Here is a 114,431-nt window from a genome sequence, read left to right on the forward strand (position 1 = left end):
GACACGGTGATTGCATCCGGCATGTCGTGGAGGATGCGCGCGGTGCCGTCGCCCTGGTGCACGTCGCAGTCGAAGATCAGCACGCGGTTGACCCGGCCGCTGGCCAGCAGGTAATGGCTGATCACCGCCAGGTCATTGAAGATGCAAAAGCCCGCCGGGTAGTCGTAGTGGGCGTGGTGGGTACCGCCCGCCAGGTGGCAGGCCAGGCCATGTTCCAGCGCCTGCTCCGCCGCCAGGATCGAGCCGCCGACCGCGCGCACGGTGCGTCGGGCCAGGGCTTCGCTCCAGGGCAGGCCAAGGCGCCGTTGGTCTTCGCGGGACAACTCGCCGCTCATGTAGCGTTCGATATACCCAGGTTCATGGGCGAGGGCCAGAATCTCCGGTGGGCACAACGATGGGCGCAGCAATTGGCTGTCCTCGGTCAGGCCGCTGGCCACCAGGTGGTCACGCAGCAGGCGGAACTTGTCCATGGGGAACCGGTGGTCTGCCGGGAACTCAGGGCTGTAGTCATCGTGGTAGATCAATGGCAAAGGCATGGGATTTTCTGACGGGGATCTGCGAAGGATCTTAACAGCGCTGTACACTCACGCACATGGCAAGGGGAGGGGACCCATGGAGGAGATATTGCAATTGGAAAGCGCGCGCCTGGTCATGCGCCAGTGGCGCGATGCAGACCTGACGGAATTCGCGCGCATGTGTGCCGACCCGCAGGTGATGCGCTATTTCCCGGCCAGATTGAGCCACCTGGAAAGCGCCGCCCTGATCGGCCGGATTCGCGGCCACTTCGCCGAATACGGTTTTGGCCTGTGGGCCCTGCAACGCAAGGACACGGGTGAGTTCATCGGCCTGACCGGGTTGCAGAACGTCAGCTTCGAAGCGGGCTTTACCCCCGCAGTGGAAATCGGCTGGCGCCTGGCCCGTGAGCATTGGGGCCTGGGTTATGCCAGTGAGGCGGCCTGGACCGCGCTGCGCTGTGGTTTCGACCGTTTGCAGTTGGACGAAATCGTCGCCTTCACCACTCAAGCCAATCTGCCATCACAAAAAGTCATGCAGGCCATCGGTATGCATTACGATCCCCAGGCAGATTTTGCACACCCCAAGGTCGCAGCCGATGACCCGCTGCGCCCCCACGTTTTGTACCGCATCACCCGCGCCCAATGGTTGGACACGCTGCACGGATAAGCAGCCCGGAATGCCCTATCGATTGTTGTAGGAGTTGCTCTATGAGCCAAGTATTGGAAGATCTGGTGGACTTGCTGACCCTGGAGCCGATCGAGGAAAACCTCTTTCGCGGCCGCAGCCAGGACCTGGGTTTTCGCCAACTGTTCGGTGGCCAGGTGCTCGGCCAGTCGCTGTCGGCCGCCAGCCAGACCGTCGAAGAAGCGCGGCATGTGCATTCCCTGCATGGCTATTTCCTGCGCCCCGGCGATGCGAAGTTGCCGGTGGTGTACTCGGTGGACCGTGTACGCGATGGCGGCAGTTTCAGCACCCGCCGCGTGACGGCGATCCAGAAGGGCCACCCGATCTTCACCTGCAGCGCTTCGTTCCAGTACGACGAGGCCGGCTTCGAGCACCAGACCACCATGCCCGTGGTGGTCGGCCCGGAAAACCTGCCGTCGGAGCTGGAGCTGACCCAGCAGCGCGCGCACCTGATCCCCGAGCATATGCGCGACAAGCTGCTGTGCCCCAAGCCCATCGAAGTGCGCCCGGTCACCGAAAAAGACCCGTTCAACCCGCAGCCGTCCGACCCGGTCAAATACGTGTGGTTTCGCGCCGATGGTGCCCTGGCGGATACGCCGGCGCTGCACAAATACCTGCTGGCCTACGCCTCCGACTTCGGCCTGCTGACCACCTCGTTGCTGCCCCACGGCAAGACTGTTTGGCAGAAAGACATGCAGGTCGCCAGCCTCGACCACGCGTTGTGGTTCCACGCCGACCTGCGTGCCGATGACTGGTTGCTGTACGCCATGGACAGCCCATGGGCCGGCAATTCCCGTGGGTTCTCCCGCGGCAGCGTGTACAACCGCGCCGGGCAACTGGTGGCGTCGGTGACCCAGGAAGGTTTGATCCGCCATCGCAAGGATTGGGCATGAGCCTGACGGACGTTAAGCACTGGGTGTTCGACATGGACGGCACCCTGACGGTGGCGGTGCATGACTTTGCGGCGATTCGCGCGGCCCTGGACATTCCCCCCGAGGACGACATCCTCACTCACCTTGCCGCATTACCGGCGGACATCGCAGCGGCCAAGCACGCCTGGTTGCTGGAACATGAGCGCGAGCTGGCGCTGGGCTCCGTCGCGGCGGACGGTGCGGTGGAACTGGTGCGCGAGCTGGCCGGGCGCGGTTATCGCCTGGGCATTTTGACCCGCAATGCGCGGGAGTTGGCGCATATTACCCTGGAGGCGATTGGCCTGGCGGACTGCTTTGCCGTGGACGATGTGCTGGGGCGCGACGATGCGCCGCCCAAGCCCGATCCGGGTGGGTTGTTGAAATTGGCGGCGGCGTGGGATGTATCGCCGAGCGAGATGGTGATGGTCGGCGATTACCGTTTTGACCTGGACTGCGGCCGGGCGGCAGGGGCGCGGACGGTGTTGGTCAACCTGCCGGAGAACCCGTGGCCGGAGCTGGCGGATTGGCATGCTGCAGATTGCGCGGTACTGCGCCGGATGATTTAGGCCAGGCAATAGAGATCAAATGTGGGAGGTGCGGTTTCTTCAGTTAATGCTGGGAAAACAGTACCTTCTGGCCCTCGGGCGACGTAAACATCCTATCCCCGTCATGCCCCACCCCCGGCACTTCCACCAGCGTCTGGCGCAACTGCGGATGGCGCTGCTTGAGGTAGTCAAAGTAGTTGTGCCCGCGAATCAGCCGATACGCGCCCTGGGTCTCGGCTTCGCAGCTTTTATCCAGTGCCGGGTGGTTCGGGTTGGTGTCCTGTTGGCCCAGCAGGTAAGTGATGGTGCGTGATACGTAGGCTTGTTCCAGCTGCTCGGCGCTTTGGCCGTTGGCGTAGGCCGGCAGGTGCTGCATGCCGTACTTCCAGGCGTTGAAGCCCGGGCAACTGGCGGTCTCGAACTTCACCGGCCGCTGTGGGCTGAAGTAGGCATAGGACGAGGGGTTGGCCACCACATAACGCAGGCGGATGCCCTCGGTTTGCAGGGTCGGGTGCGCGTGGCCGGTGAGGGCGAAGCGCTGCACCACCTGGCCACCACCGGAGTGGCCGGCGACCACGATTTCCTTCAGCGCCGGGAACAGCGTTCGGTTGCCCAGGTGCTTGATGATCTGGTCGAGGGCGCCGAAAGAGCTGATCTGGCCCGGGCCGGTCGAGGCGTCGCCGGCCATCCAGTCATTGCCTTTCCAGCGCAGCACTTGGTTGTCCAGGTGGTTGCGCTTCATGTCGGACCCGTTCAGAAACTGCGGCGCGATTACCAGGGTGTTGGCGGCGACGCCGGCGTGTTCGGCGGCATCCATTCCGCTTTGCAGGTAGGTCTGCGCATTACGCAGGCGCCCGTGCACGATGATCAACGCGCGGGTGACGTCGGGCAGTGGCTGGCGCCAGTCCTGGCTCAGGCCGAGGCTGAGATCGCCGGCTTCCAGATGAAAACGCTCGGGTCTGACGACCTTGACGCCATGCTCGGCGGCCCAGGCGGATGATGAGATGAGCAACAGGCCCAACAGCAGTCCCAATCGTTGATTCATTTATAGGCTCTTGGCAGCGAACGTGTCGCATTGAGTGATCTGGCCCTGGGCGAAGCCGGTCTTGAACCAGCGCACCCGCTGTGCCGAGGTGCCGTGGGTAAACGAGTCCGGCACCACGCGTCCCTGGCCCTGCTGCTGCAAACGGTCATCGCCGATGGCGTTGGCCGCATTCAGCGCTTCTTCAATATCGCCCGGTTCCAGCCAGTTCAGGCGCTTTTGCGCACGGTTGGCCCACACACCGGCGAAGCAGTCGGCTTGCAGCTCCTGGCGCACCAGCAGGCCACCGTCGCCTTGCATCTGCCGGCCTTGCTGGCGTGCGGCCTGGATCTTCGACGAAATGCCCAGCAACGTTTGTACGTGGTGCCCGACTTCGTGGGCGATCACATAGGCCTGGGCGAAATCGCCGGCCGCCTGGAAGCGTTGGGACATTTCCCGGAAGAAATCCAGGTCCAGATAGACCTGCTGATCAGCCGGGCAATAGAACGGACCGCTGGCCGAGGTGGCGCCACCACAGGCGGAATTGACCCGGCCACGGAACAGGATCAGTTTCGGGTTTTTGTAGACCAGGCCGTTTTCCTTGAACACCTGGCCCCAGGTGTCTTCGGTATCGCCCAGCACCGCGCGTACGAAGTCGGCCTGCTCATCGTTGGCCGGCGGCGCCTGGCGTGACTGCGTACTCACCGAGGGCGCCTGTTCCATCTGGCCGGTCAACTGGCCGAGGATCTGCATCGGGTCCTGGCCGGTCAGCCAGCCGATGCCGACGATCAGCACAATCGCGGTCAGGCTCAGGCCCTTGCCGCCGCCAAAGCGCATCCCGCCACCGCCGCCGCCACTGTCATCGCGGGCATCCACCACGTTGTCGCTGCGTCGGCCTTTTTTCCATAGCATGGGGCAATCCTCTGTGTGCTAACCGTGATTGAGTATGGTCGGTATTAACGGCAATAGCCTTCGCCGGTGGCGACGATCAGGCAGTCTTTTTTGTCCGCGAGCCATTTCAGCCCGGTCGCTTCTCCGTCGCCGGCGCGCAGCAATTGGGGGCCGTCCGGACGGGTGAAGGCGATGCCGTCTTCGGCCGCTTCACCCTTGAAGGTGCCCGAGTCGTCGGCGTCGAGGCCGTATTGCATGGTCAGGAGGTAATGGCCACGGCCGACGCTGTCGTCCTTGGCGATGGTCAGGTGCAGGTCTTCGACGCCGATCCATTTGCCGACCCATTTATCCGTGGGCGGGGTTTCGGGTACCAGGGTGGCCTGCACGGAAGGCGGCGCAGGTTTGGGCGCTGGCGTGGACGCCTGGTTGCAGGCGGTCAGCAGGGCAAGGGCAGAAAGAACAAAAAGAATTTTTTTCATCGCGGCAAGGCCTTGGTTAAAAAGTATGCAATGCGCAGGCTAAGGTGCTGCGTTGGACTCGAATGCGGTGATTTAGTGCGCTGTTCGCCCGCTGTTTGGTTATGCTCTTGGGGCAGGCGCCAGCCCGGCTGCTAGATTACCGGGTTGAGCGCTGTTTCGTTCAGTGCTCAGCGTTCCGCTCGCCACGCAAGAGAATTCCATGACTGTCAGCACCCCCCTTTCCGGCGTCAACCATCCTTTCAAAGGCATTTTGCTGATCGTGTTGGCGACATTCCTGTTCTCCAGCCACGATGCCTTGTCCAAATACCTGGCCGGGTTCTACCCGATCGTGATGGTGGTGTGGGTGCGCTACGTGGTGCACACCTTGCTGATGGCCGGGATTTTCCTGCCGCAATCAGGGCTGCGCGTGCTGCGCAGTAAACGCCCGGGGATGCAGGTGGTGCGGGCCTTGTGCCTGTTGGGCACCAGCCTGTTTTTCACCACGGCGCTGCATTACATCCCGTTGGCGGAAGCCACGGCGGTGAACTTCCTCGCGCCGATCCTGGTGACGGCACTGTCGGTGCCGCTGCTTGGCGAACACGTGACACGCGGCCAATGGCTGGCGGTGATCTGCGGTTTCGTCGGCGTGCTGGTGATCATTCACCCAGGCGGTGAGTTGTTCACGCCCGCGGTGTTACTGCCGCTGTGCTCGGCGCTGTTCTTCTGCTTCTACCAACTGCTTACGCGCATCCTCAGCCAATACGACACGCCCACCACCAGCAACTTCTTCGCCGGGCTGTGCAATACCTTGGTGATGAGTGCGATGGTGCCGTTCTTCTGGCAGGTTCCCACGCTGTGGCATGGCGTGTTGATGCTGGCGCTGGGCACCTGTGGGATGACCGCGCACTTGATGCTGACCCAGGCGTTTCGCTTCGCGGCACCGGCCTTGCTGGCGCCGTTCGGCTATTGCCAGATCGTCTTCGCGGGGTTGTTGGGCTGGCTGGTGTTCAACCATACCCCCGATGTGACCACGGTGGTCGGCATCGGGGTGATCTGCATGAGCGGTCTGGCCGCTGCCTGGCAGCAGCGGCGCAGGTGATCAGGCGTCTACGGTCGGAATCTTGCGCGGTGCCATGAAGTACATCCAGGTCAGCGCAATGAAGTACATCGCCGGGATCAGGGTGAACAACACGGTGTAGTTGTTGTTGGTCACGGTGAGGATGTGGCCGACGATCTGGGTCATGAACATGCCGCCGATGGCCGCGCACATGCCGCCGAAACCGAACACCGTGCTCATCATGTGCTTGGGCGTGTAGTCCATCACCAGGCTCCAGATGTTGGCGGTCCACGCCTGGTGCGCACCGATGGCCAGGGAAATGGCAAACACCGCGACCCACAGCTGGCTGGAACCGGCCGCCATGATCACGCCGACGATGCAGCAGGCAAACAGCAGCATTGACAGCAACCGCGCCTTGATCGAGTTCATCCCCCGACCGATCAGGAACGAAGACAGAATCCCCCCGCCCACACTGCCGAAGTCGGCGGTCAGATAGATGATGATCAGCGGGATACCCATCTGGGTCACGTTGATGCCCAGGTTGTATTGCTGGTTCAGGAACGGCGGCAGCCAATACAGGTAGAACCAGAACACCGGTGCGGTGAGTGCATAAGCGATGGCAAAGGCCCAGGTGCCGCGCATGCGCAGGATGCGGCTGAACGGTACGCCGGGTTGTTCCGGTTCGACTTCCCGTTGCACGTAGTCCAGTTCGGATTGTTTAACGCTCGGGTGGTCTTCCGGGTTGTAGTACTTCAAGCCCCAGAACACCAGCCAGATCGCGCCCAGCGACGCCATGCACAGGAACGCAGCCTGCCAGCCCCACACATGCAGGATCAACGGCAGCAGCATCGGCGTCATCATCGCGCCGACGTTGGTACCGGCGTTGAAGATACCGGTGGCCACCGCACGCTCACCGGCGGGGAACCACAGGCGGGTGGTCTTCACGCAGGCCGGGTAGTTGGCGGCTTCGGTCAGCCCGAGGATAAAGCGGCAGACCATAAAACCGACCGCCGAAGTGGCCAAGCCATGGGCGCCAGTGGCCAGGCTCCACAACAGTACGGCGCAGAAGAACACGCGCTTGACGCCCACGCGGTCGATGAGTCGGCCTTGCAGCACGAAGCCGATGGCGTAGCCGACCTGGAACCAGAAGTTGATGTTGGCGTAGTCCATCGCCGTCCAGCTCATTTCCTTGGCCAGGATCGGTTGCATCACGCCCAGGGCGGCGCGGTCGATGTAGTTGAGGGTGGTGGCGAAGAACACCAGGGCCAGCATGCCCCAGCGGGTTTTACCCACGGCCATGGCGCCGCGGATCTTGTCGCCGATGCCGGCGTGCGGGGTGCCCGGGCGCGCGGCCAGGGCGGAATTTTGCGAAGGCATGTGGTTGTACCCGTTTTTTGAAATTTTTATGAGGTGTTGTGGGTCTTCTTTTGGGTGTCGCTGCGTGATTGATGGTGCGCAGTGGCTAAAAAATCGTCAATTCGCCAAAGAGGCTTAGTGTTCGATAATCGCACCAAAAACTAACCGGTTCGTACATTTTAATTGCTGCGGGTAGTCTGGGGGCGAATAATTTGCCATAAACAACAATTGCCGGGAGTCACCCATGCAACGTTCCATCGCCACCGTGTCTTTGAGCGGTACCCTGCCGGAGAAGCTCGAAGCCATTGCCGCCGCCGGGTTCGATGGGGTTGAGATCTTCGAGAACGACCTGTTGTATTACGACGGCAGCCCTCGGGAAGTTAGGCAGATGTGCGCCGACCTCGGCATTGCCATCACCTTGTTCCAGCCGTTTCGCGACTTTGAAGGCTGCCGCCGCGATCGCTTGGCGCGCAACCTGGAGCGCGCCGAGCGCAAGTTCGACCTGATGCAGGAACTGGGCACCGACCTGGTGCTGGTGTGCAGTAACGCTTCGGCCGATTGCGTCGGGGATGAACGCATCCTGCTCGACGACCTCGGCCTGTTGGCCGAACACGCCGGCCGTCGCGGCCTGCGCATTGGTTATGAAGCGTTGGCCTGGGGCAAGCATGTGAACACCTGGCAGCAGGTGTGGAACCTGGTGCGCCAGGTCGATCACCCGAGCCTTGGGGTGTTGCTCGACAGCTTCCACACGCTGTCGCTCAAGGGCGACCCGAGTGCCATCGCGCAGATCCCCGGCGACAAGATCTTCTTTGTGCAAATGGCCGACGCGCCGATCCTGGCCATGGATGTGCTGGAGTGGAGCCGGCATTTTCGCTGCTTCCCCGGCCAGGGTGAATTCGACTTGGCGGGGTTCCTCGCGCCGATCATCAAGAGCGGCTACACCGGGCCGTTGTCCCTGGAAATTTTCAACGATGGCTTTCGCGCCGCCCCAACCCGCGCGAATGCGGCGGATGGCCTGCGCTCCCTGCTGTACCTGGAAGAGAAAACCCGCGAGCGCCTGCAACAGGAGGCCCCCGCGCAACCTGTCGAGATTCTGTTTGATACCCCGGCGGCCAGCGAATACGACGGTATTGAGTTCCTTGAGTTCGCCGTGGATGAAAACCTCGGCGCCAAGCTCACCCATTGGCTGGAACGCCTGGGTTTCGTCAAGGCCGGCCAGCACCGCTCCAAGAGCGTGAGCCTGCTGCGCCAGGGCGACATCAACCTGATCCTCAACTGCGAACCCTATTCCTTCGCGCATAACTTTTTCGAGGCCCATGGGCCGTCGTTGTGCGCCACGGCGATTCGGGTCAAGGACAGCGCCAAGGCCCTGGAACGGGCGGTGGCCTACAAGGGCCAGCCCTATCGCGGCCTGGTCGGGCCCAACGAGTTGGAGCTGGCGGCAGTACGTGCGCCGGACGGTAGCCTGATTTACCTGGTGGATCAGAGTGAGGGGGGGATCTACGACACCGACTTCAATCTGCAAGCGTCCAGCGCTGCCGGCGGTGGTTTGCTGCGCATCGACCATATGGCCATGGCCTTGCCGGCCGACAGCCTCGACAGCTGGGTGCTGTTCTACAAGAGCCTGCTGGATTTCGAAGCCGATGACGAAGTGGTGCTGCCCGACCCTTACGGCCTGGTGAAGAGCCGTGCGCTGCGCAGCCGTTGCAGCTCGATTCGCTTGCCGCTGAATATTTCCGAGAACCGCAACACCGCGATTTCCCACGCGCTCTCGAGCTATCGCGGCTCGGGTGTGCATCACATTGCCTTTGACTGCGCGGATATTTTTGCCGAAGTGCGCCGTGCCAAGGAGGCCGGGGTGCCGCTGCTGGATATTCCGCTCAACTACTACGATGACCTGGCCGCGCGCTTTGATTTCGATGATGAGTTCCTCAGCGAACTGGCGTACTACAACGTGTTGTACGACCGTGACGCCCAGGGCGGTGAGTTGTTTCATGTGTACACCGAGCCCTTCGAAGGACGGTTTTTCTTCGAGATCATCCAACGCAAGAACGGTTACGCCGGCTACGGCGCGGCCAACGTAGCGGTGCGCCTGGCGGCGATGGCCAAATCCCGCAGCGGCGCGGTGCGCCAGGCGCGTTTATAACGGTGGGCCAGGTGCTTCCTTCGTAAGACGCCTCGGCCCATAATCGCGGCCTGCACAATAAAAATGGCCGTGAGCGCACCATGACCTCAAGTCCCGAACTCCCCGCGGTGTCAGACGCACCGCGCAAGAGTCGTAAGAACAACCCGGAAAAGACCCGCGAGAACATTCTCCAGGAAGCCATCGTCGAGTTTGTTCAGCAGGGCCTGTCCGGCGCTCGCGTGGATGCCATCGCCGAGCGCATCCATACCTCCAAACGCATGATCTATTACTACTTCGGCAGCAAGGAGCAGTTGTACGTCGAGGTGCTGGAGAAGCTCTACGGCGATATTCGCAACACCGAAACGCGGATGAACCTCACCGCCCTGGAACCGCGTGAGGCGATCCGGCGGCTGGTGGAGTTCACCTTCGATCACCACGATCAGAACGTCGATTTCGTGCGAATCGTCAGCATCGAAAATATCCACAATGCCGAGTACGTGAAACGCACCGAAACCATCAAGGCGATGAACAGCAAAATCCTCGAGGGGCTAGGGGTGACGTTGCGCCGGGGCGCCGAGATGGGGCTGTTTCGCGAAGGGCTGGAACCGTTGGACGTGCACCTGCTGATCAACTCATTCAGCTTTTACCGGGTGTCCAATCGCCATACGTTCAGTGAGATCTTTCAGATCGACCTGTCGGATGAGGCGGTTAAACAACGGCATCGCGAGATGATTTGCGAATCGGTGCTGCGCTACCTGCAGGCCTGAGTACACCGCCTGACCCAATGGGGGAGGGCGCTTGCCCTCCCACATTTCAGCTGTTCATGCTCTTGAAGTGCGCGAGCATCCGCTGCGCATCCGGCACCTCGCCACTGAACAGTTCAAACGCCTTCACCGCCTGGAACACCGCCATGTTGCCGCCATCCAGGGTGCGGCAGCCCAAGGCGCGGGCATCGCGCAGCAGTTCGGTTTCCAGCGGGAAGTACACAATTTCAGCCACCCACAGTTCGGCTCTCAGCAGGGCCGCGGGCACCGGTGTGCCGGGCAGCTTGGCCATGCCCATGGGCGTGGTGTTGACCAAGCCATAGGCCTCGGCCATGGCGTTTTCAAGGTGGGTGCCGACCTGGGCGCGGCCGGCGCCGAAACGCTGGGCGAGGTTATCCACAAGGTCGCGGGCGCGGCTGGCGTCCACGTCGAAAATACTCAAGTGCTCCACACCTTCTGCCAATAGCGCATGTGCCACCGCTGCGCCGGCACCGCCCGCGCCCATCTGCACCACGCGTTGGCGCGGCACATCGTTGAGGTTGCGGCGAAAGCCTTCGGCAAATCCCAGGCAGTCGGTGTTATGGCCGATGCGCTTGCCGTCCTTGAACACCACGGTGTTGACCGCGCCGATGCCTCGGGCCTCGTCGGACAAATCATCGAGCAACGGCAGGATTGCCTGCTTGCACGGGTAGGTAATGTTCAACCCGGTGAAGTGCATCAACTCGGCAGCCTCCAGCAGGTCGGGCAGGGCGTTGATGTCCAGGTGCAGGGGCTCAAGGTCAATCAGGCGATACAGGTAGCGCAAGCCTTGGGCGTCGCCTTCCTGCTCATGCAGCGCAGGGGTGCGGGAAGCCTGGATGCCGGCGCCGATCAGGCCGGCGAGGATGCGCGGTTTCATCGGGCCGACCCCTTCAACAACTGGCTGAAATGTTCCAGGGCCAAGTGGTAGCCATGGCTGCCAAAGCCCGCGAGCACCGCCTTGGCGATGGGCGACACAAACGAGTGATGCCGAAACGCCTCGCGCGCATGCACATTGGATAAGTGCACCTCGATCACCGGCACTTCACTGGCCACCAGGGCATCGCGAATCGCCACCGAGGTGTGGGTCCAGGCTGCCGGGTTGATCACGATACCGGCGCAGCGGGCGCGGGCGCCGTGGATCCAGTCCAGCAGTTCGCCTTCGTGGTTGGTCTGGCGGAATTCGATTTTGAGCCCCAGTTGTTCGGCGCTGCGGCCGCACAGGGCAGCGACGTCGGCCAGGGTTTCATGGCCGTAGGTCGCGGGTTCGCGGGTGCCGAGCAGGTTGAGGTTGGGGCCGTTGAGCACCAGCACGATGGGCGGCATACGGGGGATCTCCACAGTTCTTGTTGGTTGTGGGGATAAAATGTACTGGTTAGTTAATTTGGTCAATTGATGACGGCAGATGTGTTCGATTACCGAACCGTTAATCAGACGTGTCCGGCCCTCGAATCAGATTAGATATCAATTGAAAATCATTCTCGACAACGCTTAAGATGCCCGCCTGTTTCCTTTACATTCCAGGGAGTCGGTTTGTCGGACGTGGATCTCAAAGGCCTGTTTCTCAAGCACGCCGATACCCTGCGCGGGTATCTGGCGCGCAAGGTACGGGACCCGCAGTTGGCGGCCGACCTGGTGCAGGAGAGCTTCCTGCGCCTGGCGGAAAAACCCGCCGGCGAGCGTATCGACAACTCCCAGGGCTATCTCTATCGAACGGCGAGCAATCTGCTGATCGACCATATTCGCCAGGAAGCGCGGCGCAAGACAGACTCCGTGCCCCATGAGGCGCTGGCCGAGATTGAAGATGAAGTGGCCGGGTTGGAGGCTCAGGCAATGGCGCAGCAACAGCGACAGGCATTGAAGCAGGCGTTGGCGGAATTGCCGGAACGCACCCAGCAGATCTTCCGTCTGAACCGTATAGAGGGCATGACCCACGCCCAGGTCGCCCGGCATTTGGATATCTCCGACAGCTCCGTGCAAAAGCACCTGGCCAAGGCGCTGGCATATGTGATGCAGCGCTTGCAGGACGGCGAGGTGGAGCCAGCCGACGAATGAATTACGGAAAAACCTCAGCTCAGACGTCACAGCGTCATATAACGAAAAATTCGAGATTCACACGTGAATAGCCAGGGTCCGCAACAGCACAGCATTACCGAGGAGGCCGCCGAGTGGGCGGTGCGCCTGCACGCCGGTGCCCTGACCGACCAGGAGCAGGCCGAGCTGCGCCAGTGGATCGCCTGCGACAGCCGCCACGAAGCGGCGCTGCGCTTTGCCGAACAGACCTGGGCGGCGTTGGGCGAGGTGCATAAGGACGAGACCGTTCACCGCCAGCGCCCCGCGACCGCAGCGCTGCCTGTGCGTCGCTCCCTGCGGCGCAGGCCCTGGCAGCGTGCGGCGGCGGTCGCGCTGGTCGTGGTGGTGGCCGGCGTCGGCTGGCTGCGCGGGCCGGACGCCTGGCTGCGCATGCAGGCCGACTATGTCACCCAAAAGGGCGAGGTACGCACCGTGCACTTGGCCGATGGCAGCACGGTGGAGCTGGATTCCGCCAGTGCCATCCGCCTGGATTACGACGGCGTGCAGCGGCGTATCAGCCTGATCCAGGGCTCGGCGATTTTTGATGTGGCGCCGATGGTGGGTCAGGAGACCCGTCCGTTCGTGGTACAGAGCGCCGGCGGGCAGACGCGGGCGCTGGGCACGCGGTTTGTGGTGGAGCGCGAGGCCGACCGCGGTGCTTGGGTGGGCGTGTTGCAGCACAGCGTCGAGGTGTCTTTGCACGCTTCGCCGAAAAAAGGCCCGAGCGATCGGGTGCTCCAGGAGGGCCAGGCTGCTAGCTACAACGCCCAGGAGGGGGTGGTGCCCCTGGATCAATTCGATGTAGACCGTGCCACCAGTTGGCGACGCGGCGTGCTGATCTTTGATCGCCAGCCCCTGGCCAAGGTTATTGAGCAGCTCAATCGCTACCGTCCGGGGCGGGTGGTGTTGACCCATTCCGATTTGGGCGAGCGCGAAGTCAGCGGCGTCTTCCGTCTCGACATGCTCGACAGCGCCCTCGGAACGCTCACCCAGGAACTCCAAGTGCAACGCTTGGACCTGGCAGGCCTCAGCCTGATCTATTGATGACCCGGTGGGAGGCCTGCTCTCACCCGCTTAAAACCCCCTGCGCAAAAACTTTTTAAAAAACCTTACTGACTTCCTGCGCCTCGTACGTCTTGCTAGGTGAGAAGCATTCGCATAAACAAACATACGATCAGCGCAGGGAAACCAGAAATGTCAGCACTCACCAAGGGGCGTATCACCGGTAGCCGGTTAGCCCTGGCCATCCACTTGGGGCTGTTCGCCGCGGCCGCTCCCGTGTATGCGGTGCAGCCTCAGGTGGACGCTTCCCAGTCGGCGGTGCGGGTGTTCGATGTCCCGGCGCAATCCTTGGGCAGTGCCGTATTGGCCTTTGCCGACCAGGCCGGTCTGCAGGTGCTGTTCGACAGCCCGCGCCTGCAAGGCTTGAGCAGCACCGCGCTCAAAGGCAGCTTCAGCGTGCAGGAAGGGCTTGGCCGTTTGCTCGGTGCCACGCCGGTGGAATATCGCTTTACCGGTGAGCGCCAGGTCACCCTCAACCGTGTCAGCGACGACCACGACGGCGCCATGACCGTGGGCACCACCACCATCACCGGCAACACCAACGGCCAGGCCAGCGACTGGGTGTACCAGACCCCAAAGTCCGTGGCGGTGATCAGCCGCGACATGATCGATAAACGTCCGCCCCGTCATGCCGCCGACATGCTCGAAGAAACCGCCGGCGTCTACACCGCCGTCAACCAGCGCGACCCTGGTCTGTCGGTGAATATTCGCGGTGTGCAGGACTATGGCCGGGTGAACATGAACATCGACGGCATGCGCCAGAACTTCAACGTCAACGGCCACCAGCAGCGCAACGGCACCATGCTGATCGACCCGGAGTTCATCTCCAGCATCGAGATCGACAAGGGCAGCCAGTCGGGGCAAGGCGGTGCGGCCGTGCTGGGCGGCATTGCTTCGTTCAAGACCCTGGATGCCAGTGAGTTCCTCAAGGACGGCAAGGACTACGGCGGCCGCCTTCGCGCCGGCAGCGGCATCGGTGAGCTGGGTAACGGCACCGACTTCAACGGCAGTGGCGTGTTTGCCTTTGGTGATGAGCGCGGCGATGTCGTGCTGGGCTACAGCGAGCGGCATTTCGGTAACTACCGCGCCGGCAGGCACAACGACGACAACCTGGGCACCAACCTGCGCGCCAGGTCATCTGCCCCTGCGGCCTTCGACGACTGGTTGAACAGCGAAGTCGGCGACACCGGCAGCGTGACCCGCTCGCAGATCGTCAAGTTCGGCCTGAACCTGCCCAACGACCAGCGCGTGCAGTTGAGCTACCTGGAAACCGACACCGACAGTAACGATGCCTGGGGCTATATCGCCAACGACCTTCAGAGCACCTACTACGTACGCACCAGCAAAAACAACCTCAACGCCAAAAACGTCGCGCTGGACTACAGCTATAGCCCGGACAACCCGCTGATCGATCTCAAGGCCAAGCTCTATTACGTCACCACCCAGATGGATCGCAGCAACGCCCCCAACCTGTCGTCGCCAGGTACCGGTAACTACGTCGGCGCCTACACCGATCACTTTCAGACCGACACCTGGGGCCTGCAGGGTGACAACACCTCGCGGTTTGATTTCGGCGAACAGGGGCATGTCACCTGGAACTACGGGGTGGAGCTGTATCAGGACGAGTTCAAGCCCCGCACCAACAAAGTTGAAGCCACCAACAACCTGGGCTTGTTGCCTTACGCAGAGGGCAGCACGCCAGGGGGCAAACGCACCATTGCCAGCCTGTTCAACAACGCGCAGTACGAATATGGCGGCTGGCTGGCCCTGGATGCGGGCTTGCGTTATGACCGCTATCGGCTCGAAGGCGAAACCGGCATGACCCTGTACCGGCGTGATCGCTTCTACAACAGCCTTGTCGGCGCCAGGCGCGTCTCGGAAGTGATGGAGGTCGACCGTGAAGAAGGCCAGTTTTCCCCCACCTTCGGTCTCGCGGTGAAACCGGGCGTGGACTGGCTGCAGCTCTATACCCGGTGGGGCAAGGGCTGGCGGCCACCGGCGGTGACCGAAACCTTCATGACCGGCCGACCCCACGGTGGCGGTTCGGGAGAGCGCGTATTTCCCAACCCCTACCTCAAGCCTGAAGAGTCACGGGATTGGGAAGTGGGCATGAATGTTTTCAAGGAAGGCTTGTTTTTCAGTGACGATCGCCTCGGCATGAAGGTGGCGTACTTCGATACCCGGATCGAAAACTTCTCTTTCCTCAACACCAGCGTCAGCTTGCCGGAAACCCAGGTGGGTGGATTCCTCGGGACCATGGCTTACGTCAATAACACCAACCCGACACGTTTTCGCGGGGTTGAATACCAGCTCCATTACGACATGGGCCGCGCGTACGCCAACCTCAGCTACACCCACATGATCGGCAGCAATGAATTCTGCTCGAAGAACTATTACATGGGCGGTGCCAAGACCACCGGGCCAAGGACTACTCGCCTGGAGCGTTTCACCCTGCCGGATGGGCGCATCGGCATACGGCCGGTCACCACCTATGAGGTGTTGGATGACGACGTCGCCAACAACAAGGAAAGCTGCGGGCGAATCATGGGTAACGCCACGTACATGCCGGCCGATCGCGGCTCGCTGACCCTGGGTACGCGCTTCATGGAAAAACGCCTGGATACGGGTGTGCGTGTGCGCTACAGCTCGGGCAACGGCGAAAACCTCAATCAGCAGGGCTACGAGCTGATGGATCAGGCGATGTGGCCCAAGTACACGCTCTATGACCTGTACGCCAGTTACTGGATGACGGATCAACTGAACATTGCACTGGCGTTGGAAAACGCCACCGATGAAGCCTATTTCGTCGCCATGGGCGACGCCAACAACCTCAGCCTGGCGCGCGGGCGAACCCTGAGCGGCATGTTGGAATACAAATTCTGATCAGCGTGCGCAGGCACCTGATCAACGGTTTTGCCCATGGGTGGGCAAAAAGGCGCGCCGCACCGGCGTGCTCATCAACAACGTTGTTTAACGAGGTTTAGCGATGACTATTTCTGTTAGCTACGATTCGGGCCTGGGTTCTCTGTCGGTATCGGACTACCTGAGCTCCTGGGCAGTGGGGTTCAACACTGCAGGGCACGGCACCAGCAACACCGGCGGTTTCAGCAACGGCACCCTCAGCGGCGACCAGTATTCGACCCACGGCGCCAACAACTCCGAGTACGCGTTCATCGCCGACAGCGACACCAGCAATGGCCTGCACTATGTGTTCAACCCGTCGTTGCCCGCCAGCAGCAACCTGAACCACTACCTGTGGGGCGACCTGGATAACGTGCAACTGGGTACAGGCCTGGGCGGCGGCAGTGGCAGCGACTTCTCCCTGAGCGACTTCAAGGTCGCGTTCAACGGCCTCGACCTGAGCGCCGCCGAGGGCGCCGGCCGGGCTGGCAACGACGTACAGAGCGTGATCTACGGTTTGATGCAGGGCAACACCGCCGCGCTGGAAACCGTGCTCAACAACCTGCTCGACGACTTCGGCCTGTCCACTGCCAGCACCTTCGACGAAGTGTCTGCGGGCCTGGCGGCACACGCCAGCGCAGTGTCCACCGATGTTGCCCTGGTGGGCGTGCAGGACGCGGCACAGGACTGGGCACTCGCCGCCTGAACCTGCTGCTGCATGAAAAAGCGAATGGAAGATCGCTCTCCCATTCGCTGCATTACACCGCCGTCGCCCAAGCCTTCTAACTCTTCCGGCGACGGCGGTGCCGAATTCTGCGCAGCGTCGTATCGGCTGTCAACGCGGCGACGCTGCACGTTCAACCCCACGAGAATCCCCAGATGCGCCACGCCGGCAACGAAACCCTGGCCGCCCTCACGGCCTATAAAAGTGGCTTCTTCAACATCGGCCTGTTCTCGGCGGTGATCAACCTGCTGATGCTGGCCCCGGCGTTGTACATGCTGCAGGTGTACGACCGGGTGCTGGCCTCGGGCAATCAGATGACCCTGCTCATGCTGACGTTGATGATCCTCGGCCTGTTCGGCCTGATGGGCGCGCTGGAGTGGGTGCGCAGCCAGGTGGTGATCCGCCTCGGCACGCAGATGGACATGCGCCTGAACCAGCGGGTCTACGACGCCGCGTTCGAAGCGCAACTCAAGGGCGGCACCCAGGCGGCAGGCCAGGCGTTGCATGACCTGACCACCTTGCGCCAGTTTGCCACCGGCCAGGCGCTGTTCGCGTTTTTCGATGCGCCGTGGTTTCCGGTGTACCTGCTGGTGATCTTCCTGTTCCACCCCTGGCTTGGCCTGCTGGCGCTGGGCGGCGCGGTGATGCTGATCGCGTTGGCGTGGATCAACCACCATGTCAGCCAGGCGCCGATGGCCGAGGCCAGCCAACTGTCCATCCACGCCAGCCAGCAGGCCACGGCCAACCTGCGCAATGCCGACAGCATCGAAGCCATGGGCATGCTCGCCACCTTGCGCGGGCGTTGGTTCCACCAGCACCAGGCGTTCCTCGCCGAGCAAAACCTGGCCAGTGAAAAGACCGCCGCCGTCACCGCCTGGTCCAAGGGCGTGCGCCTGGCGTTGCAATCGCTGGTACTCGGCCTGGGCGCGTTGCTGGCGGTGCAGGGCGATATCACGCCAGGGATGATGATTGCCGGCTCGATCCTGATGGGGCGGGTGCTGAGCCCCATCGACCAATTGATCGGCGTCTGGAAACAATGGGGCTCGGCGCGCCTGGCCTACGAGCGCTTGTCGCAGTTGCTGGCGGCCAACCCGGCGCGACCGCCGCGCATGAGCCTGCCGGTGCCCAAGGGCCAGTTGAGCGTCGAGCACATCAGCGCCTGCGCCCCCGGCAGCCGTCGGCCGGCGCTGGTGAACCTGGGGTTCAACCTGCCAGCGGGGGACGTGCTCGGCGTGATCGGACCTTCCGGCTGCGGCAAATCCACCCTGGCGCGGGTGCTGGTGGGCGCCTGGGCACCGCTGGCCGGCAAGGTGCGGCTGGACGGCGCCGACCTGGCCCAGTGGGACAAACAGCAACTCGGCCCGCACATCGGCTACCTGCCCCAGGACATTCAATTGTTCGCCGGCAGCATCGCCGACAACATCGCACGGTTTGCCGAGCTGGATACCGACAACGTCCTGGCCGCCGCGCAAATGGCCGGCGTACATGACCTGATCCTGCAACTGCCCCAAGGCTACGACACGCAGTTAGGGGAGGGCGGCGCGGGGTTGTCCGGTGGGCAAAAGCAACGCGTGGCCCTGGCCCGTGCGCTGTACGGCCTGCCGGCGTTGATCGTGCTGGATGAGCCCAACGCCAACCTTGACGAAGTGGGCGAGCAGGCGCTGCTCCAGGCCATCACCCAGCTTAAGCAGCAGCGCCGCACGGTGATCCTGATTACCCACAAAGCCAATGTACTGAGCCTGACCGACCAGTTGCTGATCCTCAAGGACGGCCAGTTGCAGGCCTTTGGTCCGACGGCGCGGGTGCTGGAGGCGCGGCAGAAACCGGCAGCCTCCAAACCGGTGTCGACCCTGAGCATGAGCTACCGCCTCGGTGAAGGAAAACAGGCATGAGTATGAGTAAGCCGGTGCTGGTCAGCGACCGCCCTCACACGGTGTTGGCGCTGGATGACAAAAACTATTCGCGCCTGGGCTGGTTGTTGGTGCTCGGCGGCTTTGCCGGATTTATCGGCTGGGCCGCGTTGGCGCCGCTGGACAAGGGCGTGGCGGTGTCGGGCAAGGTCATGGTCTCTGGCCATCGCAAGACCGTGCAGCATCCTGCCGGGGGCATCGTCGAGCGTATCGAGGTGCGTGACGGTGATGTGGTCAACGCCGGCCAGGTGCTGTTGCGCTTGAAGGAGACGCCCTTGCGCGGGCAGATGCAGTCGCTGCGCAGCCAGTACCTGGCGTCCCTGGCCAGTGAGGCGCGCTTGAGTGCGGAAAGCGAAGGTCTGCCCGCCATCACCTTCGGTCCTGAATTGCTCAACGAGCCGGAGGCCGCCAACACCCTGAATCTGCAACGGCAACTGTTCACCAGCCGCGCCCAGGCGCTGGCCACCGAGCAGCAAGGCCTGCGCGAAACCATCGCCGGCGCCGAGGCGCAGTTGCGTGGCACGCGGGATTCCCAGGCGAGCAAGCTGCAGCAACGCGCGGCATTGAATGAACAACTGCAAGGCCTGCGCGAGCTGGCGCGCGATGGCTATATCCCGCGCAATCGCCTGCTCGACAGCGAGCGCCTGTACGCCCAGGTCGACGGCGCCATTGCCGAGGACTACGGGCGCATCGGCCAGTTGCAGCGCCAGGTCCTGGAGCTGCGCCTGCGCATCCGCCAGCTCGGCGAAGACTTCCAGAAAGACCTGCGCGGTCAGTTGGCCGAGACCCGCACCCGCAGCGACGACCTGCGCAACCGCCTGGCCTCGGCCGAGTTCGAACTGGCCAACAGCCTGGTGCGGGCGCCGGCCTCGGGGGTGGTGGTGGGGTTGGAGGTGTACACCGAAGGCGGGGTGATCAAGCCCGGCCAGGCGCTGATGGACATCGTGCCCCAGGGCGAAGCGTTGTGGGTGGAAGCGCGGGTGCCGGTGCAAATGATCGACAAAGTGCATCCGGGCCTACCGGTGGAGTTGCTGTTCTCGGCCTTCAACCAGGCCACCACCCCACGGGTGGCCGGTGAGGTGACGCTGGTCTCCGCCGACCGCCAGGTCGATGAGCGCACCGACGAGCCTTATTACACCGTGCGCGCCCAGGTCAGTGCGGCGGGCATGCAACAACTGGACGGCGTGCGGATTCGTCCGGGCATGCCGGTGGAAACCTTCATCAAGACCGGTGAGCGTTCGATGCTCAACTACCTGTTCAAACCCTTGCTGGACCGTACCCACATGGCCTTGGTGGAAGAATGAAGGCACTGTTTTTTACCCTGTGCCTGAGCGTTACACCGGCGGCACATGCCTTGGGTTTGCTCGACGCCTACGACCTCGCCCTGCGCAATGACCCGACCTTCCAGGCCGCCATCCAGGAGCGCGAGGCCGGTGAAGAGAACCGCGTGATCGGCCGTGCAGCGTTATTGCCGAACCTGTCCTGGAGCTATAGCAACTCGCGCAACGAATCCGAAGTTACCCAAAGCACCGCCGTCGGCGATGTCACCAGCGACCGTGATTACCGCAGCTATGCCTCGACCCTGACCTTGCAGCAGCCGTTGCTGGATTACGAAGCCTACGCGCGCTTTCGCCAAGGCACCGCCCAGGCGCTGATGGCCGATGAGCGCTTTCGCGGCAAGAGCCAGGAACTGGCCGTGCGCGTGCTCAGCGCCTACAGCCAGGCGCTGCTGGCGCAGGAACGCATCGAGTTGAGCCGTGCGCAGAAACGTGCGTATGCCGAACGCCTGCAACTCAATGATCGTCTGCTCAAAGGCGGTGAAGGCACGCGCACCGATGTACTGGAAACCCAGGCGCGCTTGAGCCTGGCCCAGGCAGAGGAAATCGAGTCGCTGGACGCCCAGGACAGCGCCTTGCGCGAGCTGGAAGCGATTGTCGGCCAACCGTTGCAGATCGAAGCGCTGGCACCCCTGGCCCGTCCATTCGACATCCCGCCCCTGGAGCCCAACCGCTTCGAAACCTGGCGCGAACTGGCCATGGCCAATAATCCAGAACTCAAGTCCCAGCACCACGCGCTGGACGTGGCGTCCTACGAAGTGGAGCGCAAACGCGCCGGGCACATGCCCAAGGTCAGCCTGTACGCCAGCAGCCGCCAGACCAGCTCCGATTCGGAAAGCAGCTACAACCAGAAGTACGACACCAACAGCGTCGGTATCCAGGTCAGCCTGCCGTTGTTTGCCGGCGGGTCGGTATCGGCCTCTACGCGCCAGGCGGCCAATCAACTGTCCCAGGCCCAATACGAGCTGGACGCACATACCTCGGCGACGCTGGTGGAGCTGCGCAAGCAGTTCAACCTCAACACCAGTGGCGCGGCGAAAGTGCGTGCCTACGAGATGGCTGTCAGCTCCGCCACCGCGCTGGTCACTGCGACCAAAAAGAGCGTCAGCGGCGGTGAGCGGGTCAACCTCGACGTGCTCGACGCCGAGCAACAACTGTTCACCGCCCGCCGCGACCTGGCGAATGCGCGACATGCGTATCTGCTGGCCAGGATTCAGTTGAAGTATTACGCGGGGTTGCTGAGTGAGCAGGACTTGCGGGCGTTGGCGGGGTATTTCCAGCCTTCGGCATGAGTGGTTACAACCCGGCATTCGCCGGGTTTTTTGTGGTTACTAATCTGTGAAACAGCTTCGAGACGATGGAGCCGGTTGTCGGGTGGCAGGAGGGAAATTGTTACCTGGCGGAAAATAACCTAACGGATGGGTTACGATGAAAGTAGGTGCTTACAAGGGGTATGTCATCTCGGTGTTTATCAGGGACGAGCATTGCCCGCCTCATGTACATGTCAGGGGCAAGGGGTGGGATGCGCGGTTTCGTTTCAGTTTTTTGGATGGGGACGTTGAGTTGTGGGATGTAGAGCCTGAACGGAGGCGGCCACCCACTGCGGTTCTGAAGGAAATACGCGAGGTAATCATGCAGCGACATTATCTGGCACGGGCACGCAGGATTTGGTGGGAAAAACTGCAAACGGTTTGCCTGGAGAACCATTCCTGGAACTGGGACACCAGTGAATTGGTTCCAGGGTTAGTCATTCGACGTGGTGTCTACGTTATCGCAAGCGCCTGGCACGATGCCTTAGCGCAACGGACCATTTTGAATCTGGTAAGAGCGCCAGATTGCGTAGGGATTAATTTATGAAAATCGTAAAAGCCAAAGTCATACCTTATGTACCTCTCACTGACGCCGACGTCGACAAGGCAATCGCCCGTGGCCGCAGGCTAAAGCGCCTGTACGCCAACGCCAGCAATGTGCGTTACGAAAACGATTGCATCTCCATCGGCTTCAGCGACGGCAGCCGCGTCATGTTGCCGGTGGCCGGCCTGCCGGAGTTCGAAGGGTTTTCAGAGGAAGATTTCCAGCAGTTGGAAGTCAGTTTCGGTGGCAAGGCCATTAGCTGTGAGGCCCAGGATCTGGATGTTTCGATCACGGGCCTGATCGCCACAAGCCAGCCGCTGATGGACCTGGCTACCAGCCTGGTAGCATCACGCAACGGTCGCAAGAGCAGCGCTGCCAAATCCGCCGCCGCCCGCGCCAATGGCAAGAAGGGCGGCCGGCCACGCAAGAAGGAACCTGAGGACGCTGAATTACCGCCGGGTCAATAACACCCCGGATTCCATATGGTGCGTCCACGGGAACTGGTCAAACATCGCACACTGGGTAATGCGGTGGGTGTCATGCAGTTGCGCAATATTCGCTGCCAGCGTCTCCGGGTTGCAGGAGATGTACAGGATGTTGTCGAAGCGCCGGGTCAGTTCGCAGGTGTCCGGGTCCATGCCGGCGCGGGGCGGGTCGACGAACACGCTACCGAATTCGTAGCTTTTGAGGTCGATGCCGTGCAGGCGGCGGAATGGGCGCACTTCGTTCAGCGCTTCGGTAAGTTCTTCGGCGGAGAGGCGCACCAGGGTGACGTTACCCACCGCGTTTTCATCGAGGTTGCTCAGGGCCGCATTCACCGAGGTCTTGCTGATCTCGGTAGCCAGCACTTTACGCACACGGGTGGCCAGGGGCAGGGTGAAGTTGCCGTTGCCGCAATACAGCTCCAGCAAGTCATCCGGGCGATCGCCCAAGGCTTCGTATGCCCAGTTGAGCATCTTCTGGTTCACCGTGCCGTTGGGCTGGGTGAACGCGCCTTCGGGTTGACGGTAGCTGAAGGTGCGGCCGCCGACGTCGAGTTTTTCCACCACGTAGTCGTGGCCGATCACATCGCGCTTGCCCTTGGAGCGGCCGATGATGCTCACATTCAAATCAGCCGCCAGCTTATTCGCCGCGGTGTGCCAGTGATCGTCCAGCGGGCGGTGATAACACAGGGTGATCATCGCGTCGCCGGCCAGGGTGGTGAGGAACTCCACCTGGAACAGCTTGTGGCTCAGGGCGGCGCTGGCTTGCCAGGCGGCCTTGAGCTGCGGCATCAACTGGTTGATGCGCTGGCTGGCGATGGGGAATTCTTCGATCAGGATCGGCGTGCGCTTGTCGTCCTGGGAAAACATCGCGTAGTGGCGTTCACCGCCTTCGCGCCACAAGCGGAACTCCGCCCGCAGGCGGAAGTTCTGCAGAGGCGACTCGAAGACCTGCGGCTCGGGTGCGTCGAACGGTGCCAACAGGTCACGCAAGCGCGTGACCTTGTCTTGCAGTTGAGCGGTGTAGCGTGTGGCGTCAAAAGTCATGCGTTGAACCAGCCCAGCTTGATCACGAACAGAATCGACAGAATCACCAGTGCCGGGTTGAGCTCACGGTAGCGGCCCGAAAGCAGCTTGATGGCGGTCCAGGCGATGAAACCGAAGGCAATGCCGTTGGCGATGGAGTAAGTGAAGGGCATCGCCAGGGCGGTGATCACCACCGGCGCTGCAACAGTAATGTCATCCCAGTCGATTTCGGCCAGGCCTGAGGTCATCAATACGGCGACGAACAGCAGCGCCGGCGCGGTAGCAAAGGCCGGTACGCTGGCGGCCAGCGGCGAGAAGAACAGCGCCAGCAGGAACAGGATCGCCACCACGATGGCGGTCAAGCCGGTACGGCCACCGGCGCTTACGCCCGCAGCGGATTCGATGTAGCTGGTGGTGGTCGACGTACCCAGCAGGGAACCGGCCATGGCGGCGGTACTGTCGGCGATCAGCGCACGGCCCATTTTCGGCATGTGGCCGTCCTTGCCCATCAGCCCGGCGCGCTTGGCCACGCCGATCAGGGTGCCGGAGTTGTCGAACAGGTCGACGAACAGGAAGGCGAAGATCACGCTGACCAGGCCGATGTCCAGCGCGCCCTTGATATCCAACTGCAGGAAAGTCGGGGCCAGGGACGGCGGCATCGACATCACGCCACCAAACGCGGTGACGCCCAGCAGAATGGAGACGATGGTCACCGCCAGGATGCCGATCAGCACCGCGCCGCGTACGGCCAGGGCTTCCAGCGCAACGATCAGCATGAAGCCGAGGATGGCCAGGATAGGCGCCGGCTTGGTCAGGTCGCCCATGCCCACCAGGGTGTTGGGGTTGCCGACCACGATCCCGGCGTTGTGCAGGGCGATCAGTGCCAGGAACAGGCCGATACCGGCGGCAATCGCCGAACGCAGGGGCAGGGGAATGCTGTTGATGATCCACTCACGGATACGGAAGATCGACAGCAGGAAGAACAGCACCGCCGAAATGAATACCGCACCCAGCGCAACCTGCCAGGTGTGGCCCATGTGCAACACCACGGTGTAGGTAAAGAAGGCGTTGAGGCCCATGCCCGGTGCCAGCGCGATCGGGTAGTTGGCGATCAGGCCCATCACGGTCGAACCGATGGCCGCCGCCAGGCAGGTCGCGACAAATACCGCGCCCTTGTCCATGCCGGTCTCGCCGAGGATGCTCGGGTTCACGAACAGGATGTAGGCCATGGCCAGGAATGTCGTGATGCCCGCGAGGATCTCGGTGCGCACGTTGGTGTTGTGTGCCTTGAGTTGAAACAGCTTTTCCAGCATGCCTGCTCCCTGTGACGCTATGTTGCGTCGTTATTTGTTGACCTCTAAGTCAAAGCACAAACTGCGCCAAGCGCCTGTGGTTCCAGAGAGGATCGGAAAAAGCGGCGCATCATACCAGCAGCCGAGGCTGTGTGGCGCATGGCCTTGAGGCATACTGCGGCGACGTTCAACAGCAGGTCATCGACAGCATGAAAAAAGCCAACGCGTGGAGTCTAGCCCTGATCCCTTGTCTCGGCCTGTGGTTGGGTGCGGCACCGGTGTGGGGCGCGACTGCACCGCCCTTGAGCGAGGTGCGCGTGTTCAAGGTCGAATCGGCGCACTGCACGGAAACCATCCCGGAGCGCGCGCAAAGCACCCAGATGTGCACGCACCGTGGGCCCACCCAAGTGTCGGTGATGGAAGTCGGCCTGGGTAACAACCCGGTGGGTCGCTTCAATGGTGCCGAACTGAACGGGCAACGTACGCCCGTGTGCCAGGTCGGCAGCATCAGCGAAGCCTGCAGCGGGACGGGCACGCTGATGGGCTACATCTATGTATTTGACCTGAATGTCCAGGCCCAAGGCTGGTTCGAATACAGCAACTCGTCGATCAACGGCCCGCGGAATACCTTGAAGACCCTGCTCAATATCCGCTGATCAATCATCTTGAACGCTCAATACCCCGGGAAGTCGTACCCCTGAGACGGCGACTTTCCTGAACGCCGCGGACGTACACCAACCCGTGAGGTGTTTATGAGCGCGACCCCCAATGGCGCGGCGGCCCAGCCGTTCGTCGCCCACTCCATACGCTTGACCCTCAATGGTCAGGACCGCCAACTCGATGTATTGCCCTGGACCACGTTGCTGGACCTGCTGCGCGAGCAACTGGACCTGGTCGGCAGCAAAAAAGGCTGCGACCACGGCCAATGCGGTGCGTGCACAGTATTGCGCGACGGCAAACGCATCAACGCCTGCCTGACCCTGGCGGTGATGTGCGACGGTGCCGAGCTGACCACCATCGAAGGTCTGGCCGACGGCGACCAACTGCACCCGATGCAGCAAGCCTTCATCAAGCACGACGCCTTCCAGTGCGGCTACTGCACGCCCGGGCAGATTTGCTCCGCCGTCGGCCTGGTCAATGAAGGCCGTGCCCACGACAGTGCACAGATCCAGGAGCTGATGAGCGGCAACCTGTGCCGCTGCGGCGCCTACAGCAATATCCGCGATGCCATCGAAGAGGCCTTGCCGGCGTGCCGCGCCCAGGGAGGCGAGCAATGAATCCTTTCCAGTACAGCAAACCGGCGGATGTCCACGCAGCCGTGCACCTGAGCAGCGCGGCGTCGCGCTTTATTGCCGGGGGCACCAACCTGCTGGACTTGATGAAAGAAAACATCAGCCGCCCCGAGCACCTGATCGATATCACCGGCCTGCCGCTCAATGAGATTGAACAAACCGCCGAGGGCGGCCTGCGCATCGGCGCGCTAGTGAGCAATGCCGACCTGGCCTGGCACCCGCTGATCGAACAGCGTTACCCGTTGCTGTCCCAGGCGATCCTTGCCGGTGCTTCGCCGCAACTGCGCAATATGGCCAGTACCGGCGGCAACCTGTTGCAGCGCACCCGTTGCTACTACTTCTATGACGCTACCGTGCCCTGCAACAAGCGTGAGCCCGGCAGCGGCTGCCCGGCGCGCACTGGGTTGAACCGTATCCATGCGATCCTTGGCGCCAGCGAACAGTGCGTGGCCACTCACCCTTCGGACATGTGCGTGGCCCTGGCGGCGCTGGAGGCGCGGGTGCATGTCGAAGGCCGAGGCGGCGCGCGGATTATCGAGTTTGCCGACTTCCACCGCCTGCCCGGTGATGCGCCGCAACGCGACAACCAACTGGCCGACGATGAGCTGATCACCGCCATCGAATTGCCCGCCGACCACCTGGCCCGTCACAGCCATTACCTGAAAATCCGCGACCGCGCGTCTTACGCGTTTGCCTTGGTTTCGGTGGCCGCCGCTCTCGAGTTGGACGGCGATCGAATCGTCGACGCGCGCCTGGCCCTCGGCGGCGTGGCCCATAAACCCTGGCGTGACCGTGCGGTGGAAGCCTCGTTGATCGGCCAAGTGGTCAGCCGCGAAACCTTCAGCAATGCCGCCGACGCGATGCTGCAAGATGCCGAGCCGCTGGAACACAACGGCTTCAAGATCAAGCTGGCGCGCCGCGCAATCATCCGTGCCCTGAGCGACGCCGCCGTCGCAGGAGATCGCCCATGACCGCTATTGGCAAACCCCTGGACCGTGTCGACGGTCTGCTCAAGGTCACCGGCCAGGCGCGTTATGCCGGTGAGTTTCCCGAGGACGGCCTGCTCCACGGCAGTGTGGTGTCCAGCACCATCGCCAAGGGCCGTGTGCTGGCGATCGATGCGTCCAGGGCACTGGCCCTGCCGGGCGTGGTGGCGGTTATCCATCACCTCAACCGGCCGACAATCGCCCGTTACGACGATGCCTTCCAGGATGACGATGCGGCGGACGGCTCACCGTTTCGCCCGCTGTATAACGACCGTGTGCTGTACAGCGGCCAGCCCCTGGCCCTGGTGATCGCCGACAACCTTGAACTGGCGCGACATGCCGGCTCGCTGGTAGCGATCGACTACGCACGGGAAGACTTCGAGACCGACCTGCTCGCCCAGCAGGAACAGGCCCATGCTTCACCGCAGGCGCCGCCCAAGCCGCGTGGCAATTTCCAGGCCGAGTGGGCCGCTGCCGCCGTCAGCCTCGACCTGCATTACAGCACCCCCATCGAACACCACAACCCCATGGAACCCCACGCCAGCACCGTGCTGTATCAGCCGGACGGCACCCTGCATATCCATGACAAGACCCAGGGCCCGCAGAACTGCCAGGCCTATGTGCAAGACGTGTTCGGCCTGGATAAAAGCCAGGTGCGGATCTTCGCCGCGTTCGTCGGCGGTGCGTTCGGCTCGGGCTTGCGCCCGCAGTATCAATTGCCGCTGGCGGTGATGGCGTCCCTGGCGCTCAAGCGCTCGGTGCGCGTCACCCTGACCCGCCAGCAGATGTTCACCTTCGGCTACCGCCCGCGCACCTTGCAGCGTTTGCAGATGGGCGCCGCCGCCAATGGTCGCCTGCTGGCATTGGGGCATACGGCGATTGGCCAGACCTCGCGCTTCGAAGACTTCAGCGAGCACGTGGTGGAGTGGAGCGGCATGCTCTATCACTGCGACAACGTGCAACTGACCTACAAACTGGTGCCGCTGGATGTATTCACGCCCCTGGACATGCGCGCGCCCGGCGCTGCCTTGGGCGTGATCGGCCTGGAGTGCGCCATGGACGAATTGGCCAGCGCCTTGGGCATGGACCCGGTGCAACTGCGGCTGGTCAACTACGCCGAGCGCAACCAGAACGAAGACAAACCCTGGTCGAGCAAGGCCCTGCGCGAGTGTTACAGCGAAGGTGCCGAGCGCTTCGGCTGGAGCCAGCGCAACCCGGAACCGCGCAGCATGCGCGACGGCTGCCAGTTGATCGGCTGGGGCATGGCCGGTGGCGTGTGGGAGGCCATGCAGATGAAGGCCAGCGCCAAGGCGCGCATCGACGCCGAGGGCAAGCTGACCGTCAGCAGCGCCACCACGGACATCGGCACCGGCACCTACACGGTGATGACCCAGATCGCGGCGCAGGCCAGTGGCGTGGCGGTTGAGGACGTGGTGTTCCTGCTCGGCGACTCTTCATTGCCCACCGCGCCGCTGCAAGGCGGCTCGTTCACCGTGTCGTCCGTCGGCACCGCCGTGCAGCAAGCCTGCGAAGCGTTGAGCGCGAGGCTGCTGACCATTGCCCGGCAGACTTACCCGGTGTTCAAGGATGCCGAGTCCGTGCGTTTTGAAGACGGCCAACTGCACACCGGCGACGTGAGCGTGTCGTTGGCACAGCTGGTCAAGGACAGCGGTGAAGAGAGCGTGGAAGTCCAGGTCGACAGCGAGCCGGACAAGAAACGCGAGGGCTACGCCACCGCGACCCATTCGGCGGTGTTCGTCGAAGTGCGGGTGGATGAAGACTTGGGCACGATCAAGGTCAGCCGCGTGGTCAGCGCCATTGCGGCCGGGCGGGTGGTCAACCCGAAGATGGCCCGCAGCCAGATCCTCGGCGGGGTGGTGTGGGGCATCGGCATGGCCCTGCATGAAGAGACCCAGATCGACCATCAGTTGGGTCGCTACATGAACCACAGCCTGGCCGAGTACCACATCCCGGTAAATGCCGATATCGGCGAGATTGACGTAGTGTTTGTCGAGGAACATGACGAGATCGTCAACGCCCTAGGGTCCAAGGGCGTGGGAGAGATCGGCATTGTCGGGGTGGCGGCGGCGGTGGCGAATGCGGTCTACCATGCCACCGGCAAGCGGGTGCGAGAGTTTCCGATCACCCTGGATAAGGTGCTCTAGAGCACCTTATCCAACGGTTTACAGGTCAATGTAGAGTTCTGTCTTGTCTCTGGATTGAATAAGCGAGGGGCCCTTGCCGGGGATTGCATCGTCGACACTAACCCCGGTGGCGCCTGTCAACTGAGATATGCCTCGAATCGCAGGTTCGCCGTCATAGGTGAACACATGGTCGCTGCCGACTCTTGCAACCCATTTGGACTGCGGGTTCGCGGCTTGGTCGTGCTCGATCAGTTTGGTTGCGTAGTAGTTCATGTTTTTGAGACGTGTGGACTTCGGTTCTACTGAAGGCACATCAATCGCTTTGACTCGAACACCATGCGCTCGCATGGTCAACAGAAGCTCTCGATTGGTGTATGCCCCGTGTGTACTGTGGGCGCGGTCAATCAATCGCAAATTCGATCTTAGCGCGGGTGAAAATTCACCGGTTTCGAAAAACCTGTCCAGATCGGGCTGCAACGAATGCTCGAACCCTTCCGAGTACAGTGTGGAGACATTGTTTCTCTCAAACTCGGCTGCATTATCGATCAGCAGTCGCAGACCGGCAGATTGGGAATGGTCTTCGCCAATAATCATGCCGAGGGATTTCTGGTAGACGGTATTGATGACCTCTGACATTGACGCATTGCCCGGGATATCCGAGTGAGCGGGGCGCTCCTTGGTCTTGGCCTTTTTATGGAAGGTGTCAGCGTCCTGCTTCATTCGCTTGTCGATTTTCTCGTTTGTCCGCGACGTTGATGCTTCTCCCTGTGCAGGGTAGTCGTACGCGGCGGGGTCAAAACTTTGCTCCGCCGAACCTCTTGACCACCATGGCCACCTTATTCCTCCCGGTCCGTTGATCGGCTCCCAGGCGCCGTCCTGGGTGGAGTGCACCGTCATCACAGGCTTTCTCGTCTCGGGATCAATAATGCGGGCATACCCGTCACTGAGTTTGAACCTACCGTCGATCTCATAGATACGGCTGATGTCTTCAGCATCGGTCAAACGGATAAACCACCTGTCTGCACCATCACTTCCTTTTACTTGATACATGCCTTTGGCGTTGGCATGAGCCCCCGAGATCAGTTGTTCTCCCTCCACGACGGCGTGGTTGCTGATATCGAGCCACTGTGACGGGCGCAGACGATTGACTTCGTCGGCAGTGGGCCCCGGATCGGGTACGGCGCTGACGGGTTCTTTTATTGGCTGGGTCGCAGGCGTTGCTGACGTGGGGCTGTTCGACTTGAGTGACGGTTTAGACTCGGGCAGGTTTTTCCTCGCGGGGCTGTTCGGTTTCAACGCAAGCCCATCTGCCAGGTCCCTTGTCTCCTGAACAGACAGCGCCTCATTTCGAAGCGCTTTGGCCAGCAGCGAAGACAGCATTCTGGCTTGGCCATAGGCAGGGATGAATCCCTGTGCGAAATCACCGACGTTTTTGAGCTCTGCGTCCAGCGTCGACTTGTCGAGACCGAATACCTTGCCAAGCTGATTGTTTGTATTCAAGTCAACCAACAGAGCACTGAATGGGTTGTCCAGGTAGCGCTCTACGGTGTCTGCGGTGGTTTTATTCACACCGAATACTTGCAAGGCATCCGCGATACCTGCAGAGGGATGCTCAAGGTGTTTGAGAAACTCCTCGTAGAATCCCCGGAGATCGTTTGCTCCGACATTTTCAGCCGCTTCGTTCTGGACTTTGTACTTGAACTCGCCGAATGTGATTGGCACCAGTGGCTTGTGACTGTTCAAGCCATCTTTCACAAAATAGAAGTTGTGCTGTTTGTCTTGGCCCAGAAGGTTTCCGTAGGCGTCATAGGTAAACAAGACTGTTTCTCCGTCGGGTCGCTGCCCGGAATAAAGCAGTCGTCCGCTCGGTGAAGAGCTTTCCTCTTTAATATTCGTCAAGCCATTGACCGCAGTGGGCGGCGCAGTGGGGCCTTTATCCAGACGCCCGAAGATATTGTCGCCTTCATTGGCATAGGGGCCGACGATGGCGTTGATATCATTGTTTCTGAACCGAATCAGTGTATCGATAACCCGTGTTTTTTTTTCGGATGACTCACCGCCCGCAAAATGCTGGCTGAAGGACTCCAGTCGCTTGGGCTCGTTGGCCTGGGTTTTCACCCATGCGTTCATTTCTTCGGTGGTTGTGAATGAGTGAAGTGAACGACCTTCCTTTTCTGGAACAAATAGCACGATATTCGGCTCGTCAGGCACAGCCGGAACACGCTGAATAAATATGATGTCCCTGGCTTGGATGCCATCCACGGCAAAGGTCTTGACTTGCACTTGAGGGCTGTTTTTTTTACCCGGCCACATCACGGCATCGGCTATTTGGCTGACCTCTGGACTCATGTATCCGCTGTTCAGATCCTTTGCGACGCTTGTCGTGAACCGATCCTTGGCGTTCATCAGGATGTAGTTGTCGTTGGGTGTGTTCCAGGAGGCAGTCGGGAATAGGTGGGGGGTCGTCATCCCGATGGGGACGCTGGCATTATTCACGTTGTTCATCAACTGAGGGCCCGTCGAAAGGTATTTGGTTAGCACCGGATTATTCCAGTAATGTTGTAACCCTTACGTGACCCCAACTTAAGAACGCGTTCCATCTTCGGCCTGCATCCGTGCCTAAGTGCTTTTCTCTTCCTCCGGCACATGCATACGATCCCGATTCGCCAGGGTCGGGAACAGTTTGATCCACACCCCGGTCACCACCAGCGTACCGATCCCGCCCATGACCACGGCGGGCACGGTGCCGAACCAATGGGCGGTAATCCCCGATTCGAACTCGCCCAATTGGTTGGACGCGCCGATAAACAGACCATTGACCGCACTGACCCGCCCGCGCATTTCATCCGGCGTCTCCAACTGCACGAAGGACGCACGGATCACCATGCTGATCATGTCCGCCGCGCCCAGCACCACCAGCACCGCCAGGGAAAACCAGAACGAGGTGGACATGCCGAAGGCGATGGTTGCCACGCCGAATACGCCGACGGCGGTGAACATCACCCGGCCCACCTGCCGATCTACCGAAAAGCGCGCCAGCCACAACGACATCAACAACGCGCCCACCGCCGGCGCCGAGCGCAACAGGCCCAGGCCCCAGGCGCCGGTCAGCAGGATGTCCTTGGCGAACACCGGCAGCAACGCGGTGGCGCCGCCCAGCAGCACGGCGAACAGGTCGAGGGAAATCGCCCCGAGGATGTCCGGGCGGCTGCGGATAAAGCGGATGCCGGCCAGCAGTGAATCGAGGGTGGCCTTGCCTTTGTTGAGTGGGGTCTGGCGGGCGGGCAGGTTGAGGGTCAGCACGCAGGCGATGAGGTACAGCGCCACTGTTGGGCCATACACCCAGACGCTGCCGAAGGCGTATAGCAAACCACCGAGGGCCGGGGCGACGATGGTTGCCAGTTGCTGGGCCGACTGTGACGAGGCCACCGCACGCGGGAACAGCGCACTGGGCACGATGCTCGGCAGCAGGGCCTGGGTGGTGGGCATTTCAAACGAGCGCGCGGCGCCGAGCAGGAAGGCGAGGATAAAGATCATCTCGCGGGTCACGTTGCCGGTGAGGCCGCCGATGGCCAGGGAAAGGGCAATCAGCGCCTGCACGGTCTGGCAGATGGCCGCGACTTTGCGTCGCTCATAGCGGTCGGCCACATGCCCGGTGTGCAGCATGAACAGCACGCGCGGCACGAACTCCACCAGACCGACCAGCCCCAGGTCGAGCACGTTGCCGGTGAGTTGGTAGAGGTTCCAACCAATGGCCACGGTAAGCATCTGGAAGCCGCTGGCGGTGAAGATCCGTGCCAGCCAGAACGCAATGAAAGGGCGGTGGTGACGTAACAGCAACGTGGGTTCACTGGGCATCGGAAATTCAGGTCAAGGCCGGAGGGAAGGGGCAGATTAGCATCAAGCTGTAACAATTAGTTGCGAGAAGAAGGCTGAGGCAAGCTGTCACGCGGCAAAAGACCACACAGGCCAGCCGTGAAAATGGGACTACTCTTTTCACTGTGATTGACCCAGATCAAAGTCATTTCAGAATTTGTTCTGGTGGCCGCAAGGCCCGATTCCCTACGTGGCTGGTTAAAAAAAGAAACGAATTGAAATTCGCCAGACTCCATATCCGTGGGGGCAGTGGGTGCAGGCTCCCGCCAGCAGCCGGTATTACCTGACAGAGGAAGACTTATGTTCGGTTTGGAGGCGCTAGATCTCGCCCGAATTCAGTTCGCGTTCACCATCTCATTCCACATCCTGTTCCCGGCGATCACCATCGGCCTGGCCAGTTACCTCGCGGTGCTGGAAGGCTTGTGGCTCAAGACCCACAACGATACTTACCGTGACCTCTACCATTTCTGGTCGAAGATCTTTGCCGTCAACTTCGGCATGGGCGTGGTCTCCGGTTTGGTCATGGCCTACCAGTTCGGCACCAACTGGAGCCGCTTCTCGGACTTCGCCGGCGCCGTGACCGGGCCGCTCCTGACGTACGAAGTGCTTACGGCCTTCTTCCTGGAAGCCGGTTTCCTCGGCGTGATGCTGTTCGGCTGGAACAAGGTGGGGCGCAAGCTGCACTTCTTCTCCACCGTGATGGTGGCCGTCGGTACGTTGATCTCGACCTTCTGGATCCTGGCGTCCAACAGCTGGATGCAGACGCCGCAAGGCTTTGAAATCATCGACGGCCGCGTGATTCCTACCGATTGGCTGGCGGTGATCTTCAACCCGTCGTTCCCTTACCGCCTGATGCACATGGCGACGGCGGCGTTCGTGGCCACCGCGTTCTTCGTCGGCTCCTCGGCGGCCTGGCACTTGCTGCGCGGCAAGGACAACCCGGCGATCCGCAAAATGTTGTCGATGGCGATGTGGATGGCCCTGATCGTGGCGCCTATCCAGGCGGTGATCGGCGACTTCCATGGCCTCAACACCCTCGAGCACCAGCCGGCGAAAATTGCCGCGATTGAAGGCCACTGGGAAAACAAAGGCAATGAGCCAACGCCGCTGATCCTGTTTGGCTGGCCGGACATGAAGGCCGAAAAAACCAAGTATGCGGTGGAGATTCCGTACCTGGGCAGCCTGATCCTGACCCACTCCCTGGACAAACAGGTGCCAGCGCTCAAGGAATTCCCGCCGGAAGACCGGCCGAATTCGACCATCGTATTCTGGTCGTTCCGGGTCATGGTCGGCCTGGGGTTCCTGATGATCTTCACCGGCCTGTTCAGCCTCTGGCTGCGCCGGGGCGACAAGATGTACACGTCCAGGCCGTTCCTGTACCTGGCGCTGTGGATGGGGCCGTCTGGCCTGATCGCGATTCTCGCCGGTTGGTTCACCACTGAAATCGGCCGCCAGCCGTGGGTGGTCTACGGGTTGATGCGCACGGCGGATGCTTCTTCCGGGCATAGCCTGGCGCAGATGACGATTACCCTGGTGTTGTTCGTGGTGGTGTACTTCGCGCTGTTCGGCGCCGGCCTGGGCTACATGATGCGCCTGGTGCGCAAAGGCCCGGTGACCCACGAAGGCACGGAACCGACCCACGGTGGCCCTGGCCAGAAACGCACACCGGCCCGTCCGTTGTCCGCCGCCGATGATGGCAGCGATGACGACCACGCCCACATCCAGCACAAGGGGAATTGAGATGGGTATTGATCTTCCGCTGATCTGGGCCGTGATCATCATCTTCGGCATCATGATGTACGTGGTCATGGACGGCTTCGACCTGGGCATCGGCATCCTCTTCCCGTTTATCCCGGGCAAGACCGACCGTGACGTGATGATGAACACCGTGGCCCCGGTCTGGGACGGTAACGAAACCTGGCTGGTGCTGGGCGGCGCGGCGTTGTTCGGCGCGTTCCCGCTGGCCTATTCGGTGGTGTTGTCGGCGCTGTACCTGCCGCTGATCCTGATGCTGGTGGGGCTGATCTTTCGTGGCGTGGCTTTCGAGTTCCGCTTCAAGGCCAAGGACCACAAGCGTCACCTGTGGGACAAGGCGTTTATCGGCGGTTCGCTGGCGGCCACGTTCTTCCAGGGCGTGGCGCTGGGGGCGTTTATCGACGGGATCCCGGTGGTCAATCGCCAGTTTGCCGGCGGCTCGCTGGACTGGCTCACGCCGTTCACGATGTTCTGCGGCGTGGCGCTGATCGTGGCCTATGCCTTGCTGGGTTGCACCTGGCTGATCATGAAAACCGAAGGCCCGTTGCAGGAGAAGATGCACAACCTGGCGCGGCCATTGGCCTTCGTGGTGTTGGCCGTGATCGGCATCGTGAGTCTCTGGACGCCGCTGTCGCACCCGGAAATCGCCTCGCGCTGGTTCACCCTGCCGAACCTGTTCTGGTTCCTGCCGGTACCGATCCTGGTGCTGGTGACCATGTACGGGTTGATCCGCGCCGTGGCGCGGAATGCCCACTACACGCCGTTCCTGCTGACGCTGGTGCTGATCTTCCTCGGCTACAGCGGCCTGGGGATCAGCCTGTGGCCGAACATCATCCCGCCATCCGTGTCGATCTGGGATGCCGCTGCGCCGCCGCAGAGCCAAGGCTTCATGCTGGTGGGCACCTTGTTCATCATTCCGTTCATCCTGGGCTACACCTTCTGGAGCTACTACGTGTTCCGCGGCAAGGTCACCCACGAAGACGGCTATCACTAGGAGGGTCGTTGCATGTCCGGCAAACCTACGTTGCACGAGATTGAACAGGCCGAGAAACAGCCGCTGTGGCGGCGCCTCGGCTGGCTGGCGATGATCTGGACCGGCAGTGTGCTGGCCCTGTTCGTGGTGGCCAGCCTGATGCGCATGTTCATGAATGCGGCCGGCCTGACCACCCACTGACATCCCGATCCGGGCTTCGCGGCCCGCTGCCTGTTAACTTGAGGGCAAGCCCTGCTCTTCTTTTGGAAGGGCAGGGCTTTTTTTATTTGCGCGCTTTGAGAATCACGAACTTGGGCGTGGCAGCGACCTGCTCTACGCCACGGAACAAGCGCGCCAACTTGCTGTGATAACCCAGGTGACGGTTGCCGACGATATACAGGGCGCCGCCGACCACCAATGCCTCCCGCGCCTGCTGGAACATACGCCAGGCGAGGAAGTCGCCGACCACCTGCTGCTGGTGGAACGGCGGGTTGCACAGCACAACGTCGAGGGAGTCCGGCTCCTGGCCGGCCAGGCCGTCGCCGGCGCGTACTGTCACCTCCCGATCGCCGAGGGCGGCGTGCCAGTTCTCAAGGGCCGATTGCACGGCCATATAGGACTCGTCCACCAAGGTGTACTGGGCGTCGGGGTTTTGCAGGGCGCTGGCAATCGCCAATACCCCGTTGCCGCAACCCAGGTCCGCCACGCGGGCACTGCCCAGGTTGTCGGGCAGGTGCGGCAGGAAGGCGCGGGTGCCGATGTCCAGGCCTTCACGGCAGAACACGTTGGCATGGTTGAGCAGTTCGATAGCCGGCGCGTCCAGGGTGTAGCGCGTCGGATAGGGCGAGACCGCCGTGGGGCGGTCGGCCAGTGTCGCGATCAGCAACCGCGCCTTCTTCACCGCCAGGGAGGCGTGCATCGGCCCGATATAGCGCTCCAGCAACTCACCGGCCGCCCGGGGCAGGTGCTTGACCATCGCTGCGGCGATCACTTCGGCACCCGGCGCCAGTTGGCCTTGCAGGCGGATCAGTTGTTCTTCCAGCAATGCCAGGGTCTTGGGGACGCGGATCAGCACCCGGTCGAACGGCCCGCTGGGCACCTCGCTGGCGGGGATGAACGGCACGGCGTCAAAGGCCTTGCCATTGCGCACCAGGTTTTTATCCAGGCCCAGGGCGGCCAGGAACGAGTCGCCGCTGGAGGTCACCTGCACCCGGCCTTCCAGGCTCGCAGCCAGGGCGCCGAAGCTGTCATTGAGCACCAGCACGCGGGTCGCAGCGCTCGGTTGCTGTTCAGCCAGGTAGCTGAGCAGGTACTCGTCGGCGGCGTCGAAGGCTTGCAGCGGATCGTTATGTTGCTCTGGCTGGCGGATCAGATCGAGCTGGGCGAAGGGGCTGTCGAGCAGGGGCATGGCGAGGGAGGCTCTGGGTCATCGATGGGTGTTCGGCAGTCGGCTGCGGAACCGTCTGAGTGAACAGCGGGCGGCACCCCGTGGGGACAGCCCAGCACTCAGAATGGGTCGTAAATGTTACTTTTTTTCCTGAGGGATTACATGCGGTGTTTCAACGCTGATTAAAACAACCCCGCTTTCGAAGCGCAGAGCACGGCGGCGATCTTGTTGTTGACTCCCAGCTTTTTGAAGCAACTGCAGATATGAAAGCCCACCGTACGTTCGGACAGGCACAGGATGGCGGCAATGTCCGCGGCGGTCTTGCCCATGGCTGACCACTTGAGGATTTCGGTTTCGCGCGGGGTTAATTTGCTTGCAGGGTTAATGCTGGGCTTGTGTGCGTAAGTCTTCGCGACGACCGCATGCATCGCATGGCACAGCCACAGCACCTGGCCGGCTTTTTCATAAAGCTCCTGCGGGGTCACTTCACCTGCACTGCGACCAAGGGTCAGCATGCTGAACACACCCTGGAAATCATGCACGGCTTGGGTCCATCCCAAATGCACACCAAAAGATTGGGCTAAAGACCATAAACTTGGTGAGTCTTTAAAGGTTTTTTCCTCCCAGACAAGGGGCAGTACACAACGTTTGCAATGTTCCACCACGGGATCAGCTTCAAAGAAGTGGGCCTGGTTATACAGTTTGTTCCACTCATCGGGATAGTTGTTGAGGCGAATAGGCTTCGTTTGGTTGTTAGGTAGTTGAGAACTCATCGTAAAAGAACAGTATTGGAAGCCAAGTGCGTAGGTGTGGTTGACAGCCATCTCGAAAAGAGTCGTAACCTCGCTCTCGCCTTCCAGTTTGGGAAGTCGGGTATTGCGCCAGTTGACCATTGGTAACTCTCCATGGGTTTCCGCATGACATGGGATACGTCCTGAACTCCCACTGCACGGAAATTAGTGTAGGACATGAGCTACATCGCGAGATGAAATTTTCGCTCTTGCAGGGCAGCGTTTAAGAAATTTTCTCTAAGGTTGCGGCGGGCTTAGCTAGGGGCTTAGTTGTTTTTTTCGATTTTTTAGTCAGTTGAAGCACCTGTAGCAGCTCAACTTAGAGCGCGCTTGTAGCGCTGATAAAGGGGCTAATAGCAAATTGATCAGAGTTGATATTAGGTTGCCATTATTTTGTGCCTATATAATGCCACTACCAACCAGAGGTGTTTCCGGGCTCGAGTTTGAGGGACACTAGGGCACCTGTAGAACGGAGTCCCCCATGACGGCCAGTGCTGAGAAATTTACCCGCCAGACCTTGCTCGATGTGCAATCCCTGACCCCCAGCCTGTTTACCCTGCGAACCACCCGTGACCCAGGGTTCCGGTTTACCGCCGGCCAGTTCGTGCGCCTGGGGGTCAGCAAGGCGGATGGCAGCACGGTGTGGCGCGCGTATTCCGTGGTGTCCTCGCCGTTTGATGAATACTTGGACTTCTTCTCGATTGTTGTCCCAGGCGGCGAATTCACCAGTGAGCTCAGCCGATTGCGGGTGGGCGATACCTTGATGGTGGAGCGCCAGGCTACCGGGTTCCTGACCCTGAACCGTTTCGTCGATGGCCGTGACTTGTGGATGTTAGGCACCGGCACCGGGGTGGCACCGTTTTTGTCGATCCTGCAGGACTTCGAAGTCTGGGAGAAATTCGAGCGCATCCTCCTGGTATACAGCGCGCGGGAAGCCCGGGAGCTGGCGTACCAGTCGCTGATCAAAGGGTTGGGCGAGCGGGAGTACCTGGCAGAATATGCGCACAAACTGACCTACATCCCCATCGTGACCCGAGAGGATTATCCGGGGGCGTTGAGTGGGCGTATTACCACCTCGATCGAAAACGGAGAATTGGAGCGTGCTGCCGGCGTCGAGCTGACCCCGGAACATTCCCGCGTGCTGATTTGCGGCAACCCGCAGATGGTGGATGACACTCGCCAGTTGCTCAAGCAGCGCGACATGCAACTGAGCCTTAGCCGCCGGCCAGGGCAGGTGGCAGTGGAAAACTACTGGTAATGAAAAGGCGCCTCAAGGAGGCGCCTTTTTTCCAAGCCGGTCCGGGTTAAAGCGGCTTGTCGTTCTGCGCCTTGAGCAGGTCGCGAATCTCGCCCAGCAGCACTTCTTCCTTGCTCGGTGTCGGTGGCAGGCTAGGCGCTACGGCTTCTTCGCGCTTGAGGCGGTTGATGGCCTTGACGCCCATGAAGATCGCGAACGCGACGATCACAAAGTCGATCACGCTCTGGATGAACTTGCCGTACGCCAGCACCACGGCAGGCACATCGCCCTGTGCCGCCTTGAGCGTAATCGCCAGGTCACCAAAGTCCACGCCACCGATCAATAGACCAATGGGCGGCATCACCACATCGCCTACAAACGAGGAAACAATTTTGCCGAAGGCGGCGCCGATGATGATACCGACGGCCATGTCGACCACATTACCTTTGACCGCGAAGGCCTTGAACTCACTGATCACGCCCATAGGTTATTCCTTGTTACAGATGAGAAGGGTGCCGCTCAGTGTAAGTCAGTCGTAACCGGCTTGCCTGATACAGCTGCTAACACTGTCAGTTTTTATCGACACATTAAATCGCAAATAGTTTGCAAAGTGCCACCAATCGCGCGCGAAATACCCGCTATTTCAGCGGCTTACCACATTATTTTCTCAATCGACCTGGTGGTCTTTTTCTATTTATCTTCTGACTCGCGGGTCACTAGCCTCTGGCAAGCACAACTGAATGTGCATTAAAAAAACCAGAGGAAACCTTGATGAAGAATCCAATCAATCGCGGCCCGGTATTGGCGCGTCATGTGCTGGTACTGGCGACCGCCAGCCTGCTTTCCCTCTCTGTACAAGCCGCCAACCTGACCCGTGACAACGGTGCCGCCGTCGGCGACAACCAGAACTCGCAAACCGCCGGCGCCAATGGCCCGGTGCTGCTTCAGGACGTGCAACTGATCCAGAAACTGCAGCGCTTCGACCGTGAGCGCATCCCCGAGCGCGTGGTGCATGCCCGTGGCACCGGCGCCCATGGCACCTTCACCGTCACCGATAACCTCAGTGACCTGACCAAGGCCAAGGTCTTCGCTGCTGGCGAAACCACCCCGGTGTTCGTGCGCTTCTCCGCCGTGGTGCATGGCAACCACTCCCCGGAAACCCTGCGTGACCCGCGCGGCTTCGCCACCAAGTTCTATACCGCCGATGGCAACTGGGACTTGGTGGGTAATAACTTCCCGACGTTCTTTATCCGCGATGCCATCAAGTTCCCCGATATGGTCCACGCCTTCAAGCCGGACCCGCGCACTAACCTGGATGATGACTCCCGTCGCTTCGACTTCTTCTCCCATGTTCCCGAGGCCACTCGCACACTTACCGAGTTGTATTCCGACTCCGGTACTCCGGCCAGTTATCGGGAAATGGACGGCAATGGCGTACATGCCTACAAGTTGATCAACGCCAAGGGTGAAGTGCACTACGTCAAGTTCCACTGGAAGAGCCTGCAAGGCATAAAGAACCTCGATCCCAAGCAAGTTAGCGAAGTGCAGGGGCGTGACTACAGCCATATGACCAACGACTTGGTCACCCATATCAACAAGGGCGACTTCCCCAAGTGGGACTTGTATGTGCAGGTACTCAAGCCGGAAGACTTGGCCAAGTTTGATTTCGACCCGCTGGACGCCACCAAGATCTGGCCGAATGTGCCCGAGCGCAAAGTCGGGCAGATGGTGCTGAACCGCAACCCGGCGAATGTCTTCCAGGAAACCGAGCAAGTGGCCATGGCCCCGGCCAACCTGGTACCGGGCATCGAGCCGTCGGAAGACCGCCTGCTGCAAGGCCGGGTGTTCTCGTATGCCGACACGCAGATGTATCGCCTGGGCGCCAATGCCCTGCAGCTGCCGATCAACGCCCCACGGGTCACCGTCAACAACGGTAACCAGGACGGCGCGCTGAACTTCGGCAAGACCACCAGTGGCGTGAACTACCAGCCAAGCCGCCTGGAAAACCGTGAAGAGCCGCAAACCGCGCGCTACAGCCAGACGGCGCTGTCGGGCAGCACCCAGCAGGCGAAGATCCAGCGTGAGCAGAACTTCAAGCAGGCCGGCGATCTGTATCGCTCCTACAGCAAGAAAGAGCGCCAGGACTTGATCGACAATTTCGGCGGCTCACTGGCCACTACCGATGACGAGAGCAAGCACATCATCCTGTCGTTCCTCTACAAGGCCGATCCGGAATACGGCACCGGCGTGGCCAAGGTCGCCAAGGGTGACCTGGCACGCGTGAAGGCGCTGGCCGAAAAACTCACTGACTGACGTTGGTTTCGGTCGACGCCCTCCCGGGCGTCGACCTCTGGCAGGAGAGAACCCATGCGTATTTCTATCGGCTTACTGATGGCCATGCTGGCTTTTGTCGCCCATGCCGAGTCGCCCGACCCGGTCGCACTCAAGGCGCAGCTCCAGGATTATTACTTCGACGCCGCCCGCCGTGGCGACCTCGACATGCTCAACACCTTTATCGAGTCCGGCTTCCCCCTCAACACCCAGGACGACAAGGGCTACACCGCGCTGATCCTCGCTGCTTACCATGGCGAAAGTACCTACGTGGAGCGTTTGCTCGCCGCCGGCGCCGACGCCTGTGTGCAGGACAAGCGCGGCAACACCGCGTTGATGGGCGCGATCTTCAAGGGCGAATTGAAAATCGCCCAGCGCCTGCTGGCCACCGACTGCAACCCCGACCAGCGTAACGGTGCCGGTCAGACGGCGGCCATGTATGCCGGGCTGTTCAAGCGCATCGAGTTGCTCGACGAACTCAAGGCCAAGGGCGCCGATCTCAACGCCGAAGACCCGGTCGGCAATAGTGCTTCACGATTGGCCAGCGGTGAAATCCGGACCCCGTCGTCGCGCTGAGCTATCATCGCGGTTTTTCGGTTGGAGGTTCTCAAATGGCAAAGGCCAAGCGCATGTACGGCTGCACGGAGTGCGGCGCGACCTTTCCCAAGTGGGCCGGCCAATGCACCGAGTGTGGTGCGTGGAATACCCTGACTGAAACCATGATCGAAAGCGGCGGCGCCGCTGCCCCTACCGGGCGTGCCGGTTGGACCGGGCAGCAGGCGCAGATCAAGACCCTGGCCGAAGTCAGCGTCGAAGAGATCCCGCGTTTCTCGACGGCTTCCGGTGAGCTGGATCGGGTTCTGGGTGGCGGCCTGGTGGACGGCTCGGTGGTGTTGATCGGCGGCGACCCCGGCATCGGCAAGTCGACGATCCTTCTGCAAACCCTGTGCAGCATCGCCAGCCGCATGCCGGCGCTGTACGTCACCGGCGAAGAATCCCAGCAACAGGTGGCCATGCGCGCGCGCCGCCTCGGCTTGCCCCAGGACCAACTGCGGGTCATGACCGAAACCTGCATCGAAAGCATCATCGCCACGGCCCGGATCGAAAAACCCAAGGTCATGGTGATCGACTCGATCCAGACGATTTTCACCGAGCAATTGCAGTCGGCGCCGGGCGGCGTGTCCCAGGTGCGCGAGAGTGCGGCGTTGCTGGTGCGCTACGCCAAGCAGAGCGGCACGGCGATCTTCCTGGTCGGCCACGTCACCAAAGAGGGCGCGCTGGCCGGGCCACGGGTGTTGGAGCATATGGTCGACACCGTGCTGTATTTCGAAGGCGAGTCCGATGGCCGCTTGCGCTTGCTGCGGGCGGTGAAGAACCGCTTCGGCGCGGTGAACGAACTGGGTGTGTTCGCCATGACTGACCGGGGGCTGAAGGAAGTCTCCAACCCCTCGGCGATTTTCCTGACCCGCGCCCAGGAAGAAGTCCCAGGCAGCGTGGTCATGGCGACGTGGGAAGGCACCCGGCCGATGCTGGTGGAAGTCCAGGCGCTGGTGGATGACAGCCATCTGGCCAACCCGCGCCGCGTTACGCTGGGCCTGGATCAGAACCGCCTGGCGATGCTGCTGGCGGTGCTGCACCGTCACGGCGGCATCCCGACCCACGACCAGGACGTGTTCCTCAACGTGGTCGGCGGGGTCAAGGTGCTGGAAACCGCGTCCGACCTGGCGTTGATGGCGGCAGTGATGTCCAGCCTGCGCAACCGGCCATTGCCCCACGACCTGCTGGTGTTCGGTGAGGTGGGCCTGTCGGGCGAAGTGCGCCCGGTGCCCAGCGGCCAGGAACGCTTGAAGGAAGCGGCCAAGCATGGCTTCAAACGCGCGATCGTGCCCAAGGGCAATGCGCCGAAGGAAATGCCGCCAGGATTGCAGGTAATTGGAGTCACGCGCCTGGAGCAGGCGTTGGATGCACTTTTCGAATAATTCAGGGATGGACGCCATGCAACGATCGAATCGCTGGGGTGTAGTCGCCCTGTTTGTCGCCTTGGCCGGCTTGCCCGCCATGGCCTGGGCTGAGCTGCCAACGGGCTATCGCCTGGCGCAAACGCTGGTGACGCCAGATGGCAGTGTGCTGCAGGTGCTCGAAGACCAGCGCATCAGCCCCCAACTGCACAAGGACAGTTGGGGCAGCGGGCTGGATGAAGACTCGTTCGACGAGCCCGGCGACTTGGTCGACAACCCGCTGCTCGAAGCCCAGGTGCGCTGGGTGTCGGCCTCTGGCGAGGTGATAGCCCACGAAGACCTCGGCTACCCGTTGGCCGAGGTCGAGAAAGCCCCGATCAAAGGGCTGCCCGAACCTGTGTATTTTTTGACCATCGACCAGACCGCCCCCATGGGCAGCTACAGCGGGCCTGCCACGCAGCTGTTGCTGCCTGGCAAGCAGCAACTCAACCCGCTGGGTTACCAGGGCGCCGACGGCAAAGTCCAGGCGCTGACCCTGGCGCATACGGGCAAGGCGGCGTGGACGATCGCGACGCCAACCAGTGGCGGCGCGGATGAACTGCTGCAGGTGTCGTCATTTATGGACGGCGACGGTGAGGATGACTTTGCCACCCGTTATCAGACTTATCGGTTTGTCGACGGGCAGTGGCACGGCGCCTCAAGTCAGAAGAAGGGCTACTGGGACATGGAAAGCGAATTTCCCGCACGTACGGCGTTTCCCTGAGCCGTTACACCTCCAGCAACGCGCCCAACTCCCGCTCCAGCTCTTCCTGGTCGCCCAGGTTCAACTCAATCAGCCGCCGCAAGTGGCTGATCGAGTCCAGGTCGATGTCTGTGCACACAAATCCCAGTTGGCCATCAGCTTCGTGGGTCAGCCGTACTTGCATCTTTATATGCGCCTTGGGATCCAGGCGTATGTCGACCGCAAACGGCAGCGCCTTATTTCCCTTCCACCCTTCAGGCCGTTGCGCCAACAGGCCCTTGAGCGACAAATCCACCAATTGCACCGGCCATTCGTTGCCGTTTTGCCGAAGTTCGGTCTTGGCATCAAAGGCGATCCGGCGAAAACGACGGCGATCAGACGCTTGCTCGGTCATGGTGAAACCCTCTGTGGATAAAAGGATTGTAGCCCTGCGCCATCATCGGGTGGTTTTTTCTGCTTTTTTTGCCTCTGCAAGGCTCTAGACCAACGTAGGGGGGTGGCCTTTAAGGCCAGTAGCGCTAAACTCCGGATGGCTGTCCTTTCTGTCCACCCTGGCTGGAATATAAAAATGAAAAATAATAATAGCCTGCTACGCCACCTACCCTGGCTGGTGCTGGCAATCGTAGGAGCGTGCGCCCTGGGCGTAGTGGCCTTGCGCCGAGGCGAGGCGATCAACGCCTTGTGGATCGTGGTCGCTGCCGTGGCCATCTATCTGGTCGCTTATCGCTACTACAGCTTGTTCATCGCTAATAATGTGATGCAACTCGATCCACGGCGGGCCACCCCCGCAGTGGTCAACAATGACGGTCTGGACTATGTGCCGACCAACAAACACATCCTTTTCGGTCACCACTTTGCGGCGATTGCCGGTGCAGGCCCCCTGGTCGGCCCGGTACTGGCGGCGCAAATGGGCTACCTGCCCGGCACGCTCTGGCTGATTGCCGGCGTGGTGCTGGCCGGTGCGGTGCAGGACTTCATGGTCCTGTTCCTGTCCACGCGTCGTAATGGCCGTTCCCTGGGCGACATGGTGCGCGAAGAGATGGGGCGTATCCCGGGGACCATCGCGCTGTTCGGCTGCTTCCTGATCATGATCATCATCCTCGCGGTGCTGGCGCTGATCGTGGTCAAGGCCCTGGCCGAGAGCCCATGGGGCATCTTCACGGTGATGGCGACCATCCCGATTGCGATGTTCATGGGCATCTACATGCGCTACATCCGCCCGGGCCGCATTGGTGAAATCTCCATCATCGGCGTGCTGTTGCTGCTCGGTTCGATCTGGCTGGGCGGGCAGATCGCCGCTGATCCGGTCTGGGCCAAGGCCTTCACCTTCACCGGGATCCAGATCACCTGGATGCTGATCGGCTACGGTTTCGTAGCGGCGGTACTGCCGGTGTGGCTGATCCTCGCGCCACGTGACTACCTCTCTACCTTCTTGAAAATCGGCACCATCATCGCCCTGGCGATCGGCATCCTGGTGACCATGCCCGACCTGAAAATGCCGGCGCTGACCCAGTTCATCGACGGTACCGGCCCGGTATGGAAGGGCGGCCTGTTCCCGTTCCTGTTCATCACCATTGCCTGTGGCGCGGTCTCGGGCTTCCACGCGCTGATTTCCTCGGGCACCACGCCCAAGCTGCTGGCCAGTGAAAGCCACGCCCGTTACATCGGTTACGGCGGCATGCTGATGGAGTCCTTCGTGGCGATCATGGCGATGGTTGCCGCTTCGGTGATTGAGCCAGGCGTGTACTTCGCCATGAACAGCCCGGCGGCAATCGTCGGCACTGACGTGGTGACCGTGGCACAAACCGTCAGCAGCTGGGGTTTTGCAATTACCCCCGAGGCGCTGTCGGCCGTGGCCCATGACATCGGTGAAACCACCATCCTCGCGCGTGCCGGTGGTGCGCCGACGTTGGCGGTGGGTATCGCGCAGATCCTGCACAGTGTGCTGCCGGGTGAAAACACCATGGCGTTCTGGTACCACTTTGCGATCCTGTTCGAAGCGCTGTTTATCCTGACTGCCGTCGACGCGGGCACCCGTGCCGGTCGCTTCATGCTTCAGGACTTGCTCGGCTCCTTCGTACCGGCGCTCAAGCGCACCGAGTCCTGGACCGCCAACCTGATCGCGACCGCCGGTTGCGTGGCCATGTGGGGTTACCTGCTGTACCAGGGCGTGATCGACCCGCTGGGCGGCATCAACACCTTGTGGCCGCTGTTCGGTATCTCCAACCAGATGCTGGCCGGTATCGCGCTGATGCTCGCCACCGTTGTGCTGATCAAAATGAAGCGCCAGCGCTACATCTGGGTGACCATGCTGCCGGCGGTCTGGCTGCTGATCTGCACCACCACCGCGGGCTTCATCAAGCTGTTCGACGCCAACCCGGCGATCGGCTTCCTATCCCTGGCGAAGAAGTACAGCGATGCCCTGGCGAACGGCCAGATCCTGGCCCCGGCCAAGAGCGTGGACCAGATGCAACATGTGATCTGGAACGCCTACACCAACGCAACGTTGACGGTGCTGTTCCTGTTCGTGGTGTTCAGCATCCTGTTCTATGCGCTCAAGGTCGGCGTCGCCGCCTGGGGCAACAAAGAGCGTACGGATAAAGAAGCCCCGTTCCAGGCCGTACCTGACGCATAACCGAGGATTGCAAACATGTTCAATGACATCAGTCGCCTCGGTAAATACCTCGGTCAGGCCGCGCGCCTGATGGTCGGCATGCCCGACTACGACACGTACGTCGAGCATATGCAAACCAAGCACCCGGACAAGCCGATGATGGACTACAAGGCGTTCTTCCGGGAACGCCAGGAGGCCCGTTACGGCGGCAAGGGTGGGCCCAAGTGCTGTTGATTTAACGCAACTCCCTGTGGGAGGGGGCTTGCCCCGATAGCGGCGTGTCAGTGACAGATCAGTGCCTGACACACTGCTATCGGATGCAAGCCCCCTCCCACATTTGTTTCTGTGTTCCTTTAAGGAGAATTTCTTTTGTCCTCTCCCATTCCAGTCACCGTTCTCAGCGGCTTTCTCGGCGCGGGCAAGACCACCTTGCTGCGCCATCTGCTCAAGGCCGAGCACGGGCTGAAAATTGCCGTGATCGAAAACGAATTCAGCGACGCCGGTATCGACACCCAATTGCTGGGCGAAGAACCGGTGCAAGTCATGACCCTGTCCAACGGCTGCGTGTGCTGCACCATCCACACCGACCTGACCAAGGCCCTGTATCTGCTGCTCGAGCGTCTGGACAGCGGTGAGATCGCCTTCGACCGCCTGGTGATCGAGTGCACCGGCCTGGCCGACCCGGCGCCGGTGGCCCAGACCTTTTTCATCGATGAGGAACTGCGCGAACGCTACATCCTTGACGGCATCATTACCCTGGTGGACGCCGCCCACGCCGAGCATCACCTGACCCAGACCATCGCCCAGGCACAGATCGGTTTCGCCGACCGGCTGCTGGTGAGCAAGCGTGACCTGGTGGATGACGCTACCTTCGAAGCACTCAGTGAACGCCTCACACGCATCAACCGCCGCGCGCCGATTCGCGTGGTCGAGCACGGCAAGATTGATCTGGCCGAACTGCTCGATGTGCGCGGCTTCAATCTCAACGCCGGCATGAGCCTGCGCCCGGTGAGCAAGGCGCCGTCCATCGACCGTATATCCAGCCTGGTGCTGCGCACCGACCAGCCACTGGATATCGACCGGCTCAGTGAGTTCATGAACGAACTGCTGGAAGACCATGGCAAGCAGCTGCTGCGCTACAAGGGCGTGCTCAATATTGCCGGCGAAGACCGCCGCATGGTGTTCCAGGGCGTGCTCAAGCTCTATGGTTTCGACTGGGATACCGAGTGGGCCGAGGGTGAGGCGCGGGAGAGTGTGATCGTGTTTATTGCCGATGAGTTGCCGGAGGACAAGATCCGAGAAGGCTTTGAGCGGGTCTATCAGGCATAAAAAGCCCACCTGTAGGAGCGAGCTTGCTCGCGAAGAACTCACAGGCAACGCGTGCACCCAAGATGCACGCGTTATCGTTGACGTTTTTCGCGAGCAAGCTCGCTCCTACAGTGGGCTTCTTTGTATTACGCGCCGTATACCGGCAGTTTTTTGCAGATGGCCTTGACCTTCTCACGCACCGCGTCGATCACGGCTTCGTTGTTCAGGTCCGCCAGGATGTCGCAGATCCAGCCGGCCAGTTCCTTGCACTCTGCTTCCTTGAAGCCACGAGTGGTCACAGCCGGGGTGCCGAAGCGCAGGCCGGAAGTCACGAACGGCGAACGTGGGTCGTTCGGCACGGAGTTTTTGTTCACGGTGATGAAGGCTTTGCCCAGGGCAGCGTCAGCATCTTTACCGGAAATGTCCTGCTTGATCAGGGACAGCAGGAACAGGTGGTTTTCAGTACCGCCGGACACTACGTCAAAACCGCGCTCGATGAACACGCCGGCCATGGCCTTGGCGTTTTTCACCACTTGTTGCTGGTAGGTCTTGAACTCAGGCTGCAGGGCTTCCTTGAAGCAGATCGCCTTGGCAGCGATCACGTGCTCCAGTGGGCCGCCCTGGGCGCCCGGGAATACGGCGGAGTTCAGCTTTTTCTCGATCTCGGCGTTGGCGCGCGCCAGGATCAGGCCGCCACGTGGACCGCGCAGGGTCTTGTGGGTGGTGGTGGTCACCACGTCAGCGAAAGGCACAGGGTTCGGGTAGACGCCAGCGGCGACCAGACCGGCTACGTGAGCCATGTCGACGAACAGGTAGGCGCCCACCTTGTCGGCGATGGCGCGGAAGCGTGGGAAGTCGAGGATCTGCGAGTAGGCAGAGAAACCGGCCACGATCATTTTTGGCTTGTGCTCGACCGCCAGGCGCTCGACTTCGTCGTAGTCGATCAGGCCGTTGGCATCGATACCGTACTGAACGGCGTTGTACAGCTTGCCGGAGGAGGAAACGCTGGCGCCGTGGGTCAGGTGACCACCGTGGGCCAGGCTCATGCCCAGGATGGTGTCGCCGCCTTGCAGCAGGGCCAGGTACACGGCGCTGTTGGCTTGGGAGCCGGCGTGCGGCTGGACGTTGGCGTAATCGGCGCCGAACAGTTCTTTTGCACGGTCGATGGCCAGTTGCTCAACCACGTCGACGTACTCGCAGCCACCGTAGTAGCGCTTGCCTGGGTAGCCTTCGGCGTACTTGTTGGTCAGAACCGAACCTTGAGCCTCCATCACCGCAGGGCTGGTGTAGTTTTCCGAAGCGATCAGCTCAATGTGCTCTTCCTGGCGCACGGCTTCTTGCTCCATGGCGGCGAAGAGATCGGCGTCGTACTTGGCAATAGTCAAATCACGGCTGAACATGGCGGTCCTCAAGGATCGGGGGCAGAAAAGGAGGGCATTCTAACCCAATGGGTTTTAGATGGCATATGAAAGGACATCATGTCGCGGACAAGCGGGGCTCATCTCGGGATGGGTGGTGACTGTGCCGGCCTCATCACACCGCTCAATCGAACATGAACAGCGCATCATTGCTGAACTGCGCCTCGAACCGATGTGCCGGCATCGGTCGCCCGAACAGATACCCCTGCACCTCGTCGCAACCATGCTCGCGCAGGAAGTCCAGCTGCTCATGGGTTTCCACACCTTCGGCAATCACCGCCAGGTTGAGGCTGTGGGCCATGGCGATAATGGCGCGGGCGATTTGTGCATCCTGCTCGCCGGAGGGCAGGCCATCGACGAAGGTGCGGTCGATTTTCAGCACGTCGATGGGGAATTGCTTGAGGTAGTTGAGGGACGAATAACCGGTGCCGAAGTCGTCCACCGCGATGCTCAGGCCCAGGTTTTTCAGGCTGTCGAGGATGTGCATGGCTTCGTTGACTTCGCGCATCAGGATACTTTCGGTCAGCTCCAGCTCCAGGCACGCCGGCGGCAGGCCGGTGTCCTTGAGGATGGTGGCGATGCGCGTACCCAGTTGGCCGTCGGAGAACTGCCGCGCGGAGATGTTTACCGAGACTTTCGGCACCCGCACCTTGTTCTGGTGCCAGGTCTTGAGCTGGCGACAGGCTTCGCTGATCACCCAGTCGCCCACGTCCACCACCAGGCCCAGCTCTTCGAGCACCGGAATGAAGTCCCCCGGCGGCACCAGGCCACGGCGTGGGTGGCGCCAGCGCAGCAACGCCTCGGCGCCGGTCAGGCGTTTGCCGTCGCCGCTGAACTGCGGCTGGTAATAGAGCACGAATTCGTCCTGCTCCAGGGCGTGGCGCAGGTCGCTCTCCAGTTCCAGGCGTTCCAGGGCGCTGGCGTTCATATCGGCCTGGTAGAACTGGAAGTTGTTCTTGCCGCGTTCCTTGGCGTGATACATCGCGGTGTCGGCGTTTTTCATCAACTGGCTCAGCTCGTTGCCGTCCTGGGGGCTGAGTGCGATGCCGATACTGGCGGTTACAAAGAACTCGCGACCCTCCAGCACGAAGGGCTTCACCAGGCTGGCGAGGATCTGCTCGGCCACATGGATCGCGCGGTTCAGCGCCATTTCGCGGTTGACCCGCGGTTGCAGCAGCAACGTGAACTCGTCGCCGCCCATGCGTGCCACGGTGTCGTCTTCGGCCACGCAGCCGAGCAGGCGGGTCGCCATTTCCTTGAGCATGCGGTCGCCGGCCGCGTGGCCCAGGGAGTCGTTGATCGGCTTGAAACGGTCGAGGTCGAGGAACATCAGCACCACCCACGACTTCTGCCGTTCGGCTGATTGCAGCGCGGTGTGCAGGCGGTCCTGGAACAGCGTGCGGTTGGGCAGGTGGGTCAGGGCGTCGTAATAGGCCAGGCGGTGGATGCGCTGTTCGCTGGCCTTGCGTTCGCTGATATCACTGAAGAAACACACATAACTGGCCAGGTCGCCTTCGTCGTCGAACACCGCCGTAATGCCGACCCAGGCCGGGTAGTGCTCGCCGTTACGGCGCTTGAGCCACACTTCGCCTTCCCAGGTGCTGTGCTGGTGCAATTGCTTGAGCACATAGCGCAGGTGGGCTTCCTGTTGTTCGTCGACGGTGAGCATGTTCGGCAACTGGTCGAGTACATCGCTTACCGCATAACCGCTGACCCGGCTGAACGCCTCGTTGGCCTGCACGATATAACCGGCCGGGTCGGTGATCAGGATCGCCGACGTGGAGTGTTCGAATACGGTGGCGGCCATGCGCAGGTCTTTTTCCGCGCGGCGTTGCTGGCTGATATCGCGGCCCACGCCGAGGACACCTTCGAAGGCGCCGTGCTCATCCCATACCAGCACCAGGCGCAGCTCGATCGGCACCTTGCGGCCGTCGGCGCGCAGGCAGTCGAACAGGAACAATTGGGTCTGCACTTGATCGCGGAGTCTGTTCAGCGCGTCGGGATCGCCCAGCGCCCGGCTGACCTGTTCCAGCAAGCTATAGATGCCGGTCAGTTGCTGGGGGTTGGCGATGATCGACTGCCAGCCGTTCTTGAATACCCAGTCCACGTCGTAACCCAGCACGGCGTTGACCGACGGGCTGATGTAGTTGAGGGCCAGTTGGCTGTCGGTGGAGCAGATCACGTCGCTGATGCTTTCGGCCAGCATGCGGTAGCGCTTTTCGCTGTCGCGCAGGGACTCGCTGGCTTCGATCTGGTCGGTGATGTCCTTGGCCACACCGATGATGCGCGTGACTTGCGCCGACTTGTCCCGCGCCAGGGCCTGCTCGCGGATATCAAAGCGCCGCCATTGGTTGTTGCGATGGCGAAAGCGCAACTGGCAGTGCAACTGCGTCGCGTAGCCGGCGTGGCGTTGCTGCTGGCGCAAATCGTGGTAATGCTCGGCGTCTTCGGGGTGCAGCAGGATTTCCCAGAAATACTCGCCCATTTGCTGCAGTTCGGCCTTGGTATAGCCGAGGGTGTGGCCCAGATGGTGGTTGCTGAAGATCATCCGCTGGCTGATCACGTCCTGCACATACAAGTGGTCGGGCACGGTACGCACCACATCCGACCAGAAGCTTTCACGTTCCACCAACGACAGTTCGATCAGCTTGCGGCTGGTGATGTCGCTGATGCTGAGGATCACCGCCTTGAAGTCGTCCTGCTGTTCCGGCAGGCGCATCACCATCCAAAGGTATTGTTCGTTGCCGGCTACATCCTTGAGCTGGATTTCCAACTCAAGCTGATTCTGTTGGGTCAGGACCGCTTCGAGTATCTGATGTCCGATGGACGTGGTGTTGCGCGGGCAATCATCGATCAGCCGCTCCCACGCTTCCTCGCAGGAGCCCACTCTGAGCAGGCTCACCGCCACCTGGTTGATCTCGGTGATGCGCAGTTCGGTGAGCAACTGCCGGCATTCCTCGGGGGAGCTTTGCAGCCAGGCGTGCAGTTGCTCGCGGGTCTGCAAGTTCACCTTGCCAAAGAATGCATTCAGGCCCGACAGGTCAAGTACGCACAGGGCGACGCCGGTGCCTTCGAAAATATCCTGATACCGACGCCGGCCTTCATGCACCTGGCGCTGGCGGCGACGCATATTCAGCAACACGATCACGGGGATCAGCGAGAAGGCCAGGCCCAGCAGGCATTTACCGATAAACGCCGGCAGCAGTTGTTCCAGCACGGCTGCGCGGTCGAACATCCCGCGCAACTGCCAGTCGCTTTTGCTCAGGGGCGTGACCAGCACGCTTTTATTCAGGTCATCCGGGGTCAGGGCGTCGCCCCATTGCGCCGGCATGCCGCTGTCGCGGCTGACCACACGGTGGTTCAGGCGGTTCTCGATGGCCCACATCGGCCGTTGGCCCTGGCTGTCCTGGCGGGTCAGGTTGACCAGGTACTCGGGTGCCAGGCGCAGCGCCCAGTACATCCTTGAGCCGCCGCTGGGCTGGTGCAGCAGCAGATAGATGAGGGTGCCGTCGTTGTTATTGCTCAGGTAGTAGGGTTGGCCGTGGCTGCGCTGCACCAGCTCTTCCAGCCAGGCGCTGTCCTGGCTGTCATTGGCGCTGTCGCTGATCATCGCGCCGCTGGGCGCGAGCAGGGCGATACTGCGCAGTTCCGGCAGCGAACGCTGCAACGTGCGCGTCAAGGCCTGTTGCTGTTCGATGTCGCGCGGCGGCTCGACCATCGGTAGCAGGTTCAGGGCAATTTTTGCGCTCAGGGCCATGCTCAGGCTGATCTGTTCAGCCAGGTCGGCGCTGTAGTCGATGGTGTATTGCTGTTGGTTTTTCTGGTTTTGCTGCAACTGGTCCAGCAGTTGCCAGAACAATAACGCGAGCAGCAGGAGGACAAGCGTCGCCAATGCGCCTTTGAGGGTGCCGTGCAGGGGCGTTCCCGGCGCTACATGAGCGGCGCGCAAGGGCGTTGGCGGCGTGACTTTGGACAAGCTGTGATCCTGCGGTTTGGCTGGACTGGCGCGCGACGTGCACTATAAGCCGGACGCCCGAAGGGCGGCTAGCATGCCTTGACTTGTGGCAAAGTGCCAGCCCCGCTTGGCTGGACTGACCAAGCGCATTCAGGTAGCTTTGCCGGTTACGCGGGGGCGTTCCAGCCCCAGACATTCAGGCTTTTTCCGCTCGCTGGCATTGATGATAGTCAACGGCCCGCGCGGCGCATGGCCTGGCACGGGCTTCGCCCGCTTAATTCATCAGTCACTGACGCTAGGTTCACCATGGCTCAATACGTCTTCACCATGCATCGGCTGGGAAAAGTTGTCCCTCCGAAGCGGGAAATCCTGAAAAACATTTCGCTGTCCTTCTTCCCCGGCGCCAAGATCGGCGTGCTCGGCCTCAACGGTTCGGGTAAGTCCACGCTGCTGAAAATCATGGCCGGCGTCGACACCGAGTTCGAAGGCGAAGCCCGCCCGATGCCGGAACTGAACATCGGTTACCTGCCCCAGGAGCCGATCCTGGACCCGACCAAGACCGTGCGTGAAGTGGTCGAAGAGGCCGTCAGCGTGATCAAGGACGCCCAGGCCCGCCTGGACGAGGTCTACGCCGCCTACGCTGAACCGGACGCCGACTTCGACAAGCTGGCCGCTGAACAAGCCAAGCTCGAAGCCATCCTGCAGGCCGGCGACGGTCACAACCTGGAGCGCCAGCTGGAAGTCGCCGCCGATGCGCTGCGCCTGCCGGCGTGGGACGCCAAGGTCGAGTTCCTGTCCGGTGGTGAAAAACGCCGCGTGGCCCTGTGCCGCCTGCTGCTGTCCGCTCCCGACATGCTGCTGCTCGACGAACCGACCAACCACCTGGACGCCGACTCCGTCGCCTGGCTGGAGCACTTCCTGCACGATTTCCCGGGCACCGTGGTTGCGATCACGCACGACCGCTACTTCCTCGACAACGTTGCCGGCTGGATCCTCGAGCTCGACCGTGGCGCCGGTATCCCTTACGAGGGCAACTACTCCGGTTGGCTCGAAGCCAAGTCCGACCGTCTGGCCGCCGAATCCAAGCAGCAATCGGCCCACGAAAAAGCCATGAAGGAAGAACTGGAGTGGGTGCGCAAAGGCGCCAAGGCCCGCCAGTCCAAATCCAAGGCCCGTCTGCAACGCTTCGAAGAAATGCAGTCGCAGGAATTCCAGAAGCGCAGCGAAACCAACGAGATCTATATTCCGGCCGGCCCGCGCCTGGGTGACAAGGTCATCGAGTTCAAGAACGTGTGCAAAGGCTATGGCGACCGCGTGCTGATCGACAACCTGTCGTTCTCCATGCCAAAAGGCGCGATCGTCGGCGTCATTGGTGGTAACGGTGCGGGTAAATCCACCCTGTTCCGCATGCTGATGGGCAAGGAAACGCCGGATTCGGGCAGCATCGAAATCGGCGAAACCGTGCAACTGGCCTGCGTGGACCAGAGCCGCGAAGACCTGGATGGCAGCAAGACTGTGTTCCAGCAAATTTCCGACGGTTCCGACCAGATCCGCATCGGCAACTATGAAATCCCGTCGCGCACCTACGTCGGCCGTTTCAACTTCAAGGGCGGCGACCAGCAGAAGTTCGTCAAGGACCTGTCCGGTGGTGAGCGCGGTCGCTTACACCTGGCCCTGACCCTGAAAGAGGGCGGCAACGTCCTGCTGCTCGACGAACCGTCCAACGACCTCGACGTTGAAACCCTGCGTTCCCTGGAAGAAGCCCTGCTGGACTTCCCGGGCGCCGCCATTGTGATCTCTCACGATCGGTGGTTCCTTGACCGCGTCGCGACCCACATCCTGGCGTACGAAGACGACTCGCAAGCGGTGTTCTTCGAAGGCAACTACACCGAGTACGAAGCGGACCGTAAAAAGCGTTTGGGCGAAGCGGCTGCCCAGCCGCACCGTGTGCGCCACAAAAAACTGGCCTGATCCGGCTGGTGTGAAAAAAGCGGAGTCCTCGGACTCCGTTTTTTTTGGGGCTGGGGTTTTGCAGTGTTTTTGACGGCCCTATCGGGCGCAAGCCCCCTCCCACATTTTTGAATGTGTTCACAACTCAAATGTGGGAGGGGGCTTGCTCCCGATAGCTGTTTCCTTGTTGGTGCATACCGTGGGTGGGTAATCACTTTTTAAGTGCGATAAATCCCTATTTCCTGGGTTTATTTATATCTAATGCACCATTTAAATTCACAAAAGCGACATTTTGCCCTGTCGCGGTGCGACATGAATTGATAAAGTCCGGCTCAATCTCACTTAAAAACAATCAATTTGCCGAGACTTCTCATGATCGAATCCGTCGAATCCTTCCTTGCCCGCCTGAAAAAACGCGACCCTGACCAGCCGGAATTCCACCAGGCCGTAGAAGAAGTCCTACGCAGCCTGTGGCCGTTTCTTGAAGCCAATCCCCATTACCTGGCCTCGGGCATCCTGGAGCGCATCTGCGAGCCGGAGCGTGCGATTACCTTTCGGGTGTCGTGGGTGGATGATCACGGCAAGGTCCAGGTCAACCGCGGCTTTCGTATCCAGATGAACAGCGCCATCGGCCCCTACAAGGGCGGCCTGCGTTTCCACCCGTCGGTAAACCTGGGGGTGCTGAAATTCCTCGCCTTCGAGCAGACCTTCAAGAATTCCCTGACTTCGCTGCCCATGGGCGGCGGCAAGGGCGGCTCGGATTTTGATCCCAAAGGCAAGAGCGATGCCGAAGTCATGCGCTTCTGCCAGGCGTTCATGAGCGAGCTGTACCGCCATATCGGCGCAGACGTGGACGTGCCGGCCGGCGACATCGGCGTGGGCGCCCGTGAGATTGGCTTCCTGTTCGGCCAGTACAAGCGCCTGAGCAACCAATTCACCTCGGTGCTGACCGGCAAGGGCATGACCTACGGCGGCAGCCTGATCCGCCCGGAAGCCACCGGGTTCGGGTGTGTGTACTTCGCCGAAGAAATGCTCAAGCGCGACGGCCTGCGAGTGGAAGGCAAGCGTGTCGCGGTCTCCGGCTCCGGCAACGTCGCCCAATACGCGGCGCGCAAGGTCATGGACCTGGGCGGCAAGGTGATTTCCCTGTCTGACTCCGAAGGCACGCTCTACGCCGAAAGCGGCTTGACCGAGGAACAATGGTCGGCGCTGCTGGAGCTGAAAAACGTGCAGCGCGGGCGCATCAGCGAACTGGCCGGCCGTTACGGCCTGGAGTTCCGCGCCGGCAAAACCCCTTGGGAGCTGGCCTGCGACATTGCCCTGCCATGCGCTACCCAGAACGAACTCGACGCCGAAGCGGCCCGCACGCTGCTGCGCAACGGCTGCATCTGCGTGGCCGAAGGCGCCAACATGCCGACCACCCTTGAGGCTGTGGATATCTTTATCGAGGCGGGCATCCTGTTTGCGCCGGGCAAGGCATCGAATGCCGGCGGCGTCGCCGTAAGCGGCCTGGAGATGTCGCAGAACGCCATGCGCCTGTTGTGGACCGCCGGTGAAGTGGACAGCAAGCTGCACAACATCATGCAGTCGATCCACCATGCCTGTGTGCACTACGGTGAAGAGAACGGTCGGATCAACTACGTGAAGGGCGCGAACATTGCGGGCTTCGTCAAGGTTGCCGACGCGATGCTGGCCCAAGGCATCGTCTAGGCCTCGGCCTCGATGCGCAGCACTTCGATCAACTGGTCGCCGACGGGGCGCTTCCACAGTACCTCGTCCCCCACCTGGGCGCCCAGCAAGGCACGGCCCAGGGGCGAGCCCCAGTTGATCAGGCCGGCGCCGGCATCGGCCTGGTCTTCCCCGACCAATTGAATGCGCTGCTGCTCGTCATGCTCATTGGCGAACGTCACCCAGTTGCCGATCTGCACCTTGTCGGTAGACGTAGCGGGCGCCACCACCTGGGCGCTTTGCACGCGCTGGTTGAAGTAGCGCAAATCCCGCTCAAGGTCGGCCTGGCGCTGCTTATCGGCCTGTTCGCCCTTGGCGGACTCGGCGCTGTGCGCGGCTTGTAGCTGCGTAACCTTGGCCTGCAATTGCGCCAACCCTTGCGCGGTCAGGCGATTGGGCTGCTCACTGACCTGGCGCTCCACCGGCTGATCGGCCTGGGCGGCGGCGTTGTCCTCATTTACAAAAGCTCGGCTCATGACGTTCTCCCTCTATGGAGCTTGGGCCATGTTCGCCGCGCTTTAGTTTCGATGAATGTCTGAAAGCGACCTATTGCGAGCGATAGGCCCGCGCAGCATCCCGGTTCTTCTCCTGTTGCCAGGCGCGTTCACGGTCATCCCAGTGATTGTCCTTGTAGTCGCGCAGCTCCTCGTTCTCGCGCATGGCCTTGCACTGGCGAAAACCATCCTCCCAGCCTTCGGCGTAGACCCGGTCTTTCAGGTAACGCGGCACGTTTTTGCGAAACACCCCGGTGATCACCCCCGCCGCCTGGCGGCCGCTGCTGCACCCATCGTCAAAACCATCGGCAAAGGCGGGCGGATAGCCCCGAGCCAGCAATTCCTGATGGGTTGACTGGCAACCCGATAGCCACACCACCGCACACAGCATTACTGCATACCGCCACATTGCTTGCTCCCTGGCCGTTTCACGGCTGATAGGGGAAGTCTAGATAGGGATTTGTCGGGGAGGCGTGAAAGGGGTGTGAGAAAGGTGTGGAGCACGATGAGATCGAGCGGTCGGCACCGAAGCTGTTGGCGTCCTCACCACAAGGGCCTATGTTGCCTGGTTGGTCGCCAGAGCCGCATGTTCCGCCAATTCCTGCTGGATAAACGCCGCGATCATTGCGCGATAGGCCTGCTCGGTCACCTCGGGGTTGGCGCCCACGGTCTGCGCCAGATCCCGCACCTTGGCGATCACCTGCTCGACCCGCTGCGGGGCCTTGACGCCATCGGTGTCTTTTTTGAAGCGTGCCGCCTGGGAGACGTAGCGGCCGCGTTCGGCCAGCAGGGTGACGATTTGCTGGTCGAGGCGGTCGATGTTGTTTCGAACTTCTTCAAGGGTGGTGCAGGTAACGGCCATGTCGAGTGAACTCCTGATTGTGCGGGCAATGCTGACAAAAGGTGTTAGTCAGTAGTGATACCACTTCACCTCAAGCATCACTTCATTCACCGGCGTCGACAAGTGGCTGTACTCGCGCTGTGCACTCAGGCGCAGGCCGAGGTTGCGGGACAGTTCCCACTGCTGGTTCAGGCTGAGGCTGCGACGTACCTCGCCATTGGTGAAGAAGTCTCCTTTAGCCTCCAGGCTCAAGTTGCCCAGGGGGTTTTTCCACAGCACGCCGGTATTGAACCCGGCAGCGGGGGAGATGGCTTCGTTGAAGTCGTTGTTGTGTTCCACACGCACGGTGCCGAGGGCGAAGCCGAGCATGTCGTCGCGCAGTTGCCAGGTGCCGCCGGCGCCGCCGTTGACGTGGGCGACCAGGGTGTCGTCGTCGTGTTTACCGGGCACCCGCTCCAGGCCACCGGTGACTTGCCAGGACCACGGCTGCAGCAAGGCGTTGCGCGGGGTCAGGGAGCGGATGGTGGCCAGGTCCAGTTGCTGCAGTTGCCAGTGGTTGCCTTCGTACTGGCGCAGTTTCATCTGCAGGATTTCGATCTGGGCGCCGAGGGGGAAGCCTTCGGCGTTGTCGTTGAGGTCGTGGTAGGCCATGCGCAGGCCGTATTCGCCGAAGGCCTTGTCGCCACGGGTGCCGAGGCCGGCTTGCCAGGTGCGGGACTCATGGCCGTTTTCGGGCAGGCCGGGGGGCGTGATCGTCAGGTCGGGCGCGGGGTTCTGGTTGATCGCGCGCAGCAGTTCGAAGCTGCGTTGGGAGCGCGCGGTGTCGCGCTCGAGGCCATTGGCACGGTAGCGGCCCAGGCGGTAGGCGGCGTCGATGATCAGGGCCTGGCGGTCGCGAGGCAACGCTTTGAAGGCTGGCGCCTGCAATTGCTGCTGGTCGTCGCTGACCTTCAGTACCCATTGTTGCTCGTCGCTGTTCAGCGGCTTGGCGCGCTCCAGCAACTCGCGCTCGCGGGAGGGGCGGTAGTCGATCTTTTCCACCAGGCCCGCGTCCTTCACGGCCTTGACCGTGTCGGTGGGGATCGCGGTAAGCGGGAATTGCTCGGTCAGGCGCAGGCCGGGGCGCGCCACTTGCAGCAGTTCCAACAGGCGATAGGAGCAGTTTTCATCGAAGAAGAAGTAGTCGAACTGAATCTGCTTGAGCTCCCACACGTGTTCGACCATGCGCTCGGTCTCGACCTGGGTGAGGTTGAGGCGGTATTCCCACAAGTCGCGGTTTTCGAGACTACGGTATTCGGAGAGTTTTTCCTGGTAGGGCACCAGGGCGAACAGGCCGGGGTAGCCGCCCATCAGGCCTTTCCATGCGTAGAGGATGCTGTTGTCCGAGCCTTCGATGTAGGCGCCGAAGTTGATCGCGTAGCTGAGCAGCGCAGTCTTGTTGCTCTGCACGTCGGCCTGGTCGATACGCAGCAGGGTATGGCCGAACATCGACGACGGACTGTTGAGGTAGGCCGCCGGGAAGATCATCACCGCGCTATGGGGGGCGACGTCCTTGAACCATTGCTTGAATTCCTTGCAGTCCACGGCGGGCAGGTCAGTGAGGTGCAACTGATCCTTGAGCCAGCGGGTACGTGCGGGGTAAACGCATTGGGCGTGTTTTTCACCCAGGCTGGCCGGAGCGTAAAGCGCTTCAACGGTGGCCTTGAGTTCTGCATCCGGGTGGTGGGCGCCATCGGCGGCGAGGAAGAATTTCTTTTCACTGACATAGCTGCGCCAGCCACTGACTTTGCCGGCTTCGTAATGGCCCAGAGAAAGCCAGAACGGATCATTGGCCAGTTGCTGCAAACGTTGATCATCAAGATGCGGTGCCGCGTACAGCGGGGCGCAGGCAAAGAGTGCCATCCAGGCAAAGCGTTTGAGCATAGGGGCAACTTAAGTCGGAAATTAGAGAGACCCAAGGAGAGGCGGGTCCAAAAAATAAAACCCGCGCCTGGGTAGGCGCGGGCAGGACGAGCTTAAGCCTGGGTAGCGTATTTCGCCAGACGGGCATCGCCTTTCAGTACAGCCAGGGTGTTGTTGTGCACGTCTTCAGCGGTCACATCGGCCTTGCTGAAGATTTGCTGGAAGTGTTCGTGAGCCACGGCAGCGAAGTGCTCGCGATCTTCCGGAGCAACGCCCAGTACCACGGCGTAGGTGGTCAGTGCTTCGCCATTACCCTTGGCCATGTCTTCGGACAGCTCGTTCATCATGCCATTCATGGCAATCCAGGACTTGCCGCCGTAGGTCAGCGCGCTGTTGGTGCTGCAACCGTTGGTGCCCGAGGTCATGCCGAAGGTGGCGTTACCCGAAGTACCGTTGGTGGTGGAAGCCAGGAAGTGAGCTGGAGTACCGCGCTGGCCTTCGAACAACATGTTGCCCCAACCGCAGTTCGGGCCACCTGGTGCTTCAGCCATTGCATTGAGGGAGACGACGGTGAAGAGAGTACCGAGAAGGATCCGTTTCATAGCTTTGTTCTCTTTGTGTGCAAACCAATGGACAAGGGTTCAGGCACTTCATAGCGCCCTAGGGATCGGTTATTAGTCCAACCCGCGCAGTTTGGAGTTTAGGCACGTTCCAAGGGTTCCGTGTGTTTTTATAAAACAATCAGCAATGTCGCGATTTTTTTTGCAGGGCGCCTCCCGTGTCCAGGGTTTCCCAACGGCGCGCCTTGCCAGAGCGCGCAACAGGGAGCCAGAATGCCGTCATCTGCCCCGCCTGATGTAAGGAAGCCCGATGCCTGATCCTGTTGCTGCCAGCTTGCGTCTAGCGCCCGAAGCGCTGACTCGCCCTTTCTCCGCTGAACAGTTCAGCTTCTCGACCACCAATGATTTGGAGCCCTTTCGCGGTGTGCTTGGCCAGGAACGTGCGGTTGAAGCGTTGCAGTTCGGCGTGGCCATGCCGCGCCCCGGTTACAACGTATTTGTCATGGGCGAGCCGGGTACCGGCCGCTTTTCGTTCGTCAAACGCTACCTGAAAGCCGAGGGCAAGCGCCTGCAGACCCCGGCGGACTGGGTCTATGTGAATAATTTTGACGAGCCTCGCGAACCCCGCGCCCTGGAATTGCCAGGCGGCGGTGCGGCGGCGTTCATTGCCGATATCAATGGCCTGGTCGACAACCTCGTCGCGACCTTCCCGGCGGTGTTCGAACACCCGACTTATCAACAGCGCAAGAGTGCCATCGACCGCGCTTTCAACCAGCGCTATGACAAGGCCCTGGACGTGATCGAGCGCCTGGCCCTGGAAAAGGACGTGGCGCTGTACCGCGACAGTTCCAACATCGCCTTCACCCCGATGCTCGACGGCAAGGCGCTGGATGAGGCCGAGTTCTCCCAGCTGCCGGAAGTGGATCGCGAGCGTTTCCACACGGATATTTCCGAGCTGGAAGAACGCCTCAACGAGGAGTTGGCCAGCCTGCCCCAGTGGAAGCGCGAGTCCAATAACCAACTGCGTCAGTTCAACGAAGAAACCATCACCCTGGCCTTGCAGCCTTTGCTCGCACCGCTGTCGGAAAAGTACGCGGAGAACGCCGGTGTCTGCGGTTACCTGCAGGCCATGCAGGTGTACCTGCTGAAAACCGTGGTCGAGCAACTGGTGGACGACGCCAAGACCGACGCCCAGGCCCGCAAGCTGCTCGAAGAGCAATACTGCCCGAGCCTGGTGGTGGGCCATCCGGTCAACGGTGGCGCGCCGGTGGTGTTTGAACCGCACCCGACCTACGACAACCTGTTCGGCCGTATCGAATACAGCACCGACCAGGGCGCGCTGTACACCACCTATCGCCAGTTGCGCCCGGGCGCTTTGCACCGTGCCAACGGCGGGTTCCTGATTCTTGAAGCCGAGAAGATGCTCAGCGAGCCGTTTGTGTGGGACGCCCTCAAGCGTTCCTTGCAGTCGCGCAAGCTGAAGATGGAATCGCCCCTGGGCGAACTGGGCCGCCTGGCCACCGTGACCCTTAACCCGCAGATGATCCCATTGCAGGTCAAGGTCATCATCATCGGTTCGCGCCAGTTGTATTACGCGCTGCAGGACGCCGATCCGGACTTCCAGGAGATGTTCCGGGTGCTGGTGGATTTCGACGAAGACATCCCGATGGTGGACGAGAGCCTGGAGCAGTTCGCCCAGTTGCTCAAGACCCGCACTTCGGAAGAAGGCATGGCGCCGCTGACTTCGGACGCGGTGGCGCGGCTGGCCACCTACAGCGCACGGCTGGCGGAGCACCAGGGCCGTTTGTCGGCGCGTATTGGGGATTTGTTCCAGCTGGTCAGCGAAGCGGACTTTATCCGGCACCTGGCGGGCGATGAGATGACCGATGCCGGCCATATCGAGCGCGCGCTGAAGGCCAAGGCCACGCGCACCGGGCGTGTGTCGGCGCGGATTCTCGACGATATGCTCGCCGGGGTGATCCTGATCGACACCGCCGGCGCGGCGGTCGGCAAGTGCAACGGGCTGACGGTGCTGGAGGTCGGCGACTCGGCGTTCGGTGTGCCGGCGCGGATTTCCGCCACGGTGTACCCGGGCGGCAGCGGAATCGTCGACATCGAGCGTGAAGTTAACCTCGGGCAGCCGATTCACTCCAAAGGCGTGATGATTCTCACCGGTTACCTGGGCAGCCGCTATGCCCAGGAATTTCCGCTGGCGATCTCGGCGAGTATCGCGCTGGAACAGTCCTACGGTTACGTGGACGGTGACAGCGCGTCCCTGGGCGAGGCCTGCACGTTGATCTCGGCCTTGTCGAAGACGCCGCTCAAGCAGTGCTTTGCGATCACCGGTTCGATCAACCAGTTTGGTGAGGTGCAGGCCGTGGGCGGGGTCAACGAGAAGATCGAAGGCTTCTTCCGCCTGTGCGAAGCCCGCGGTCTGACCGGCGAGCAAGGGGCGATCATTCCCCAGGCCAACGTGGCCACGTTGATGCTGGATGAGAAGGTGTTGCAGGCCGTGCGCGCCGGGCAATTCCACATCTATGCGGTGCGGCAGGCCGACGAGGCATTGAGCCTTCTGGTGGGCGAGGATGCCGGTGAGCCGGACGCCGAGGGGCAGTTCCCGGAAGGCACGGTCAATGCCCGCGTGGTCGAGCGCTTGCGCGCGATTGCCGAGATGATCAGCGAGGAAGACCTGAAGGAAGCGGAGAAGGAGCTGGCGCAGCAGGCGCTGGCCGAAGCCAAGCCCACCTGAGTTCTGAGGCCAGGCCGGATCAAACATGTGGGAGGGGGCTTGCTCCCGATTGCGATAGGTCAGTCATGTAGATGTCGACTGGCACACTGCATCGGGAGCAAGCCCCCTCCCACATTTGGATCTGGTTGCGTCACTAAATTGACGTCCTTCTGAGGGGCCAACGCCCGTTGGTCCCTACAGCCTTGGTTTGTCGTGTTTTTATTCTATTCTGAGCGTAGGGATATCCACAGGAGTCGCTGGATAGAAACAGCCTCGCCATAGGTTGAGGCTGAACACCGATCTACCGAGGGTCGCCGCCATGCCGCGCAACCTTTGCCTTACCCGCCAGTGCTTCGGCCTGGTTACCCGAATCGAATGTTCCGTTCGCCCGCTCGCGGGGGATAACGGGATGTGGACCTTGTTGTTTGCCGCCGGAATGACGGGTGAGCAGCCTTCCACAATCAAGTCCCAGGGCCCGTTTCATGGGCCCTTCGTGGCAGAAAGCATGCTGCAATCGATCGTCGACAGCCTGACCCTGCACGGCTATGAGCTGGCGGGTGACCCGCAGATCTGGTGCCTGCACATGCAGGCCCATCTGCGGCAGCTCAATGGCAGCCATGAGCAACTGGCGCTGTAGGCGCGGTTATTTGCTCTCGGGTTTGTCCAGCTTGACCTCAAAGCCGTATTGCACGGTACTCAGGTCGGTGCGCTGGTAGCTTTCCAGTGCCGTCGGCTGGCCGTAGAAGTAATGCACGTCAAACAAGGCCGTGCCGTATTCCTCGGCGCGATGGCTGACGCCGAGGATTTCCTTGAGGTAGTTGCCGCTGGCGTCCTTGGCATAGAAGCGCCAGCTGTCGGCCGGGAACTCCTTTTGGTCGACGATCAGTGCGTTGTCTTTGAGCGACAACCCCTTGGGCAGCTTGGCCGCATCGATGTCGCCTTTCTCGATAGTCGCCAGGAACAGCGGGATCGAACCCACCACAAACGCCGGGTTTTCCGGGAACAGGTTGAGGTCGTAGGTGAGGGTGCCGCGGGCCGGGTTCAATTCATACGCCTCGGTCGGCAATTCGATGGGCTCGCCGCGTTCACCTTTCTCATCGGCAGTGAAGAACGTCACCGGTGATTCGCTGCTGTTGCGCTCGCTGCCCACCAAGTCGTCATTGAAGGTGAATGGGTGGTCGAACACGATATGGGCGGCGCTGGCGTCTTCGACGGACTGGCTGATGGTGACGCTGTTCTTCAGTTGTTCCTCGGTCAACGAGGCGTCCTTGAGCCAGCTGGCGGCGCCGTCGTCGTACACGGTGACCGGCATGGGCAAGGCTTGTACGGTTTTTTCCAGGCTGTTCTTGTCGAAGCGCAGGACCGGCAGGTCGAGGTCCTTGCGGGTGACCGTGGCCGTGGAGAAATCCAGCACATTGATCTGCAGGGTGTCGATCAGGCCATTGAAATAGACCTTGGCGTAATGGCTGCTCTGCTTGTGTTCGAAGGCTTTCTGCTCATCGACCAGTTGCTTTTCAAACCCATCGGACCAGGCCTTCTGTTTTTGCATCTCGGCCAACTGCTTCTGGTAGAACTCGACTTGCGCGCTGCTTTCGTTGATCGAACCCGAGCGTGTGAGGAATTGCCCGGTGCTGTCCCGCGCCTGTACCAGCAAGGGGTTAGGCGATTCGTCACCCACTTCGGTGGCCAGTGGTTGGCTGTTGGTCAGTTCGATTTCGGCGTAGTTCTTTTCCAGGAGCAGCAGGTTGACGGTGATATTGCCTTCGGTGCGTTTGTGGCCCACGTCCTTTTTCGACAAGTCGAAGGTCAGCACTTTGCCCGGTGCGATCACTTCCACTGCGCCTTTGAGGCGAACGGGTTGCGGCTGGCTTTTGTTTTCCGTCTCGATGCCATCGATAAACGGGTAGGTGACCGTCAGGTCATCCGGGTTGGTCAGGTTGGAGCTGCTGGGGCTCAACTGGATACCGGGATCGGTTTCGGACCATTCCGGCTGGAACGGCACGACCTTGTTGTTGCTCAAGGTGACGGACTGCCATTCCAGGCCGTGGGGGAAGGGGAACTGGTCCGGCACATTGAAGTTGAATGGGAAGACCGGCTGCAGATCGGTCAGGTAGTCGGAATGTGAGGCTTTGCGCAGTACGAACAAGCCATTGATGTAGGTGTCCACCAGCCCTTGCGGCGTGGGGTAGTGCTTGAGCAGCGCGAGGGTGTCCTCGCCGTATTCGGCCTCGATGGGCTTGGTGGCGAGCTTGACCCGCGCCCGTTCCAGCAGCAGCAGCGAGCCGCCGAGGTCGGCAATGGCGTCGCGCAGTTTCGGATCCTGGATGCTGTCGAGGGACTGCTCGAACTTCGCGGTTTTCTCTTCGAGGGTGGCCTGTTTCTGCTCATCGCTTGGGGAACAGCCGCCGGCCAGCAACAAGGCGGCGCACAGGCCAACGCTGGCCAAAGGGGATCGCACATCCATCATCTGAGTTTTTTCCTGTCCGACGTCATCGAGCCGAGTTATTGGGCTCGACACTAGCAGAAAAATTCTCTTACAGATGCCGCCCAGGTCAGTTTTCTCGTGGTTACAGGTGTCTTATAGCGGCTGGTATACTCGCCGCCATTTCTAGCCATGCTGTGTGAGATCCAATGGAACGCTTTATCGAAAATGCTATGTACGCCTCGCGCTGGCTGCTGGCGCCTATCTATTTCGGCCTGTCCCTCGGGTTGCTGGCGCTGGCGTTGAAATTCTTCCAGGAAGTGATTCACCTGCTGCCGAGCGTGTTCTCGATGGCCGAGTCCGAGCTGATCCTGGTGCTGCTGTCGTTGATCGACATGGCCCTGGTCGGCGGCTTGCTGGTGATGGTGATGATTTCCGGCTACGAGAACTTTGTCTCGCAGCTGGACATCGATGAAAACAAGGAAAAGCTCAACTGGCTGGGCACCATGGACTCTTCGTCGCTGAAGATGAAAGTGGCGGCCTCCATCGTGGCGATTTCCTCCATCCACTTGTTGCGCATCTTCATGGACGCCAAGAACGTCGATCCGCAACACCTGATGTGGTACGTGATCATTCACATGACCTTCGTGATCTCGGCGTTCGCCATGGGTTACCTGGACAAGGTCACCAAGCACTGATGCCCCGCGCTGGCCTTACTGCTCGATGAAGTAGTAGGGCTGGCGGTTGATGGCCATCTCCTTGATCACCGTGACCTTGGTGGTCAAGTCGTTGGTATGGTCCAGCAGCGCAACGTTGCCGGGCTGGGCCGCAAGGTAGCTGTGCAGTTCGGGTTCCGTCTGCAGGATCCTCAGGTAACTCTTCATATAGAACACGCCGGCCCCCGCGATCCGCTCGTTGGGCTGGAACAGCGCGACTTCCTTGCCTTGCGCCTGCAGTGCCTGGACCTGACTGATCACCGGTACGAATGACTGGCGCGCGTCAGCTTTTGGCGCGAACCAGAATGCGGTCACCAGATAGCAGGCGATGAGCAGGCTGAAGACGCCGCCGATCACATGCCGGTGGTAGCGGTACAGCGCCGGCTTGTGGTCCTTGAGCCATTCCAGCAACACCCGGGCGTATTCGGCGGCCAGTACGGCGGCGGCCGGTGTCAGGGCCATCAAGTAAACCGTGCGCTTGCTTGAGGCCAGCGTCAGCAGGGTGAACTGCGCCACCAGCCATACGCTGAAAAACAGGCGGTAGCGGTTACGCACCAGGCTTTTCCGGAAGTGCCACAGGCCCAGGTACACCAGGATGTTCCACGGCAGGAAGGCCTCGGGCAGCTTGGCGATGTAGTAGTAGAACGGCTCGTAATGCCCGGCCTCTACGAACGAGCCGCTGAAGCGCCCGACGCTGTTGGTCCACAGTACTTCGCCCACGGCCTGCATCCCGCCGCGCTGGAACAGGAAGCACAACCAGATCACCAGCGGCACCAATGCCAACAGGGTGAACAGCGCCGGCTTGAGCCAGTCGGCGAGGCGCAGGCGCTTGTCCATCAGGCTGGTGCTGGCCAGGTACACGAAAATCACGATGCCCGGCATCGCCAGGCCCAGTACGCCTTTGCTCAAGGTGGCGATCACCATGCCGGCGGTAAACAGCGCCCAGGCCCAGGTCGTCGAGCCTTGGCGCTCGGACTCAGGCCGCATCGCCTGGTAGAACGCCAGCAGCGCGGTGGTCACGCCGAGGCTGAGCAGTGAGTCTTCCCCCACGCCACGCACATTGCTCCAGTAGCTGGCCATGGTCGCCAGGATCAGCGCCGCACTGAGGGCCAATGTTTTCGGGCGCCCGAACCGGCGCAGCATGGCATAGAACAGCATCACGCTGAACAGACCGGCAAATGCCGAGGCCAGGCGGACCGCCCCAGGCGTGCCGCCGAACAGGCGAATCGCTCCGGCGTCCAGCCACAGGCTCAGGGGCGGTTTTTCCAGGAAGGGTTCACGAAACAGTTGCGGCACGACCCAGTCATTGTCCAGGTGCATGGCCATGGCGATCCCCGCGACACGGGCCTCGGTGGAGCCTTGCAGTTCGTGGTTACCCAGGGCAAAGAAGAACAACAGAGCAGCAAGCAGGAGCAGCAGGGGAGCGGGGCGCGTCATGGAGTCTGGCTACCGAGGCAGAAGGCCGTTCGGGGGAACGGCTCGCAATCGGTGAGTATAGGGAGGCGATTCTTAATATTTCATGAATGGGAGTGGGTTTATATCGCTGGGCCAGGAGGTTGATGTTCCCCCTGGCTTCGCGTGAGGCATTACGAGGCTTTGACTTTGAAGCGGCTCAGGCCCTGTTGCATGGAACTGGCCCGTTCCGACAGGTTCTTGGCCGCCACCGCGCATTGTTGGGAGTTGACCTGATTCTGCTGGGTGACTTCGTCGATCTGCTCCAGGCCGATGCTCGCCTGCTGCAGGCCGGAAGCCTGTTCACTGGAGGCTTGGTAGATCAACGACACCAGGCTGGACACCGTGCTGGTGCCGGTAACGATATTTCTCAACGAGTCGGCTGTGCGGCCGGCGATGATCATGCCGCGCTGGGTCTTGGTCGAGGAATCTGCAATCAGCGCGGCCGTTTGCTGGGCGGCTTCGGCGCTGCGGGCGGCGAGGCTCCTGACCTCATCGGCGACCACTGCAAAGCCACGGCCCAGTTCGCCGGCACGGGCGGCCTCGATGGCCGCGTTCAGCGCCAGCAGATTGGTTTGAGCGGCGATGTTGTCGATGGTGGTGATAATGGCCGTGATGTCTTTGCCCGAGTTGTCGATCTCCGCCATGGCGGCGATCAATTCACTCATCAACTTGTCACTTTCCCCGGCGTCGGCGCGGGAAGCCTGGGATTGCTCGTCGGCCTTTTTCGCATTGGCGGCGTTGTCGGTGGTTTGCGCTGCCATCTGGGTCATCACCGCACTGATTTCAGTGATGGACGAGGCAGAATTGGACGCGCCGTCGGACAGCGACTGGCTCAACTCGGTGACCTGCGCGGAACTGCCGGTGATTTGCGTGGCGCTGGCCTGCACCTGGGAAATCAAGGTGTTCAGGTTGCCGACCATTTTTTCCAACGACTTGCCTAGGGTGTCATTGGGCGAGGACAGGCGCACTTCCAGATCCAGGTCCCCTTCGGAAATTCGCTCGGCCACGCGCACCTGGCGTTGCAGGCTTTCCGACATATCGTTCAAGGCAAAGGACAACTGGCCCACTTCATCTTCAGATTTTTGCACCAGCCGACGCGAGAAATCACCCAGGCTGATGTTGGCGGCCAGGGCGGCGGCTTCACGAATCGGACCGACGATTTTCGCCGTGGCGAACCACAGCGCCAGCAATGCCAGCAAGGAGATACCCACGCCGACCGAGACCTGCCAGATGCTGCTCTTGACGCCGCGTGACTGCAGTTCCTGCTCCAGGGCAATGGCCTGGCTCATGACCACCGCCTTGGGCAGATGGATCACGATCGCCCAGGGCTTGCCGGTGCGGCCCAGGTTGATCGGCATCTGCACTTCGATTTCCTGGGAATCCGGGTTGAACCGGCTGTCTCCCTGACCCTTCTGTACATTGCTCAACACGTTCTCCCAAGAGCCGGGCAACAACGCTTTCAATGACTGGCCAATGAGTTCCGGGCGTTTACTGTCGGCCACCACCAACCCTTGATTGCTCAGGATCGACACGGAGCCTTTGCCGCCATACAGGTCGGCGGACATTTGCTCGCTGAGTTTCTGGATAAACGAAATGTCGAAGTCTGCACCGACCACGCCGTAGAACTTGCCATTGGCGGTGATAGGTACCGACAGCGTGGTCAACCACACATTTTTGCCTTGCACCACGTAGGGAAGTGGGTCCAGCACGCTTTCTTTCTGGGTGTCCCGCGGGCCGGAATACCAGCCGCCCTTCAGCACACCATTGGGGTGGCGGGCATCGGAATCGTACTCAACCAGCGGTTGCACGGCGATATGGCCGTCTGAACTGCGTGTCCAGTAAGGCGTGAAGCGGCCCGTCAACGGGTTGTTACCGCCTTCATTGATACGAAAGGCTTGGTCCTGGCCGTCCAGCGCGTCCGGCTCCCAGCATGAATACGTGCCGTTGAAGTCGGGGTTGTCCTTGAGCACGCTGAGCAGCATCGTATTGATCTGCTCGCGGCCCAGGCTCAGCGGGCTCTGGGCACTTTTACTCGCTCTCAGGGTATTGGCCAATGTGCGTGCCGAGTCCAAGGCGTTCTGCAGTTTTGCCTGGATGGCATTGGCACGCGACTCAGCCAGGTTTTGCACTTCGCGGATGGTGGCGCTTTCAATCAGGGTTGAAACTTCAGCACCCACAAAAGCCTGGTTGGCATTCGAGGAATACAGGCCATATAACACCAGGCTCGCGCAAGAGATAAACAGGCAGAGCCCGGCGGTGAAACAGATTCGAGTCTGCAATGAGTTGAATTTCATGATGTTTCCTGCCCATGCTAATAGTTGCCAACATCATCGAATGTCGACATTCCGGTACTTTCTTGGCGCAAGGCATAGTGTTCTATCATTGGCTGCTTAGGCATATGCATGCGGTACAGCGCTGAGTTTGCTTAATGCTCTTTTGGCATCTCTTCATCGAGCCATAAATGCTCGGTGTTTTTAAAACCGTAACGCTGGGGCGGTACTCTCGCGACAATTCGATCGGATTGTGCGGGATCACTCAGGTCTATTATTTTCGGCGTTACATAGATATTTAGAACGGGCAGGAAAAACACTTTGATTTTTGGCATCAATAAAGAGCCGGGATGTTGCTCTATGACGACACCGATACTGCCACTTTTCAATTGAACAATAGAACCGACCGGGTAAATACCCACGGACTTCAAAAATGCACGAAATACTTCGTCATCAAAGTGTCCGTCCCATGTGGACATTTGCTGGATGGCGACGGCGGGGTCCCAGCCCTGGTTGTAGGAACGGTCCGAGGTGATTGCATCGTAGACATCGCATACCGCAGCCATCCGGGCCACCAGGCTGATCTGGTCACCCGCCAATTGATGGGGGTAGCCGCTACCGTCGAACTTTTCGTGGTGATGCAGGCACACATCCACGACCATTTCGCACATCTGCGAGGCCGCCAGCAGGGTTTTCTCCCCCTCCCGTGGATGGGTGCGCACCAACTGCAATTCGTCACTGCTCAACCGGCCAGGCTTGTTGAGGATGGCACCTGGTATGGCCATTTTGCCGATGTCGTGCAGCAACCCGGCCATCCCGACCCGACGAATCAGTGCGGAGGACAGGCCCAATTGATTGCCCAGGGCAATCATCAACGCACACACGGCGACCGAATGCATGTAGGTGTAGTCGTCGATGCTTTTAAGGCGTGCCAGGCTGATAAAGGCGTTGGGATGGCGGGCGATCGAGCTCGAAATGTCGTCCACCAGTGCACTGACGTCTTCAAGCTCCAGGGCCCGGCCCATGCGGGCATGGCCGAACATTTCGACAACGGCGGTCTTGGCGCGGCTACAGATTTCCTGTGCGGCGACCAACTCGTCTTGCATGGATCTGGGGACGACGGGAACGGCTGGCGCAGCTGTCGGGGCCTGGGTGGCAGGCTGGGTGCCGCAGCCCAGGGCGCACGGCCCCTCTGAGGGTGCACCGTCCCGCCAGAAGGGCTTTGCCTCGCCGTCAGGCGCCTGCAGATTGAGTTCATTGCACTTCAACATGGTATGCCCTCTGTTGATGTTCTTCTTATACGTGTCTCATCAGCCTCCCTGGCTTGAGCAGTGTTGTCTTACCTTTCAGATCGGGCTCGCGGCCTTGATACGCGCGACTACGCGGCCTGCCAGGTCATCCGGGCGAAACTTCGCCAGGAAGTCATCGGCCCCGACTTTCTTGACCATGGCCTGGTTGAAACCGCCCGACAGGGAGGTGTGCAGTACGATATGCAACTTGGCCATGCGCGGGTCGCCGCGGATTTCGGCGGTCAGGGTGTAACCGTCCATTTCCGGCATTTCGATGTCTGAAATCATCATCAGGAACTCCTCGTGCGGGTTGCGCCCCTCCTCGAGCATGGCCCGAAGGTAATCCAGCGCCTGGCGCCCATCGTTCAAGGCGACCACCTCGACGCCTACCGTCTCCAGGCAGCGGGTCACCTGTTTACGCGCCACCATCGAGTCGTCCACGGTCAGCACACGCAGATGCCTGGCCTGTTGGGTGACGGCTTCATCCACCACGCCGACGGATATTTCCTCGGACGAGGGCGAGATTTCCGTCAGCACCTTTTCCACGTCGATGATTTCGACCAGACGATCATCGGCACGGGTAACGGCCGTCAGGTAATTGTTGTCGCCGCTGCCCTTGGGGGGCGGATGAATGTCTTCCCAGTTCAAATTGACGATGTGTTCAACCGCATACACCAGAAAACCCTGAACGCGGTTGTTGTACTCCGTAAGTATAATAAAGGCGCTTTCTTTATCCGTGATCCCGGGCAGCCCCGTTGCCATCGCGAGGTCTAGAATGGGAATGCAAGCGCCGCGTATATTGGCAACGCCACAAATGTTGTTATTAGACTTTGGTAGTAGAGATAACTTGGGGCAGCGGATAACTTCCCGAACTTTAAAGACGTTGATTCCGTACAGCTGTTGGTCGTTGAAGCGGAATAGCAATAATTCCAGCCTGTTCTGGCCGACCAGTTGTGTACGGCTGTTAACGGATGCCATTACACCTGCCATACACACCCCTTGATTCTGGTTGGAACAGCGTTGATGTTGTAATGACACTAGCATATGTAAGGGAATGTAAAATATATGTGAAGGAGAAATAATTTTCGGGTTTATCGTTAAAGCGATGGCGGCGCGGATGATCAACTATTCAGGTGGGTGTTTGAAAATAGTTAGTTGGCTAACTTGCTAGTTTGAGTGTTGAGAATGATTAAGATTGGAAACCTGTTTGCTGGTGCTCGAAGCACTCGATGCGGTCGGCCACGCTGATCGGCTTCTATGACTCGGCGTATTACGGTGAATGACAATAAAATGGCCGAGACGCTGAAAGCGCCTCGGCCATTTTTGTTACTGGAATGTTTGCGCGTCCTGGGTGGGTACCAGCACTCGCTCGACCAACAGTTCACCCAGTACGATCAATTGTTGGGTGGCCAGTAGTTTGTGACGGTTGGCGCCTTCGAGCTCGAAGGCCAGGTCGGTGGTCATGGCGTTGAGTGAGGCGAGGGTTTCGCTGGCCTGGATCAGCAGGGTTTCGGGGGAGATGTCCTGGGCAAGGGTGAAGAGGGGGGCTGAGGGGGGATTGGGGGCTCAGGGCGTCAATCTGTGAACGCACATTCAATCATGCATGAGCCACGGCCGTAGCTCCTTGATATTGCTGACTACGATCTGCTGGGCCTCCGGGTTGGTCGCCTGGTTTCTCGGGTCGACCTGATAGCGGCGCAATACATACTTCACCAGTGCTTTGCGGCTGGCGACCACCAGTTGCCCATCCGTCATGCCGAAGTCGGTTTCGATGATTGCCTGCTGCGCGGCGTTTAAGCGGCCATCGGGGGTAAAGATGATCGGTACTTCGGTATTCCAGTCCTCGTCCAGCTCCCGGGTGTTCTGTGACGCGTCAAGCAGGTCGGGCTCACCTCGCAGGCGACTCAACACAAAATCCCGGTACTGGCGGTTCTTCTCGCAATAGGCGCGTACATGCCAGCGCATGCCGGTGTACACCAGGGTGTGCGGGGCAATCAGGCGGATTTCCACGTTTGGGGTGTTGAGCGAAACGTACTCGGTTTCCAGGCGCAAACCGTCGCGACAGGCCGCGAGCAATGGGCGCAGGACTTCGGGCCGAATGGGCCGGTCCGGCACTTCGAGCACCTTGGTATGCGCATAGGCCAGGGCGAGCCCGTCGATGTGCGGCGCCCGTTCGTTGTTCTGGTAAAGCAGGTGCAGGTAGGCGCTGGCGCTGTCATCGATGAACAGCGGTTTGAACTGTTTGCTGGGTACGTAGCCTTTGCGCTGCTTGTCATATGTCAAGTTTCGGGGCGCATGTTCGTTTATGTAGGTGTTGATGTCCTTGGAGGCTTGCTGGCGGCTGATGCCGAAGCTCTGGATCAAGTGGCCCGTGGTCAGCCGGCCTTCCCACCAGGCGACTGTCTCGATCAAGCGATAGCGAAGTGCCAGATCCCAGCGCACTTGTTCGATGGATTGCTTGCGTTTCATACCCGCTCCATGTGTGTGAATACTTTACCTGTATAAGTCTACATTCTAGACCTGTCGTGAATCACTACATATCGTTTGTCTGTCAGCGGCATTTATCGAAGACAGGAAAGGACGTAAACATGAGTATGTCGGAAGTGGTTTCGACGGGGGCACTGGTGGCGATGGGAGTCATCCTGCTGGTGCTGATACAGCACTGTTTGAAGTTGAGCGAGCTTTGGAAAATGGTTGCCCATTATCAGAAGGATTTGCGTTGGGCACAGATCTGGGAAGTGGAAAACCGCGAGCTGCGGTCGGCGTTGCGGGCGGAGCGAGAGCATGTCGCGCAGTTGCAGCGAAAGCTGGAATTGCTGCAAGCGCTGATTCCGGTCACAGAATAGTTCGCGGCATTATTATCAGGAGAACCTATCCATACCGATAAAACCCAGGCCCTTCACGTTTGTCTGCGCAATCTGGGTTTCCAGCAATCCTCATAGTGGTCATGTAGAGGTCGTATACCGTTATGCGTGCGTGGCCGTGGGCTAAAGTTTTCCCACGCGCTGCGGATAAGCTAGGGATAAATCGGCCGCTGATTGCGGCTTGCATGAACGGACTCCAGGGGATGGTTGATGGAAAGCGAGATTGATATCAATGGGGACAGTGATCTGCTGCAGATGCTTATCGATGCAGATCCAGTCGATGTAATCGTGCTGGTCGATTTCCTGACCGACTCTGGCAAGGGGCGGCTGGCGATGGCCAGCGAGGTACGCGAAGCGCTGGAGTCGGCAAAGAAGAAGAACAAGTTCTCCAGGGGTGTGTTGCTCCTGCTGATTCGCGAGCTGCAACATTTTGGCGGTAATAGCTTCGTCAACCTGTTCCGCCGCAACGGTGTTCCCTATGCCGAGATCGTCGCCGATGTGCTCAGTCATGTGGGCGGTACTGGCGGCAAGAATGAACCGGTTGCGAGCATGGAGCTCAAGGTGTTGGAGAAGCTGCTGTCCGATGCCTGGGAGAAAATGTCGGCGCAGGAACAGGCCGACTTTTCCAAGGGCTTTCAAAATGAAACGGGCCCCTTGGGCGTTTCATACGCTGCTATTCAGGCCGCGATACGGCGCGGTGGCCCTGCTGCCATACAGGCCGCTCTTCTGGCCACCGGCGCGTTTGCACGGTTGGCAATGGGTGGTGCGTTGGCCGCCGGCACCACCTTGGTAGCGGGTCGTGCTGCGGGGCTGGCCTTCGGTCCGATTGGCGTAGCGTTGTCGGGTATTGCCGGCGCTCAAACACTGACGAGTCAGGCCTATCGAGTGACGGTGCCTTGTGTTGTGCAGATCGCCTACATTCGGCAAAAAAGCGCGTTGGTCACTTGCCCGTCCTGTGAGGTTCCCACCCCTAAAACCAGTAAATTCTGCAGCGAATGCGGGGCAGGCCTGGCGCAATGAACCCTCTCATTTGAATCTGGAGCCTGTCATGGAAAACAACCTCACGCAGCCAAACACTGGAGGCAACGACCTGCCAACCTGGTTGATCGGTAAGTCCGCCGAAAAGCCGTTGATGAGCGTTACGTTGGCCGCGCAGCAGGTCATTCCCGCCGGCGTTGAAAAGGTTGATGCGGCCCGTTTGGGCATCGATCGTTTGGGTCCATTGCTGCAAACACTCCCCAATCTGATTGTCGCGAACGATGTTGCCCAGTCTCGATACATGCAAGTGGTGATCGACGGTCCTCTCGCGGCGGCTGCGGATGGCAACGGCTTCCGAGCCTTCTCGAGACAAGGCGGAGATATCAAGGAACATGCGAGATTGTTTGAGCCTGAAAAGCTTCAGCAACTGGTCAGTTCTGCGGCAATGTTCCAGATCGCGTCCGCCGTGGTGGCTCAAAAGCACCTGGCCGACATTAGCGCCAAGTTGAGTGAGATTCAGGCGGGCGTCGAGGGTATCTCGACGTTCTTGGTCGAGGGACGCAAGTCCATTGTCAAAGGCGCTTTGAATTACCTGACGCAGGTTGCACCGCTGGTTCTGGCCGGTGAGTTGAGCCCGGCGATCAGGCAGAAGCTGGAAGACATCGAGTTGGACCTGGGCTCGATCCACAATCAGTTGGAAGGCGAACTGGTCACACTGGCCAAGGAAGCGGCGGAGCACAAAGCGCCCGGCATGTTTGAAACCACGGCTGGATTGACTGCTGCATTGAAAGTGATGCAGAGCAAATCAGACGCCCGCGCAGAAGAGTGGAAACTGTGTATGGGAACCCGGTTAGCGGCGTGCCGACTGCTGGCCTCATTTCCTGGCGAAAGCGCTCTGGTTCAGCGACGTCAAACGACGCTGAGCCGTGTGACGAGTCAGTTTCTGGGAGAGAACGGGCACTTGTCTGGCTTCAAAGACGCCGTAGAGACGCGGGCGAAAAATCTCTCCTCTTACCTGGATTCTCAATCCACGATCCAGGCGAATCGCCTGTCGTTAAGAGAGTGGGAGGAGGAGACGCTACCGTTGTTTATGGCGGGCGCAATCAGCGAGATCGGGCAGATGCAGCAATTGCTGGTTGAACAGCAATCGCCGGTCGTGTTGACGGTAGAGATGCGGGGCAATGAGTTTATCGGCGCCTACCAGGCCCGCACCGCTTAGCTTTCCTGATCAGCGGTGTGCCGCGTCGCCAACAGAGAGTGTCTGTCAGCGGCGCGGCGGCCGATTCAAATGCGCTTGTTCGAATCCCGGCGATTCACAAACTGCACTTCTACGCGCCGATTGTGTTCGTCCGCCGGATCAAGTTCTGGCAGCGGCTGCGAATCCCCGTAGCCGGCAACGATGACGCGCTTGGCCTGCCCTGGTTCAAGGAGTTCGATGATCAACTTGCGTGCCTCTCTGGCCCTTGCGGCAGACAGTGTGAAGTTGTCGTCGTAGACCGTGCAGAACTTGACGAAGTCAGTCACCGGGCGTGCGACCTGTGTATTGTCGGTATGCCCCTCCACCAGTATCTGGGCGTCACCCGAACTGCCAAAGAAGGTGGCGATGCGGGGGCTGACGAGGCGAAGTTCGCGCTTGGCCTCATCCGTCAGGCACGCGCTGCCTCGGGCGAACATCTTGTCCCCCAGGGTCATCTTGTTGCCGGCGAGGTCGAACGAAACCAACCCGGAGTCGCCCTGTGCGTCCAGGGCGGCTTTCATCTCCTGCAATAGACCGGTGACCTTTTCCTGCTCAGTCACCCCCGCTTGGTTTTGCTCTTCCTGGCGCTTGAGTTCGGCAAATTGATTCTGCAATACCGACATCACCAGTAGCAGCATTACCACTGCCATTACGCCAGCCATCAGGTCAGAGATGGATACCCACTCGCTTGGTTTCTCTTTCATGAGGGGGCTCAGGCTTTCACGGCTTTCACGGCTTTTCGGGCCGTGACTGATTTATTGATGTTGTTGGCAACCCCCGTCAATTGATTCACGGATTGCAGCAGGGGTTGCAGGTCAACGGGTGGGCGCGTGACAACGCTCGCCAGAGCGTCGAGGGACTCGGGGACTTTGATCAGCATTTCCGAGACTTTGCCGTAACGTTGATCCAGCGAGACCATGCGCTGGCCGCTTTCGGATACGGCTTTAAGGCCGCTTAGAATGTCCTTGGACAGTTTCTCCACCACGCCCTGGATCGCCAGGATGTTCGTATTCAGGTTATCACTGACCATCTCGAACTCCCGCGTGGTCTTTTCCTGCGCGATGGCAGTTTTCTGCATGTTGGCGGCGACTTCTTCCATGGCCTGGCTGACGGTGCCGGACATGCTGTCGATAGCCTTGGAAATATTCCCGGTCGCCTGTCCCAGGCTGGTGGTCATGTTGACCAGGTTGGTGCCGAAGTCGTGGTTCATGGTCTTGATGTTCGAACCCAGGTCAGTCTTGACGGCTTCCATCACGTCGCCCAGTTTTGTGGTGGCGCTTTCCAGTTGCGTGCCCATGCCGTGCAGGTTGTCGCTGAAGTCCTTGTTCATGGTGGCCAGCGTGCCGTTCAAATCAGCTTTGACGCCATTCATGACCTCTGCCATCTGACCCTGCAAGGCACTCACCACGACTTGCAGTTCAGCAGCGGACTGGCCCACCTTGCCGGCCGCGTCCCCCATCGTTTCACCTGCGGTTTGTAGGGCTTGCAGGTTGTCGCGGCTGTTGTCGGTGAACGCGGTCATCGCCTGTTCAGTACGGTTGCCTGAAGTGGCTATCTGGCTGAGAACGTCTTGCGTGTCGCGATGCACCTGCAGACTCTCGGTGTGGCGTTGCAGCAACGTACCGATGCCCTCGGTGACACTGGCAATACGGGTGTCGAGGCCCGCAAAGCCCGTTTGCAGATGTTGCTTGTTGCTGTCGGCCAAAGCGCCCAGGGCCTGTTCGGTGCGTTGAGCGGTGTCTGCGGCTTCGCGGACGATCGCCTGCCCTTCGCGGGCGATCTGCTGGCTGTTGCTCTCACTTTGCAGTAAGGCGCTGATGCCGTTCGCCAGACCACTGATGTGGGTACTGACGCTGTCGAAGCCGGTTTGCAATAACTGCCGTTGTTCGGCGTCAGTGCCGTGGCGTCGATTGGCCTGTTGCTGCATCAGTTCATTGAAGGTGTCGGCCTGTTTGCCGAGCGCGCCGGTCATGTACTTGGCCGCACTGGATATGCAGTTTTGAAGGAAGGCGTCGTGAGCGGCACGGGCGTTTTCGCGTTGTTGCTCAGAGGCCGACATTTGTGTCTTGACCTGCGTGATGCACCAAGCCAGGCGGCGGCCCTCATAGCCCAGGAGCAAGTCCCATACCTTCAATAAAATGAAGGCCATGATGCCCCAGGTGGAGGTTTTGAACTTGGTCCCCAACCCTTGCATCATCGCGGTCATGTCCTGCATCGCGCCGCCCATGGCGCCCACAGAAGCATTGCCGCTTTTCTGCAAAATAGTCGATGCGTGATCGAGTGCCATGCCCAGGCCTAGGAAGGTGCCCAGCAAGCCGACCACCAAGAGCATCCCGGGCATGATGCCGGCGATTTTCTCGGCAGTGGTCGAGACGGCTTCACTCAGGTCGTGGATCGACCCATGATCCGCGCGCAGCCCCGAGGCGCCCAACTTGCCCCCTTGCCACTTCTTTTCCCAATGATGCGCGTTCGCTCGCAGAGCCACCATCAATCCCGTCAGGAGGGTTGCACCGGTAATGAACAGGAAGAAGAACATCTGCAAGGGTTCAAGCCGAGGCAGCAAAAAACTCACTAATTCGTTGTTCACACGCCTACCTCAACTTCCTGGAGAGCGGCTTCGGTCCGAGCAAGGCAGTCATTTTCGAAAATGTTACCGAAGTCGATCAGCAGGGCTTGCTCACTCTCGCTCAGGGAGGCCCACTTCAAGTTTTGTTGAGCGCAGCGAGCGATCAGTGAACCGACTTCCTCGCTGCGGTCGAGCAGATATTCCTGGTCGTCGGCAATCAACTGTTGCTCATCTTTTTCCAGCAACTGGAGAAAACCTTCCGACGCGTATACGTAGTAGCGTTTTTCTCGAATGCTGACGTCGAGGTTTTCAAGCCGCTGGGTATCTCGACTCAAATTGCGCTCAAGGTCGTTGAGCACGACTTGTTCTTCTGCGCTCAATGCTTCGGTGCGGCTGGCCATGGACATCCGTTTGGCCAGCACCTTGTCGCGGGCCAGGTCCCGGTTGAGTTTTTGCCACTGGACCTCAAGGCGGCGCAGATCTGCGCCCCATGCGAGGGTCATCTCCTCGAAGACGAACGGCACGACTGGCTTGCCGAAGTGCAGGGTGGTGAGTTCGTTGAGGGTTTGAGTTTGTTCGAGGGTGAGGGTCGGTGTCTCATCGAGCAAACTGGTAGAGATGTCCATCAGCGCGATCATGTCGGCATCGACGTCGGTCAGGTTTTCGATGGATGTCATGCGCCTTTCGTAGAAATTCAGCAGCTTTTGGGCGGCACGCACACGCAGGTAGTGGTTGAAGTCAGCAAACTGCTCGCTGTTGACCACACGCTGGATCTTGGCCTTGGTTAATATGTAAGCGTTGATGAGCTCGGCGATTTTCAGTACGCCGCGTTCGGCAGCGGGCACCTGCTGGGCGCCCTCCTTGAATACTTGCGCACGGGCTTCGGCTTCTTTGATCTCCATATCGTTCAGCACCTTCTCCCGGACATTCCTGGCGGATTTTATGACCCAGTCGATGGCTTGTTTGAGCTTGGCCATCAACGGATGGCTTTCAATATTTTCGAGGAAGCCCAGGACCTTCTCCAGGCCCAGCGCCATCCGCTTGACGATGGGCCATGGCGCGAGGTTCGCCAGCGTCGTCAGGGCAACACGTGCATGCGCCAGATAAGGCTTTACCGATTGCCAGATGTTCTTCACATCGCCGACAAACGTCTCCGCCTTGTCCGCCAGCCAATTGACCGTAGCAACGGCTTTCTCCTTCACCGTTTCGTAAATAGAGGACGCGGTTGATTTTACCCAGTTCCATAGACCCATGATTCGCTCCTCAGCGCACGCCCAATAATGTGCGGGCTGCTTCCAATGTTGGTGTGTTGGTTTTGCCGCCATGTGCCTGCATCTGTGCCATGGCACTGGCGACCTGTTCGATGGCGTCCTGTAAATGTGCTTGTGCCAACGCAGGCTGATCCGGGATACGGACTGCCTTGGCCAGCGCCAGGCGCATGCAGGTACGCATTTCGCGTCCTGACAGCCCCGCCGACAGTTGCGTTGCTGAACGCAGTAGCGTCTCCCGCGCGTCAGCCAGCGGAATACCGGGCACCAACAGCTTCGCCCAGATAGCCTGCCGCTCCGGCTCGCCCGGAAGTTCGAAACCAACGTGTTGAGAGATACGGCTGACGAAGGCTGCGTCGTAATTTTTCGCAAAGTTAGTCGCAAAGATGACCACGCCTTCATGCCGCTCCAACTCAATCAGCAAGGTCGAGCGCATGGCGTTCACTTCGTTATCGATACCTTGGGTGACAGAGGACAAACGCTTGCCCAGCAAAGTGTCGGCCTCATCAAAAAACAACACCGCGTCTTCGGCCTGGGCACTGCGGAACACGCTTGCGATGTTCTTGGCGGTATCGCCCATGAACTTGCTTTCCAGGTCGGCGATGCTCACCAGCATGATCTTCTTGCCCAGACTGCCGGCAAACGCCTCGGCGGTGAGGGTTTTCCCTGTGCCGGGAGGACCATAGAAATTGAGGATCGTCCCCTTGCCGGCCGGATCTGCGGTGGCGAAACCCCACTCGATATAAATCGTGCGGTAGTGCTCGATCTTTGCAACGGCCTCCGCCAACTGCTGCTTGAGCTCGGCGGACATCACAACATCGCGCTCCAGCGTAAAGCGCGGTTCGACACACCGAAATTCCGCCTTAGCGGGCGTAGCAGGCTCCGGCGCCGGCTCGGCATCCAGGCCTTCAAGAAAGCTGGGGCGTATCTTGTTGCGCAGATAATCATTCGCTGACATAGGTTCGAGCCTTTGATCGATCAAGAAGATTGGGGGCGGTTAAGTGTTCCAGACGTGGAAGGCGTGTCGAACAAGCGAGCGACATAATGCGTCGCAACCAGCTGTGCGTGAGAGCTGAAGGGCGGGGAAGGGCGCTTGGCTAAGGGCAAGAGACACGTCCGTGTGTGAGAGAGGGGGTTGCACTCTGTTATCGGCGTGAGGGGGGTAAGCTTTAGCAAGGCCACTGGGGGAGGGGGGGGGATGGAGGGGCAGATTTCTTGGAGGTAAGGGGGATTTAAAAATAGGAGGGGAAGCGTTTGAGTTTCTGGATTTCAGGCACAAAAAAAGACGTCCGTGGACGTCTTTAGATGATGAAATGGTGGGCCGGGGTAATCTGAATAGGAAACATAACTTATTGTTTATTAAGAAAAACATCTGTTTTGTTTTTTGTCTGGAATGCCATTTGGAATGCCAAATGTTGTATGTCGCTTCAGATCGGACAGTTAATCACTTTGTTCCTTGTCCCAGGCTTTTGGTAAGCGATCGCTGGATAACCTGAACATTTTTCTCTTTTGTGGACTGATTTTCACCACGGGTGAAGGGTTGTCGGTTTGAGTGTGAGGGAAATCATCAGTCGGGCTTGAATTTAAGTCCACCGGTGCAGATTGTTCTGGCTGATCATCCTCTGCCGCCGCGGACGGCTTTTGACTATTGCTGGGTGAATCTGGAATGAGGGTAATAGCCTCTTCATGCTCAAGCAGAGGTTCAACGATTTCTGGGGCAGCCTGCGAACTAGAGCGTTCATTTGAAACTGACGAAGTGTGCTCGCCTGACTTCTGCTTCAGAAGCTCAGGCTCACCCACTGAATTTTCAGCTAAGGAACGGCTGGGGATGGCTGAGTTATCGGGCTGTATGACGCCTCCGACGAACATCTCGTGGAGATCTTGAATCGTGTGGTGACGACTCCCCTGCAAAGTTTGTTTCGACAGTTGCCTTTGCTGTCTGCGCACGTGGGCTGTGTAAGCCTTTGTAATCATGCTCTCCAGCAGCACGGTTGGGCTCTGTTTTTGCTCTTTGGCCATGGTTTTCAGATGGTTCTTGGTGGCTTTACACAGAGTGAATACGCATACCTGGCGGCCGGCTTCCTTTTTCTTGTTTCTGTCTCTCTCCTGGCGCCAAGCATCCTTCATGTCGCTAAATAATTGCCTCGCACCAGTGCCCTGCTCGATATACATGCCTGCATCCAGCATTTCGTTGTGGGACGGAAGCTCATCCGGAAGGATCCTCTCCCCGTTATGGAAAATTCTCTCTAAGCCTTTCGCTTGCAAATACTTCAAGGCCCAAAGGCGTTGATTCGTATTTTCAGAATCAAGCCAATCGAGTCCAACTACTCTTTTGCGTCCCATTCTCATCCATTCCTGCTGGAACCTTCGCTAGGGTTAGTATATTCATTATCGATAACGTTATGTATAACGACATAAAATTTATCCGATAGAAATAGGGTATATTTAGCTGTGATTATTTCTGGATTGCATATGCTAATTAGCCTTTTATCACTGAGTTTAGTGCGACTGGATTCCAAGGCTCGGTTCACGCTGGTGTCGTTTTACCTGCGTTATGAGTTCACTGACACAGGGCCGATCACTATTGATGAGCTGGCTGGTTGCCTTGGAGTGCCTACGAGAGAGTGTGCCAATGCACTCAACTTGCTCCTGAAAGAGTCGATCCTCATCGCTACAGCGGCGTTGGCTCAACGAGCCGGTCGGCTGAAAAAATCGTTTCGCCTCCATGACGATGTGGCCAATAGGCTCGGGATTGCGAGTTTTATTTCACGCCCCCTAGATCTTGCGCCGCACTTTGGCGCCGTCGAGCACCTAATCAAGGAGCCTTACATTCACTCCACCAGGCCCGACGTGGAGATCTATGCGATGCCAGCTAATACTGTGAAGACGGAGCAAACGAGGGTTGCAGTACCGAACCGCACTTCTTTGCTCAGTCGATCCAATCGACTTCTTCTTGCAGTGCTATACGCTCATGCAGACCGTTTTGGCGTAGTAAATTCGCTCGGCAATGTTGAGCTATGTCGTCTCACCGGCCTGGAGCAGACAGGCCTTAAACAAAGGATTAAGAAGCTTATTGGATTGGGGTTTATCCGACGACATGTTCCCGGAGTCGCTAGTCCCATTTTTGCTGAAAAACTCAAAAGCAGTTACATCCTTAACCTGAACCATCGGCAAATTACCTCGGGGACGGACCTGATCAGCTTCGTTGTGCATGAGTGTGTGGGCGAAGGGGCTGACGATGTTCGGTACCTGGGGGACGTTTGGTTTGATCTTGAGCTCTGGCGCAATCCCGCTACTACGCATAAATACTCGTTGTATGAGCTTTCCACACCGCCCTCAGTTATCCGGCTTTTTAGGTATGCGCCCAAGCACGAGATTGAGCAGCTGGAGTTTTTTTTGAGTAGGTGTGTGACAGACTTTCTGACACAGCACTGGGAGCAGCTAGACGCAGTCAAGTCAGACTGTGCCCTTGGCATCCGAGACGACATCAGCGCATTTTTTCGCAAACCGATGAAGGACGCTAAAGATGCGCGGTTGCTCGACGAGGCTGAAGTCATAGATTTTTTATGGGGCATGACTATTCAGTTTGCGCGCGTGTGCAAGGTGCGCTTTTCACGGGTTGATGGACTGGTCTGGTCAAGTCTGAACTTCAGACTTCTACCCAGTGATTTGCGGCGGGGGTATGCCAGTTTAGGGATGTTGATTGATAGGGGGGCTGGCGGTAGCAGGCTGCTGAGAGAGGTCGGCGAGTACGTAGAAACGAAGGAAGTCACTACGGAAGCCCTTTGCCCAATCGAGCTTAGAGAAAAGGCGGGTTTGCTCACGCCGGCACGAGCGAAAGCCGTCTAGCGGTTATTTTTTATCGCCCCTGCCAATCCTCTGAACGAATACGAGGAGCCCCGTTCATGAGGATCATCCGACTAAAAGAAGTTATCGACTCGACTGGCCTTGCCCGGTCGACCATCTACAAGCACATCGGGGAGGGCACCTTTCCGAAGCCGGTGTCGCTGGGCGACCGCTGCGTCGGCTGGGTCGACAGCGAGGTGCATGACTGGATCTTGGCAAGGATCGAGGAGCGTGACTTGGCAGAAGGTGCTGCGACGCGCTCCACCGGCCATCTGAGTATGGCCAGTTAGATCTGAGTATCTGCGCCATGACTGGCTACGGTCGGTTATGGCGCTTATGCCGGCTGGCTTATTCAGGCTGTTCGGCACTCGCCAGGAAGCCGGATCGATGTTGCTCCCCATCGATCCGGCAGACGCTGGCTAGACAACGGTCCACCATGGTCTTATCTGGTTTTTTTCCGGAATACGGTTTCAGCAAAAAATGCCACTGCGGCTTGGTGAGCGGGGTTGATTTTACCGAGCCAGTCGGAGCGGTCAGTTGCGGTGTGGGTAGTATGCTTTTACTAGCTATTACTACCCGAAGGGTTCACGCCTAACCGAGCAACAACATTTACTGATCAGATCCCTTTCACGTAGGGTCGGACTGGGCAGAGTCCCCACCTGAAGGGCTAGTACTACAACGCGTGCATAGAGGTCAACTGATCAGGTGAGGAAAAGTAGCGGTTAAAAAGTACACAGCAGGCACTGGTTATGAAGCTCCACCAACGAGAGGTCATAACCATGCTCAACGATGTCGATACCATCCAGCACTACCCACTCCGTCATCCCGCCAATACCAACCTCCATCTCTACTACGACGACACCTTTGAAGGCTTCCCGTTGATGCGTGACAAAGGACCTTTCATCCGTGAGTACCTGTCGGACCTCAAGCACACTATCGAGTTGGCCACGGCTGAGTATTCGAGGGTATTAGCCTTCAGGGCGGATCTCAGGCTACCCCAGGGTATCGAGTTGCCCGATTACGCCTATACGAACCGGGTCATCAGCCGGTTCTTTGAGTCCTTCACGAGAAAGATCCAGTACCACCAGGAAAAGGTGCGTGAGCGTAATGGGTACGCTCGTGGCTGCAAGGTCCGGTACGTCTGGTCGAGGGAGGTCGGTCAGGGAGGCAAGCCGCATTACCACCTACTGCTCCTGCTGAACGGGAATGCTTACTGCACGGTAGGAAGGTTACGCTCAGAGAGGGTGAACATGATCAGTCGCATGGAGGAGTCCTGGGCTGGTGCACTGGGGCTGTCAACTGAGCAGGTCAGAGGGCTGGTACACATCCCGAAGAATGCGGAATATCGAGTCGAACGCGAGATGCGCCGTGGCGAGATCGATGAGTTGCCAGAGCTGTTCTACCGATCTAGCTATCTCTGCAAGGTTGCTACGAAGTCTTATGGCGAGCGTCATCGAGGCTTTAGCGCTAGCAGGGGGTAGCGCCAGGGGGCGTCGCTCGTCTTAGGCTGGGTGTTATCATTCTGGAATACGTACCAAGTCTGAGCAGTTGGGCTGTGGCTAGGTTGGCAGAATACTCGTTTCTGGCCATTGGGCCCCCACTAACTGCCTGACGCTGCGCGCAAAACGCAGGATACGCCTTTACCCATTATCCCTCGGTAGATAAGGTGGCAGGTGTTGTAAAAGTAGGCTGCGACGATCCAGTGGTGGTTCGCTGTGGCACTGCAATTCCCGCCTCTGGCCCTCAGCATCCAATTGAGTGAACTTGTCAGCATTTCGAACTGAAGCGCTCAAATTGCGAGCAGTTGCACGTATCACTAAGACAATAGGCTTGACGAGCAGGATTTGCTATTGCAGGCAGACCTCAATAAGGATTTTTCTCAGATGATTTACAGCCCGTACCAGGCGAAGTATTTCGCCCACTTCTTGACTCGCGAAGGTATCGGTGCCGACGAGTCTTTGACCCAGTCCTTGTCTTCGGCGCGGGTGGATCTGAACCCGCACCAGGTCGATGCGGCTATGTTTGCCTTGCGTTCGCCCTTATCCAAAGGCGTGCTACTGGCTGATGAGGTAGGGCTTGGCAAAACCATCGAGGCGGCGTTGGTGCTCAGCCAGCGTTGGTGGGAGCAGCACCGAAACCTTCTGTTGGTTGTGCCGGCCTCTCTTCGCAAGCAATGGGCCACGGAGCTCCGTGAAAAGTTCTCACTGCCCTCGGTCATCCTTGATGCCAAACGACTAAAAGATATAGCCGCCAGCGGTCAAGCCAATCCTATTGGTCGTAAGGACGGCATCATCATTGTTTCTTACGAATATGCTGCTCGCATAGCTCATCAGCTGCAAAAGGTTGCTTGGGATCTGGTCGTGTTTGATGAGGCGCATAAGCTGCGTAACGTCTTTAAGGCGGCTAGCGACTCCCGAGCAGCAATCCTGCGCGATTCCTTACATGGTTGTCAGAAGCTTTTACTTACGGCAACGCCGTTGCAGAACAACCTGATGGAGCTTTATGGCCTCGTCTCAATCATCGATGAGGCTTACTTTGGTTCTGAACAGGCTTTTAGGGCCGAGTTCGGCGGCAAGGGTAATCTGGCTGCGATGACCTTACTGCAGCATCGTTTGGAACCCATCTGCAAACGCACTTTGCGCCGCCAGGTCCAAAAGGCCGGGTTGATCAACTACACCAACCGACTGCCGAAAACCTTTGACTTTACCCCCAGCAAGCTTGAGCTGGATCTGTACGAGTCAGTGTCGGCGTACCTGCAAAACCCAGAGACTCTTGCCCTAGGTAGAAATGGCCGTCACCTGGTGACCTTGTCCCTGCGCAAGATCCTAGGTTCATCCTCATTTGCCATTGCCAAAACCTTGGACAAGATGGTCAACCGCCTGCAAGCCAAGCTAGTGGTGGATGACGACACCCTAGATGATCTCGATGGCTTTGCTGAGGACGCTGAGGATTGGCGTGATGCTGGCTCTATCGCCGCAACCGAAGCGGATGCTGTCGAAGACCATTCGGATGATGATCTTGATGAGATAGACCCGAAAAAGCTTCAGGCCGAGATCGCCGAGCTGACGCACTACCGGGATATCGCCACCTCAATTAACGACAACGCCAAAGGGCGAGCGCTCTTGGAGTGCTTGCCAATCGTTATGGCTGAGATTAAGGAGGTCAAAGGCGGTCAACACAAGGCCGTGGTGTTTACCGAGTCCGTGCGCACCCAAGCCTACTTGCGTGATCTGCTTGAACAAAACGGCTTTGCTGGTCAAACCGTAGTACTCAACGGCTCAAACACCGATAAAGACAGCACAGCCCTCTACAAAGCCTGGCTTGCCAAAAATAAAGGCACTGAGGTCGTCTCCGGCTCTAAATCTGCCGATATGAAAGCAGCCATTGTTGATGCTTTCAAACATGACCGCTCCATCCTCATTTCCACGGAGTCCGGTGCAGAGGGTATCAACCTGCAGTTCTGCTCGCTGCTAATCAACTATGACTTGCCCTGGAACCCCCAGCGGGTTGAGCAGCGCATTGGCCGTTGCCACCGCTATGGGCAAAAGATCGACGTCACCGTGATCAACTTCCTCAATCGCAAGAACCAGGCAGAGGAGCGCATTCACCAGCTCTTAGAGCAGAAGTTCAAGCTCTTCGAGGGCGTATTTGGCTCATCTGATGAAGTTTTGGGTGCCATTGAATCTGGTGTGGATATCGAACGGCGCATTCTGGAGATCGTCCAGACCTGCCGTTCGAACGACGAAATTAATGAGGCCTTCGATAGACTGCAGGAAGAGTTCAGTGTCGAGATTGATGCGGCCAAACAGGCTGCACGCAACCAAATTTTGGCTGAGATGGACGAAAAGGTGATTGAACGGCTGATGAGCCGTAAGGAAGGCGTTCACGCCGTCCTCGGCGACTTCCGTAGGGCCCTGCTGACCCTTGCCCGCGCTGAATTGCCCGAGGCCCGCTTTCACGCTGATCATGCCGAGCGCTTTGATTATCAAGACAACACCTGGTCTACCGAATGGCCTGAGGCCGAGGATAACGGCTGGCGCTTTTTTCGCTTGGGCGATGGAGGCCTGGCAGACAAGCTCGTGGCGCAGGCTAAAGCGCGATCAACTCCCATGGCGGCGCTTGAGTTTGACTACAGCGCCTACGCTGGCAATCTGGGCGATGTTGCCAGTTTGCGTGGCCAATCAGGCTGGATGCGCCTCTCGCGACTCACATTACGAACCCCCGCCCGTACCTGGGATGAGCTGATCTGCGTAGCCTTCACCGATGACGGCAGGATGCTTGACTCGAGTACCGCTGAACGCTTGCTGCATATTCCTACCCGAGAGCTTGGCGCCCCGACGGAGCAGACTCCTGAGGTAGAATTGGTGGATGTTACTGAGGCGCGGCAAACGGCTCTTGTCGGCCATGCCCAAGAACGTTTGGGCGAGTTTCTCAACGAAGAAGAAGACCGCCTTGATGCGTGGCGTAATGACGCCCGTGTGGCCTACGACCAGCAAATCAAAGAGCTGACTAAGCAGGCTAATGAAAAGAACAAACTCGCCCGTGCAACCGCTAATCTGGTAGCCAAGCTGGAGCTGCAGCATGAGGCAAAAGCCTTAAAGCGCCAGGTGGATGAGCTGCAACATCAACTCTATACCCGCCTGCGTGAGATCGATAATGAGCGCGACGCCATGTTAGATGCCATTGCCGAACAACTTAACTTGACACCACAGGTGGATCACCTGTTTACGATTCGATGGAGCCTGATCTAATGGCCGGTAAAACCAAACTTGAACTGACATGGATTGGCAAAGACAAGCGTCCGCGCCTCGAACCGCGCATACTGATTGAAGATCCAGAGTTTTCCTATCACGCCGAAACTCGGCGTGAGGGTGATTATTTCGACAATATGCTGATCCATGGGGATAATCTGCTGGCGCTAAAATCGCTGGAGACAGACCCCAATGTGCGCGGCAAGGTGAAGTGCATTTACATCGACCCACCTTTCAATACTCAGCAAGCATTTCCAAATTACGACGATGGCATTGAACATTCGTTGTGGCTCTCTCTCATGAGGGAGCGGTTAGAAATTTTGCGTAACCTTCTTAGTAATGACGGCTCATTGTTCGTTCATATCGATGATAACGAACTCGCATATCTAACCGTAATTTGCGACGAAATTTTTGGACGTAGTAACCGTATTTCGATCGTCGCTTTCAAACAAGGGTCCGCGACTGGTCACAAAGCTATAAATCCGGGCGTAGTTAGTACTTCAAATTTTATCCTGATTTACGCACGCCAAAAGTCATCTTGGAAACCAAATCGCCTGTTTGTAAAGCGTGCGGACGGGCGAGACACACGTTATAATAAGTTTATTGTAAATCGTCAGGATCATCACTCCCAGTGGCACTTCACCACTTTAATGAAGGCATTTTCTGAACACTGCGGTCTACCCGAAAAAGGCATTAAAAAAGCTTTAGGTGATGAATTCGAGAGATCTATTACCGATTTCGTTCATGAGAATGCAGATAGCGTCATTCAGCCGGCACGACCTGATTACAATGCAGTTAGCGCGGAGGCAAGAAAGATAATCGATCAATCGAGAGATAAACCCGATACTGTTCTTCTTTTAGAGAGGGGGGGGAGTCTCTCCGATATGTATTTCATTGGTGGGCAGAAAATTCTTTTCTACAGGGATAAACTCAAATTTATCGATGGTAAATGGGAGTCGGGAGAACCATTAACTTCGATTTGGGACGACATTTTATCCAATAATTTGCATAACGAGGGCAATGTAGAGTTTCCAAAAGGCAAAAAGCCAGAGGCCTTAATCAAGCGCTGTATTGAACTAACCAGTGAGGTTGGAGATTTAGTTCTTGATTCATTTGGTGGGTCCGGCACGACCGGTGCTGTCGCCCACAAAATGGGTCGCCGCTGGATCATGGTTGAGCTCGGAGAGCACGCCATAACGCATGTTGTACCGCGCATGCAGAAGGTTATCGACGGCACCGATAAAGGTGGCGTGACCGAGGCTATGAACTGGAAGGGCGGTGGGGGCTATCGTTTCCTCAAGCTCGGCCCTTCGCTTTTGCAAAAAGATAATTGGGGCAATCTGGTTATCAATAAGGATTACAAACCGGAAATGCTGGCCGAGGCCATGTGCAAGCATTTCAATTACACCTACGCGCCATCCGCCGAACATTATTGGATGCACGGCAAGGCCACTGAAAACGCCTTTATCTATGTGACTACCAACAGTTTGACCTTTGATCAGCTAAAGGCTCTGTCTGATGACGTGGGGGAAGAGCGCAGTCTGCTGGTTTGCTGCAGGGCTTATGAGGCTGCAGGCGATAACCAGATGAACCTGACCATCAAGAAAATCCCTCGTGTGGTACTGGACCGTTGCGAGTGGGGTAAGGACGATTACTCCTTAAAAATCGCGGCCTTGCCTGTACAAGATGAAGAGTCTGAAACAGTCGAAATCACGGCGGCTAAACCTAGAAAAAATAAAGCATCGGTGGCACAGGCCAACCTGTTCGACGGTACTGAGGAAAACTGAGATGACTGAACTAAACAAGGATCGTGTAGTTGCCCAAATTTGTCAGCGCCTCTCGTTACGTAAGCCTCAGGCAGAGGCGCTTCGGCGCCTCGATACCATCGTAGGACTCATTGATCCGAAAAAGGGCACTGATGTAGAGGCCGCTAGGGAGCAGGTACGTCAGGCATTCAGTGAGGTCACTGATGCGGACTTTGCAGATTTCGAACGCGAATTCCCATCGGTTTGTTTCTCCGTTGCCACCGGCGTCGGCAAGACCCGCTTAATGGGCGCATTCATTAGCTATTTGCACATGATCGGCAAGAGCCGGAACTTCTTCATTCTGGCACCAAACCTGACGATTTATGAGAAGTTGCTGTTCGATTTTGATCCGCGCAGCCCTAAATATGTTTTCAAGGGCATTGAAGTCTTTGCCCATAATCCGCCTTTGATTGTTAACGCTGAAAACTATGAGGAAGGTCGTGGTGTGCGCGGCGCGGATCTATTTGGCCGCGAAAGTGTGATCATCAATATCTTCAACATTTCGAAGATCAACTCCGAGGTACGAGGCGGGGCTGCTCCTCGTATCAAACGCCTGCAGGAGTACATTGGCGACAGCTATTTTTCGTACCTGTCTGAGCTTGAGGACTTGGTTCTGCTGATGGATGAAGCGCACCGTTATCGCGGTAGCGCTGGATTTAAAGCTATTGCCGAGTTGCAACCGATTATGGGCCTTGAGGTAACGGCGACGCCGAAAACTACGGGCAGTAAGCCCCAGTCATTTAAGAATGTGGTTTACCGCTACAACCTGCCTGATGCGATGGAGGACGGTTATGTGAAGGAACCTGCCATTGGTACTCGGGCGAACTTTAATCCGAAGTCAGTCGATGCCGATGCGCTTGAACGCATCATGCTTGAGGACGGAATTAACTACCACGAGCATGTCAAGGTGGCGCTGGAAACCTACGCCAAAAACTACGATAAACCGATAGTACGACCGTTTGTGCTAGTGGTGACCAAGGACACTACGCACGCCTCCGAGGTAAAACAATTTGTGGAGTCAGACGGATTTTTCGGTGGCCGTTACAAAGGTCGTGTTATCGAGATTCACTCAAAAACTTCCGGGGAAGAGAGTGACGAGAATGCGCAGCGCTTGCTGAACATCGAAAAAAGCGGCGATACCGACATCGTTATTCACGTTAACAAACTCAAAGAAGGCTGGGACGTTACTAACCTGTTCACCATTGTTCCATTGCGTGCCTCAGCTTCCGATATTCTGACCGAGCAAACCTTGGGGCGTGGGCTGCGTTTACCTTATGGCAAACGCACGGGAGTAGCCGAAGTTGATCAGCTCACCGTGATTGCCCACGACCGCTTCAATGACCTGATTGAGTTGGCTAAAACGGAAAACGGTGTTACCAAGAAACTCAAACAAGTGTTTATTGGTGAGGACGGTGACGTTACCTCAACGAGACCTGAGGTCGTCACTACGCCAAATGTCGTGCAGCACTTGGTGCAATCCATGCTGCCGAAAGCAGCAGGTAGTGAAAAAAGCACTGCCTACCAAATTCCTGCATCCTCGAACCCAGTCGGTGTGGCAGAGATGCCAGCGCCTTATATTTTGCACACTGCGCAAGAAGTGGAGGTGGCCGAGAAAACTCTTCAGATTGTCGTTCAGCAGACCGCTAAACAAGTAAGAAGCCTTGCGGATATTAATAAGCCGGAAGTGCAAGCCGCTATTGTTCAGGCCATTCAAGCGGAGCAAACACCGCAAGCTGAGATATTTTCGGTTGAAACGCTGAAAATTGAGGCAATCGTGAAGTCGATTTGCAGTCAGTTTGTTGAGCGAATTATTGCCATTCCAGCATTGACCATCACGCCGACCCAAAATGTGTCTTTTGGTTTTAAACAGTTCGCGCTGGATCTTAAACACTGGAACCATCAGCCGCTCTCGAACGAGTTATTGATTCAGGTCTTGCGCACAGAGAAAACGCAGTCTATCAGCGGCGACGCCCATGATGAGCAGCAAGAGTGCCTAGAAAACTATATTGTTGCCAAACTCATGGACTTCCCAGAGATTGATTACGACACGCACTCCGAAGTGCTTTACCAGCTGGCTGGCCAAGTAGTTACTCACTATCAAGCAAAATACGAAAAGCTTGAAGAGTTGCGTAGTGTGCTGCAAGGCCACTCTCGGCAAATGGCCGATGCCATCTTTGCGGATATGAAGAAAAATATGTGGCGCGGGAAAACAAATTACCGCGTTACTGTGAGCGCGGCCTTCCAAGATTTGCGTCCACAAACTTTCGAGAATGCGGGTAGCCAATATTCATTGGACTTTCGCCAGGCACCGCCAAAGCTTAATGAGATCAAGCGTTACATTTTTAGCGGTTTCAGTAAATCCTGCTACCCACTGGCTAAATTTGATTCAGATACGGAGCGTAAACTGAGCGAGATTTTAGAAAAAGAAAATGGCGTTAAGCTGTGGATGAAACCCGGCCCCAACCAATTCAAGCTCTACGACTCAGATGGCTTACCTTACCAGCCGGATTTTGTGGTTGAAATGCAAGACCGCATTTTGATTATTGAGACCAAGCGCGCGGATGAAATTAGCGATACGGTGGTATTGCGCAAAGCAGAAACCGCAGCGCTTTGGGCACATATCGCCACTGAGTTCCATGCGAAGAAAACTGGCGGTAAGCCGTGGTCTTATTTATTAGTGCCACATACGGACGTGGTTGGAAACTCTACGTTGGCAGGTCTTGCCGCAAAATACACGCGCCAAGCAGACACTGAGCTTTTGAGCCGCTATGAGCTATCTAACGAGCTGGGTTTAGCTCTGCAGGCGTAGGACAGACCACGAAAAAAGGGTAGCACCGGCTACCCTTTTTTGTGTGTCTTTGATCCCCACCTACCGAAAAGTAGGAATAAGGTTCACCGTGGCATTGCTGGCGAGCAGTCCCAGGAAAAAGCGCTCATAGTCCGCCACCGACTACACATGCGGCAGCTTTGAGCGTGTGGCGCAGCCAGACATAAGGTTCTTGGCAGTTGGTTTTGGCGGTTTCCACCAAACTGTAGCTCTGCGCAATGGCCGTTACTGCAACAGATAACCGACGGGTTGATTGTCCTTATCGAAACAGAGGATGGTCTCGCAGAAGCCGCCGATCTGGTCGATGTTCGATTCAGCAACTGCCGGCAACCACTTACCAAGGTCAGCAATCGGTACCTTCTTTTCGTTGATGTAGCAATCGTCATCCATACGCGGATTGCACCAGGCACTTTTCACGTCCGGCCATTCTAATTGGGCCGAGGTGGCAAGTGACTGCTGTGTCGATGCTTGTGCACGCCCCTTCTGTGCCTGCCAAGCTGCATAACCACCTTCATAGCGCCCGTCGAACGTTGGTAAAAGTTGATTATCTGGAACGCCAATGTCTAGGTAGAACTGGTGTAGGAGAGATCCCGCCTTGGCATACGACACCTGATGCGAGGTATCGACACGGTAGGCCACCGGCTTGCCGTCGGTGCTGACTCCGATGCGATACCAGATCGACAGGGTGAAGAACACGTCCTGGTTCCAGTCACCCACGATGGTGGCGTTTGTTCGGCACTTGCCGCGTAGGCACGTACCGCTTACTTGGTTGACGTAGCGTACATCCTGCTGGCGCTGAGCATTCCAGATGAGCACCTCGCGGGCGTTTTCCAGCCAGGTGCACTTAATCAGCGGCTGACCATTGAAGGCTTTCTTATTGATGCAGGGGATCGCTTCGGGGAGTCCATTGGTGGACGTCTCGTCCGGGTAGGCAATGTTGTTCCAGGCGTAATGGTCAATGACGGCATTGGCATTGGCGCAGAACGCGAGCAGCAGAATGCTGAGTATCCGTTTCATGAGGTAACTCCTGTTTGTGGTTTCTTGCGAGCGAGAAAGAGGAACCGGCCGTTTCACGACCGGTGGCGAAGCTCGCGAGTCCAGCAGCGCAGTGGTGCTCTTCGCTGTTGGTGGCAGTGGGAATGAGGAGGGCTACTTCTTGTAAACAACCTTGAGCCGCTTGTTGACGTAGTCCTTGATGATTTCGTAATCGGGGTTGTAGGTAACGAGCGTATGCCCTACCCCTGCTGTGGCCGTTAATGCCGCGATGGTCAATGTGGCGGGTGTTGTCAGGATGCTGAATACGGCACCCAGTGCGCCGCCTTGTACCACTGCACTTTTCACATCGCTTTTGACTCGACACTTCAGCCCCTGGCTTTCAATCTTGGTTTCGACCAGTTTGATGCCTCCCATGAAATTTCCCCTGAGGCCATGGATTTCGAAGGACGCTTTGCATTTCAAGAGGCCTTCAATCTGCATTTCATTCAGACCTGTTACGACGATCATGGGTTTTCCGAGCTCCCTGCAAGAGATAGTGGTTTTGAGAAAAGGTCGAATACCAACCTTTTAGGGTGAGTCTCGGTTTGGTAAGTCCTTCATGTCAACAGGTTGATAGCCAACTATCCAGGTTGAATTGGAGGGTGGCATGTCAAGAACCAAATCGAAGCAGCTGGCGGAGCTTGTTGGCCAAGCCATTGCGCGTCAGCGCATTCGCTGTAAGTTGAGTCAGGAGCAGGTTGCGGAAAAGCTAGGGATTGGAAGCGAGGCCGTATCCCGTATTGAGCGTGGCGTCGTGATGCCTAACATCGAACGCTTAATTGAGCTGGCGACGGTCTTCGGCTGCGAGACTGCCGACTTGCTGACTGAGGGCAGCACGCGTCAGGAGGATCAGGCGCGTCGACTGCAGGGGCTGTTATCCGTACTGGACTCAGATGACCGTACGCTAGTGCTGGAGTTTGTGGAGAGTTTGGTGGCGCGCCTCAGCCGGGGTTAAGCCGCTCCTTGATTTCGGCTGCCTCGTTGAATAACGCGCCACAGCGGAGGCATAGAGAGTCAAAGTCGGCGAGGTGGAACCGCACAACCTCATCGGGCTCTTTTCTGGCAGCTGGGTAAGCATGCACAACGGCGGTTAGCCCGCAGGGAAGAGCGGACTGGCCGAACCTTTCATGCGGACTTTGAGCGCCCTCGATTGCGCCATTGAGTAACCCGATCAGCAAGGTCAGCCCTTTGGCGGCGTCACGCGTCAGCACGGCGCTGGAGTCGCAGATCAGACGCTGTCTGTTCATCGTTATGTTTCCTATTGAGTTGAGGCGCTAGTGCATGCCTGAGGCTCACAAGTAGGTTTATTTCGGTGCTACCGTTGTGGCGTCTGCCGCTGCTGAATTGGGTGCCAATGCCTTCAAGAGACGGCAGAACATCCAACACGCCAACAGTACGGCGATCAGCAGTGGCGGAAACCGCACCATCAGAAACACCAGCAGTAGGATGGCCAAGCAGCCTGCAAGAATGCCGGTGAACATGAGCACGGCCGCAAACATGCGTAGTAGCTTCATCGTCGTTTTCTCCTCATAGATAGCCCTGCTCCGCCAGCGATACGCAGCCCTCGTGACCTACCACGATATGATCCAGCGTTCGCACCCCAACCAGGTTCAAGGCCTCCTGTAGTTTGTGGGTCAGGTTGAGGTCTGCTTGGCTAGGTTCTGGATCACCGGAAGGGTGGTTGTGTACCAATACAGTTGCTGCCGCGTTGTGCTCTAGGGCGGTCTTGACGACTTCGCGGGTATAGACGTTGGCACCGTCCAACGTGCCCCTGAAGAGTTCGTGAAATACGATTACTCGGTGCCGGTTATCAAGTAGGAGCAAGGCGAATACCTCGTGCTCGTAATCGGCCAGCAGCGCTTGCAGATGGCTGAACACTTCCTTCGGCGAAGTTAATGCCCGTCCTCGGCGCAGACGTAGGTTTGCCAATTGCCGGGCCATTAGCAGGATGTCGGCTTCACTGATCGGCGACTCGATTTGGTAGGTGCCGGTAGATTCACTAGCCTTCAGCTTATGTAGGCGCATGTGGAGTTCCTTGATGGTTATCTGTTGGTAGCGTTCATAGCGTTCACCTTGCAGAAACAGAAACGCCCGATCAGCCTCGTCGCTGATCGGGCGTTTTGGGAGAGGAAGTACCCGGTTAGGCGACAAGCTGCAGGGCGGTGTCCAGAGCACGTTGCTTGATCTGCGCCCCTTGACCGAACCAGGCCGAGTCCATGCGGTACTCGTTGCTACGGGCGCGACGTTCGTGGTCGACGTACTCGGTTACGGCGTTGAGCAGGCCCCAGGCGGTACCGCGAGCCGAGTCCAGCTGACTGCCTCGGCCGCGACCTTCGTACAGCTCCTGAACCTTGCGCAGGGCGCGCTTGTTGGGTAGTTGCTCCGGTAATTGATTGCTCGGATTTACCTCGCACAACACTGACATGAAATATCCAAGAGCCTCATGCCACTGAACTTTGCGTTCAGCGAGATGGCGCATGCGATACATGAACTCGTCCCAACCGGAAACGGCTATGCCGAGTTGCTTCTTCACTACCTTCGGATCGAAGCGGGTATTGTGCGGCACCTTGATTGCACGAGCTGAGCCGTCCAGGGCTATCGTCAGAGTGTTGTTGCATACCACGCGCACGGTGGTGGGTGTTGCCGTGGTGGCCAGGGTGCCATCGCAGGACGTGGCCAGCAGCAGGTAGCCGTTGACTTGATCGTTACCGTTGAGCGCAGCACCTTGCCCGGTACGCGCCAACGCCCAGAACTTGCGACCACCTTTGAGTACCCCCGCAGTCTCCAGCTCGTAGCCGGAGACCTCGGTGAGGTCACGATAAAACTCCAAAACTTCCCGAGGCTGCACGGTATGGTAGCGCAGGGAAACGACTGACAGCGGCGCCTTGGTATCCGAACGCAACAGCACTTTCTGTTCGGGGAAGGAATGGATCGCGCCCAGGTGGCCGATGCTCTCTGATTTGAAGAGGACGGGGCTTTCCTGGATGTCCCAGTCCATGCCGGCTTCGCGTTGCCAAACTTCGATGGGTTGCTTTTGAGTGAGGTGATTGCCAAGGCCGTGCCAAGGAGTTGCTCCGGCGTAGGCCATAGTTTCGACGAGATGAGCCATGATTGTGATTCCTTTGGATGCTATCCGTCATAAAGCTCCGCGCACAACGCAGCACCGAAACGGACGTAATAGATAGAAGAGAAAATGACCTGATTAGGTCGGTAGGTTAAAGCGGTGACCACATAGCAGGCAGAGGTTGTGGGCCAGGACGTGGCGATCGAGAGACTCACCGAGTTGGGCGCCGAGTGCACAACCACCAACCCCGCCGGCGAGGCCACCGAGGATGGCACCAGATACGGAGCCTAGTGTGATACCCAAAGGCCCAGCAATAGCGCCAATAAGCGCACCAGCTTGACCGCCAGCTAGCGCAGCACTGATGCCGCGCGCAGCACCGCCAACGGTGCCGATGCTCGCGCCGATTTTCATGGCGTGATGGAATGAAGCGACTTTTGGGGAGTGACAGCGGGGACACTGCAATGACATGGTGTGAACCTTCTTGTTGGTTATGTCATTGCGGTAATGTGTGGTTGAAATTTCTTTGAATCGAATAGACGGCGCCCCTGTAGGGAGTGTAGTGATTACCTACAAACCCTAAGATGCCCCTATGGCAGTATGCTTCGATCGTCCGCCAAGCGCGAAAATGGAATTGGAGGTAAATAGTGGTCGAATATCAGGGAATGCGCTGGCTCAAATCCGACTTTCAGGTACAAACGCCTGAAGACAATCGACATTGGGCAGACGATGATCTGCGCCTTCACATTCGTCGTCCGATAATCGACGGGAAACCTTGCGAGCAAGCCATTCAAGTAAAGGCCAAGCAGTTCCTCCGGCGCTGTCATGAGCTCGACCTAGAAATGATCGGTATTACTGACCACAATTTTTCGGAGAAAGCAGATCCGCGTGACTGGTTTCTCACCCATTTGGTCGAACAGAATAAGTCAGTCGCTAAAGAGCTTAATCGCGCGCCAATCTCTATTTTTCCAGGATTTGAAGTCGACATTGGCTATCACGTTCTTTGCCTATTTGATCCAGCTAAGAAACAGCGGCATGTTCAGCGCGTTAACATGATTCTCACGAAGCTTGGCTTGGCTGAACATGAACGATTCAGAGCTGGAGAGCCTGCACTGCTACGCAGAGAGGGGCGAACAATCAGCTTGAAGGAGTTGCTGGAGGTTGTTCAAGAACAGCATGCAGGCATAGTGATAGCCGCTCATGCTGACCAAGCAGATGGCATGCTGTCATCAGCAAATAACATTGCGGATTACCAGAACCCGGGTCTGCTGGCTGTTGAGGTGACTACCTATCCAATGCCGCAGAGATTCAAGTCGATCCTAGAGGGTAGCAATCCTGACTGGTCGAGGCGCGGACGTCAGCCCGCCTATGTTCAGTCATCAGATGCAAAGTCTCTGAAGGTAGGGGAGGACGGCCGTCCCATTGCCAACTCTTTGGGCTACCGCTGGACATGGCTAAAAGCCTCCAAGCCTTCTATCGTGGCACTACGACAAGCGTTTTTAGATGGGACATCTCGCTTACGCCTTCAAGACGCAAGGCCATCAGAAGAGCAGACTCACCCTAGAATTGTTTTTCTGAAATGCAGCGGGCTGAAGTTTCTAGCGGACCAAGAAATTGCTTTTTCACCGAATTTGAACACTGTTATTGGTGGGCGTGGAACTGGTAAGTCGACGCTGATGGAGCTACTTCGCTTTGCTTTTGCTCGGGACACTGGTGGCCAATTTTCCGCGTCAACTAAGGCAAAGTTCGAACGGCTCAGAGGTACGTTCTCGGGCGATGCGGAAATCCAAGTCGGTTGGGAAAGCGTACCTGGCCAAGTTGACATCATCTCGCTTCGCCCAGACGCCGCTCATGCAATGCTGCAGGGCGAAGTGCACGATATTCCAGCCTACCTGAAGCAAATTCCAATTCAGTTCTACAGCCAGCAGCAGCTTAGTGAGCTTACCGATATTGGTGGTGAAGGTAGCTTGCTGGGCATGGTGGATGAGGCTTGTAGTGCAGAGCTTCAAGCGCTTAAGGGGCGAGAAAATACCCTGCGAGCCGAGATCGTTCAGGTATTTGCTGCTTCCGATCAGTTAGATGAGTTACGGAAAGTAGAAAAGGAATTGGCCCAGGAGCTGCAAGAGCTGAACCGCCAATGGCAGGCTCGAAAAGAGGTGCAGGCAGAAGCGCTTCAATACCAGCGAGCGGAGGCGGCTCGGCAATATTTGGAGAAAGCGAAAGCGCAGTTGGTTAAAGATACCGGTTCACTCAAGGATCTTGCTAAACAGCTGTCCGATCGTGGCGCGTTGAACGACGGTAACGTTGAGGCTTGGCCAAGATCTGATTGGTTCAACCTCTACACACAGGGAGCTGTTGCGCTTCGCCAGAAGCACTCACATAAGCTCGCAGAGCTAGCTGCCGAGATGCAGAAAGACGCCGATGAATTGGAACAGCAACTTGGGGGCTGGAATTCCGTTTCCGCTGAGCTAAATGCGATTAAGGCTGGATTCCTTCGCGCCTGTGAAGAAAGAGGTCTTCAGCCTCAAGATGTTGCACGCCTTCAGGAAATCGACAGGCTTCGTCAGATCAAGCAAGCCAACCTTGAGGATCTACTAAGGAAAATCGAGGCTCTCACACCCGAAGTGGAAAGACGGGATTCAATGCTGAGCAAGCTGCATGATCTTTGGTCTGAACAGCTTATGGTTAGAGCTCGAACTGCTCAGGAAATTACGCAGAAGGCCGACCGCTCTATCACTGTGTGTATCCAGCCGATGGCCGACGAAGTCCACTTTCAAGAAGTCTGGGAAGGAATGGCCCCTGACCGCCGTGCCAGAATCGGTAGAGTCTGGGAACAAATCGGTACAGCGCTCTTTGCAGATTTTCAACAGCATCTGTCCGATGTTAAACCAGGCTTACAATCTCCATGGCTGTATATCAAGGCGGTGCTGATGGGCGAGCTACCTGGCCCATTAGAAATAGCAGGTTTATCAGATGATATTCGAAAGCATTTCGTTGAGCAGAAAAGCAAGTGGCGTGCGGCACGCCTCACTCGAATAGAAGACAAGGTAGATGTAGAGCTCTATCGTGCGGATGGAACACTCGTGGGCAATATCCAAAGTCGTGTACTTTCAGAAGGCCAGAGGAATACAGCGGTTCTTAAGCTACTTCTTGCTCAGGGTGATGGTCCGATTTTAATAGACCAGCCTGAAGATGAGCTGGACTCGAACTTTATCTACCACGAATTGGTTCCTTTACTTCGCAAGGTGAAAAACCGGAGGCAGCTCATCTTGACCACACACAATGCAAACCTGCCAGTAAATGCTGATACCGATCTGGTTTTCGCCCTTGATGTGAGGGAAGGGCGCGGAACACAGCTAGCAATAGGAGGGCTTGACCAAGCTCACTCGGCTAACGCGGTCCTAAACATCATGGAAGGCTCCGCTGAGGCGTTCAAAAGGCGCTTCGACAAGTATCATTTTTGACCTTCGCCTACTGGGTGGCGTGATGTAACTCTGAAGGTCAGCTCCGGGGTTAGAGCAGTCCTTAGATCAGCGTATCGATACGACTTTTCTGTCCCTACTTTCCTTAATGGCAGCCACCGATAGATTGCCGGTGGCTGCCTCTTGAATGTGTTCACTCCACCAAGCCATCATCGGTCGTCTGCGCTCGATATAGTCCGCTCGGTTATAGGCGCTGCGAACCTCATCTTTGTCGACGTGCGCAAGCGCCACCTCGATCAGCTCAGGATCCCAGCCGTGTTCGTTGAGGATGGTGCTGGCCATTGAGCGCATGCCATGGCTCACCAGCCGACCTTCGAAGCCCATGCGCTTTAGCGCCATGTTGGCGGTCTGGCTGTTGCAGTGTGTTCGAGGGTCCCGGTCTGCAGGAAATATATACTCTCGGTGTCCGCTGTATGGTTTGATTGCCTCCAACAGCGCCAGTGCTTGATCTGTGAGCGGCACGATATGTACGCGGCGTTTCTTCATGCGCTCAGCAGGAATCGTCCAGATCTTCTTCTCGAAGTCGATGTCGGCCCAGCGCGTGGTTGCAGCCTCCGCTGGGCGAGTCATGGTATTGAGCTGCCATTCGATCAGACAGCGCGTAGTTCTTTTTATGCTGGCATTGGCAATTGCCACCATGAGCTCTTTCAGCTCATCGGGAGCAAGTGCCGCCATGTTTTTCTTTTTCGGCTTCTTGAAGACGGAGCGAATCCCGCTGAGTGGGTTTGCGTGTATCAGTCCTGAGTTGACCCCGTAAGTCATGATCTCGTTGAGTCGCTGTGACAGCCGTTTGACGGTTTCAAGGCTACCTTTGGTTTCGAGTGGTCGAAGAAGGTTGATGACTTGTGGTGCGCTGATGGCTGAAATCTGTGTGGTGGCCAAATCCGGAAATACATGCAGCGTCAACGAGCGCCAGATGTCCTCGGCATAAGCTGGTGTGACCGCATCCTTCTTCAGTTCAAACCATTCCGTCGCGACATTCTGAAATGTGTGCTCGGTTTCAGCTTGCTTTGCTTGCAGCACTGCATCTCGTTGTTCTTTGGGATCGATGCCCTGGGCAAGTATTTCCCTCGCTGCAATGGAGCCCTTTCGTGCTTGCGCTAGCGAGACTTCTGGGAAGGTACCGAGGCCCATGTTGATTCGCTTCTTCGTCACGGGGTGTCGATAGTTGAAGTTCCATAGCTTTGAGCCATTACTTCTCACTCGCATTTGAAGTCCGCCGCCGTCGAACAGGACGTAGTCCTTTTCAGCAGGCTTGGCAGATTTGATTTTGAGTTCAGAGAGGCGAACCGCTTGTGCGCACATTGGCATTCCAGGGTGGGGTTGGCATTCCAAAAATTAGCACTGTTGGGCTTGGAATGCCAATTGGAATGCCATAAAGGGTGGCTGCTCTTGGACGTTCGTGGACGCTGATGGCGCTAAAACCCCCGTATTCACTGGATTCCAGGCACAAAAAAAGACGTCCGTGGACGTCTTTAGATGATAAGGTGGTGGAGCCGGGGGGATTTGAACCCCCGTCCGCCAGTACTCCGCTGTCGGTACTACATGCGTAGCCGTTTCTATTAAGTTAACCCTCAGCGACCCGAAGGGCAGGGTGCTTTGGGCGAGTTGTGTAAGTTTTAGCCGCTTCGTCCACAACGTACTGCACGGCGATTCTGTTCTATATGACAATCACTTTGGGTTTACAGACATCCCCTGGTGATTGCTGGACCCGAAGGTACCAGAAGCTCAGGTCTAAGGCTGCTTACGCAGCGATAGCGAATTCCTGGCCGTAGTTTTCGTCATTGGCAACTATAAGTAGTTGCAACAGTGGATTTACGAGTTCTGTTACCAACTCGGCATGCACCTAAAGTTTCGCGACCGGCGTCGAATCCTAAACGGCCCCGTGCTTGTAACTCGTTGTTTCATAGTGAGTGACAAGCCTGTGCAGTGTACGCCAAACGGTCACGGAAGGCCAACCCGAAGGTTGGCCCTGCGCTTATTGACCGCCTTTGTCCAGGTTCTGCAGGTCTTGCAGGGCCTTGGAGGTGATTTCGATGCACTTCTTGTCGTCACCGGCGGCGTGGGCAGCCTTGGCCTGGGAGACGGCTGTGTCGATTTCGCCGCTTTTGCCACTGGTGTCGGTGGCGAGCAGCGCTTTACCGTTGTTGATTTTGTCCAGGTTGATCTTGCACAGGTCGGGCTCGCCAGCAGCGAAAGCAGGGGAGGCCAACATCGCAGCGGTAATGAACAAGCCAGCAAGAGCGGAACGCTTCATAGGGTATCTCCTTGCGCAAAAAAGGCTCGACGCTGCTGGCGTTCATGGGCTGCCAGCGACATCACTGATGGGCCTCGTGCGTCGAGGCCTATGCAGATGACTACGCCAGCGCGCAGGGGTTCTGTTTTTTTGCGGGATTAATGGGCGCGGGCCTGAGTCACGCGATCCACGAGGTACACCAACCCGTGATAGTCGATGCCGCCATGCTGGCTCAGGCCGATCTCGCAGGTGCGGCTGGTGGAGATGCCTTCACTGCAGTGCTGCACTGCATCCTTGAGGGAGCGCAGCGAGTGGGCGTTGAGTTCCGGCGTGGTGAAACCTTTGTCGCCGGCAAACCCGCAGCAGTGAATGCCTTCCGGAATTACCACGGTTTTGGCACAGCGACGGGCCAGGTCGATCAGGGCCTGGCTTTCTCCCAGGTGTTGGGTGCTGCAGGTGACGTGTACGGCGATCGGTGCCTCCTGCGGTGTGAAGTCGAGACGGTCCATCAGGTGCGTGCGGATGAAACGTACGGGGTCGTAAAGGTCCAGGCGCGTTTCGCCGAGGTCTTGCACCAGGCGCAGGGTGCAGGGGCTGGTGTCGCAATAGATCGGGTCCAGGCCGCCGCGGCTGGCATGGAGCAGGGCGCCGATCAGTTCCTGGCGTTTGTGTTCTGCCTGTTCGGCGTAGCCTTTGGAAGCGAAAGGCTGGCCGCAGCACAGGTTGTCCTGGTTGTCGGGAAACACGACCTGGTAACCGGCTTTTTCCAGCAGGCCCTGGGTTTTTTCGTACAAAGACATCTGCTCTTTATCACCGGCCGCCGGGCCCATGGCGCGTGAGACGCAGGCCGCCAGGTAGACCACCCGTGGCCGCTCATCCGTCACCGCCGGGCTGAAGCGAATGGCTTTTTCCGGTTGTGGCATGGCGTTGGTCCACTGCGGAATCTGTCCCTTGGACAACTTGGTCATGGTGGCCGACAGCTTCGCCAGGCGAGGCGCTCCCAGCAGCATGCGTGCACCATTGGCTACATGCAGGGTAAAGCGCGCACCTTGCAGTGCCGTGGCGAAATGGGTGGCCAGCCATTCGGCGGTTTTCGTACGGTCGGCGTCACGGCTTCGCAGTTTTTTCACCAGGTCGCCGGTATTGATTCCTACCGGGCAGCGCTGGGCGCATAGGCCGGTGGCGGCGCACGTGTCGATGCCCTGGTAGTGGTAGGCCGCTTCCAATTCGGTAGTGTCGACGCCGGCGCGTTTTTTCGCCTGTATATCTCGCCAGATCACGATGCGCTGGCGCGGGCTCAACGTCAGGCCCTTCGATGGGCATACCGGTTCACAGAAACCGCACTCAATGCACTTATCCACAAGCTCGTCGGCCGCAGGCAGCGGCTTGAGGTGCTTGAGGTGAATCTGCGGATCTTCGCTGAGCACCACATCAGGATTGAGAATGCCGTTGGGGTCGAGCAGGCGTTTGAGTTGCCACATCAATTGATAGGCGTCGCTGCCCCATTCCAGCTCCACGAACGGTGCCATATTGCGGCCGGTGCCGTGTTCGGCTTTCAGCGAACCGCCGAACTCCACGGCCACCAATTGCGCGACGTCATCCATGAACGCTTGATAGCGTGTGACTTCTTCCGCGCTGTTGAAGCCTTGGGTGAACACAAAGTGCAGATTGCCTTCCAGGGCATGTCCGAAAAGGATGGCTTCGTCGTAGTGATGTTTGTCGAACAGTTCGATCAAGCGGTTCACGCCAATGGCCAGTTGCTCGACCGGGAAGGTGACGTCTTCGATGATCACCGTGGTGCCGGTTTTGCGTACAGCACCTACGGCGGGGAAGGTGTCCTTGCGGATGGCCCACAGGCGGGCGTTTTCCACAGGGTCTTCGGTGAAGTCGACCTGTTTCTCCACCGGGAAACCGGCCAGCGACGCCATGATCAGCGCCAATTGTTCATGCAGCAATGAGGGCGATGCGGCGCGGGATTCAATCAGCAGGGCGCAGGCACTTTCTGACAAGTGCTGTACGAATGCGGGCATGCCCGGTTTGTTCTGCACCGAGCGCATGCTGCGTCGGTCCAGCAACTCGACAGCCGACACCGGTTGGGTTTTCAGGATGGTGACTGCGTTGCAGCAGGTCTCCACATCCGGAAATACGATCAACGCCGACGCCTTGTTCGGGTGGTCGATCACGGTGTCGTAGGTGACTGCGCTGATAAAACCGAGGGTACCCTCGGAGCCCACCAACAAATGGCTGAGGATATCCAGCGGTTCATCAAAATCCACCAGGGCGTTGAGTGACAGGCCGGTGGTATTTTTCAGACGGTATTTGTGGCGGATTTTTGCTGCCAATTCCGCGTTTGCCCGCGTTTCACGGCCGAGTGTGGCCAGGCGCTCGAGCAGTGCGCCGTGCTGTTCACGAAACGCCGTAACGCTGCTTGCGTCTTCTGTATCGAGGCGGCTGCCATCGGCCAGGACCAGACGAATTCCGGCCAGGGTGTGGTAGGTGTTCTGCGCCGTACCGCAGCACATGCCACTGGCGTTGTTGGCGACGATTCCGCCGATCTTGCAGGCATTGATCGACGCCGGGTCTGGGCCGATCTTGCGCCCGAATGGCGCCAGCCAGGCGTTGGCCTGTGCGCCGATCACGCCGGGTTGCAGGCGGATCTGAGTGCCTTGCCCGCGAATCTCACGGCCGTTCCAATTGTCCCCCAGCACGATCAGTACCGAGTCGCTTATCGCTTGCCCGGACAGGCTTGTGCCGGCTGCGCGGAAGGTTACCGGCACACGTTCACGCTGGGCCAGTTGCAGCAGCGCCACCACTTCGTCTTCCGATTCGACGCGGATCACCAGTTGTGGGACCAATCGGTAAAAGCTGGCGTCGGTGCCGAATGCGAGGGTGGAAAGTGGATCGTCGAAACGTCGATCTTGTGGGATCAGCTGTGCAACGTCAGCAAGGAAAGCGGCAGGCAGACTCATTGGTCCTCCAGGATCAGCACCCCCTGGGCGCCGTATTGACACGATTGCGCAAAGCCGACGCCGAAGTTATAGCCCGGCGTCGGTTATGACCCTATTGCTACGGCTTTAGTGCACCAGCATGCCGGTAAACCAGTAAGCCTGGGCCAGGGTGATCAGCCCGACGATCGTGGCGAAGAACAGGCTGTGCTTGAGGGTGAAGCGGAACAGGTCGGATTCTTTACCCACCAGTCCGGTAGCGGCGCAAGCCACGGCGATCGATTGCGGCGAAATCATTTTGCCGGTCACGCCGCCACTGGTGTTTGCAGCGACCAGAAGCGTGTCGTTGACGCCGATCTGGTGCGCCGTGGTGGCTTGCAACGAGCTGAACAGGGCGTTGGACGATGTGTCGGAGCCTGTCAGGAAAACCCCCAGCCAGCCTAGGAACGGCGAGAAGAACGGGAAGGCTGCACCAGTGCCAGCCAATACCAGCGCCATGGTCGAAGACATGCCGGAGTAATTGGTGACAAAGGCGAATGCCAGCACCATGCCGATAGACAGGATCGGCCACCGCAACTCGTAGAAGGTCTCTTTTAAAGTGGTAAGACCAATCTTGATATTGATCTTCAGGACCAGCATCGAGATCAGTGCCGAGAAGAAAATAGCGGTACCGGTCGCTGAAATCGGGTCCAGCTTGAATATCGCTGGGATCGCAGTCGGGTTGGTCACGATGGGTGCAACCTTGATCACCATTTGATCCAGGTGCGGGATCGCGAAGTTGAATACCCAGCTGTACATCGAGCCGCCTGCGGCGAACATCGCCTTGAACGGTTTGAGGGTCCAGATGGTGACCAGCACGGTGAGGATCAGGAACGGTGACCACGCCTTGAAGATCTGCCCCAGGCTGTAAGGTGAGGCGACGGTGCTGCGCGGCAGGCCGAAGCCGCCGGCGCTGGCGGTAATCGCTGCGTCGGAAGTGGCACCGGCAATCTGCGCGCCCGCAGTGCGTTTGGGTTGCCATACTTTCAGGAACAGGGTCAGAGAGATCAGGCTGGCCAGGGCCGAGGTGATATCCGGCAGTTCCGGGCCGATGAAGTTGGACGTGAAGTATTGGGTGATGGCAAAGCTCAGGCCCGCGACCAGCGCAGCTGGCCAGGTTTCGCGAACGCCGCGCAGGCCGTCCATCATGAAGACCAGCCAGAACGGCACGAACAGCGACAGCAGCGGCAGTTGGCGGCCAGTCATGGCGCCGATCTTGAATGCATCGATTCCGGTCACTTGCCCGGCAACGATGATCGGAATTCCCAAGGCGCCGAAGGCGACGGGTGCGGTGTTGGCAATCAGGCACAGGCCGGCCGCGTACAGCGGATTGAAGCCCAGGCCTACCAGCAGTGCGGCGGTAATCGCCACGGGGGCGCCGAAACCGGCAGCACCTTCCAGGAATGCGCCGAAGCAGAAGCCGATCAACAGCACCTGCAGGCGCTGGTCATCGGTGATCGACAGGACAGAGCTGCGGATGATCTCGAACTGGCCGCTCTTGACGGTGAGTTTGTAGAGAAACACCGCCGCGACAATGATCCAGGCAATAGGCCACAGGCCATAGGCAAAACCGTAGCCAGCGGCGGCCAGCGCCATGTCCACTGGCATGTGGAAGGCAAAGATCGCTACCAGTATCGACAACGCCAGCGTGATGCTGCCGGCCACGTGGCCTTTGAGGCGAAACACGGCCAGAGCCAGGAAGAAAAACACGATCGGAATAACGGCGGCCAGTGCGGACAGGCCGAGGCTGCCGAGCGGGCTGTAGAGCTGTTGCCAGGTTTGCATATGGGGTGGCCCCTAATTGTTGTTGGTCAGGCACTTCATAGTCGACTTGGATAATTGGTAATACCAATTTACAATCGCTGGAGGCTAGGTTAAAAGTCTTCGCGGGATGTGTCAATTTGCCGCTCGCGAAACTTTGGTCGTAGCCCGGCAGGCGAGGTGGTTTGATCGGGTGAATCGAAGCGGTTCTGATAGGTGCTGGAAGGGCGGCGATAGGCCAGAATAGAGGCCCCGGCGAGTGGTCGGGATGGTGGGGAGTGAGTTATGGGGTTTGATCAGGTGCGTCAGCGCCGTTTGTCTGACGATATAGTCGAGCAGCTTGAGGGGATGATCCTTGAGGGCACGTTGAAGTCGGGTGAGCGCTTGCCGGCCGAGCGCGCTTTGGCTGAACAGTTTGGTGTGTCGCGTCCTTCGTTGAGGGAGGCGATTCAGAAGCTGGCGGCCAAGGGCTTGTTGGTGAGCCGTCAGGGTGGGGGCAATTATGTTGCCGAGTCACTGGGCTCGACGTTCAGCGATCCGTTGCTGCACCTGTTGGAAAACAATCCCGAGGCCCAGCGTGACCTGCTGGAGTTTCGTCAGACCCTTGAAGCGTCCTGTGCTTATTACGCAGCATTGCGAGCTACTGAGGTCGACCGTGAGCGGCTGACCGCTGCATTCGAGGCGTTGCAGGATTGCTATGCCCGCGTTGATGAAGTGAGTCGGGTCGAGGAGGGGGCTGCGGATGCACAGTTCCACCTGGCCATTGCGGAGGCCAGCCATAACGCGGTGTTGCTGCACACTATTCGCGGCTTGTTCGACCTGCTCAAGCGTAACGTGGTGACCAATATTGGCGGCATGTATCAGCAACGTACGGAGACGCGCGACATGCTGATCAGTCAGCACCGGGAACTGTACCTGGCGATTATCGAGGGCCGGGCCGAGCAGGCGCGAGAAGTCTCGACACGTCACCTGGAGTACGTGCAGGAAGTGTTGGAGGAAGTACGTCAGGAGGTTCAGCGCGTGGCGCGTGCGGAGCGGCGTAAGGGGATGTAGCCGGGGGGAAGTCCCGAGGCTACATCGTTACAAGGGTTACTCCTCCTTGCCCTTGTTGCGCACGGCGCGATGCAGTTCGCGGTTGGAATCGCGTTCGCGCTCAGTATCACGCTTATCGTATTCCTTCTTGCCCTTGCCCAGTGCGATCTCGCACTTGACCAGGTGCTTGCTCCAATACCAGGACAGGCAGATACAGGCATAGCCTTTCTGCTGTACGGCTGCGGCGAGCTTTTCCAGTTCGCGGGCATTGAGCAATAGTTTGCGCGTGCGCACCGGGTCGGCAATCACGTGGGTGCTCGCGGTTGTCAGCGGGGTGATATGACTGCCGAGCAGCCATGCCTCGCCATCCTTGAGCAATACGTAGCTGTCGACCAGTTGCAACTTGCTGGCACGCAGACTCTTTACTTCCCAGCCGGCCAGGACCAGACCAGCCTCGAACCGATGTTCGATGAAGTAATCGTGTCGCGCTTTTTTATTTTGCGCGATGGTCCCTGTGGGGTGTTTCTTTTGTTTAGCCATAGGGGCGGCATTATAGGGAGTTGCGAGCGTGTCGGCTACGGTCAACCTGCGTGCTTGAGCGTGTTGGTCGAATCCCGGACAATACCGGCAGTTCTTTGGTTTTTTTCTTTCGCGGATCGGACTGTTGTTTCGCGATGTTTGCCGCTCAGCTGTGGAAATCACGCACACATGACGACGCATATTCAACGTTCGGCCCTGCTGCCCTATCCGGCGCAGGCGCTCTATGACCTGGTCAACGACGTGGCGCGTTACCCGGAATTCCTGCCTTGGTGCTCAACTGCCGAGGTGCTGGAAAGCAGTGATGAACATATGGTTGCCAGTGTTGGGGTGGCGAAAGGCGGGCTCAGTCAGCACTTTGTTACGCGGAATGCGCTGGTGCCGGGCAAGTCCATTGAAATGAATTTGCAGGAAGGGCCGTTTACCCAGCTGCATGGTGTATGGGTTTTCAAGGCGCTTACCGACAAGGCCTGCAAGATCAGCCTGGATTTGTCGTTTGATTACGCTGGGCCGATTGTGCGGGCCACATTGGGGCCGTTGTTCAATCAGGCGGCCAATACCCTGGTGGATGCATTCTGCCAGCGAGCCAAGCAATTGCATGGTTGAGATCGAGGTGGTTTATGCCGCCGAGGATCGCCAGGTTCTGCTGGCGCTGACGGTGGCTTCGGGAACCAGTCTGCGTGCAGCAGTGCAGTTGTCAGGGATGGCTATGCAGTTTCCTGAACTGGATCTGGCTGCTTGCCCCTTGGGGGTATTCGGTAAGGTCGTCACGGATGCTGAGGTGCGTCCCGTGCAATCGGGCGATCGCATTGAAATCTATCGGCCCTTGCTTGTGGACCCTAAAGAAGTGCGCAGGCTGCGTGCCGCCAGGGCGGCGTTGGCGAAGCGGCAGCATCCATAAGCTGGTTGAATGACAGGCAACAAAAAGCCCGGCATGCCGGGCTTTTTATATGCGCCGCAATGTTACTGCGGGCTGGTGTCCAGAGGCTGAGGCGTCGGGACAGGGACCGTTTCGACCCCGTCGACGTCTTTCTGGATCTTGTCGAGCAAGGAGCCTGGCTTGGCTGGTACTTCGGACTTCGGCTTCTCGCTTTCCTGCACAGGTGCAGTCACGTTGGTGCCGTTATCGTTGCCGAGCAGCGCTTGATCACGGCTTACGCCTGGCATGAAGTCACCCGACAGGCTGACAAGCTGGTCATTGCCATTGAAAATGACGCTGACACGCTCCTGTTGGCGTTCACCGCCACCGGGCTGCAGGCTATAGAGATAATCCCAGCGATCGGCGTGGAAAGTGTCGGTCAGCAGGGGGTTGCCCATAATAAACCGTACTTGCCGTCGGGTCATTCCCGGGCGTAACTGGTCTATCATGTCCTGCGTGACGACATTGCCCTGCTGGATGTCGATTTTGTAAACCCCGGGGAATGAACAACCGGCGAGTGCGAGCAGTCCCACAAAGGTGAAACTGGTTAGCAAGAGCTTGGTGTTTTGCATCGGTGGGCGACTTCCACTATCTTGGCTGGGACAACGTAAACGCCGATCATACCCGTATTAAGAGAAGCTGCGAAGCAGCATCCGCGAGAAAGCTAACCATGGTTGAAAATAGCGAACTACGCAAAGCCGGTCTTAAAGTGACTCTGCCACGAGTCAAGATTCTACAAATGCTCGATTCTGCTGAGCAGCGCCACATGAGTGCCGAGGATGTTTACAAGGCGCTGATGGAGTCTAACGAGGACGTCGGCCTGGCCACGGTTTACCGTGTACTGACCCAGTTTGAAGCCGCAGGGCTGGTGGTTCGTCATAATTTCGACGGCGGTCATGCAGTGTTCGAATTGGCTGACGGTGGTCATCACGACCACATGGTTGACCTGGATACCAATGAGGTTATCGAGTTCACCAGCCCGGCAATCGAAAAGCTCCAGCACGAAATTGCTGAGGAGCATGGTTTCGATTTGGTCGACCACAATCTTGTGTTGTACATCCGTAAGAAAAAGTAAAAAGCGACGCAGAATTGCTCTGCGAAACGATCGAAGGCGACCCTGGGGTCGCCTTCGTGCTTTCTATAATAAGGAAAAGCTCGGCTCAGGCCTTGGCGGCTACGACCATTTTCTTCGCGTGTGCCAAAGATTCTTTGGTCAGGTCGATCCCTCCGAGCATCCGCGCCACTTCTTCCACGCGCTCCGACTTGTTCAGCTTGGATACCGCTGTGTGTGTCGCTTCGCTGCCTCTGACCTTGTGCACAAACAAGTGTTGATGCCCTTGGGCCGCGACTTGCGGCAAGTGAGTGACGGTCAGCACCTGGCCGCGATCCCCCAGGCGGCGCAGTAACTGACCCACAATTTCCGCCGTGGGGCCACCGATACCTACGTCTACTTCATCGAACACCAGTGTCGGTACCCGTGAGGTTTGCGCGGTAATCACTTGGATCGCCAGGCTGATTCGCGAGAGCTCGCCACCAGACGCCACTTTTGCCAGTGCCTTGAGCGGTTGCCCCGGGTTGGCGCTGACCAGTAGTTCTACCTGCTCCAGGCCGTAGGGCTGCAGTTCATTACTGGCGTTGGTGCGCAACTCGATGGTAAAGCGCCCGCCCGGCATGCCCAGGCGCTGAATTTCCTGCTCGACGGCGCCAGCCAGGCTGGTGGCGGCCTGTTGGCGCAGATCGCTCAGTTCGCGGGCCTTCTCCTGATAGTGGCGGGCAAAAGAGCCGAGCTCTTGGCCCAGTCGCTCAATGGATTCGTCATTCGCGTTCAGGGTCTCGATTTCATCCAGCAGCTTCTGCTGCATGGTTGCCACTTCGGTGGGCTGGATTCGATGTTTGCGCGCCAGCGTATAGATGGTGTCCAGGCGCTCTTCTATTTCCTGCAGTCGCGCCGGGTCAGCGTCGAAATGATCAAGAAAGCGATTGAGTTCGCCGACGGCTTCTTCTACCTGGATTTGCGCACTGGTCAGCAGGGTGGTGGCTTCATTCAGTGAGCTTGAGGCGCTGTTAACACTGGACAGTCGGTTGAGGCTGGCCGTGAGCGCATTGAGCACATTGCCGGAATCGCTCTCGCTGCATTGCTCCACTACCTGGCGGCAGATAGACAGCAGGGTTTCGGCGTTGGTGAGGTTCTTGTGTTCCTGTTCCAGTTGTTCCAGCTCGGTTTCGCCAAGACCCAGGCTTTCCAGCTCTTCAAGCTGATAGCTGAGCAATTGATGGCGAGCGCGTTGCTCGTCACCGGAATTGGACAGTCGCTCCAGCTCCTGTCGGGTCTGGCGCCAGCGCTGGGCGGCCAGTTGTACCTGTCGGGCAAGGTCGGTGGCGCCAGCGTACTCGTCAAGCAGGCGGCGGTGGGTGTCGGTTTTGAGCAGGGATTGGTGTTCATGCTGGCTATGGATGTCAATCAGCAGTTCACCCAGGGCCTTCAGGTCGCCAAGGGGGCAGGGGGTTCCATTGATATAGCCGCGCGAGCGGCCCTCGGCGGTGATGACTCGGCGCAGGATGCACGGACCGTCGTTATTAAGGTCGCGCTCGACCAGCCAGGCTTCGGCTTCGGGGATGTCCGCGAGGTCGAAGGTGGCCAGAATGTCGGCCTTATCCGCGCCGGGGCGCACCACGCCACTGTCGGCGCGGTCGCCCAGGGTCAGGCCCAGGGCGTCGAGCATGATTGACTTGCCGGCGCCGGTTTCGCCTGTGATTACGCTCATCCCGCGATCCAGTTCGAGATCCAGATGTTCAACGATGGCGTAGTTGTGTACAGACAGGTGCACGAGCATGACGGCCGCTCCCAGGCTTTAGGTCTGGTTATTTATACAGTGTTTTGTTCTGGGCTGACAATCCTGATGCTTAGCTCAATTTGCTCGGTCGCCCGGGTTTTTTAGTGCAAAGGAGAATGATCGGGTCGAAGTTGATCTGGGGCAGGCGAAAGACTTTTGGTAGAGCCTGCACCCTTGAACCTGGAAATTGTGGCCCCATATACCGGAACAGAAGCGCGAGTTGAGTTCGCGCATGATTTTGAAAGGAGAAATCTATGGCTGACGAACAGACGCAGGATA

98 protein-coding genes, 1 other RNA gene and 3 pseudogenes (2 of these 102 cut by a window edge) are annotated in these 114,431 nt (G+C 58.9%); 51 read left to right on the forward strand and 51 right to left on the reverse strand.

Annotated elements, in window-relative coordinates:
- A protein-coding gene (locus tag PspCFBP13509_RS10590; RefSeq protein WP_065924997.1) for a histone deacetylase family protein crosses the window boundary here: on the reverse strand, positions 1-536 show its 5' portion. The gene continues 385 nt to the left of window position 1, outside the view; only the first 536 of its 921 coding nucleotides appear in the window; its start codon is at positions 534-536; the stop codon falls past the left edge of the window.
- 76 nt (positions 537-612) lie between these two features.
- On the opposite strand from PspCFBP13509_RS10590, the gene PspCFBP13509_RS10595 reads away from it, so the two are divergent.
- Genes PspCFBP13509_RS10595 through PspCFBP13509_RS10605 form a run of 3 tightly spaced genes read left to right on the forward strand, consistent with a single transcriptional unit; the run spans position 613 to position 2,677 of the window.
- Positions 613-1,182, forward strand: a complete 570-nt coding sequence (locus PspCFBP13509_RS10595; protein ID WP_065924998.1) for a GNAT family N-acetyltransferase — start codon at positions 613-615, stop codon at positions 1,180-1,182.
- 41 nt (positions 1,183-1,223) lie between these two features.
- Positions 1,224-2,093 (forward strand): acyl-CoA thioesterase II, encoded by an 870-nt coding sequence (tesB, locus tag PspCFBP13509_RS10600; protein WP_027605282.1) that lies wholly within the window; start codon positions 1,224-1,226, stop codon positions 2,091-2,093.
- A complete protein-coding gene (locus tag PspCFBP13509_RS10605; protein WP_137212000.1) occupies positions 2,090-2,677 on the forward strand; it encodes an HAD family hydrolase in 588 nt (195 codons plus the stop codon). Before tesB ends, PspCFBP13509_RS10605 begins: the two co-directional genes overlap by 4 nt.
- Positions 2,678-2,720: 43 nt before the next feature.
- Here the strand turns inward: PspCFBP13509_RS10605 and PspCFBP13509_RS10610 are convergent, their stop codons facing one another.
- Genes PspCFBP13509_RS10610 through PspCFBP13509_RS10620 form a run of 3 tightly spaced genes read right to left on the reverse strand, consistent with a single transcriptional unit; the run spans position 2,721 to position 5,047 of the window.
- Entirely contained in the window at positions 2,721-3,701 is a 981-nt protein-coding gene (locus tag PspCFBP13509_RS10610; RefSeq protein ID WP_137212001.1) for an alpha/beta hydrolase, read from the reverse strand.
- The gene (gene ypfJ, locus PspCFBP13509_RS10615) at positions 3,702-4,589 is read right to left on the reverse strand and encodes a KPN_02809 family neutral zinc metallopeptidase (protein ID WP_065925001.1); all 888 of its coding nucleotides are present in this window, start codon (positions 4,587-4,589) and stop codon (positions 3,702-3,704) included. It lies immediately after the preceding gene.
- Between the two features lie 44 nt (positions 4,590-4,633).
- Positions 4,634-5,047 carry a membrane lipoprotein lipid attachment site-containing protein gene (locus PspCFBP13509_RS10620; protein WP_137212002.1) on the reverse strand — a complete coding sequence of 138 codons (414 nt, stop codon included), beginning with the start codon at positions 5,045-5,047 and terminating at the stop codon, positions 4,634-4,636.
- Between the two features lie 199 nt (positions 5,048-5,246).
- Between PspCFBP13509_RS10620 and PspCFBP13509_RS10625 the strand changes: the two genes are divergently transcribed.
- A complete protein-coding gene (locus PspCFBP13509_RS10625; protein WP_065925003.1) occupies positions 5,247-6,125 on the forward strand; it encodes a DMT family transporter in 879 nt (292 codons plus the stop codon).
- On the opposite strand, the gene PspCFBP13509_RS10630 is transcribed toward PspCFBP13509_RS10625, so the two are convergent.
- On the reverse strand, positions 6,126-7,460 hold the full coding sequence (locus PspCFBP13509_RS10630) for an MFS transporter (RefSeq protein WP_065925004.1): 1,335 nt from the start codon (positions 7,458-7,460) through the stop codon (positions 6,126-6,128). It lies immediately after the preceding gene.
- Between the two features lie 223 nt (positions 7,461-7,683).
- Here PspCFBP13509_RS10630 and quiC point away from each other — a divergent pair, with 223 nt between their 5' ends.
- Complete coding sequence (quiC, locus tag PspCFBP13509_RS10635) at positions 7,684-9,585, forward strand: 3-dehydroshikimate dehydratase QuiC (protein ID WP_027605288.1); 1,902 nt, start codon at positions 7,684-7,686, stop codon at positions 9,583-9,585.
- A gap of 80 nt (positions 9,586-9,665) precedes the next feature.
- Positions 9,666-10,331 carry a TetR/AcrR family transcriptional regulator gene (locus PspCFBP13509_RS10640; protein ID WP_027605289.1) on the forward strand — a complete coding sequence of 222 codons (666 nt, stop codon included), beginning with the start codon at positions 9,666-9,668 and terminating at the stop codon, positions 10,329-10,331.
- 46 nt (positions 10,332-10,377) lie between these two features.
- Here the strand turns inward: PspCFBP13509_RS10640 and PspCFBP13509_RS10645 are convergent, their stop codons facing one another.
- Both PspCFBP13509_RS10645 and aroQ read right to left on the reverse strand, forming a co-directional pair.
- Positions 10,378-11,226 (reverse strand): shikimate dehydrogenase, encoded by an 849-nt coding sequence (locus tag PspCFBP13509_RS10645; RefSeq protein ID WP_137212003.1) that lies wholly within the window; start codon positions 11,224-11,226, stop codon positions 10,378-10,380.
- Positions 11,223-11,672, reverse strand: a complete 450-nt coding sequence (gene aroQ, locus PspCFBP13509_RS10650) for a type II 3-dehydroquinate dehydratase (RefSeq protein ID WP_010206717.1) — start codon at positions 11,670-11,672, stop codon at positions 11,223-11,225. Before aroQ ends, PspCFBP13509_RS10645 begins: the two co-directional genes overlap by 4 nt.
- A gap of 207 nt (positions 11,673-11,879) precedes the next feature.
- On the opposite strand from aroQ, the gene PspCFBP13509_RS10655 reads away from it, so the two are divergent.
- The 9 genes from PspCFBP13509_RS10655 (at position 11,880) to PspCFBP13509_RS10695 (ending at position 22,674) form a co-directional block, all read left to right on the forward strand.
- Entirely contained in the window at positions 11,880-12,401 is a 522-nt protein-coding gene (locus PspCFBP13509_RS10655) for an RNA polymerase sigma factor (RefSeq protein ID WP_065925006.1), read from the forward strand.
- Between the two features lie 63 nt (positions 12,402-12,464).
- Entirely contained in the window at positions 12,465-13,463 is a 999-nt protein-coding gene (locus PspCFBP13509_RS10660) for a FecR family protein (RefSeq protein WP_137212004.1), read from the forward strand.
- Between the two features lie 150 nt (positions 13,464-13,613).
- Positions 13,614-16,364, forward strand: a complete 2,751-nt coding sequence (locus PspCFBP13509_RS10665) for a TonB-dependent receptor (protein ID WP_137212005.1) — start codon at positions 13,614-13,616, stop codon at positions 16,362-16,364.
- Between the two features lie 103 nt (positions 16,365-16,467).
- Complete coding sequence (locus PspCFBP13509_RS10670; protein ID WP_137212006.1) at positions 16,468-17,088, forward strand: heme acquisition protein HasA; 621 nt, start codon at positions 16,468-16,470, stop codon at positions 17,086-17,088.
- A 173-nt stretch (positions 17,089-17,261) separates the two neighbouring features.
- Entirely contained in the window at positions 17,262-18,998 is a 1,737-nt protein-coding gene (locus tag PspCFBP13509_RS10675; protein ID WP_137212007.1) for a type I secretion system permease/ATPase, read from the forward strand.
- On the forward strand, positions 18,995-20,320 hold the full coding sequence (locus PspCFBP13509_RS10680) for an HlyD family type I secretion periplasmic adaptor subunit (protein WP_137212008.1): 1,326 nt from the start codon (positions 18,995-18,997) through the stop codon (positions 20,318-20,320). Before PspCFBP13509_RS10675 ends, PspCFBP13509_RS10680 begins: the two co-directional genes overlap by 4 nt.
- Entirely contained in the window at positions 20,317-21,645 is a 1,329-nt protein-coding gene (locus PspCFBP13509_RS10685; RefSeq protein ID WP_137212009.1) for a TolC family outer membrane protein, read from the forward strand. The genes PspCFBP13509_RS10680 and PspCFBP13509_RS10685 overlap by 4 nt, the downstream gene beginning before the upstream one ends.
- A 136-nt stretch (positions 21,646-21,781) precedes the next feature.
- Positions 21,782-22,210 carry a DUF4160 domain-containing protein gene (locus tag PspCFBP13509_RS10690; RefSeq protein WP_065924161.1) on the forward strand — a complete coding sequence of 143 codons (429 nt, stop codon included), beginning with the start codon at positions 21,782-21,784 and terminating at the stop codon, positions 22,208-22,210.
- Positions 22,207-22,674: a DUF2442 domain-containing protein gene (locus tag PspCFBP13509_RS10695; RefSeq protein ID WP_065924162.1), complete on the forward strand. Its 468-nt coding sequence runs from the start codon at positions 22,207-22,209 to the stop codon at positions 22,672-22,674. The genes PspCFBP13509_RS10690 and PspCFBP13509_RS10695 overlap by 4 nt, the downstream gene beginning before the upstream one ends.
- On the opposite strand, the gene trmA is transcribed toward PspCFBP13509_RS10695, so the two are convergent.
- Together trmA and PspCFBP13509_RS10705 are read right to left on the reverse strand one after the other, a co-directional pair.
- Positions 22,657-23,736 (reverse strand): tRNA (uridine(54)-C5)-methyltransferase TrmA, encoded by a 1,080-nt coding sequence (gene trmA / locus PspCFBP13509_RS10700; protein ID WP_074847709.1) that lies wholly within the window; start codon positions 23,734-23,736, stop codon positions 22,657-22,659. The genes PspCFBP13509_RS10695 and trmA overlap by 18 nt on opposite strands.
- Positions 23,733-25,028, reverse strand: a complete 1,296-nt coding sequence (locus PspCFBP13509_RS10705) for an NCS2 family permease (protein WP_053137959.1) — start codon at positions 25,026-25,028, stop codon at positions 23,733-23,735. Before PspCFBP13509_RS10705 ends, trmA begins: the two co-directional genes overlap by 4 nt.
- 188 nt (positions 25,029-25,216) lie before the next feature.
- Between PspCFBP13509_RS10705 and PspCFBP13509_RS10710 the strand changes: the two genes are divergently transcribed.
- From PspCFBP13509_RS10710 to PspCFBP13509_RS10725, 4 genes are all read left to right on the forward strand, one after another.
- Positions 25,217-25,663 carry a DUF4879 domain-containing protein gene (locus tag PspCFBP13509_RS10710; protein ID WP_065924176.1) on the forward strand — a complete coding sequence of 149 codons (447 nt, stop codon included), beginning with the start codon at positions 25,217-25,219 and terminating at the stop codon, positions 25,661-25,663.
- A 96-nt stretch (positions 25,664-25,759) separates the two neighbouring features.
- Positions 25,760-26,284 (forward strand): (2Fe-2S)-binding protein, encoded by a 525-nt coding sequence (locus PspCFBP13509_RS10715; RefSeq protein ID WP_092488498.1) that lies wholly within the window; start codon positions 25,760-25,762, stop codon positions 26,282-26,284.
- Positions 26,281-27,270, forward strand: coding sequence for an FAD binding domain-containing protein (locus tag PspCFBP13509_RS10720; protein WP_074847708.1), 990 nt, complete (start codon positions 26,281-26,283; stop codon positions 27,268-27,270). Before PspCFBP13509_RS10715 ends, PspCFBP13509_RS10720 begins: the two co-directional genes overlap by 4 nt.
- Entirely contained in the window at positions 27,267-29,450 is a 2,184-nt protein-coding gene (locus PspCFBP13509_RS10725; protein WP_137212010.1) for a xanthine dehydrogenase family protein molybdopterin-binding subunit, read from the forward strand. The genes PspCFBP13509_RS10720 and PspCFBP13509_RS10725 overlap by 4 nt, the downstream gene beginning before the upstream one ends.
- Before the next feature lie 18 nt (positions 29,451-29,468).
- On the opposite strand, the gene PspCFBP13509_RS10730 is transcribed toward PspCFBP13509_RS10725, so the two are convergent.
- Entirely contained in the window at positions 29,469-31,934 is a 2,466-nt protein-coding gene (locus tag PspCFBP13509_RS10730) for a membrane-targeted effector domain-containing toxin (RefSeq protein WP_242001063.1), read from the reverse strand.
- 114 nt (positions 31,935-32,048) lie between these two features.
- Complete coding sequence (locus PspCFBP13509_RS10735) at positions 32,049-33,287, reverse strand: MFS transporter (protein WP_137212011.1); 1,239 nt, start codon at positions 33,285-33,287, stop codon at positions 32,049-32,051.
- A gap of 318 nt (positions 33,288-33,605) precedes the next feature.
- Between PspCFBP13509_RS10735 and PspCFBP13509_RS10740 the strand changes: the two genes are divergently transcribed.
- Genes PspCFBP13509_RS10740 through PspCFBP13509_RS10750 form a run of 3 tightly spaced genes read left to right on the forward strand, consistent with a single transcriptional unit; the run spans position 33,606 to position 36,234 of the window.
- A complete protein-coding gene (locus tag PspCFBP13509_RS10740) occupies positions 33,606-35,045 on the forward strand; it encodes a cytochrome ubiquinol oxidase subunit I (RefSeq protein WP_027605306.1) in 1,440 nt (479 codons plus the stop codon).
- A 1-nt stretch (position 35,046) separates the two neighbouring features.
- Entirely contained in the window at positions 35,047-36,054 is a 1,008-nt protein-coding gene (cydB, locus tag PspCFBP13509_RS10745; RefSeq protein ID WP_027605307.1) for a cytochrome d ubiquinol oxidase subunit II, read from the forward strand.
- A 12-nt stretch (positions 36,055-36,066) separates the two neighbouring features.
- Complete coding sequence (locus PspCFBP13509_RS10750) at positions 36,067-36,234, forward strand: DUF2474 domain-containing protein (RefSeq protein ID WP_010562540.1); 168 nt, start codon at positions 36,067-36,069, stop codon at positions 36,232-36,234.
- 82 nt (positions 36,235-36,316) lie between these two features.
- Here the strand turns inward: PspCFBP13509_RS10750 and PspCFBP13509_RS10755 are convergent, their stop codons facing one another.
- The gene (locus PspCFBP13509_RS10755; protein ID WP_065924169.1) at positions 36,317-37,441 is read right to left on the reverse strand and encodes a methyltransferase; all 1,125 of its coding nucleotides are present in this window, start codon (positions 37,439-37,441) and stop codon (positions 36,317-36,319) included.
- A gap of 161 nt (positions 37,442-37,602) precedes the next feature.
- On the reverse strand, positions 37,603-38,313 hold the full coding sequence (locus tag PspCFBP13509_RS10760; protein ID WP_137212012.1) for a helix-turn-helix transcriptional regulator: 711 nt from the start codon (positions 38,311-38,313) through the stop codon (positions 37,603-37,605).
- A gap of 379 nt (positions 38,314-38,692) precedes the next feature.
- Here PspCFBP13509_RS10760 and PspCFBP13509_RS10765 point away from each other — a divergent pair, with 379 nt between their 5' ends.
- Positions 38,693-39,469, forward strand: coding sequence for a ferredoxin--NADP reductase (locus PspCFBP13509_RS10765; RefSeq protein ID WP_065924171.1), 777 nt, complete (start codon positions 38,693-38,695; stop codon positions 39,467-39,469).
- A 46-nt stretch (positions 39,470-39,515) separates the two neighbouring features.
- Here PspCFBP13509_RS10765 and mscL read toward each other — a convergent pair whose 3' ends face one another.
- Positions 39,516-39,932: a large-conductance mechanosensitive channel protein MscL gene (mscL, locus tag PspCFBP13509_RS10770; protein ID WP_053137928.1), complete on the reverse strand. Its 417-nt coding sequence runs from the start codon at positions 39,930-39,932 to the stop codon at positions 39,516-39,518.
- Between the two features lie 287 nt (positions 39,933-40,219).
- On the opposite strand from mscL, the gene katB reads away from it, so the two are divergent.
- From katB to PspCFBP13509_RS10790, 4 genes are read left to right on the forward strand one after another with little or no spacing between them, the layout of a single operon-like run.
- Positions 40,220-41,761, forward strand: a complete 1,542-nt coding sequence (katB, locus tag PspCFBP13509_RS10775; protein ID WP_137212013.1) for a catalase KatB — start codon at positions 40,220-40,222, stop codon at positions 41,759-41,761.
- A gap of 54 nt (positions 41,762-41,815) precedes the next feature.
- A complete protein-coding gene (locus PspCFBP13509_RS10780) occupies positions 41,816-42,355 on the forward strand; it encodes an ankyrin repeat domain-containing protein (protein WP_137212014.1) in 540 nt (179 codons plus the stop codon).
- A gap of 35 nt (positions 42,356-42,390) precedes the next feature.
- Positions 42,391-43,758 (forward strand): DNA repair protein RadA, encoded by a 1,368-nt coding sequence (gene radA / locus PspCFBP13509_RS10785; protein ID WP_053137919.1) that lies wholly within the window; start codon positions 42,391-42,393, stop codon positions 43,756-43,758.
- A gap of 16 nt (positions 43,759-43,774) precedes the next feature.
- Positions 43,775-44,500 carry a hypothetical protein gene (locus PspCFBP13509_RS10790; RefSeq protein WP_065924178.1) on the forward strand — a complete coding sequence of 242 codons (726 nt, stop codon included), beginning with the start codon at positions 43,775-43,777 and terminating at the stop codon, positions 44,498-44,500.
- 4 nt (positions 44,501-44,504) lie between these two features.
- Here PspCFBP13509_RS10790 and PspCFBP13509_RS10795 read toward each other — a convergent pair whose 3' ends face one another.
- Positions 44,505-44,873 (reverse strand): PilZ domain-containing protein, encoded by a 369-nt coding sequence (locus PspCFBP13509_RS10795; RefSeq protein WP_065924174.1) that lies wholly within the window; start codon positions 44,871-44,873, stop codon positions 44,505-44,507.
- 174 nt (positions 44,874-45,047) lie between these two features.
- Between PspCFBP13509_RS10795 and PspCFBP13509_RS10800 the strand changes: the two genes are divergently transcribed.
- The 3 genes from PspCFBP13509_RS10800 (at position 45,048) to yjiA (ending at position 48,422) form a co-directional block, all read left to right on the forward strand.
- Positions 45,048-47,114, forward strand: coding sequence for a carbon starvation CstA family protein (locus PspCFBP13509_RS10800; protein WP_053137912.1), 2,067 nt, complete (start codon positions 45,048-45,050; stop codon positions 47,112-47,114).
- 15 nt (positions 47,115-47,129) lie between these two features.
- On the forward strand, positions 47,130-47,327 hold the full coding sequence (locus PspCFBP13509_RS10805; RefSeq protein WP_003176208.1) for a YbdD/YjiX family protein: 198 nt from the start codon (positions 47,130-47,132) through the stop codon (positions 47,325-47,327).
- Positions 47,328-47,462: 135 nt separating this feature from the next.
- Entirely contained in the window at positions 47,463-48,422 is a 960-nt protein-coding gene (gene yjiA / locus PspCFBP13509_RS10810) for a GTPase (protein ID WP_065924175.1), read from the forward strand.
- 125 nt (positions 48,423-48,547) lie between these two features.
- Here yjiA and glyA read toward each other — a convergent pair whose 3' ends face one another.
- Both glyA and PspCFBP13509_RS10820 read right to left on the reverse strand, forming a co-directional pair.
- The gene (glyA, locus tag PspCFBP13509_RS10815) at positions 48,548-49,801 is read right to left on the reverse strand and encodes a serine hydroxymethyltransferase (protein WP_017528864.1); all 1,254 of its coding nucleotides are present in this window, start codon (positions 49,799-49,801) and stop codon (positions 48,548-48,550) included.
- Between the two features lie 142 nt (positions 49,802-49,943).
- Positions 49,944-53,795: a bifunctional diguanylate cyclase/phosphodiesterase gene (locus PspCFBP13509_RS10820; protein ID WP_137212015.1), complete on the reverse strand. Its 3,852-nt coding sequence runs from the start codon at positions 53,793-53,795 to the stop codon at positions 49,944-49,946.
- Positions 53,796-54,080: 285 nt separating this feature from the next.
- Between PspCFBP13509_RS10820 and ettA the strand changes: the two genes are divergently transcribed.
- The gene (gene ettA / locus PspCFBP13509_RS10825) at positions 54,081-55,745 is read left to right on the forward strand and encodes an energy-dependent translational throttle protein EttA (RefSeq protein ID WP_065925348.1); all 1,665 of its coding nucleotides are present in this window, start codon (positions 54,081-54,083) and stop codon (positions 55,743-55,745) included.
- A gap of 351 nt (positions 55,746-56,096) precedes the next feature.
- On the forward strand, positions 56,097-57,434 hold the full coding sequence (gene gdhA / locus PspCFBP13509_RS10830; RefSeq protein WP_065938305.1) for an NADP-specific glutamate dehydrogenase: 1,338 nt from the start codon (positions 56,097-56,099) through the stop codon (positions 57,432-57,434).
- On the opposite strand, the gene PspCFBP13509_RS10835 is transcribed toward gdhA, so the two are convergent.
- From PspCFBP13509_RS10835 to PspCFBP13509_RS10855, 5 genes are all read right to left on the reverse strand, one after another.
- Entirely contained in the window at positions 57,431-57,928 is a 498-nt protein-coding gene (locus PspCFBP13509_RS10835; protein ID WP_065925346.1) for a GreA/GreB family elongation factor, read from the reverse strand. The two genes, gdhA and PspCFBP13509_RS10835, sit on opposite strands and share 4 nt — an antisense overlap.
- A 70-nt stretch (positions 57,929-57,998) precedes the next feature.
- Positions 57,999-58,355: a hypothetical protein gene (locus PspCFBP13509_RS10840; protein ID WP_065938304.1), complete on the reverse strand. Its 357-nt coding sequence runs from the start codon at positions 58,353-58,355 to the stop codon at positions 57,999-58,001.
- Positions 58,356-58,502: 147 nt separating this feature from the next.
- A complete protein-coding gene (locus tag PspCFBP13509_RS10845) occupies positions 58,503-58,808 on the reverse strand; it encodes a chorismate mutase (RefSeq protein ID WP_137212016.1) in 306 nt (101 codons plus the stop codon).
- Between the two features lie 48 nt (positions 58,809-58,856).
- Positions 58,857-60,710 carry an Lnb N-terminal periplasmic domain-containing protein gene (locus PspCFBP13509_RS10850; RefSeq protein WP_137212017.1) on the reverse strand — a complete coding sequence of 618 codons (1,854 nt, stop codon included), beginning with the start codon at positions 60,708-60,710 and terminating at the stop codon, positions 58,857-58,859.
- A 92-nt stretch (positions 60,711-60,802) separates the two neighbouring features.
- The gene (locus PspCFBP13509_RS10855; protein WP_027605327.1) at positions 60,803-61,291 is read right to left on the reverse strand and encodes a DUF3015 domain-containing protein; all 489 of its coding nucleotides are present in this window, start codon (positions 61,289-61,291) and stop codon (positions 60,803-60,805) included.
- Positions 61,292-61,559: 268 nt separating this feature from the next.
- On the opposite strand from PspCFBP13509_RS10855, the gene PspCFBP13509_RS10860 reads away from it, so the two are divergent.
- Both PspCFBP13509_RS10860 and PspCFBP13509_RS10865 read left to right on the forward strand, forming a co-directional pair.
- On the forward strand, positions 61,560-63,998 hold the full coding sequence (locus PspCFBP13509_RS10860; protein WP_065925342.1) for a Lon protease family protein: 2,439 nt from the start codon (positions 61,560-61,562) through the stop codon (positions 63,996-63,998).
- Between the two features lie 298 nt (positions 63,999-64,296).
- Positions 64,297-64,614 carry a PA4575 family protein gene (locus PspCFBP13509_RS10865; protein WP_027605329.1) on the forward strand — a complete coding sequence of 106 codons (318 nt, stop codon included), beginning with the start codon at positions 64,297-64,299 and terminating at the stop codon, positions 64,612-64,614.
- Positions 64,615-64,620: 6 nt separating this feature from the next.
- Here the strand turns inward: PspCFBP13509_RS10865 and PspCFBP13509_RS10870 are convergent, their stop codons facing one another.
- Positions 64,621-66,444, reverse strand: coding sequence for a hypothetical protein (locus PspCFBP13509_RS10870; protein ID WP_137212018.1), 1,824 nt, complete (start codon positions 66,442-66,444; stop codon positions 64,621-64,623).
- Positions 66,445-66,608: 164 nt separating this feature from the next.
- Between PspCFBP13509_RS10870 and PspCFBP13509_RS10875 the strand changes: the two genes are divergently transcribed.
- Positions 66,609-67,097, forward strand: coding sequence for a TIGR00645 family protein (locus tag PspCFBP13509_RS10875; RefSeq protein ID WP_017253710.1), 489 nt, complete (start codon positions 66,609-66,611; stop codon positions 67,095-67,097).
- Positions 67,098-67,112: 15 nt separating this feature from the next.
- On the opposite strand, the gene PspCFBP13509_RS10880 is transcribed toward PspCFBP13509_RS10875, so the two are convergent.
- The 7 genes and pseudogenes from PspCFBP13509_RS10880 to PspCFBP13509_RS10905 form a co-directional block, all read right to left on the reverse strand.
- Complete coding sequence (locus PspCFBP13509_RS10880; protein WP_065925341.1) at positions 67,113-68,552, reverse strand: ArnT family glycosyltransferase; 1,440 nt, start codon at positions 68,550-68,552, stop codon at positions 67,113-67,115.
- A 149-nt stretch (positions 68,553-68,701) separates the two neighbouring features.
- The gene (locus tag PspCFBP13509_RS32135) at positions 68,702-69,607 is read right to left on the reverse strand and encodes a methyl-accepting chemotaxis protein (protein WP_370737667.1); all 906 of its coding nucleotides are present in this window, start codon (positions 69,605-69,607) and stop codon (positions 68,702-68,704) included.
- Positions 69,602-70,864: pseudogene (locus PspCFBP13509_RS32140) on the reverse strand (PDC sensor domain-containing protein); the annotation flags it as partial. The gene PspCFBP13509_RS32135 and the pseudogene PspCFBP13509_RS32140, both read right to left, overlap by 6 nt.
- 131 nt (positions 70,865-70,995) lie before the next feature.
- Complete coding sequence (locus tag PspCFBP13509_RS10890; RefSeq protein ID WP_137212020.1) at positions 70,996-72,111, reverse strand: HD-GYP domain-containing protein; 1,116 nt, start codon at positions 72,109-72,111, stop codon at positions 70,996-70,998.
- Positions 72,112-72,186: 75 nt separating this feature from the next.
- Positions 72,187-73,119, reverse strand: coding sequence for a chemotaxis protein CheV (locus tag PspCFBP13509_RS10895; RefSeq protein WP_137212021.1), 933 nt, complete (start codon positions 73,117-73,119; stop codon positions 72,187-72,189).
- 336 nt (positions 73,120-73,455) lie between these two features.
- A pseudogene (locus tag PspCFBP13509_RS10900) lies at positions 73,456-73,692 on the reverse strand (DUF6124 family protein); the annotation flags it as partial.
- Positions 73,693-73,722: 30 nt separating this feature from the next.
- On the reverse strand, positions 73,723-74,598 hold the full coding sequence (locus tag PspCFBP13509_RS10905) for a WYL domain-containing protein (protein ID WP_074847693.1): 876 nt from the start codon (positions 74,596-74,598) through the stop codon (positions 73,723-73,725).
- Positions 74,599-74,717: 119 nt separating this feature from the next.
- Between PspCFBP13509_RS10905 and PspCFBP13509_RS10910 the strand changes: the two genes are divergently transcribed.
- The 3 genes from PspCFBP13509_RS10910 to PspCFBP13509_RS10920 all read left to right on the forward strand — a co-directional run bounded on the left by PspCFBP13509_RS10910 (position 74,718) and on the right by PspCFBP13509_RS10920 (position 77,190).
- Positions 74,718-74,975 carry a hypothetical protein gene (locus tag PspCFBP13509_RS10910; RefSeq protein WP_074847692.1) on the forward strand — a complete coding sequence of 86 codons (258 nt, stop codon included), beginning with the start codon at positions 74,718-74,720 and terminating at the stop codon, positions 74,973-74,975.
- 228 nt (positions 74,976-75,203) lie between these two features.
- On the forward strand, positions 75,204-76,013 hold the full coding sequence (locus PspCFBP13509_RS10915; RefSeq protein ID WP_074847691.1) for a ubiquinol-cytochrome C chaperone family protein: 810 nt from the start codon (positions 75,204-75,206) through the stop codon (positions 76,011-76,013).
- 28 nt (positions 76,014-76,041) lie between these two features.
- Positions 76,042-77,190 carry a hypothetical protein gene (locus PspCFBP13509_RS10920; protein WP_074847690.1) on the forward strand — a complete coding sequence of 383 codons (1,149 nt, stop codon included), beginning with the start codon at positions 76,042-76,044 and terminating at the stop codon, positions 77,188-77,190.
- A gap of 65 nt (positions 77,191-77,255) precedes the next feature.
- Here the strand turns inward: PspCFBP13509_RS10920 and PspCFBP13509_RS10925 are convergent, their stop codons facing one another.
- The 5 genes from PspCFBP13509_RS10925 to PspCFBP13509_RS10945 form a co-directional block, all read right to left on the reverse strand.
- The gene (locus PspCFBP13509_RS10925; protein ID WP_074847689.1) at positions 77,256-77,912 is read right to left on the reverse strand and encodes an OmpA/MotB family protein; all 657 of its coding nucleotides are present in this window, start codon (positions 77,910-77,912) and stop codon (positions 77,256-77,258) included.
- Positions 77,913-77,920: 8 nt separating this feature from the next.
- Entirely contained in the window at positions 77,921-79,795 is a 1,875-nt protein-coding gene (locus PspCFBP13509_RS10930) for a hypothetical protein (RefSeq protein WP_137212022.1), read from the reverse strand.
- Complete coding sequence (locus PspCFBP13509_RS10935) at positions 79,792-81,027, reverse strand: hypothetical protein (protein WP_074847687.1); 1,236 nt, start codon at positions 81,025-81,027, stop codon at positions 79,792-79,794. The genes PspCFBP13509_RS10930 and PspCFBP13509_RS10935 overlap by 4 nt, the downstream gene beginning before the upstream one ends.
- Positions 81,028-81,037: 10 nt before the next feature.
- Entirely contained in the window at positions 81,038-82,024 is a 987-nt protein-coding gene (locus PspCFBP13509_RS10940) for an ATP-binding protein (protein WP_235865609.1), read from the reverse strand.
- Between the two features lie 458 nt (positions 82,025-82,482).
- The gene (locus PspCFBP13509_RS10945; protein WP_137212023.1) at positions 82,483-83,385 is read right to left on the reverse strand and encodes a hypothetical protein; all 903 of its coding nucleotides are present in this window, start codon (positions 83,383-83,385) and stop codon (positions 82,483-82,485) included.
- Between the two features lie 129 nt (positions 83,386-83,514).
- On the opposite strand from PspCFBP13509_RS10945, the gene PspCFBP13509_RS10950 reads away from it, so the two are divergent.
- From PspCFBP13509_RS10950 to PspCFBP13509_RS10975, 6 genes are all read left to right on the forward strand, one after another.
- Complete coding sequence (locus PspCFBP13509_RS10950) at positions 83,515-84,891, forward strand: hypothetical protein (protein WP_137212024.1); 1,377 nt, start codon at positions 83,515-83,517, stop codon at positions 84,889-84,891.
- A 56-nt stretch (positions 84,892-84,947) separates the two neighbouring features.
- The gene (locus PspCFBP13509_RS10955; RefSeq protein ID WP_137212025.1) at positions 84,948-85,178 is read left to right on the forward strand and encodes a helix-turn-helix transcriptional regulator; all 231 of its coding nucleotides are present in this window, start codon (positions 84,948-84,950) and stop codon (positions 85,176-85,178) included.
- A gap of 489 nt (positions 85,179-85,667) precedes the next feature.
- On the forward strand, positions 85,668-86,369 hold the full coding sequence (locus tag PspCFBP13509_RS10960) for an inovirus Gp2 family protein (RefSeq protein WP_137212026.1): 702 nt from the start codon (positions 85,668-85,670) through the stop codon (positions 86,367-86,369).
- Between the two features lie 369 nt (positions 86,370-86,738).
- On the forward strand, positions 86,739-89,639 hold the full coding sequence (locus PspCFBP13509_RS10965; protein WP_242001064.1) for an SNF2-related protein: 2,901 nt from the start codon (positions 86,739-86,741) through the stop codon (positions 89,637-89,639).
- On the forward strand, positions 89,639-91,426 hold the full coding sequence (locus tag PspCFBP13509_RS10970; RefSeq protein WP_137212027.1) for a site-specific DNA-methyltransferase: 1,788 nt from the start codon (positions 89,639-89,641) through the stop codon (positions 91,424-91,426). Before PspCFBP13509_RS10965 ends, PspCFBP13509_RS10970 begins: the two co-directional genes overlap by 1 nt.
- 1 nt (position 91,427) lies before the next feature.
- Entirely contained in the window at positions 91,428-94,253 is a 2,826-nt protein-coding gene (locus PspCFBP13509_RS10975) for a DEAD/DEAH box helicase family protein (RefSeq protein WP_137212028.1), read from the forward strand.
- 141 nt (positions 94,254-94,394) lie between these two features.
- Here the strand turns inward: PspCFBP13509_RS10975 and PspCFBP13509_RS31355 are convergent.
- The 3 genes and pseudogenes from PspCFBP13509_RS31355 to PspCFBP13509_RS10990 form a co-directional block, all read right to left on the reverse strand.
- Positions 94,395-94,497 (reverse strand): annotated as a pseudogene (locus PspCFBP13509_RS31355) (transposase domain-containing protein); the annotation flags it as partial.
- Entirely contained in the window at positions 94,497-95,288 is a 792-nt protein-coding gene (locus PspCFBP13509_RS10985; RefSeq protein ID WP_137212029.1) for a hypothetical protein, read from the reverse strand. The gene PspCFBP13509_RS10985 and the pseudogene PspCFBP13509_RS31355, both read right to left, overlap by 1 nt.
- 132 nt (positions 95,289-95,420) lie before the next feature.
- Complete coding sequence (locus PspCFBP13509_RS10990; RefSeq protein ID WP_137212030.1) at positions 95,421-95,774, reverse strand: hypothetical protein; 354 nt, start codon at positions 95,772-95,774, stop codon at positions 95,421-95,423.
- A 139-nt stretch (positions 95,775-95,913) separates the two neighbouring features.
- Here PspCFBP13509_RS10990 and PspCFBP13509_RS10995 point away from each other — a divergent pair, with 139 nt between their 5' ends.
- Positions 95,914-96,261 (forward strand): helix-turn-helix domain-containing protein, encoded by a 348-nt coding sequence (locus tag PspCFBP13509_RS10995; RefSeq protein ID WP_021492912.1) that lies wholly within the window; start codon positions 95,914-95,916, stop codon positions 96,259-96,261.
- Here the strand turns inward: PspCFBP13509_RS10995 and PspCFBP13509_RS11000 are convergent.
- The 5 genes from PspCFBP13509_RS11000 to PspCFBP13509_RS31730 form a co-directional block, all read right to left on the reverse strand.
- Entirely contained in the window at positions 96,248-96,553 is a 306-nt protein-coding gene (locus tag PspCFBP13509_RS11000; RefSeq protein WP_137212031.1) for a hypothetical protein, read from the reverse strand. The two genes, PspCFBP13509_RS10995 and PspCFBP13509_RS11000, sit on opposite strands and share 14 nt — an antisense overlap.
- A gap of 57 nt (positions 96,554-96,610) precedes the next feature.
- The gene (locus tag PspCFBP13509_RS11005; RefSeq protein WP_137212032.1) at positions 96,611-96,820 is read right to left on the reverse strand and encodes a hypothetical protein; all 210 of its coding nucleotides are present in this window, start codon (positions 96,818-96,820) and stop codon (positions 96,611-96,613) included.
- A gap of 13 nt (positions 96,821-96,833) precedes the next feature.
- Positions 96,834-97,331 carry a RadC family protein gene (gene radC / locus PspCFBP13509_RS11010; protein ID WP_137212033.1) on the reverse strand — a complete coding sequence of 166 codons (498 nt, stop codon included), beginning with the start codon at positions 97,329-97,331 and terminating at the stop codon, positions 96,834-96,836.
- 115 nt (positions 97,332-97,446) lie between these two features.
- Positions 97,447-98,415, reverse strand: coding sequence for a DUF932 domain-containing protein (locus PspCFBP13509_RS11015; protein ID WP_137212034.1), 969 nt, complete (start codon positions 98,413-98,415; stop codon positions 97,447-97,449).
- Positions 98,416-98,508: 93 nt separating this feature from the next.
- On the reverse strand, positions 98,509-98,781 hold the full coding sequence (locus tag PspCFBP13509_RS31730) for a hypothetical protein (protein WP_228309928.1): 273 nt from the start codon (positions 98,779-98,781) through the stop codon (positions 98,509-98,511).
- Between the two features lie 233 nt (positions 98,782-99,014).
- On the opposite strand from PspCFBP13509_RS31730, the gene PspCFBP13509_RS11025 reads away from it, so the two are divergent.
- On the forward strand, positions 99,015-101,831 hold the full coding sequence (locus PspCFBP13509_RS11025; RefSeq protein ID WP_137212036.1) for a TrlF family AAA-like ATPase: 2,817 nt from the start codon (positions 99,015-99,017) through the stop codon (positions 101,829-101,831).
- 66 nt (positions 101,832-101,897) lie between these two features.
- Here the strand turns inward: PspCFBP13509_RS11025 and PspCFBP13509_RS11030 are convergent, their stop codons facing one another.
- The 5 genes from PspCFBP13509_RS11030 to PspCFBP13509_RS11050 all read right to left on the reverse strand — a co-directional run bounded on the left by PspCFBP13509_RS11030 (position 101,898) and on the right by PspCFBP13509_RS11050 (position 108,854).
- On the reverse strand, positions 101,898-103,154 hold the full coding sequence (locus PspCFBP13509_RS11030; RefSeq protein ID WP_137212037.1) for an integrase domain-containing protein: 1,257 nt from the start codon (positions 103,152-103,154) through the stop codon (positions 101,898-101,900).
- A gap of 183 nt (positions 103,155-103,337) precedes the next feature.
- Positions 103,338-103,734: a transfer-messenger RNA gene (gene ssrA / locus PspCFBP13509_RS11035) on the reverse strand.
- A 93-nt stretch (positions 103,735-103,827) separates the two neighbouring features.
- Positions 103,828-104,106, reverse strand: coding sequence for a hypothetical protein (locus PspCFBP13509_RS11040; RefSeq protein WP_027605349.1), 279 nt, complete (start codon positions 104,104-104,106; stop codon positions 103,828-103,830).
- 137 nt (positions 104,107-104,243) lie between these two features.
- On the reverse strand, positions 104,244-107,054 hold the full coding sequence (locus PspCFBP13509_RS11045; RefSeq protein ID WP_137212038.1) for an FAD-binding and (Fe-S)-binding domain-containing protein: 2,811 nt from the start codon (positions 107,052-107,054) through the stop codon (positions 104,244-104,246).
- 105 nt (positions 107,055-107,159) lie between these two features.
- Positions 107,160-108,854, reverse strand: a complete 1,695-nt coding sequence (locus PspCFBP13509_RS11050) for a lactate permease LctP family transporter (protein ID WP_065947685.1) — start codon at positions 108,852-108,854, stop codon at positions 107,160-107,162.
- Between the two features lie 261 nt (positions 108,855-109,115).
- Between PspCFBP13509_RS11050 and PspCFBP13509_RS11055 the strand changes: the two genes are divergently transcribed.
- On the forward strand, positions 109,116-109,883 hold the full coding sequence (locus PspCFBP13509_RS11055) for an FCD domain-containing protein (protein ID WP_065938286.1): 768 nt from the start codon (positions 109,116-109,118) through the stop codon (positions 109,881-109,883).
- A gap of 36 nt (positions 109,884-109,919) precedes the next feature.
- Here PspCFBP13509_RS11055 and smpB read toward each other — a convergent pair whose 3' ends face one another.
- Positions 109,920-110,402, reverse strand: a complete 483-nt coding sequence (gene smpB, locus PspCFBP13509_RS11060; protein ID WP_003176160.1) for an SsrA-binding protein SmpB — start codon at positions 110,400-110,402, stop codon at positions 109,920-109,922.
- Between the two features lie 168 nt (positions 110,403-110,570).
- On the opposite strand from smpB, the gene PspCFBP13509_RS11065 reads away from it, so the two are divergent.
- Both PspCFBP13509_RS11065 and PspCFBP13509_RS11070 read left to right on the forward strand, forming a co-directional pair.
- Positions 110,571-111,005 (forward strand): type II toxin-antitoxin system RatA family toxin, encoded by a 435-nt coding sequence (locus tag PspCFBP13509_RS11065; RefSeq protein ID WP_027605353.1) that lies wholly within the window; start codon positions 110,571-110,573, stop codon positions 111,003-111,005.
- On the forward strand, positions 110,998-111,300 hold the full coding sequence (locus tag PspCFBP13509_RS11070; protein WP_065925317.1) for an RnfH family protein: 303 nt from the start codon (positions 110,998-111,000) through the stop codon (positions 111,298-111,300). The genes PspCFBP13509_RS11065 and PspCFBP13509_RS11070 overlap by 8 nt, the downstream gene beginning before the upstream one ends.
- A gap of 62 nt (positions 111,301-111,362) precedes the next feature.
- Here PspCFBP13509_RS11070 and PspCFBP13509_RS11075 read toward each other — a convergent pair whose 3' ends face one another.
- Entirely contained in the window at positions 111,363-111,890 is a 528-nt protein-coding gene (locus PspCFBP13509_RS11075; protein WP_027605355.1) for an outer membrane protein assembly factor BamE, read from the reverse strand.
- Between the two features lie 98 nt (positions 111,891-111,988).
- Between PspCFBP13509_RS11075 and fur the strand changes: the two genes are divergently transcribed.
- Positions 111,989-112,393 carry a ferric iron uptake transcriptional regulator gene (fur, locus tag PspCFBP13509_RS11080; protein ID WP_010562662.1) on the forward strand — a complete coding sequence of 135 codons (405 nt, stop codon included), beginning with the start codon at positions 111,989-111,991 and terminating at the stop codon, positions 112,391-112,393.
- Between the two features lie 85 nt (positions 112,394-112,478).
- Here fur and recN read toward each other — a convergent pair whose 3' ends face one another.
- Complete coding sequence (gene recN, locus PspCFBP13509_RS11085; RefSeq protein ID WP_137212039.1) at positions 112,479-114,152, reverse strand: DNA repair protein RecN; 1,674 nt, start codon at positions 114,150-114,152, stop codon at positions 112,479-112,481.
- Positions 114,153-114,406: 254 nt separating this feature from the next.
- Between recN and grpE the strand changes: the two genes are divergently transcribed.
- Positions 114,407-114,431, forward strand: the beginning of a protein-coding gene (gene grpE, locus PspCFBP13509_RS11090; protein ID WP_027605357.1) for a nucleotide exchange factor GrpE. 536 nt of this gene lie beyond the right edge of the window; the window shows 25 of its 561 coding nt (coding positions 1-25); the start codon lies at positions 114,407-114,409; its stop codon lies off the right edge, out of view.

Source organism: Pseudomonas sp. CFBP13509, assembly GCF_005233485.1.
Lineage (GTDB): Bacteria > Pseudomonadota > Gammaproteobacteria > Pseudomonadales > Pseudomonadaceae > Aquipseudomonas > Aquipseudomonas marginalis.

Bases quoted from the DNA above. Each gene is read 5' to 3' on its own strand.
- PspCFBP13509_RS10595 (WP_065924998.1), top strand. From the start codon at position 613: ATGGAGGAGATATTGCAATTGGAAAGCGCGCGCCTGGTCATGCGCCAG.
- tesB (WP_027605282.1), top strand. From the start codon at position 1,224: ATGAGCCAAGTATTGGAAGATCTGGTGGACTTGCTGACCCTGGAGCCG.
- PspCFBP13509_RS10605 (WP_137212000.1), top strand. From the start codon at position 2,090: ATGAGCCTGACGGACGTTAAGCACTGGGTGTTCGACATGGACGGCACC.
- PspCFBP13509_RS10610 (WP_137212001.1), bottom strand. From the start codon at position 3,701: ATGAATCAACGATTGGGACTGCTGTTGGGCCTGTTGCTCATCTCATCA.
- ypfJ (WP_065925001.1), bottom strand. From the start codon at position 4,589: ATGCTATGGAAAAAAGGCCGACGCAGCGACAACGTGGTGGATGCCCGC.
- PspCFBP13509_RS10620 (WP_137212002.1), bottom strand. From the start codon at position 5,047: ATGAAAAAAATTCTTTTTGTTCTTTCTGCCCTTGCCCTGCTGACCGCC.
- PspCFBP13509_RS10625 (WP_065925003.1), top strand. From the start codon at position 5,247: ATGACTGTCAGCACCCCCCTTTCCGGCGTCAACCATCCTTTCAAAGGC.
- PspCFBP13509_RS10630 (WP_065925004.1), bottom strand. From the start codon at position 7,460: ATGCCTTCGCAAAATTCCGCCCTGGCCGCGCGCCCGGGCACCCCGCAC.
- quiC (WP_027605288.1), top strand. From the start codon at position 7,684: ATGCAACGTTCCATCGCCACCGTGTCTTTGAGCGGTACCCTGCCGGAG.
- PspCFBP13509_RS10640 (WP_027605289.1), top strand. From the start codon at position 9,666: ATGACCTCAAGTCCCGAACTCCCCGCGGTGTCAGACGCACCGCGCAAG.
- PspCFBP13509_RS10645 (WP_137212003.1), bottom strand. From the start codon at position 11,226: ATGAAACCGCGCATCCTCGCCGGCCTGATCGGCGCCGGCATCCAGGCT.
- aroQ (WP_010206717.1), bottom strand. From the start codon at position 11,672: ATGCCGCCCATCGTGCTGGTGCTCAACGGCCCCAACCTCAACCTGCTC.
- PspCFBP13509_RS10665 (WP_137212005.1), top strand. From the start codon at position 13,614: ATGTCAGCACTCACCAAGGGGCGTATCACCGGTAGCCGGTTAGCCCTG.
- PspCFBP13509_RS10670 (WP_137212006.1), top strand. From the start codon at position 16,468: ATGACTATTTCTGTTAGCTACGATTCGGGCCTGGGTTCTCTGTCGGTA.
- PspCFBP13509_RS10675 (WP_137212007.1), top strand. From the start codon at position 17,262: ATGCGCCACGCCGGCAACGAAACCCTGGCCGCCCTCACGGCCTATAAA.
- PspCFBP13509_RS10680 (WP_137212008.1), top strand. From the start codon at position 18,995: ATGAGTATGAGTAAGCCGGTGCTGGTCAGCGACCGCCCTCACACGGTG.
- PspCFBP13509_RS10685 (WP_137212009.1), top strand. From the start codon at position 20,317: ATGAAGGCACTGTTTTTTACCCTGTGCCTGAGCGTTACACCGGCGGCA.
- PspCFBP13509_RS10690 (WP_065924161.1), top strand. From the start codon at position 21,782: ATGAAAGTAGGTGCTTACAAGGGGTATGTCATCTCGGTGTTTATCAGG.
- PspCFBP13509_RS10695 (WP_065924162.1), top strand. From the start codon at position 22,207: ATGAAAATCGTAAAAGCCAAAGTCATACCTTATGTACCTCTCACTGAC.
- trmA (WP_074847709.1), bottom strand. From the start codon at position 23,736: ATGACTTTTGACGCCACACGCTACACCGCTCAACTGCAAGACAAGGTC.
- PspCFBP13509_RS10705 (WP_053137959.1), bottom strand. From the start codon at position 25,028: ATGCTGGAAAAGCTGTTTCAACTCAAGGCACACAACACCAACGTGCGC.
- PspCFBP13509_RS10710 (WP_065924176.1), top strand. From the start codon at position 25,217: ATGAAAAAAGCCAACGCGTGGAGTCTAGCCCTGATCCCTTGTCTCGGC.
- PspCFBP13509_RS10715 (WP_092488498.1), top strand. From the start codon at position 25,760: ATGAGCGCGACCCCCAATGGCGCGGCGGCCCAGCCGTTCGTCGCCCAC.
- PspCFBP13509_RS10720 (WP_074847708.1), top strand. From the start codon at position 26,281: ATGAATCCTTTCCAGTACAGCAAACCGGCGGATGTCCACGCAGCCGTG.
- PspCFBP13509_RS10725 (WP_137212010.1), top strand. From the start codon at position 27,267: ATGACCGCTATTGGCAAACCCCTGGACCGTGTCGACGGTCTGCTCAAG.
- PspCFBP13509_RS10730 (WP_242001063.1), bottom strand. From the start codon at position 31,934: ATGAACAACGTGAATAATGCCAGCGTCCCCATCGGGATGACGACCCCC.
- PspCFBP13509_RS10735 (WP_137212011.1), bottom strand. From the start codon at position 33,287: ATGCCCAGTGAACCCACGTTGCTGTTACGTCACCACCGCCCTTTCATT.
- PspCFBP13509_RS10740 (WP_027605306.1), top strand. From the start codon at position 33,606: ATGTTCGGTTTGGAGGCGCTAGATCTCGCCCGAATTCAGTTCGCGTTC.
- cydB (WP_027605307.1), top strand. From the start codon at position 35,047: ATGGGTATTGATCTTCCGCTGATCTGGGCCGTGATCATCATCTTCGGC.
- PspCFBP13509_RS10750 (WP_010562540.1), top strand. From the start codon at position 36,067: ATGTCCGGCAAACCTACGTTGCACGAGATTGAACAGGCCGAGAAACAG.
- PspCFBP13509_RS10755 (WP_065924169.1), bottom strand. From the start codon at position 37,441: ATGCCCCTGCTCGACAGCCCCTTCGCCCAGCTCGATCTGATCCGCCAG.
- PspCFBP13509_RS10760 (WP_137212012.1), bottom strand. From the start codon at position 38,313: ATGGTCAACTGGCGCAATACCCGACTTCCCAAACTGGAAGGCGAGAGC.
- PspCFBP13509_RS10765 (WP_065924171.1), top strand. From the start codon at position 38,693: ATGACGGCCAGTGCTGAGAAATTTACCCGCCAGACCTTGCTCGATGTG.
- mscL (WP_053137928.1), bottom strand. From the start codon at position 39,932: ATGGGCGTGATCAGTGAGTTCAAGGCCTTCGCGGTCAAAGGTAATGTG.
- katB (WP_137212013.1), top strand. From the start codon at position 40,220: ATGAAGAATCCAATCAATCGCGGCCCGGTATTGGCGCGTCATGTGCTG.
- PspCFBP13509_RS10780 (WP_137212014.1), top strand. From the start codon at position 41,816: ATGCGTATTTCTATCGGCTTACTGATGGCCATGCTGGCTTTTGTCGCC.
- radA (WP_053137919.1), top strand. From the start codon at position 42,391: ATGGCAAAGGCCAAGCGCATGTACGGCTGCACGGAGTGCGGCGCGACC.
- PspCFBP13509_RS10790 (WP_065924178.1), top strand. From the start codon at position 43,775: ATGCAACGATCGAATCGCTGGGGTGTAGTCGCCCTGTTTGTCGCCTTG.
- PspCFBP13509_RS10795 (WP_065924174.1), bottom strand. From the start codon at position 44,873: ATGACCGAGCAAGCGTCTGATCGCCGTCGTTTTCGCCGGATCGCCTTT.
- PspCFBP13509_RS10800 (WP_053137912.1), top strand. From the start codon at position 45,048: ATGAAAAATAATAATAGCCTGCTACGCCACCTACCCTGGCTGGTGCTG.
- PspCFBP13509_RS10805 (WP_003176208.1), top strand. From the start codon at position 47,130: ATGTTCAATGACATCAGTCGCCTCGGTAAATACCTCGGTCAGGCCGCG.
- glyA (WP_017528864.1), bottom strand. From the start codon at position 49,801: ATGTTCAGCCGTGATTTGACTATTGCCAAGTACGACGCCGATCTCTTC.
- ettA (WP_065925348.1), top strand. From the start codon at position 54,081: ATGGCTCAATACGTCTTCACCATGCATCGGCTGGGAAAAGTTGTCCCT.
- gdhA (WP_065938305.1), top strand. From the start codon at position 56,097: ATGATCGAATCCGTCGAATCCTTCCTTGCCCGCCTGAAAAAACGCGAC.
- PspCFBP13509_RS10835 (WP_065925346.1), bottom strand. From the start codon at position 57,928: ATGAGCCGAGCTTTTGTAAATGAGGACAACGCCGCCGCCCAGGCCGAT.
- PspCFBP13509_RS10840 (WP_065938304.1), bottom strand. From the start codon at position 58,355: ATGTGGCGGTATGCAGTAATGCTGTGTGCGGTGGTGTGGCTATCGGGT.
- PspCFBP13509_RS10845 (WP_137212016.1), bottom strand. From the start codon at position 58,808: ATGGCCGTTACCTGCACCACCCTTGAAGAAGTTCGAAACAACATCGAC.
- PspCFBP13509_RS10850 (WP_137212017.1), bottom strand. From the start codon at position 60,710: ATGCTCAAACGCTTTGCCTGGATGGCACTCTTTGCCTGCGCCCCGCTG.
- PspCFBP13509_RS10855 (WP_027605327.1), bottom strand. From the start codon at position 61,291: ATGAAACGGATCCTTCTCGGTACTCTCTTCACCGTCGTCTCCCTCAAT.
- PspCFBP13509_RS10860 (WP_065925342.1), top strand. From the start codon at position 61,560: ATGCCTGATCCTGTTGCTGCCAGCTTGCGTCTAGCGCCCGAAGCGCTG.
- PspCFBP13509_RS10865 (WP_027605329.1), top strand. From the start codon at position 64,297: ATGCCGCGCAACCTTTGCCTTACCCGCCAGTGCTTCGGCCTGGTTACC.
- PspCFBP13509_RS10870 (WP_137212018.1), bottom strand. From the start codon at position 66,444: ATGATGGATGTGCGATCCCCTTTGGCCAGCGTTGGCCTGTGCGCCGCC.
- PspCFBP13509_RS10875 (WP_017253710.1), top strand. From the start codon at position 66,609: ATGGAACGCTTTATCGAAAATGCTATGTACGCCTCGCGCTGGCTGCTG.
- PspCFBP13509_RS10880 (WP_065925341.1), bottom strand. From the start codon at position 68,552: ATGACGCGCCCCGCTCCCCTGCTGCTCCTGCTTGCTGCTCTGTTGTTC.
- PspCFBP13509_RS32135 (WP_370737667.1), bottom strand. From the start codon at position 69,607: ATGTCGGAAAGCCTGCAACGCCAGGTGCGCGTGGCCGAGCGAATTTCC.
- PspCFBP13509_RS10890 (WP_137212020.1), bottom strand. From the start codon at position 72,111: ATGTTGAAGTGCAATGAACTCAATCTGCAGGCGCCTGACGGCGAGGCA.
- PspCFBP13509_RS10895 (WP_137212021.1), bottom strand. From the start codon at position 73,119: ATGGCAGGTGTAATGGCATCCGTTAACAGCCGTACACAACTGGTCGGC.
- PspCFBP13509_RS10905 (WP_074847693.1), bottom strand. From the start codon at position 74,598: ATGAAACGCAAGCAATCCATCGAACAAGTGCGCTGGGATCTGGCACTT.
- PspCFBP13509_RS10910 (WP_074847692.1), top strand. From the start codon at position 74,718: ATGAGTATGTCGGAAGTGGTTTCGACGGGGGCACTGGTGGCGATGGGA.
- PspCFBP13509_RS10915 (WP_074847691.1), top strand. From the start codon at position 75,204: ATGGAAAGCGAGATTGATATCAATGGGGACAGTGATCTGCTGCAGATG.
- PspCFBP13509_RS10920 (WP_074847690.1), top strand. From the start codon at position 76,042: ATGGAAAACAACCTCACGCAGCCAAACACTGGAGGCAACGACCTGCCA.
- PspCFBP13509_RS10925 (WP_074847689.1), bottom strand. From the start codon at position 77,912: ATGAAAGAGAAACCAAGCGAGTGGGTATCCATCTCTGACCTGATGGCT.
- PspCFBP13509_RS10935 (WP_074847687.1), bottom strand. From the start codon at position 81,027: ATGGGTCTATGGAACTGGGTAAAATCAACCGCGTCCTCTATTTACGAA.
- PspCFBP13509_RS10945 (WP_137212023.1), bottom strand. From the start codon at position 83,385: ATGGGACGCAAAAGAGTAGTTGGACTCGATTGGCTTGATTCTGAAAAT.
- PspCFBP13509_RS10950 (WP_137212024.1), top strand. From the start codon at position 83,515: ATGCTAATTAGCCTTTTATCACTGAGTTTAGTGCGACTGGATTCCAAG.
- PspCFBP13509_RS10955 (WP_137212025.1), top strand. From the start codon at position 84,948: ATGAGGATCATCCGACTAAAAGAAGTTATCGACTCGACTGGCCTTGCC.
- PspCFBP13509_RS10960 (WP_137212026.1), top strand. From the start codon at position 85,668: ATGCTCAACGATGTCGATACCATCCAGCACTACCCACTCCGTCATCCC.
- PspCFBP13509_RS10970 (WP_137212027.1), top strand. From the start codon at position 89,639: ATGGCCGGTAAAACCAAACTTGAACTGACATGGATTGGCAAAGACAAG.
- PspCFBP13509_RS10975 (WP_137212028.1), top strand. From the start codon at position 91,428: ATGACTGAACTAAACAAGGATCGTGTAGTTGCCCAAATTTGTCAGCGC.
- PspCFBP13509_RS10985 (WP_137212029.1), bottom strand. From the start codon at position 95,288: ATGAAACGGATACTCAGCATTCTGCTGCTCGCGTTCTGCGCCAATGCC.
- PspCFBP13509_RS10990 (WP_137212030.1), bottom strand. From the start codon at position 95,774: ATGATCGTCGTAACAGGTCTGAATGAAATGCAGATTGAAGGCCTCTTG.
- PspCFBP13509_RS10995 (WP_021492912.1), top strand. From the start codon at position 95,914: ATGTCAAGAACCAAATCGAAGCAGCTGGCGGAGCTTGTTGGCCAAGCC.
- PspCFBP13509_RS11000 (WP_137212031.1), bottom strand. From the start codon at position 96,553: ATGAACAGACAGCGTCTGATCTGCGACTCCAGCGCCGTGCTGACGCGT.
- PspCFBP13509_RS11005 (WP_137212032.1), bottom strand. From the start codon at position 96,820: ATGAAGCTACTACGCATGTTTGCGGCCGTGCTCATGTTCACCGGCATT.
- radC (WP_137212033.1), bottom strand. From the start codon at position 97,331: ATGCGCCTACATAAGCTGAAGGCTAGTGAATCTACCGGCACCTACCAA.
- PspCFBP13509_RS11015 (WP_137212034.1), bottom strand. From the start codon at position 98,415: ATGGCTCATCTCGTCGAAACTATGGCCTACGCCGGAGCAACTCCTTGG.
- PspCFBP13509_RS31730 (WP_228309928.1), bottom strand. From the start codon at position 98,781: ATGAAAATCGGCGCGAGCATCGGCACCGTTGGCGGTGCTGCGCGCGGC.
- PspCFBP13509_RS11030 (WP_137212037.1), bottom strand. From the start codon at position 103,154: ATGTGCGCACAAGCGGTTCGCCTCTCTGAACTCAAAATCAAATCTGCC.
- PspCFBP13509_RS11040 (WP_027605349.1), bottom strand. From the start codon at position 104,106: ATGAAGCGTTCCGCTCTTGCTGGCTTGTTCATTACCGCTGCGATGTTG.
- PspCFBP13509_RS11045 (WP_137212038.1), bottom strand. From the start codon at position 107,054: ATGAGTCTGCCTGCCGCTTTCCTTGCTGACGTTGCACAGCTGATCCCA.
- PspCFBP13509_RS11050 (WP_065947685.1), bottom strand. From the start codon at position 108,854: ATGCAAACCTGGCAACAGCTCTACAGCCCGCTCGGCAGCCTCGGCCTG.
- PspCFBP13509_RS11055 (WP_065938286.1), top strand. From the start codon at position 109,116: ATGGGGTTTGATCAGGTGCGTCAGCGCCGTTTGTCTGACGATATAGTC.
- smpB (WP_003176160.1), bottom strand. From the start codon at position 110,402: ATGGCTAAACAAAAGAAACACCCCACAGGGACCATCGCGCAAAATAAA.
- PspCFBP13509_RS11065 (WP_027605353.1), top strand. From the start codon at position 110,571: ATGACGACGCATATTCAACGTTCGGCCCTGCTGCCCTATCCGGCGCAG.
- PspCFBP13509_RS11070 (WP_065925317.1), top strand. From the start codon at position 110,998: ATGGTTGAGATCGAGGTGGTTTATGCCGCCGAGGATCGCCAGGTTCTG.
- PspCFBP13509_RS11075 (WP_027605355.1), bottom strand. From the start codon at position 111,890: ATGCAAAACACCAAGCTCTTGCTAACCAGTTTCACCTTTGTGGGACTG.
- fur (WP_010562662.1), top strand. From the start codon at position 111,989: ATGGTTGAAAATAGCGAACTACGCAAAGCCGGTCTTAAAGTGACTCTG.
- recN (WP_137212039.1), bottom strand. From the start codon at position 114,152: ATGCTCGTGCACCTGTCTGTACACAACTACGCCATCGTTGAACATCTG.